Below are 115,343 nucleotides of genomic sequence, written 5' to 3' on the forward strand. Positions count from 1 at the left end.
TTCTGCTCGACCAAAGGTCCGTGGCGGATTTCCACGAGATGGCCGCCCGCCAACCCCCTCCAACGGGGTAGCCCCCCGGGGGCTGGGTGGAACTTCTCCCCCGTGCCCCCCCCCGCCTCCGTCTTTGGGACCAGGAAACTCCCCGCAACCGACCGGAGATCATTCCTGCTGATAGCGTGCTCTTGCACATAGATCGCAACTACTGCACTGCTACTACTGCATGTACGCAGCTTGGAGGCGGGATCGGCATGGCGACCTACACACTTCCGGAACTCCCCTACGACTACGCGGCGCTGGCGCCGGTCATCAGCCCCGAGATCATCGAGCTGCACCACGACAAGCACCACGCGGCGTATGTGAAGGGCGCCAACGACACCCTCGAACAGCTCGCCGAGGCCCGCGACAAGGACCAGTGGGGCAGCATCAACGGCCTGGAGAAGAACCTCGCGTTCCACCTCTCCGGCCACATCCTGCACAGCATCTACTGGCACAACATGACCGGCGACGGCGGCGGTGAGCCGCTGGAGAAGGACGGCGTGGGCGAGCTGGCCGACGCGCTCGCCGAGTCCTTCGGCTCCTTCGCCAAGTTCAAGGCCCAGCTGACCAGGGCCTCGGCCACCACCCAGGGCTCCGGCTGGGGCGTGCTGGCCTACGAGCCGGTGACCGGCCGGCTGATCGTCGAGCAGATCTACGACCACCAGGGCAACGTCGGCCAGGGCTCGGTGCCGATCCTGGTCTTCGACGCCTGGGAGCACGCCTTCTACCTGCAGTACAAGAACCAGAAGGTGGACTTCATCGAGGCCATGTGGCAGGTCGTCAACTGGCAGGACGTCGCCAAGCGCTACACGGCCGCCAAGGAGCGCGCCAACAACCTGCTGCTGGCGCCGTAGCGCGCCCAGGATGCGTCCCGCCTCGTGATCGTCTTCTCACCTTTCGCCGGGCGGGCGGAGTAACGGCGAGGCCCCACGAGGACATGACTCGTGGGGCCTCGCCCATGCGCCCCCGGCGCGCGGGGCGTCTCGTCTCAGTCGAAGACCGGCGGCTGGGTCCGCGTCCGCTTGATCTCGTAGAAGCCGGGTATCGACGCCACCATCAGCGTGCCGTCCCACAGCTTGGCGGCCTGCTCGCCCTTGGGGGCCGGGGTGACGACCGGGCCGAAGAAGGCGATCCTGGCGCCGTCGGAGCCGGGCACCGCGATGACCGGGGTGCCGACCTCCTGGCCGACCAGGTCGATGCCCTCCTTGTGGGAGGCGCGCAGCTGCGCGTCGTAGGTGTCCTTGTCGGCGTACTCGATCAGGTCGGCGGGCAGGCCGGCGTCTTCGAGGGCGGCGGCGATGCTCTCGGGGTTCACCCCGAGGCCCTCGTTGTGGAAGCGGGTGCCGAGCGCGGTGTAGAGCCGGCCGACGGCCTCGTCGCCGTGCAGCTGCTGGGCGGCGACGACCACCCGGACCGGGCCCCATGCCTTGCCGCCCGGGCGCATGTTCTCGCGGTACTCCTCCGGCAGCGTGTCGAGTTTGTCCTCGTTGAGAACGGCCAGGCTCATCACATGCCAGCGCACCTCGACCGGGCGGACCCGCTCCACCTCCAGCATCCAGCGGGAGGTCAGCCAGGCCCAGGGGCACAGGGGGTCGAACCAGAAATCTGCCGGGGTCTTCGCGGTTTCGGACAAGGGTCTCGTCTCCTCAGGCAAGCCGTGCTGCGTCGGTTCTCGGTCGTGCGCTCCGGTGGCAGGTTCAACCGTCGGCGGGCGTGCCATGATTCCCCGTGTTCGATATTCGAGACGAGGACGAGGGAGTCACGTCGTGCCAGGTGAGAATCTGTCCCGGGACGAGGCACGTGAGCGGGGTCGGCTGCTGAGCGTCGACGCCTACGACGTGGCGCTCGACGTCCGCTCAGCGGTCGAGCAGGGGCAGGCCGCGGCCACGTTCCGGTCCCGTACGGCCATCCGCTTCCGCTGCGCCGAGCCGGGCGCGTCGACCTTCGCGGACCTGCTGGCGCCGTCGGTCACCTCCGTCACCCTCAACGGCCGGGAGCTGGACCCCGCGAAGGTCTTCGACGGCACCCGGATCGCGCTGGACGGCCTGGCCGCCGAGAACACCCTCGTCGTCGACGCGCAGTGCGCCTACAGCCGCACCGGCGAGGGGCTGCACCGCTTCGTCGACCCCGAGGACGGCGAGGTCTACCTCTACACCCAGTACGAGCCGGCCGACGCCCGCCGGGTGTTCGCCAACTTCGAACAGCCCGACCTGAAGGCCCCGTTCACCTTCGAGGTGACCGCCCCCGAGGGGTGGGTGGTGCTCAGCAACGGCGCCCAGGAGGGCGACGCCGAGGCCGGCGCGCACCGCTTCGCGCGGACCCAGCCGATCTCCACGTACATCACGGCCGTCGTCGCCGGCCCGTACCACTACGTCACCGACAGCTACCGCCGCACCTTCGAGGACGGCACCGAGCTGGTCGTCCCGCTGGGCGCGCTGTGCCGCAAGGGGCTGGCCAAGCACTTCGACGCCGACGACGTCTTCACCGTCACCAAGCAGGGCCTGGACTTCTTCCACGAGCACTTCGACTTCCCCTACCCCTTCGGGAAGTACGACACCGCGTTCGTGCCGGAGTACAACCTCGGCGCGATGGAGAACCCGGGCTGTGTCACCTTCCGCGAGGAGTTCGTCTTCCGCGGGAAGGTGACCGAGGCGTCCTACGAGCGCCGGGCCAACGTCATCCTGCACGAGATGGCGCACATGTGGTTCGGCGACCTGGTCACCATGCAGTGGTGGGACGACCTGTGGCTCAAGGAGTCCTACGCGGACTTCATGGGCGCCTTCGCGCAGGTGGAGGCGACCCGCTTCACCGGCGGCTGGATCACCTTCGCCAACCGCCGCAAGTCCTGGGCCTACCGCGCCGACCAGCTGCCCTCCACCCACCCGGTCACCGCCGACATCCGCGACCTGGAGGACGCCAAGCTCAACTTCGACGGCATCACCTACGCCAAGGGCGCGGCGGTGCTCAAGCAGCTGGTGGCGTACGTGGGCCAGGACGCGTTCCTGGAGGGCGCCCGGCGCTACTTCAAGCGCCACGCGTACGGCAACACCCGGCTGACGGATCTGCTGGCGGTGCTGGAGGAGACGTCGGGCCGGGACATGGCGGCCTGGTCGCGGTCCTGGCTGGAGACCGCGGGCGTCAACTCGCTGACACCTCAGGTCACTTATGACGCACATGACCGGATCACCGAGCTGAGCATCCTGCAGGAGGCGGCGCCGGAGCAGCCGGAGCTGCGGCCGCACCGGGTCGCGGTGGGCCTCTACCGCCGCCAGGACGCGGACTCGGCGCTGGTGCGCTACGCCCGCGCCGAGGTGGACGTCGACGGGCCGCGCACGGCCGTGCCGGAGCTGGCCGGCTCCGAGCGGCCCGAGCTGATCCTGGTCAACGACGAGGACCTGACGTACTGCAAGGTCCGGTTCGACGAGGGGTCGCTGGCCACGCTGCGGGCCCGGCTCGGCGATCTGACCGACCCGATGGCGCGGGCGCTGTGCTGGGCGGCGCTGTGGGGCCTGACCCGCGACGGGCTGATGCCGGCCCGCGACTACCTCGACCTGGTGCGGCGGTTCGCCGGCCAGGAGACCGACATCGGCGTGCTGCAGTCGCTGCACGGGCAGGCCCAGACGGCGCTGGAGCACTACTGCGCGCCGGACCGCCGCGAGGCGGCCGCCCGCGAGCTGGCCGAGGGCGCGCTGCACGAGCTGCGGCTGGCCGACCCGGGCAGCGACCACCAGCTGACCTGGGCCCGGCACTTCGCCGCGGTCGCCACCACCCCCGCCGACCTCCAGCTGCTGGGGGGCCTGCTGGACGGCACGGCGAAGATCGACGGCCTGGAGGTGGACCAGGAGCTGCGCTGGTCGTTCCTGGAGCCGCTGGCCGCGCACGGCGTCGCGGACGAGGACGTGATCGCCGCGGAGCTGGCCCGGGACGACACCGCCTCCGGCAAGCGCCATCAGGTGCGCTGCCTGGCGGCCCGCCCCTCCGCCGGGGTCAAGGCGCAGGCGTGGGCGGAGGTGGTGGAGTCCGACGCGCTGTCCAACGCCCTGGTGGAGGCGACCATCGCCGGCTTCGCGCAGCCCGGGCAGCGGGAGCTGCTGACGCCGTACGCCCCGCACTACTTCGCGGCGATCGAGCGGGTGTGGCGGGAGCGGTCCATCGAGATCGCGATGGACGTGGTGCGCGGGCTGTTCCCGGCGTGGCTGGTGGAGCCCGCCACCCTGGACGCCGCGGACGGCTGGCTGGAGGCGCACGCCCAGGCGGCGCCCGCGCTGCGCCGGCTGGTGCTGGAGGAGCGGGACGACCTCGCCCGTGCGCTGCGCGCACAGGCTTGTGACGAGGCGGCCGGGAACAGGCCGTAACCCCGGCTGTCACCAGCCCTTTTCGGCAGTCGAACGCCCGTACTTTAGCCCAGGATTGTCCGGTTCGAGGTACGGGCGTGTAACAGCGGTTAGGGGGCGGAGCGGGCGCGGGAATCTGGCGGTCATGAACCACGACACCCCGCTCTCCCCCCTCCCCCTCCAGCACCTCTCCGGGCTCCGCAGCCGGGTGCTGACCACCCGTCAGCTGCGTGAGCACGGCGTCCCGGCCGCGGAACTGACCGAGCGCTGCCGCCCCGGCGGCTGCTGGCAGCAGGTCCTGCCGGGCGTCTACCTGCTCCACCCGGGGCCGCCCACCAGCGAGGAGCGGCTGCAGGCGGTGCTGCTGTACGCCGCCCACCGGGGGCCGTCCGTGCCCCGCCAGCCCTCCGCGTCCGGCGACGCCCCCGAAGCGATGATCACCGGTCTGGCGGCGCTCGCCCTGCACGGCTTCTCCGAGACTCCCCCGCTGCTGGTGCTGGACCGCATCGAGGTGCTGGTGGCCCGCACCCGGCGGCTGCGCTCGACCGGTTTCGCGCAGGTCGTACGGGCCGGTGACCTGCCGGTACCGCAGCAGGTCACCGGCGTGCCGACGGCGCCGGTGCCCCGCGCGCTGGCCGACGCGGTCACCGGGCTCAACGACGCCGCGGCGGTGCGCCGGCTGCTGACCGAGGCGGTGCGCGGCGGCCACAGCGAGGCGAGCGCGGTGGTACGGGAGCTGAGCCGGGCGCGGCTGCTGACCCGGCCGCATGTGGTGGACGCGGTCGACGCCCTGCTCGCCGAGGGCCGGGCGCTGGCCGAGCAGCGGCTGTACGCCATGGTGCGCGAGCACGGCCTGCCCGAGCCGCTGTGGAACGTCGACCTGCGGCTGCCGGGCGGACCGCACCTGGGCGGCGTGGACGCCTACTGGCCGGAGCACGGGGTGGCCCTGGAGATCGACACCCGTGCCCCACGCCCCGAGGAGGACCCGCTGCACTCGGCCTTCGACCACAAGCGCGAGCATCTGGAGCGGCTGGGCATCACCGTCGTCCGCTGCCTGCCGCGCACCCTGCGCGAGGCCCCCGCGGAGCACGCCGCGGTGGTCCGCACCGCCCTGATGGCGGCGCCGGAACGGGAGCCGAGCGCGTATGTCGTGGCGCTGCCGCGCTAGCGCCCATGGGGCAGGCCCCAGCGCACGCCCCGGGCTCCCGGCTCCGTCCGTGCCCGTCAGCGCCGCTTGAGCAGCAGCTCGACGTTGCGGTCCCGGGCCGTGCCCACCAGGTCCGTACGGGCCGCGGGCGCGTTGAAGGACAGCTCGCGGTAGAGGGCCGCCAGCCCGGTCTGCGAGAGGTCGGCGAAGTCCGTGCGGTGCGGGGCGGCCGACTCCACCAGCGTGGTGATCAGCGACAGCGTCCCGTCGTGGTTGTCCACCAGCTCGATGACCCGGGCCAGCTGCGGGAAGTCGATGTGCGAGGCGGTGGAGACCTCCCAGAAGGTGCCGTGCGCGGTGATGTCGTTCTTGTGGCTGTGGCCGTTGATCCAGCCGACGACCGAGGGATGGGCGGCCAGCAGCTCGACCAGCTCCGCGCCGCCGTACCGCTTCTCGTGCGGGCGGGCCGGGTCGGGGCGGGTGTTGTTCATGGTCTTGCTGGTGTGGTGGCTGAAGACCAGCACATGGGCCTTCTCGCCCCGCTCGTTCTGCTTCAGCGTCCGCTCCAGCCAGCGCAGTTGGGCCTCGCCGACCGAGCCGGTGTAGTGGCCGCCGGGGTCGGTGGTGTCCAGGCTGATGCCGAGGACGTCGTCGGAGACCCGGAAGGTGTAGTAGAGGCGGTTGTGCTCCAGGTCCGCGGCGGAGTAGCCGTGGCCGTGCGGGCCGGGGCCGGTGTGCGCCGGGTCGAGGTGGGCGCGCAGGTACTCGGCGCGGGTGAAGGGGGCCCGGCGCGGGTCGGGGGTGACGTTCCGGGCCTGCCGGGCATGGCTCTTCAGCAGCCGCTTGAAGTCCTCGCCCTTGGGGTCGAGGCCGTTCTTGACCGCCTTCCACACCTTGGCGGCCTCCGCGGACGGCAGCGTCTCCAGCTTGCGGCCCCCGGTGGCGACCTCGGTCCAGAAGGGGTCACCGGGCGCGTAGCACCCGCCGGGCAGCGAGTCGTGGTTGCCGACCGTGGAGTACCAGGGCAGCCGCAGCCCGGGGCTGTGGACCGTGCGGATGGCCGCATCCAGGAACCCGTGCAGCCGCGGGAAGCCCAGCTGCTTGTCGGCGTCGCGCAGTGCGCTGTCCGGCTGCCAGTACAGCTTCAGCCCGCTGTCCTGGACGCCTTCGTAGCGGCGCGGGTCACCGGAGTTGGGGGTGATCCGGCCGCCGCTCATCGCGGTCAGGAACCACTGGAGCTCCAGCTTGGAGTTGTTGTCGGTGTTGTCGCCGGTGGTCATCACGAAGGACAGCGGGGCGCCGGTGGCGGGCCCGCCGGGCAGCGCGTTGACCCGCTCGATCAGCGAGACGACACCGGCGACGGACAGCGCCTCCTGCGGCCGCCAGGCGCTCGCGGTCTCGGAGCGCAGGTACTCGTAGCGCAGCGGGCTCTGCACGTCGACCAGGTGCAGATCGGTGAACTGCACGAACGACGCCAGCGCGGTGCGCCGCCCCTCGCGCCCGCCGTGGGCGGCGGCCAGCTCGGCGCGCACGACCCGGTCCCAGCCGGGGCCGTCGGCGAGCCGGCGGTAGCCTCCGCTGCCGCGCGGGGCGGCGGCCGTGCCGAGGGTGGTGCCCCTGGCGTACGGCACGCGGGGGACGGCGGGGGCGTCGACGGCGATGGGCGCGGCCGGGGCCGGGCCGGGGGTGACGGTAGCGGCCTGCGCCGCCCGGTCGGGGCCGACGCCGAAGGCGAGGCCCAGCCCGGTGGCGGCGCCGACGGCGCCGGTGGCGGCGAGGAACGTACGGCGGTCGAGAGTGGCGGCGGACCGTATACGGGACATACGCGAGGCTCCCCGAGTGCGAACGCAAAGGCGGCCGGGACCAGTGGTGGCGGGAGTGCGACCGCTCGTCGTCCTCCAGCCGCACAACTGCCCTGTCACCAGGGATCGTTGGCATCCGGAGTGACCTGCGCGTGAACGCCACCGCAACGCGGGGAACCCATCACCGCACAGGGATCTGCCGGCCACCGGCCGGTCACGGAGCCCTGCCCGGGGGTGCGGCCGGCGGTCACCGCGCGTTCACCCCGCGGGGTATCAGGAGTGCCACGCGCCGCTGTGACGGGAACACACCGTCACGAGTGCGGCACGCTGTGTGCCCAATTGGCGCCCCGGCCCTCCACAGACTGGAATGGATTGGACAAGGCGACGGGTGTCACACACATGATGGAGGCACTACTGAGCAGGTGTTCTGGAGCAGTCACCAAAGCCAGGCCAGAAAGAAGGAGTCCCATGAGGGTCGGAATCGTCGGAGCCACCGGACAGGTCGGCGGCGTGATGCGGGGCATTCTCGCCGAGCGGAACTTCCCGGTCGAGCAGCTGCGGCTGTTCGCTTCGGCCCGGTCCGCCGGACGCACCCTGCCGTGGCAGGACACCGAGATCACGATCGAGGACGCGGCCACCGCCGACTACTCCGGGCTCGACATCGTCCTGTTCTCGGCCGGCGGCGCGACGTCCAAGGCGCTGGCGGAGAAGGTCGCCGCCGCGGGCCCCGTCGTGATCGACAACTCCTCCGCCTGGCGCCGCGACCCCGAGGTCCCGCTGGTCGTCTCCGAGGTCAACCCGCAGGCGATCACGGACCGCCCCAAGGGCATCATCGCCAACCCGAACTGCACGACCATGGCCGCGATGCCGGTGCTGCGCCCGCTGCACGACGAGGCCGGTCTGGTCTCGCTCGTCGTCTCCACCTACCAGGCGGTCTCCGGCAGCGGTCTGGCCGGAGTGGACGAGCTGGACGGCCAGGTCCGCAAGGTGGTCGAGCAGGACGCCACCAAGCTGACCCACGACGGTTCGGCCGTGGAGTTCCCCGAGCCGGACAAGTACGTCCGCCCGATCGCCTTCAACGTCCTGCCGATGGCCGGCTCGATCGTCGACGACGGTCTGAACGAGACCGACGAGGAGCAGAAGCTCCGCCACGAGAGCCGCAAGATCCTGGACATCCCGGAGCTGAAGGTGTCCGGCACCTGCGTCCGCGTCCCGGTCTTCAGCGGCCACTCGCTGCAGGTCAACGCCCGCTTCGCGCGTCCGATCAGCCCGGCGCGCGCCCAGGAGCTGCTGGCCGGCGCCCCCGGCGTCGCCCTCAGTGACGTGCCCACCCCGCTCCAGGCCGCCGGCCAGGACGCGTCCTTCGTGGGCCGGATCCGCCGGGACGAGACCGTCGACAACGGCCTGGCGCTGTTCCTGTCCAACGACAACCTCCGCAAGGGCGCGGCGCTGAACGCCGTCCAGATCGCGGAGCTGGTCGCCGCGGAGCTGCGCGGCTGACCGCCCCCGAGCACCGGCGCGTGCCCGTACGGACCCCCGTTCCGTACGGGCACGCGCGCGTTCGGGGTGCGAGGCGGTCAGCCGGCCGGCCGGACCTCGAACAGGAAGCAGCCGTACTCCACGGCGCGTACGTGCACCAGCGCCACCTCCGGGTCGGCGAAGGCCGCGTCGAAGGCCGCGTCGAGGCCGGCCTCGGCGTCCTGGGGGATCTCCAGGAGCCGCCCGCCGACGATCTGCCCCCGGGCGTTGTAGCGGCGCAGGGTCCGCAGCGCTCCGGGCCGCGCGAGGGGGTAGCCGGCGGCGCCCCCGTCCGGCTCACCGCACTCGTCGGCGTGGATGAACACCGGCCCCTGCTCGTCGTACGCGCCGGGAGCGGCCCCGGTCCGGGCCGCCCAGTGGCGCAGCGGCGCATAGGACACCAGCGCGACCCGCTCGCCGGCCCGGGCCGCCCGCAGGCAGCAGCGCAGCAGACTGCCCACGCAGTCCACCGGGACGCCGTCCTCGCGGGCGAGGAACGGCTCGACGGGCCGCCCGGCGTCGTCGGTGACGCGGAGCTCCTTCAGGGCGGCGGCGGGGATGGGGAGCGGAGTGTAGGTCGTCATGCGTCCAGCCTCGGCCGCGCGGGCGGCGATTACCGGCGGGAATCGGACGCCGCGTTTCCCGGTGGCCGCTGTCAGCATTGCCCACGATCAGGTGACGACCGTGCCGTGGAAGGATGGCCGAAGAGTCCGATGCGACAACCGATGCGAAGGAGATGACCGGGTGCCTGGCACGAATCTGACCCGCGACGAGGCGCAGGCGCGGGCGCGGCTGCTGACCGTGGACGCGTACGAGATCGATCTCGACCTCTCCGGTGCGCAGGAGGGCGGCACCTACCGGTCCGCGACGACGGTGCGGTTCGATGTCGCGGAGGCGGGCGCCGACTCCTTCATCGACCTGGTGGCGCCGGCCGTGCGCGAGGTGGTGCTCAACGGTGCCGCGCTCGATCCGGACGAGGTGTTCGAAAACTCGCGGATCGCGCTGCGCGGGCTGCCGGCCGGCCGCAACGAGCTGACGGTCGTCGCGGACTGCGCGTACACCAACACCGGCGAGGGTCTGCACCGGTTCGTGGACCCGGTGGACCAGCAGGCCTACCTCTACACCCAGTTCGAGGTGCCGGACGCGCGGCGGGTGTTCGCCTCGTTCGAGCAGCCCGACCTGAAGGCGACGTTCCAGTTCACCGTGAAGGCCCCGGAGGGCTGGACGGTGATCTCCAACTCCCCGACGCCGGAGCCGAGCGGAACCGTCTGGCGCTTCGAGCCGACGCCGCGGATCTCGACGTATGTCACGGCGCTGATCGTCGGCCCGTACCACAGCGTGCACAGCTCCTACGAGAAGGACGGGCAGTCGGTGCCGCTGGGCATCTACTGCCGCCCGTCGCTGGCCGAGCACCTGGACGCGGACGCGATCTTCGAGGTCACCCGGCAGGGCTTCGACTGGTTCCAGGAGAAGTTCGACTACGCCTACCCGTTCGCGAAGTACGACCAGCTCTTCGTGCCGGAGTTCAACGCCGGTGCGATGGAGAACGCGGGCGCGGTCACCATCCGCGACCAGTACGTCTTCCGCTCGAAGGTGACGGACGCGGCGTACGAGGTGCGGGCGGAGACGATCCTGCACGAGCTGGCGCACATGTGGTTCGGCGACCTGGTCACCATGGAGTGGTGGAACGACCTGTGGCTGAACGAGTCGTTCGCCACGTACACCTCCATCGCCTGCCAGGCGTACGCGCCCGGCAGCAAGTGGCCGCACTCGTGGACGACGTTCGCCAACTCCATGAAGACCTGGGCCTACCGCCAGGACCAGCTGCCCTCCACGCACCCGATCATGGCCGAGATCCGCGATCTGGACGATGTGCTGGTCAACTTCGACGGCATCACCTACGCCAAGGGTGCCAGCGTCCTCAAGCAGCTGGTCGCCTACGTCGGCATGGAGGAGTTCTTCAAGGGCGTGCAGGGCTACTTCAAGGCGCACGCCTACGGCAACACCCGGCTGAGCGATCTGCTGGGCGCGCTGGAGGAGACCAGCGGGCGGGATCTGAAGACCTGGTCCAAGAATTGGCTGGAGACGGCCGGGATCAACATCCTCCGGCCGGAGATCGAGGTCGACGCGGACGGCGTGATCACCTCGTTCGCGGTCCGGCAGGAGGCTCCGGCGCTGCCCGCCGGCGCGAAGGGCGAGCCGGTGCTGCGGCCGCACCGGATCGCGATCGGCTCCTACGAGCTGCGGGACGGCAAGCTGGTGCGCACCGGGCGGATCGAGCTGGACGTGGACGGTGCGCGGACCGCCGTACCGGAGCTGGTCGGCACCCGGCGGCCGGCCGTCGTCCTGCTCAACGACGACGACCTGTCGTACGCGAAGGTCCGGCTGGACGAGGAGTCGCTGAAGGTCGTCACCGAGCACCTCGGGGACTTCACCGAGTCGCTGCCGCGTGCGCTGTCGTGGGCGTCGGCCTGGGACATGACGCGGGACGCCGAACTGGCCACCCGTGACTACCTGTCGCTGGTGCTGTCCGGTGTCGGCAAGGAGTCGGACATCGGTGTCGTGCAGTCGCTGCACCGCCAGGTGAAGCTGGCCCTGGACCTGTACGCGGCGCCGAAGTGGCGCGAGCAGGGGCTGGCGACCTGGACCGACGCGACCCTTGCGCACCTGCGGGCGGCCGAGCCGGGCAGCGATCACCAGCTGGCCTGGGCCCGGGCGCTGGCCGCCGCGGCCCGTACCGACGAGCAACTCGATCTGCTGCAGGGGCTGCTGGACGGCACGGCGGAGATCCCCGGGCTGGCGGTGGACACCGAGCTGCGCTGGTCGCTGCTGCAGCGGCTGGCGGCCACCGGCCGGGCGGACGAGCAGGCCATCGCCGCGGAGCTGGAGCGGGACCGGACCTCGGCGGGCGAGCGGCATGCGGCGACGGCGCGCGCGGCCCGTCCGACCGAGGAGGCCAAGGCCGGAGCCTGGGCCTCGGTCGTGGAGTCCGACAAGCTCCCCAACGCCGTGCAGGAGGCCGTCATCGGCGGCTTCGTGCAGACCGACCAGCGGGAGCTGCTGGCGCCGTACACCGCGAAGTACTTCGACGCGGTGAAGTCCGTCTGGGACTCCCGCAGCCACGAGATGGCCCAGCAGATCGCGGTGGGCCTCTACCCGGCGCTGCAGGTCTCCCAGGAGACCCTGGACGCCACCGACGCCTGGCTGGCCTCGGCCGAACCGAGCGCGGCACTGCGCCGCCTGGTCACCGAGTCGCGCGCGGGCATCGAGCGGGCGCTGAAGGCGCAGGCGGCGGACGCGGCGGCGTAACGGCCGGCCACCGCCGCGGTGTGGTGCCGCCCGGCGGACGGGCGCCAGATGCGTTGCCGTCCGCCGGGCGATGGGGGCTCCCCCGGCTCCTTCAAGGGCGCGGGGGAAGCCTGCTCCGGGCCCCGCCCCCTCCTTCTACGGGGCCCGGTGGCACACAGGGGGCGGTTCAGCCGTTGAGCTCGTCGAAGCGGCGGACCAGATCGGCGCGGCCGGCTTCGGTGAGGTCGCCGTGCAGGCGCATACGGGCGAGGCCGCCGTCGGGGAAGACGTCCAGCCGTACGTGGGTGGCGGTGACCCGGCGGGGCAGCACGAAGCGGTGCGGGGTGTCGGGCTGCAGCTTCGTGCGCGGCAGGATCTCGAACCACGAGGCGTCGTCGGCCGGGTCGCCCGCGGCCGCGTCGCAGCCGTAAAGGGCGGCCCAGCCCGCGGAGTTGCCCTTGAGGTAGGCGGTGTCGATCTCGACGGCGCGGATCTCGCCCTGGGCCGCGAGGCGGAAGCGCACCCAGTCGTTGGTGCCCTTGACCCGGCGGCGGCGGTTCTCCCAGCCGTCGTCCATCTTGCGGGACAGATCGGGCTGGATGATCTGGGTGGGCGAGGAGTAGAAGCGGTCGGAGGCGTCCTCGACGGTGCCGCCGTGCATGACGGAGGCCAGGTCGAGGGTGCCCAGCACATCGAGCCACTCCGGGTCCGGCACGACCTCGCCGTGGACCCGGAGGCGGGCTATGCCGCCGTCGGGGTGCTGCTTGAGGCGCAGATGCGTGAAGCGGCGCTCGACGGTGACCTCGAAGCCGTTGGCGGCGTGGCCGCGGACGGGCGTGCGCGGGACCAGCTCCTCCCACTTCACGTCGTCGGCGAGCAGCTCCTGCGGGCCGGGGCTGCCGGGCAGCGACGTCGCCTCGACCGTGACCTGCTGGGGGTAGTTGCCCCGGAAGTGGGCGGTGTCGACAACGACGCCGCGGATCACGCCGGGGGCGGCCAGGCGGATCAGGGCCCAGTCGTGCTCGTCGTCGGTCGGGAAGGGGTGCTCGCCGTCGGCGCCGCGGCGACGCCGGGTCTCCCAGCCGTCCATGATCTTGCCCTTGTGGCCGAAGTGCTCGGGGTCGAAGACCGCCGGAGTCGGCTTCAGCAGATTCTCGCGCTCGGCGAAGAACTCGTCGTTCGCGGCGATCACACCGGCGCCGAAGCGGCGGTCGGCGAGATCGACGAGCGAGGTGAAGGGGAAGTCCCCGCCGCGGTAGTCGGCGTAGGGGTCTCCGCCGCCGTACGGGTCGGCGTCGTTGGCGTGCGGGTCGGTGGTGTCGGCCGGGGTGCTGGTCATCGTTGCCCTTCGATGTGCCGGGTGGTGCGGACCGGTCCACCGTCGCAGCGCACCACCCCACAGGTCCATCGAAAGTTTTTGAGGAATATGTTCAGCAGAGCTGAATGATGAAAGGGAGCGCTCCGCGCGTTCAGCCGCCGGTGTGGAAGCCCTCGCGGGGCGCCTGGGCGATGGCGGCCTGGCGCAGCGCGGCCAGGACGCGGGCCAGCCCCGGCGCCCCTTCGGAGCCCCGCCGGACGGCTGCGACCACATGGCGCCGCGGCTGGTCACCGGACAGCACCCGCAGCGCGACCCGGGCGCGGCCGTCCCTGCCGCCCGGCTCCCCGCTCCCGCGCCCGAAGGCGCCGATACCGCCCGCCATCGCCATCCGGGGCACCAGCGCCACCCCCATGCCCGCCGCGACCATCGCCCAGATCGCGCTCCAGTCGGCGGCGGCGTGCGCCTGCTCGGGCACGAACCCGGCGTTCTCGCAGGCGGCGGTGGTGATCTGCGACCAGGGCCCGCTGCTGCCGAAGATCCAGGGTTCGCCCGCCAGGTCGGCCAGCCGCAGTCCGGGCTCGGAGGCCAGCGGATGCCCGGCCGGCAGCGCCACGTCCAGCGGGTCGGCGAGCAGCGCCACCCGGCTGAACTTGGGGTCGCGCGGGGTGGGGGCGTGCGCGGCCAGCGACAGCGCCAGGTCGACGCTGCCCTCCGCCAGCAGCTCGTAGGCGGCCTCCGCCTCGGCCTCCCGTACGGCGACCGACAGGCCCGGGTGCGTGCGGCGCAGCTCCTGGACGGCGGGGACCACCAGCGCGGGGATGGCCGTGGAGAACGCGCCGAGGCGCACCTGGCCGGCCTCGCCCTGGAGGTAGCCCAGCAGCTCCGCGTCCGCGCGCTCCAGCTGTGCGAAGACCGCCTCGGCGTGCCGCAGCACCAGCTGGGCCGCGTCGGTCAGCCGCACCCGCCGGCCCTGGGCCTCCAGCAGCGTCACTCCCAGCGACTTGGCCAGCCCGGTCAGCTGCTGCGAGACCGCCGAGGGCGTCATGTGCAGCGCCTCGGCGGTCGCGGTGACCGTGCCCAGCTCTTGGAGGGTGCGCAGGATACGCAGCTTCTTGATGTCCCAGTCGGCCATGCGGGCAGCGTACGCATCCGGCGTGCCGCTCACCGCCCGGTGCCCGCCGCCCCCAGGGCGACACCGGCCACGATCAGCGCCATGCACAGCATCTGCACGGGCCCGACGGCCTCGCCCAGGACGGCCGACGAGAGCAGCGCCACGCACACGGGCTGGAGGTAGTAGACGACCCCGGCGCGGGCGGCGCCGACCAGGGCGATCGCCTTGTTCCAGGTGAAGTAGGCGACGGCGGAGGACAGCAGGCCGATGTAGAGCAGCGGCCCGACCGTCTCCGCGCCGGGGGTGAAGCCGCCCTCGACGGCGAGGCTCACACCGTAGGCGGGCGCCAGCATGGCCGCGCCCAGCGCGAAGGTCGTGAAGAGGAAGGCGAGCCCGCCGATCTCCGCGGGGCGGCGGCGCAGCAGGGCGCTGTAGCCGGCGAAGGTGGCGGTCGCGGCGAGCATCCACAGGTCGCCGGCGGCGAGGTCGAGCCGCCACAGGGCGGTCGGCGAGCCCTTGCCGACCAGGGTGACGACGCCGAGCAGCGCGATCAGCATGCCGGCCGCCCGTCGCGCCCCGAGCCGCTCGCGGGCCCCGCCGCGCCGCCCGCCGACGAGGTCGAAGAGGGCGATCATCATCGGCGAGGCGGCCGCGATCATGGCCATGTTGGTGGCCGAGGTGGAGCGCCCGGCTTGGTAGACGAGGGTGTTGAAGCAGGTGACGCCCAACAGGGCGGCCAGCGCGAGGAATCCGAGGTGCCGGCGGACGGCCGGCCACTGGCGGCGGACCTGTGCGAGGGCGAGCGGGGCGACCGCGAGCAGCGCGATGATCCAGCGCCAGAAGGCGGTCTGGACGGGCGGGACGGCGTCGTGCAGGGCCCGGGCGATGACGAAGTTGCCGGACCAGACCACGGTGGCCGCCAGGGCGAGGGCCAGGCCCACGGCCGCTCTCGGCGTCGGCCCCGCACCGGTCCCCTCCCCCGCCCGCACGGGGGCGCCTTCGCCCGGCGCGGACGGTGTGCGGTGGATGCGGACGCGCTGCAGGACTGCCACGGCTTCCTCTCTTCGGGGGTGGTGAGACTCCACCGTGGCAGCCCCGAACCCATCAGGTCCATCGAATAATTTCGATTGAACCTTGTAGGCAAACTGAAAGGTGAGCGCCCGGCGGCCGCCTTACCTGCGGGCTTCCCGGCGGGCGAGGATGGCAGCCTGCCGCTCGTCGAACTTCCGCGCCTGGTCGTCCAGGCCGCCCATGAACAGCCCCAGCTCCTCCTGCGCCGCCAGGCCGGCCGCGCCCAGGCCGCCGATCTCCAGCACCTTCAGAAAGCGCAGCACCGGCTGGAGCACGTCGTCGTGGTGGATCCGCAGGTTGTAGATCCCGCCGAGGGCCATCCGGGCCGCGGCCCGCTCGAAGCCGGGCATGCCGTGGCCGGGCATCCGGAAGCCGGTGACCACATCGCGTACGGCGCACATGGTCTGGTCGGGGGCCAGCTCGAACGCCGCGCCCAGGAGGTTGCGGTAGAAGAGCATATGGAGGTTCTCGTCCGCGGCGATCCGGGCGAGCATCCGGTCGCAGACCGGGTCGCCGGAGTGGTGGCCGGTGTTGCGGTGCGAGATGCGGGTGGCCAGCTCCTGGAAGGCGACGTACGCCACCGAGTGCAGCATGCTGTGCGAGTTGTCGGACTCGAAGCCCTCCGACATGTGGGCCATGCGGAACCGCTCCAGCTCGTCGGGGTCGACGGCCCGGCTCGTGAGCAGGTAGTCGCGCATCACGATGCCGTGCCGGCCCTCTTCCGCGGTCCAGCGGTGCACCCAGGTGCCCCAGGCGCCGTCGCGCCCGAAGAGCGTGGCGATCTCGTGGTGGTAGCTGGGGAGGTTGTCCTCGGTGAGGAGGTTGACCACCAGGGCGATCCGGCCGATGTCGGTGACCTTGGACTGCTCAGGGGCCCATGCCTCGCCGCCCTCCAGGACGCCGGGGAAGTTCCGGCCGTCGCTCCAGGGGACGTACTGGTGGGGCATCCACTCCTTGGCGACCTTCTCGTGCCGGTTGAGTTCCTTCTCGACGACCTCTTCGAGTGCGTAGAGCAGCTGGGCGTCGCTCCAGGCGGCCTGGCCGCGCTCTCCGTTATGGCGGGCGGGGGCGATGGTCACAGGGGAACTCCAGGGGGACGATGACCTACGGGGCCGTAGGTTGGACCTACGGCTGCGTAGGTTACGTCATCGTAGGTTAGGGCCGGTTAAACGCGGACCCCTCGCAAACCGGCCGAAAGTCGCTCGATAGCCGCCTCGCAACCCCTTTTTCACCTGCGGAAATATCCAGGTACGACAAAGGGCGCCCCTCGGTTCTTGTCACCGATGGGCGCCCTTGAGGCGTCGCTGGTGCCCGCACCGGCCGCACCGGCGGCCGTGGGGCGAACAGGTCCTAGGACTGGGCCTGCTTGCGGGACTTGTCACTCGCGATGACGAGTCCGGCGATGATCAGGAAGATCACGATGGGGGCTACGACATAGAGGCCGAGCGTCTCGATCACGCTCAGACCCGGACCCGGGTCGTCACCGTCGTCGCGGGCGAGCGCAAACGCGGGGGACGACATCAGCAGCATCAGCGCGGTGCCGGCGGTGATGGTTCCGGCGCGCAGGACATTCTTCTTGACCTTGTTGCTCACGAAGTCAACGTATCGGACGCCCCGCCGCCCCGCCCGCCCGGGGTGGCGCAAGGGCCGCCCCTCAGCCGCCCGCGCCCCGGGCGAGGTGCAGCGTCACCGGTGCGAGCCGGGTCCGCCCGCGGGCTTCGGAGACGACGACCCGTACGGCGTCCGCGGTCACCGGCCGCGGCAGGGCGAGGATCCGCCGGTGCCCGATGGTGGTGCCGCCCGCGAGCGTCGTCCACGTCCCGCCGGTCCGCGCCTGTACGGCGAAGCGCTCGACCCGCTGGCCGTGACGGATGTCCTCCGCGAGCCCGATCCGGTCGAAGGTCCAGGGCCCCGGGCCGGCCGCCCGCAGGTCCCTGCCGTAGGTCTCGCGCACGGCCGTCCCGAAGGCGGTGAGCGCGGCGACGTCCTCGGCGGCGATCCGGCCGTCCCTGGCGGGCGGGACGTTCAGCAGCAGCGAGGCGTTGCGGCCCACGCTCCTCTCGTACAGGTCCATCAACTGCGCCGGTGTCTTGGGCCGTTCGCCGGGGTGGTGGAACCAGCCCGGCCGCAGCGAGACATCGGCCTCGGCCGGATACCACTGGAGGTACCGGGTGGTGGGCGCCAGCAGCCGGGCGCGGGAGCCGATGTCGGGGTCGGTGGAGTCGTGGGGCAGCCCGCCGGCCATGACGGTCCACGGGTCGGCCGCGGAAGGGGTGACGCTCCACTCCGTCTCACGGGCGACGCCGTCCTCGTTGCCGACCCAGCGGGCGCCCTGCGGCCCGGCGAAGACCACGGTGTCCGGGGAGAGCCGGTGGAGCAGCCGGAACCACTGCGCGACCTGGTACTTCTGGGTGATGCCGGAGTCCGTCCAGGGGTTCGCGCCGTCCAGCCACAGCTCGTCGAGGGGCCCGTACTGGGTGAACAGCTCGTAGACCTGGTTGAGGTAGTAGGCGTCGTAGTCGTCCGCCCGGACGCGGAAGACCGGCAGCCGGCCGCTGCGGACGGCCGCGGCCCGGTCGTCACCGGGGACGAGAGTGGGGATGGTGCGCTCGGTGACCGCGCTGCCGTTGCCGAACCGCCCCAGGCCGCGCGGCGCGTGCGCACCGTCCTCCAGCGCGACCCGCTCGGGCAGGCTGAGCGGCTCGCCCTCCTGCTGCTTCCTGCGGATCTCCTCGACCCACCGGGCGTGCCAGGCGTGCGGGAGTTCCGCGCCGTCGGACGGCGAGAGGTAGATCCCGACCTTCAGCCCGGCCTTGCGGGCGGCCTTGACGTAGGCGCCGACGACATCGGGGCGGCCGGGGCTCGCGGCGACGGAGTGCGGGGTGTAGCGGCTCGGGTAGAGCACGAAACCGTCGTGGTGCTTGGCGGTCAGCATCACCTGCTCGGCACCGGCCGCCTTGTAGGCGCGCATCCACTGCTCGGCGTCCATCCCCAAGGGGCGCGAGGAGCCGGAGCGGGCGGGCCCGGTGAGGTCGAAGAGCTGCTCGTCCTCGGCGCCGGAGCCCCATTCACGGCCCGTGAAGGTGTTCATCCCGAAGTGGGTGAAGGCAGTGACCTCCCGGTGCTGCCAGGCGAGTTGCCCCTTGGTGGGCACGATGTGGGCGGCCTTGTCGATGATCCGCCCGGGGGTGTCGCAGGGCTCGACGGCCATCTGGGAGGCCGGGCGCACGGGCCGCTCGCAGGGGTCGGCGACCGGGGGGCCGGCGGCCGGCGACCGGGCCAGGGAGCTGTGGACGGGGACGAGCGCGGCGGCCGCGGCCAGCGCGAGCGCGCACAGCGTCCGCCGGGTGCTGCGAAGAGCCATGGTTCCCTCCACCTCGCCGAACCATGACGAGCACACGAGCGCAGCCCGAATGGTCGGATGTCTGGATGGTTTCCAGGGCATGGTGCCGGACGGCGGGAAAGACCGGAAGGGTGTGCGCGGCACCTGGTTTCAGTGCAGCCCGTACGACATCTCCCGCATCAGCGCATGGAGTCGGGGCGATGCCGCCAGCTCTTCGAGGGTCTGCGGTCGCCCCTCGGGGCCGGCGATCGGGAGGCGCCAGTTCGGGTATTCATCCCATGTCCCCGGGAGGTTCTGCGGGCGTCGGTCGCCCACCGCGTCGGGCAGCCAGACCCCGACCATCCGCGCCGGGGTCCGCAGCAGAAAGCGGTGCACGGCCTTGACCGCCGCCTCCTCCTCGCCCGCCCCCTCCGGCAGCAGCCCGCGCCGCACCAACTCCCCCAGCCATTCGGTGAGTTCGTAGGCGGCCCGGGAACGCTCCCGCTCCGGCGGCCCGGCCAGCAGCCCGAGCCGTTCCCGCAGCGCGACGTCCTCGCCGGTCAGGCGGGCGGCGGTGGACGGCAGATCGTGGGTGGTGACGGTGGCCAGGCAGGCGCTGCGCCACTCGTCGGGGGCGAGGATGCGGGCCTCGGCGGCGGGCCGCGGGTCGGCCGCCGCGTCGGCGTCCCCGGCCGCGGCCGACTCCCCGTCCCCGTCCCCGGCCCCGTTCCCGTTCCCGTTCCCGTAATCCCGCTCGAACCACAGCACCGACGTGCCCAGGACGCCCCGTTCGGCGAGTTCCCCGCGCACTCCCGGCTCTACGGTGCCCAGGTCCTCGCCGATCACCGCGGCGCCGGCCCGATGGGCCTCCAGGGCCAGCGCCGAGAGCATCGCCTCGCCGTCGTAGCGGACGTACGCGCCCTCGGTCGGCGGCCGGCCCTCGGGCACCCACCACAGCCGGAACAGCCCCATCACATGGTCGATCCGCAGCGCGCCGGCGTGCCGCAGCAGTCCGCGCAGCAGCTCGCGGTACGGGGCGTAGCCGGCGGCGGCCAGGGCGTCGGGGCGCCACGGCGGCAGGCCCCAGTCCTGGCCGCGGGCGTTGAAGGCGTCGGGCGGCGCCCCGATGGACATGCCCGCGGCGAAGGCGCCCCGCTGCGCCCAGGTGTCGGCGCCGGAGGGGTGGACGCCGACGGCGAGGTCGTGCACCAGTCCGACCGCCATCCCGGCGTCCCGCGCGGCCCGTTGCGCGGCGGCCAGCTGCTGGTCGGTGAGCCAGGCGAGTCGGCAGTGGAAGTCGATCCGCGCCAGCAGCCGCGGCCGCAGCCGGGCCGTGCCCGAGGACCGCGGATCGCGCAGTTCGGCGGGCCATGCGCGCCAGTCGGAGCCATGGCGCTCGGCGATCGCGCACCAGGTGGCGTGGTCCTCCAGCGCCTGCCCCTGTTCGGCGAGGAAGTCGCAGTACGCGGCCCGCCGGCCCGGTGTCAGCGGGACGGCCGCCAGTAGCTCCAGGGCCTCGCGCTTGAGCGCCCAGACCGCGTCCCGGTCGATCAGCGCGCCGCGGTCGAGCACCTCGGCGCGCAGCGCACCGGCGCGGGCGGCCAGCTCGTCGGCCCGTAAGCGGGCGGCGCCGGTCAGCTGGGCGTACTCCGGGATCTGTTCGATGCGCAGATGGACCGGGTCGGGGAAGCGGCGGGAGGAGGGGCGGTAGGGCGAGGGGTCGGTGGGCGGGCCGGGGACGGCCGCGTGCAGCGGGTTGAGCTGGACGAAGCCGGTGCCCAGCGCGCGTCCGGACCAGGCGGCGAGGTCGGCCAGGTCGCCGAGGTCGCCCATGCCCCAGGACTGCCGGGACAGCAGGGAGTACAGCTGCACCAGGAAGCCGTGGCTGCGGCCGGGCGGTGCGGGCACCCGGTCGGGCGCGACGATCAGATGGGCGCGGGCGCGGCGCCCGTCGGGGGCGTGGGCGCGGAGCGTGTGGACGCCCAGGGGCAGCCGGGCCAGCTCCCGCGGGCCGGGCCCGGCAAGGCCGCCGGGGGGCTCCCCGTCCTCGGGCTCCACCCTCAGGACGGTGCCTTCGGGGAGACCTGCGAGGTCGGGCGGCCGGCCCGGGCGGGCGACGACGGTGGGCGGCAGCAGGGCGCGCCCCGGTCCGTCCTCGTACGCGGCCAGGGCGGTGCGTACGGCGTGCGGGGTGGAGGCGTCGACCCCCAGTGCGGCGAGCACGGCGACGACGGTGTCGTCGGCGATCTCGATGGTCCTGCCCGGTGCGGGTGCGTACGACGTGGCGACGCCGTGCAACCGGGCGAGCCGAGCACGCCCCATGGGCTCTCAGACCTCCATGGACTCCGTGCCCAGGCCGGCGGCCGTCGGCTCGCTGGTCAGCGGCAGCTCGGCGGCGATCGGGACCTCGCTGGTCAGCGGGGCGGCGTCGGCGAGCGGGGGCTCGCTGGTCAGGGGCGGCTCGACGAAGCTGAAGGATCCGGAGCCGTCCAGGCCGGAGTCGGGGTTGGACACCCCGTCGAAGAGATCGGACTCCACCGTCGCACCTCCCGGTTTGGAGGACAGGGCGTCGAGGAGCAGTTGAGCGGACGCGGCCACGAAGGCCTCCCGTTCATCGATAGTGGGACACCTGGGCCCTACCCACTCGGCACGATCACAGACGCATCTGCTCATGAAACGTGACCCACGTCACATTATCCCCCACGCAGGCGATTTCACTGCCGGGGACACCCGCGGGCATACAGAACACGCCACAACCGGCCTCCGCGACGGAAGTCCTGCGGACCTGCCTCCTTGCGCGCACCCGCCCGGAACGCCGGCCGTACGCCCGCATCCGCACAGCCGTCCGGACCCCGGCATCGCCCGGTTGACACCCTCACCGCCACAATGGTGGGCTCACGGCCGAAGGTCTGTCCGAACGGACATCGGCGGGAAAACGGGGCGCCGGTGGAAGCCGGCGAGTGATGGACGGGGACGAGGAGCAGCCGTGCGAGGCCGGGGCGTGTGGAGCGTCGGAAGAATCGGTAGGAGCGGCCGGGGAAGCGGCGCGGGCGCCCGCGCGCGGGCGGCGGGGACCACCGCCCTGGCCGCCGCGGTGATCGGCGGGCTGCTGGGCGGGGTGCCCAGCGCCCAGGCCGCGCCCGCGGACCCTGCCATCGGCACCCCCGACCAGCCGGACCGGCCGGCCGGCGCCGGGCGGCTGCCCGCCGTCTGGCCGCGCCCCCAGTCGCTGCAGGAGCTCGGCACCGCCGTGCCCCTGGGCGGCCAGGCGACGCTGGTGGCCGCGCCGGACACCGACCCCGCCACCCTGGACGTGCTGCGCGGTCTGCTGCGGGACGCCGGCGTGCGCACCGTCCGGCAGCAGGCGCCCGGCGAGCGGCCGCCCGCCACCGGGCCGGTGGTCCTGGTCGGCGGCGAGCCGGCCGAGGAGGCGCTGCGGGCGCTGCGCGCACCGGCCCGTGGCGATCTGCCCTCCGGCGGCTACCGGCTGGCCGTGGGCCAGGTCGGCGGCCGGGACACGGTCGCGCTGGCCGGCGTCGGCCCGGACGGCCTCTTCCACGCCGCGCAGACGCTGCGGCAGCTGGTCACCGACGGCGCGGACCACGATGGGGGCGGTCGGCAGCTGGCGTCGGTGGTCGTACGGGACTGGCCCGGCACGGCGGTGCGCGGCACCACCGAGGGGTTCTACGGCCAGCCCTGGAGCCGGGCGCAGCGGCTCGCCCAGCTGGACTTCCTGGGCCGCACCAAGCAGAACCACTACCTGTACGCGCCCGGCGACGACCCCTACCGCCAGGCCCGCTGGCGCGAGGCGTACCCGGCCGCGCAGCGCGCGGACTTCCGGGCGCTGGCCGAGCGGGCCCGCGCCAACCACGTCACGCTGGGCTGGGCGCTCGCCCCCGGCCAGGCGCTGTGCTTCTCGTCCGAGGAGGACCTGCGGGCGCTGCGGCGCAAGGTGGACGCGATGTGGGCCCTGGGGGTGCGCTCCTTCCAGCTGCAGTTCCAGGACGTCAGCTACGACGAATGGCACTGCGGCGCCGACGAGGACGCCTTCGGCACCGGCCCCGAGGCGGCCGCCAAGGCGCAGGCCCATGTCGCCAACGCGCTCGCCGGCCATCTGCGCGAGCGGCACCCGGACGCCGCGCCGCTGTCGCTGATGCCGACCGAGTACTACCAGGACGGCTCCACGGCGTATCGCAGCGCGCTCGCCGAGGCGCTCGGCGAGCGGGTCGAGGTGGCCTGGACCGGTGTCGGGGTGGTCCCGCGGACCATCACCGGCGGTGAACTGTCCACCGCCCGCCAGGCGTTCGGCCACCCGCTGGTCACCATGGACAACTACCCGGTCAACGACTACGCGCAGGACCGGATCTTCCTCGGCCCCTACCGCGGCCGCGAACCGGCCGTCGCCACCGGCTCCTCGGCGGTGCTCGCCAACGCCATGGCGCAGCCGCTGGCCTCCCGTATCCCGCTCTTCACCAGCGCCGACTACGCCTGGAACCCGCGCGAATACCGCCCGGCGGAGTCCTGGGCGGCGGCCGTCGACGATCTGGCGGGCGGCGCCCCCCGGGCCCGCGCCGCCCTGCGCGCGCTCGCCGGCAACGCCTCCTCCTCACTGCTGAACCGCGAGGAGTCCGGGTATCTGCGCCCCCTGATCGACCGCTTCTGGGAGACCCGCGAAGCGGCGGTCAACGGCGGCCGACCCGGCAAGGACCCCGACTACGCCAGGGCGGCCGGGGCGCTGCGCGCCGCCTTCCACACCATGAGCACCGCTCCCGGGAACCTCGACTCGGACCTGGCCGCCGAAATCCGGCCCTGGGCCGAGCAGTTGGCGCGCTACGGCAGCGCCGGCGAGCAGGCCGTGGACGCGCTGACGGCGCAGGCCAAGGGCGACGGCGACGCCGCCTGGTCGGCGCAGCGCGCGGTGCAGCGGCTGCGCAAGGAGGCCGAGCGGAGCCCGGCGACGGTCGGCAAGGGCGTCCTGGCGCCGTTCCTTCAGCGGGCGATGACCGAGGCCGACGCCTGGACCGGCGCCCGCGGCGACGCCCCCCGCCCCGCCGAGGGCGCCGACCCCACCTCCCTGACCGTCCCCTTCGAACGGGCCCGCCGGCTGGCCGCGGTCACCGCGCTGACCGACCCGGGGCCGTCCGCGGGCGGCGTCCGGCTGGAGGCGCATGTCCCCGGGGAGGGCTGGCGCCGCCTCGACCGGCTCTCGGCGACCGGCTGGACGGAGTCCCGCACGCCCCGGCTGCGCGCCGACGCGGTCCGGCTGACCTGGGCGAACGGCGAGGAAGCGCCGTCCGTGCACGCGCTGACCCCCTGGTTCGACGACACCCCGCCGGCCGGGCTGGAACTGTCCCGCAAGGAGGCGGACGCCCAGACCGGCGGACGGGCGACGGTCGACGCCCGGCTCTTCTCCCGCCGCCCGGGCGATGTCCGCGAGAAGCTGACGGTCAAGGCGCCCAAGGGCTTCACCGTGCACGCGCCCAAGGAGGTCACTGCGCCGCGCGGCGGCACCGCCACGGTCCGCATCGGCATCGACGTGCCCGCATCCGCCGCCTCCGGGACGTATGAGATCCCGGTGTCCTTCGGCGGCGAGGAGCAGACGCTGTCGCTGCGCGCCTATCCGCGCACCGGCGGCGAGGACTTGGCGCGCGGCGCCGCCACCACCTCATCGGGGGACGAGACCGCCGACTTCCCCGCCTCGGCCGCCACCGACGGGAACCCCAAGACCCGCTGGTCCTCGACCGCCGACGACGGCGCCTGGCTCCAGTTCGCGCTGGCGCACCCGACCCGCCTGGGCCGGCTCGTGCTGAACTGGCAGGACGCCTACGCGGCCCGCTACCGCATCCAGGTCTCCCCGGACGGTCGCAGCTGGCGCACGGCCGCCACGGTGCGGGACGGCAAGGGCGGCCGCGAGTCGGTCAGGATGGACGCGAAGGATGCCCGCTTCGTCCGGATACAGGGCGACAAGCGGGCCACCCGGTTCGGATACTCGCTGTGGTCGGTGGAGGCTTACGCGGTCGAAGACCGCGGATGACTGCCGAAGACCGCGGATGACTGCCGAAGACCGCGGATAGCGCTTGCCGAAGACCGCGGATAACACTGTCGAGGACCGCGGATGGCGCTCCGCGGCGGCGGACCGTGTGCCGCCGCCGTGCGGACGAAGCGACGCTCCGTCCGCACGGCGGCCCACACGTACAAAGGCCCGGCTACGCCGATACGGCGTCGATCCGGGCCAAGGCGTCATCCGCGCCGTACGGCTGCAAATACGGCAGCCAGCGCGGATCGCGATGGCCCGTGCCGATGATCCGCCACGCCAGTCCTGACGGCGGGGCGGGCTGATGGCGCAGCCGCCAGCCGATCTCGGCGACATGGCGGTCTGCCTTGACGTGATTGCACCGCCGGCAGGCGGCGACGACGTTCTCCCAGGTGTGCTGACCGCCGCGACTGCGCGGGATGACGTGGTCGACGCTGGTTGCGACGCCACCGCAGTACATACAGCGCCCGCCGTCACGGGCGAACAGCGCCCGGCGGGTCAGTGGCACGGGGCCGCGAAAGGGCACCCGCACGAACCGCTTCAAGCGGACCACACTCGGAGCCGGAACGACACGGGTCGCGCTGTGCATCAGGGCGCCGGACTCCTCAAGGCTCACAGCCTTCTCATTGAGTACGAGGATGAGCGCGCGGCGGAGCGGTACGACGCCGAGCGGCTCGTACGACGCGTTGAGGACCAGGACATGCGGCACGGGTGCCTCCTTGTACGCCGGCGGCGCGTGGCTCGCGCCGGGACGATCTCCCCACAGTGTCCCCCGGTGCCTGGTCGGAGCGCCACCATGACCGAGTAACGGGCCGGAGGTGTTTTCCACCACACCCCCGCACTTCCCCGCGGATACGGCTCATTTCGACCCCCCTGGGACCTCCCGGCTCGAACAAGGGCACGGACCGCCCCCGTTGCCCCGTTAGTGTGGATGGCCTGCCCGGTCCCCGGGGGCCCTCGGTCCGGGTCTGCGCTCCCATACGGAAGGTTCGACTGTGTTCTGGTCCGCTTCGCCGGTCGCCGCCGCGCCCCTGCGCGCGGCCGCATCCGACTCCACCGGCCCGACCTCGCTCGACGAGGCCACACAGAAGGCCACCAACGCCGCCGGCTGGGTGCAGGAGAATTGGGGGACGTGGCTCACGTCCGGCCTGCAGATCCTGCTGATCATCGTGATCGCGGTGGTGCTGCGTCATGTGATCCGCCGCACCATCACCAAGTTCATCGAGCGGATGAACCGCACCGCGGCCGCCGCCCAGGGCACCGCGCTGGGCGGTCTGCTGGTCAACGCCGAGCGCCGGCGCCAGCGCTCCGAGGCCATCGGCTCGGTGCTGCGCAGCGTCGCCTCCTTCGTGATCATGGGTACCGCCGCGCTGACGGTGCTCTCCGTGCTCCAGATCAACCTCGCGCCGCTGCTGGCGAGCGCCGGTGTGGCCGGCGTCGCCATCGGCTTCGGCGCCCGCAACCTCGTCACCGACTTCCTCTCCGGCGTCTTCATGATCCTTGAGGACCAGTACGGCGTCGGCGACGAGATCGACGCGGGCGTGGCCACCGGCACGGTCATCGAGGTCGGCCTGCGGGTCACCAAGCTGCGGGGGCCCAACGGCGCCATCTGGTACATCCGCAACGGCGAGGTCAAGCGGATCGGGAACCTCAGCCAGGGCTGGTCCACGGCGTCCGTGGACGTCGTGCTCGCCGCCGACCAGGACCTGGAGCGCGCCCGCGACACCATCACCGCCGCCGGTGAGGAGATGTCCAAGGCGGAGCCGTGGAACGAGCGGCTGTGGGAGCCGGTGGAGGTGCTCGGCCTGAGCGAGGTGCACCTGGACCAGGTCACCCTCAGCGTCTCGGCCAAGACCATGCCCGGCAAGTCCCTGGGTGTGGAGCGCGAACTGCGCTGGCGGATCAAGCGCGCGCTGGACGCCGCCGGTGTCCACCTCGCCCGGCGCCCGGCCCCGGAGGAGGAAGAGCAGGCGGCCCCGGTGGACCCCACCGCCGCCATGGGCGCCCCGTCGGCCCTCAACAACCCGACGTCCCCGCAGTCCCTGGCGACCGACCCGATAGCGGCGCCGCCGAAGCTCGGGAAGTGAGCCGGGCGAAGTGACGCCGGGCGCCCGACGCGCCGCACCAGGGGCGGCCGCGATCCATGTCGCGGCCGCCCCTTCGCCGTACCCGGCTGCTTCCGGCCTTCTGCCGCCCGCGCTCGCCGCGCCCGCCCGACTCGCCCTCCCGCCGTGCCCGGCGTACTCCGCCGGCAACTCGCCGTGCTCAACCCATTGACGCCGCCCCGGCCCGCGACCTACCTTCCTGTCCATCGATTGGAAGGTTTCCTAACAGATGCCGGTGGCCGCCACGGCCGCCGGCGAACGGGGTGAGGGTCATGGCCGGCGGGCAGCAAGCGCAAGGGACCCCTGGGACGCCACGCGTCCTGCGGGCCATGAACGACCGCGCCGCGCTCGACCTGCTGGTGTCGCAGGGACCGCTGACCCGTACACAGATCGGCGCGCTGACCGGACTGTCCAAGCCCACCGCCTCGCAGCTGCTGGCGCGGCTGGAGGCCGCGGGGCTGGTGCGGACGACCGGGAACGTGACCGGGCGGCCCGGGCCCAACGCCCAGCTGTACGAGATCGACCCGACGGCGGCGCAGATCGCGGCGCTGGCGGTCGACCAGCTGGGGATCACCGCCGCGGTCGCGGACATCACCGGGCGGGTGCTCGGCGAGGAGCGGGTCGGGACCGACGCCGTGGACGAGGCGGCGCCGAACCGGACGGCGCAGCTGGTCGCCAGGGCCGTCGACGGCGCGCTGGCCAAGGCCGGGCTGGGCCGCGAGGACCTGCACGGGGCGGTGATCGGCACGCCCGGCGCACTGGATCCGCGGACCGGACGGCTGCGCTACGCCCCGCATCTGCCGGACTGGCACTCGCGGGCGCTGAAGGAGGAGCTGGCCGACGTGCTGGGCGCCCCGATCACCATCGAGAACGATGTGAATCTGGCGGCGGTCGCCGAACAGCAGGACGGGGCCGCGCAGGACTTCGACGACTTCGTACTGGTGTGGGCGGACGAGGGGGTCGGTGCCGCCATCGTCCTCGGCGGCCGGCTGCTGCGCGGTGCCACCGGCGGCGCGGGCGAGATCGGCTATATGCCGCTGCCCGGCGCGCCGCTGGCCAGGGGCGGCGATCGCAGCGCCGCCCAGCCGGACGCCGGCGGCGGCTTCCAGCGACTGGTCGGCTCGCCGAGCGTGATCGCGCTGGCCCGGGAGTACGGGGCCGCCGGCACCCGCACGGTCCAAGAGGCGCTGGACCGCGCCGACGTACGGGCGGAGGTCGCCCGGCGGCTGGCGACGGGGCTCGCGGCCGTGGTCGCGGTCGTCGACCCGCGGCTGGTGGTGCTCTCCGGCGAGGTCCCGCAGGCCGGCGGGGAGGCGCTGCGCGCCTTGGTCGAGGAGGAGTTCACCGGGCTCGCGCTGCCGCGGCCCGAATTGCGGCTGAGCGATATCGGCGGCAATCCGATTCTCATCGGCGCACTGCACACGGCGCTCACGGACGCCCGCAACGCGGTCTTCGACACCACCACCGGCTGAACCTCCCCTCCCCCGCACGGCACGCACGGCCGGTACGGAACCGCACGGCCCAGCAAGGCACCGCACGCCCCCGCGCCACTTCCCCGACTCCCCCTGCCGTAAAGGAAGTCCGCCATGCCGATTTCGCGTCTGCGCATCCGGGTGTCAGCGGCGCTGGCCGGCGCCGGGCTGCTCGTTTCGGGCTGCGCCTCTCCGAGTGTCGGCAGTGACCGCGACGATCCCACCAAGCCGGTCACGCTCACCTTCTGGCACGGCTGGTCGACCCCGGGCGAAATGAAGGCCATCAACGACAGCGTCGCCCGCTTCGAAAGGACGCACCGCAACATCACGGTGAAGGTGGTCCCCAATGTCACCGACGAGACCATGAACCAGGCACTGCGGGCCGGCGGGGACGACGCACCCGATGTGGTGTCGTCCTTCACCACCGGCAATGTGGGGCAGTACTGCTCGTCGGGGATGTGGGCGGATCTCGATCCGTTCCTGAAGAAGACCGGTGTGGACAAGGAAGAGGTGTTCCCCAAGACCCTGCTGGATTACACGAGTTACCGGAAGCGGCAGTGCGCCCTGCCGCTGCTCGCCGATTCCTATGGGCTGTACTACAACAAGGACGCCTTCAAGGAGGCCGGAATCGCTCGGCCGCCGCGCACCATGTCCGAGCTGAAGCGGGATGCCGTCAAACTGACCCGGCGCACGGAAGACGGCGGCTACCGGCGGGTGGGCTTCATGCCCGACTTCCGGCTCTACCAGAACAGTCCGGACCGGATGTTCGCCCAGTGGGGACCGTCCTACTTCGACCGAAAGGGCAAGGCCCGCCTGGCCGAGGACCCGGCGACCGCGGAATTCCTCACCACCGCCGGCGAGCTGGTCCACGCACAGGGCGGCTACGGCCCGCTGGAGAAGTTCCGCACCACCTTCGGCGAGGAGATGTCCTCGCAGAACGCCTTTCTGACGCAGAAGCTGGCCATGCACATGGACGGTGAATGGCGCGGGCTGATGCTCCGCCAGGCAAAGGCGAAGTTCGACTGGGGCACCGCGCCGATGCCGGTGCCGGACGACCGGGCCGACACCTACGGGCGGGGCTATCTGACCGGCACCGTCGCCGGTATCGCACACAGCAGCCGGCATCAGAACGCGGCATGGGAACTGGTGAGGTTCCTGACCGTGAACACCGATCAGGTGGTCCGGTTCGCCAACGACATCCATAACGTGCCGTCGACGAAAGCGGCGCTGAAGTCGCCCGCACTGGACGCCGACCCGACGTTCCGCACCTTCCTCGATATCGCGCAGAACCCGCACAGCGTCGCACTGCCGCCGTCCACCAACGGCGGGCAGTACGTCACCGCACTGCAGGACTTCTGCTACGACGTCGAGGCCGGAAGGGTCCCCGACCTCCAAGCGGGCCTGCGGGCACTCGACGCCCGGATCGACGCCGACAACCTCCAGTCCGAGAACTGAACCGGCGAACACCCGCACCGCCTCCCCGGACCGACTCCGAGAGCTGACGGAGAACCGCCATGGCAACCACCGCCCCCGCGCCCGCACTACGACGCAAACGCTCCCGCGAGCGGCTGCGCACCCTCGGCTTTCTCTCCCCCTGGCTCATCGGCTTCTCGGTCTTCTTCGGCTATCCGCTGATCGCCACCGTCTACTTCTCCTTCGTGCACTACAACCAGATCGAGCCGCCCGATTTCGTCGGGCTGCGGAACTGGAAATACGTGCTGACGCAGATGCCGCTGTTCGGGCCCGCGCTGTGGAACACGCTGTGGCTGGTCGTGGTGATGGTCGCGCTCCGGGTGCTCTTCGGGCTGGGCATCGGCCTGCTCGTCACCAAGCTCAAGTCGGGTGTGGGGTTCTTCCGTACCGCCTTCTACCTGCCGTATCTGGCGCCGCCGGTGGCCGCCACCGTCGCCTTCGTCTTCCTCCTCAACCCCGGCACCGGACCCGTCAACGAGATCCTCGGGGCGCTCGGCATCCCGGCGCCTTCCTGGTTCAACGACCCCACCTGGGCCAAACCGTCGCTGGTGATGCTGTCGCTGTGGGGCATCGGCGACCTGATGGTGATCTTCATGGCGGCGCTGCTGGACGTGCCGAAGGAGCAGTACGAGGCCGCCGAGCTGGACGGGGCGGGCGCCTGGGGGAAGTTCCGCTATGTCACCTGGCCCGCCATCACGCCCATCGTGATGTTCGCGGTGGTCACCGGCGTCGTCCAGACCATGCAGTACTACACCCAGGCGCTGGTCGCCGGGAAGCTCGCCTCCGGCGTCTCCATCGGCCCCGGCACCGTCATCCAGCCCGGCTACCCGGACCACTCCACCCTCACCGTCCCGCAGCTCGTCTACTCCCTGGGCTTCCAGAACTTCAACACCGGCGCGGCATGCGCGCTCTCCCTCGTGCTCTTCGTCATCGCCATGGCCGTCACCACCCTGCTGATGCGCAAGCGCTCCGGCCTGCTTGCGGCGGAGGACTGATCCGAGATGACCACCACGACGCTCCCCGCCCGCCCCGCCCCGGCCCGTACCGGCACGACCGGCGGCCCGGCCGCCCGCGCCCGCCGCACCCGGCTGCTGCACTGGATCGCCGTGCACTCCCTCGCCGTCGCGACCGCCCTGTTCTTCCTCCTCCCCTTCGTCTTCGTCTTCCTGACCTCCGTGATGAGCGACGACCAGGCCATGAGCGGCGAGCTGTGGCCGCACGAGTGGCACTGGTCCAACTACGGCACCGTCTTCGAGACTCCCGGGTTCGTGGACTGGTGGAAGAACTCCCTGCTGTACGCGGGCCTGGGCACCCTGTTCACCGTCTGCTCGGCCGTCCCGGTCGCCTACGCACTGGCCAAACTCCGCTTCCGCGGCCGCCGCACCGCGATGATCCTGGTCATCTCCACGATGATGCTGCCACCGCAGGTCGTCGTGGTCCCGATGTATCTGGTCTGGGCCCAGCAGCTGCACCTCTCGGGCTCGCTGTGGCCGCTGATCATCCCGATGGCGTTCGGCGACGCCTACTCGATCTTCCTGTTGCGGCAGTTCCTGCTGACCATCCCTCAGGAGTATCTGGAGTCCGCGAAGGTCGACGGCTGCGGGGAGCTGCGCACCCTGCTCAAGATCGTCGTACCGATGGCCAGGCCGGGCATCGCCGCCATCGCCCTCTTCCAGTTCTTCTACTGCTGGAACGACTACTTCGGACCGCAGATCTACGCGGCGCAGAACCCCGCCTCCTGGACGCTCTCCTACGGGCTGGAGTCCTTCAAGAGCGCCCACAGCGTCAATTGGAACCTCACCATGGCCGCGACGCTGCTGGTCATGGCCCCGGTCGTCCTCGTCTTCTTCTTCGCACAGAAAGCCTTCGTCGAAGGCGTCACCCTCACCGGAGTAAAGGGCTGATCCCGCATGCCGCCGTCTTCGTCCCCCTCCCCCTCCCCCACCCCCTCCCCTGCTTCACCCCTCTCCTCTACTCCTTCCGATTCCGCTGCTCCTTGCGTCTCCTCTGCTCGGGGAGGTCTGCCCGAAGGCCGGTCCCCGCGCCCCAGCGTCAAACTCGCCGTGGTGGGCGGCGGCTCGACCTACACCCCCGAACTCATCGACGGCTTCGCGCGGCTGCGTGACGTCCTCCCGGTGAGCGAGCTCGTCCTGATCGACCCGGCCGTGGACCGGCTGGAGAGGGTGGGCGGTCTCGCCCGGCGGATCTTCGCCAGGCAGGGCCACCCGGGCACGATCTCCTGGACCCACGACCTCGACGCCGGGATCGACGGCGCCGACGCCGTCCTGCTGCAGCTGCGCATCGGCGGCCAGGCCGCCCGCAACCAGGACGAGACCTGGCCCCTGGAGTGCGGCTGCGTCGGCCAGGAGACCACCGGCGCGGGCGGCCTGGCCAAGGCGCTGCGCACCGTTCCCGTGGTCCTCGACATCGCCGAGCGGGTACGCCGCCGCAACCCCGACGCCTGGATCGTCGACTTCACCAACCCCGTCGGCATCGTCACCCGCGCCCTGCTCACCCATGGCCACAAGGCCGTCGGCCTGTGCAACGTCGCCATCGGCTTCCAGCGCAAGTTCGCGAAACTGCTGGGGGTCTCCCCCGAACAGGTCGAGCTGGAGCACATCGGCCTCAACCACCTCACCTGGGAGCGTGCCGTCCGCGTCGCCGGCGAGGACGTCCTGCCCGCGCTCCTCGCCGAACACGGCGACGCCATCGCCGACGATCTGCGCCTGCCCCGCCCGCTCCTCGACCGCCTCGGCACCGTGCCCTCCTACTACCTGCGCTACTACTACCAACACGACGCGGTGGTAAGGGAGTTGCGTGGCAAGCCCTCCCGCGCCGCGGAGGTCGCCGCCATCGAGCGGCAACTCCTGACGCTCTACCAGGACCCGGCGCTCGACGAGAAGCCGGAGCTGCTCGCCCGGCGCGGCGGCGCCTTCTACTCCGAAGCGGCCGTGGCACTCACCTCCTCCCTGCTGGGCGACACCGGCGACACCCAGATCGTCAACGCCCTCAACAACGGCACCCTCCCCTTCCTCCCCGACGACGCCGTGATCGAGGTCCCCGCAACCATCGACGCCACCGGCCCGGCCCCGCTCCCCGTACGCCCCCTGGAACCCCTCTACGCCGGACTGATCGCCAACGTCACCGCCTACGAGCACCTCGCCCTGGAGGCGGCCCTGAAGGGCGGCCGGGACCGGGTCTTCTCCGCCCTCCTCTCGCACCCCCTCATCGGCCAGATCGACTACGCGGACCGGCTCACCGACGAGCTGATCGCGCACAACCGGGAGCACCTCACGTGGGCCTGACCGGCACGGCGCTCGCCATCGACGCGGGCAACAGCAAGACCGACGTGGCACTGGTGGCCGCCGACGGCAGGCTGCTCGGCACGGCGCGCGGCGGCGGCTTCCAGCCCCCCGTGGTGGGCGCCGCCCGCGCGGTCGACGTACTGGCTCCCCTGGTGGCATCAGCCCTCTCCCAGGCCGGGCCGACCGGCGCCGGCCCCGTCGACCACCTCTCCGCCTTCCTCGCCAACGCCGACCTCCCCGTCGAGGAGACCGCCCTCACCTCCGAAATCGCCCGTCGCGGCTGGTCGCGCACGGTCTCCGTCCGCAACGACACCTTCGCACTGCTGCGGGCCGGACTGCCCGACGACGGGGAGCCGGTCGGCGTCGCCGTGGTGTGCGGGGCCGGCATCAACTGCGCCGGCCTCGGCCACCGCGGAGCCACCGCCCGCTTCCCCTCCATCGGCCGGATCTCCGGCGACTGGGGAGGCGGCTCCTTCCTCGCCGACGAGGCCCTGTGGCACGCGGCCCGCGCCGAGGACGGCCGCGGCGCCCGGACCGAGCTGGCCCACGCGCTCCCCGCCCACTTCGGCCTGACGACCATGCCGGAGCTGATCGAGGCGCTCCACCTACGGGGCATCCCCGACCGGCGCCGCCACGAACTGGCCCCGGTCCTCTTCGCCGTCGCCGCCTGCGGCGACCCCGTCGCCCGCGGCATCATCACCCGGCAGGCCGAGGAGGTCGTCCTCATGGCCACCGTCGCCCTGCAACGCCTCGACCTCCTCACCGAGCCCACCCCGGTGGTCCTCGGCGGCAGCGTCCTGGCCGCCCGCCATCCCCTCCTCCACGACCGCGTCCTCCACCTCCTCGCCGATCGCGCCCCCAAGGCGGTACCCCACGTCGTCACCGCACCACCGGTCCTCGGCGCCGCCCTCGACACCCTGGACCGAGCGGGTGCCGAGGCGGACGCCTATGCGCGGCTGAGGCGGGCCTGGGAGTAGAGGGGGCGGGGCAAGGCGGGCGCGGGCTTGGCGACGTGGCCCCGGGGCACCCCGCCCCCTTTCGCGACCTTCGCACCCGCCTGCCCGTCTATACGACCTGCACGCCATCCCCCCGTCGCGTCTCGATGCGTTCGCCCGGGCCCAGGACGAGGTCCGTGGCCGGGATCGGGACGAGGTGCGGGCGGGTGCGAGGGGGCGGGGGTGCGGCGGGGGGATGGTCGCGGTTGCGCTCCGTGACGATGGTGATGGGTTGGTCGGTGTCGTTGATGACGAGAGTGGGGGCGCCGGTCAGGCGGTGGTCGAGGGGGTAGGTGCCATGCGGATCGATGTAGGTCGTACCGCCGATGGTCAGGAATCCGCAGGCAGGCGGCGCGAAGGGGGGAGTGGAGCCGGCTTCTGGGATGAGGCGGGCGAAGAATTCGCCGATGCGGCGCATGAGGGTCTCCTGACTTCCGGGCGCGGGACGGTCCCCGCTCGTCGTGGTTGCTGAGTGAAGATCGAGCTCGACTTCGTCACTCAGCGTAGCCATGGAGGGGTAGGCGAGTCAGCGGCGCGTGGGAGTGAAGGGGGAGGCGCGCAGTGCTGTGGAGTGCGCCGTCAGGGTTCCCGGGCGGGGCTCAGTCGTCGAGAGGGAGGGCCAGGTCGCGTACATGGCCGGCGAGAAGGAGGACGGCGGCGTCGACGGCGGCCTGGGGGTCCTGGGCGCGGATGGCCTCGGTGAGGCGCAGGTGCGGGTCGGTGGCGGCCGCGGTGGCGGTGTCCAGGCAGGCGGCGCGCCGGAGTTCCGCGCGCAGGGCGGCGCTGAGAGAGCGGTAGATGTCGGCGAGGACGGGGTTGGCACCGGCCTCGGCGACCAGGACGTGGAACTCGGCGTCGGCGGCGGTGAAGGCGTCGGTGTCGCGGGCGGAGAGGGCTGCGTTGCGGCGGGCCAGCGCGGCTTCGATGCCGGTGAGTTGGGCGTCCGTGCGATGCTTGGCGGCCTGTCGGGCGGCGACCACGTCGAGGCCCTGGCGGACCTGGGTGACATGGCTGAGCTCGGCGCGTTCGAGACGTCGGCGGAGGGCGGCCGCGCTGTCGTCGTCGGAGATCACGAAGGTGCCGTCGCCCTGCCGGGGTTCGAGGAGTCCTGAGTGGACCAGGGAGCGGACGGCCTCGCGGACCGAGGCGCGGCTGACGCCGAGGGATTCGCACAGGACGCTCTCGGGCGGGATGCGGCTGCCCACCGGCCAGGTGCCGTTCACGATCTGGGCGCGGATCTCGTCGGTCGCGCTCTCCACGAGCGACACCCTGCCCTTGCGGACTGTTTGCACGAGATCACTCCCTCCCTGGGCGACGGCCGGTGTGCCGATGTCCTGCTCGTGAATCCGGCGTCTGATGTCTGATGACTCTGCGGTCACTGTAATGCCGGAGGGGACGGGGCGGCGGGCCCGGCCGCGGATCGCGATCCGAACAGGATCAGGGCAATCGCGGTGTGCTTGTCAGTGGCGGCGGACATACTGCTGCCCATGCACCGGTCCTTGTCGTAAGCGCTCCGGGCGCCGGACGCGGGGGGCCGGGTCCGCAGTCCGCGACCAGGAGGAGGTTCAGTGTCGTCCGTGTCGACCAGCAGCGTGGCACCGCCCGCCTCGGGGCGGCGGCCGGCCTGGGCCGAGGGGCTGGACGGGCTGCGCGCCGCGGCGACGACCGAACCGGGCCGCCTGCGGATGATCGGTGCCGTCCTGGTGCTGCTGGTGGTGGTGTTCGGCGCGGTCACGGCCTGGCAGGTGTCCGACCGGGCGGCGGCCGCGGACGACGTGGTGGAGCGCAGTCAGCCGCTGACGTCGGACGCGGCGAGCATCTACCGGTCGCTGGCGGATGCGGACACCACGGCCGCCGGCGGCTTCCTGGCGGGCGAAGAGGGCGGCGGGGCCACGCGCGAGCGCTACGAACGCGATATCGCGACGGCGGCGGAGCTGCTGGCCAAGGCTTCGCAGAGCGCCCGCGGTTCGGACGGGGCGGGCGCGCAGATAGCCCGCCTCAATCGGCAGCTGCCGCGCTACACGGGACTGGTGGAGACGGCGCGGGCGAACAACCGGCAGGGGCTGCCGCTCGGCGGTGCGTATCTGCGGTACGCGAACGAGCGGATGCGTACGGAACTTCTGCCGGCCGCACGGGCGTTGTACGAAGCGGAGACCAAGCGGCTGGCGGCGGACTACGACGAGGCCGAGGCGTGGCCGTGGTGTGCGGTGGCGGCCGGGGCGGTGGCGATCGGCGCGCTGGGATGGGCGCAGCGGCGGCACTACCGGCGCACCAACCGGGTGTTCGCTCCGGGGCTGCTGGTCGCGACGGCCGCTTCCGTCGCGGTATTGGTGTGGCTGGTGGTGGGGCATGCGGTGGCGCGGGCGGGGCTGACGGATTCGTACGAGCACGGCGCCCGGTCGCTGCGGGTGCTCGTCGAGGCGCGGATCGATGCGTTGCAGGCACGCGGGGACGAGAATCTGACGCTGGTGGCCCGCGGTGCGGTGCTCACCCGCGATCAGCGGGACTTCTACGAGGTCGGCTTCCGTTCGGGGATGCGGGATCTGGCCGGCACAGGCGATCATGGTGCGGCGGGGGCGAGGAGCAGGCTGGGCACGGCGCTGGCGCTGGCGGACGACGATGCGGGGCGGGGGCCGGTGCGCGACGCGGCCGCATACGTACGGCAGTGGCAGGCGCGGCACGCCCAGGCGCGGGCCGCGGACGAGAAGGGCGAGTACGACCGGGCGCTGGAGAAGGTGATCGGCGCCGACGGCTCCACGGGTGAGTCGTTCGACCGGGTGGCGGCCGGGCTGCACAGGGCGCTGGTGCACGAGCAGGGGGAGTTCCGGTCGGCGGCGGACGACGGGCGCGGGGCGCTGGACGGACTGCCGGTGGGTGCCGGGGCGCTGGCGGCGCTGGCCGCGCTCGGCGCGGTGCTGGGGATCGGACGCAGGCTGGCGGAGTACCGGTGAGGGGAACTGGTGAGGGGGACATGACGAAGCGCGCGCGAGGACTGCGGAATCTGCGTGCCGTCCTGGCACCGGTCGCGGCCGGGATGTCGGTGATGGCGGCCGCCGCCGCGGTGCTGGTACCGGCGCTGGGCGGTGCCGCCCACCCGGACCGGCCCGGCCCTGGCGGCGTGCCCTCACCACCGCCGATACACCGGGCGTACGGGCCCGGAACGGCGCCGGCCGAGCCGGCGGCGGCCACGTGCACGGCGGGGAACGCCGCGGAGAGCCTGCGGCCGTCGTCGGCCGAGGGTGCGGCGGTGGCACGGATCAAGGACAGGGGCCGGCTGGTCGTCGGGGTCGACCAGAACACCTACCGGTGGGGGTATCGCGATCCGGCCACCGGCAGGCTGGAGGGTTTCGACATCGATCTGGCGCGGGCGATCGCCGAGGACATCCTGGGGCCGGACCCCGAGGTCGTCTTCAAGGCGGTGCCCACCGACCAGCGGATACGGGCGCTGCAGCAGCGCACGGTCGACATGGTGGTGCGGACGATGACGATCAACTGCGCGCGCAAGCAGCAGGTGGCGTTCTCGACGTCGTACTTCCAGGCGGGGCAGCAGGTGCTGGCCCCGAAGTCGTCCGGGATCAAGGCGTTCGACGATTCGCTGCGCGGCAAGCGGGTGTGCACGGCCGCGGGTTCGACGGGTGAAGCGGAGCTGGCGGAGCAGCGGCACGGCGCCGAGGTGCTGACGGTGCCCAGCCAACTCGACTGCCTGGTGCGGCTGCAGCTGGGCCAGGCGGACGCGGTGGTCACGGACAACGCGCTGGCCGCGGCGCAGGCGGCGCAGGATCCGAAGGTGGAGCTGAAGGGCAGGCCGTTCACCAAGGAGTCGTACGGCGTGGCCATGAACAAGGCCGACACGGACCTGGTGCGCCGGGTCAACAGGGTGCTGGACGACTACCGGGGCGACGGGAGCGCCGACAGCCCCTGGATGCGGGCGTACCGCACCTGGTTGCGGGCCGATATGCCGGAGATATCGGGGCCGCCGTCGCCGGAGTACAGCGACTGACCCACGAGCGGCCGTACCACGCCCGGCCGCCCCAAGGTGCCCAGTACCTCACCGTTCGCCGCATGGAGCGGCCCGATGCCGTTCACTATGGAAAGAGGAAGGGGAAACGGAGGGAACCGCACCGCAGCAGCCACCCGGTCGCAGCAATCGCCGTGCACCGTACGCGTATTGGAGAGGTGATCGATGGGGGTCCCTGGACCCTTTCCCGGATCTCCGGGGAGGCCCGATGCCCCGGTGCTGAGCCGGGAGGAGGTGGACCGCGCACTGGCGCGGCTCGGCGCCGAGTACGAGGCGATCGAGACCTCGCTGCTGGCGCTGCAGGACCACGCGGGGCGCCGGCTGCTGGAGGGCGCCGATCTGTCGGGCACGACCAAGGAGCGCTGGGCCGCCACGGAGCGCTCCATCGCGGTCCTGTGGTCGCTGTTCGACACCTACACGGCGGCGCTGGAGGCGGCGCGCGAACTTCGGGCGCAGCGGCGCTGGCCGTCCCCGGACGACCTGGCGGAGCTGACGCGGCTGCTGCGCGGCGACGAGGTCGCGGTGCCCGGCGCGGCCCCGGAGGACGGCGGCCCGGGGAGCGGCCCGCCGGGCGAGCGGCTGAGCCTGGAGGCGCTCGTCGCGCGGATGAACGGCCTGTACGCGCGGTCGCTGGATGTGATCGTCGCCGCCGACGCGGTCTGGTCGGCGCTGCCGGCCCGGATAGACCTGCTCTCCGCCGAGCTCCAGCGCACCCGTTCGCTGGCGCATTCGGTGGGCGTGCGCCCCGGTGAGCATCCGGCGGGCGACGACCTGGAGCGGATCACCGGCGAGCTGGCGCGGCTGCGCGCCCAGGTGATCGCGGACCCGCTGGCGTTCTGGGTGTCGTCGTCGACGGGGAGTTCGGCGCCCGGCGGGGGCCGTCCGGACACCGGGCGCTACGACCGGGCGGCCCGCGCGCTGGAGGACATCCGGCGGGAGATCGCGGCGGTGCTGGACGTGCGGCAGGACGCGGAGCAGCGGCTGATGCAGCTGCGCGACGTCCTCTCGCGCGCCGACCGGACGCTGACCGAGGCGCGCCAGGCGCGCGGTGAGGTGCTGGCGAAGATCGCCGCGTCGGAGGTGCCCGCGGTCAGCGGCCCGTCCACGGCGCTGCACGAGCAGCTGGCGGCCGCCGCGGAGTACCGCAGGCGGGCGCAGTGGCACCGGCTCTCGCCGCTGCTGGACAGCCTGGAGGAGCGCGCGGAGGAGGAACTCCACCGCGCCCGTGAGTCGTTGACGGCGGTCACCGCGCCGCTGGCGGTGCGCGCCGAGCTGCGCGGCCGGCTGGACGCCTACAAGGCGAAGGTGGCGCGTCACGGCATGGCGGCGGATCCGCTGCTGACGGAGCGGTACGACGTGGCCCGCCGGATGCTGTGGAGCGCCCCGTGCGATCTGCGGGCGGCCGAGCACGCGGTGTGGCGCTATCAGCAGGCGGCGGCGGAGGCGCTGGTTCCGCCGCAGCGGGAGGAGAGGGGGGATTCATGACGGAGCGGGCCGGCGGGCGCTGCCAACGGCGGGACTGCGCGGGCGGTTACGTCGATGCCGGCGGCGGCGAGCTGTACTGCGACCGGTGCGGTCTGGCGCCGGTGGTCTCGCCGGGCGGCCTGATCTCCTCGCCGCCCACCGGCCTGACGGACCGGGCCCGGGCGGGCACGGCGTCGCGCCGGGCGGCGGCCGGGGCGCTGCTGACGGTCCCCTCCCCCGGCCCGGGCGCCGGCTCCGGTTCCACGCCGCCCTCCGCCCGCTCGTCGGCGTCCCGGCGCTCGGTCTCCGCGCGGCTCTCCCGCGCTCCGTCCGGCGGCGGGGCGACGCGCGGCAGGTCGGTGTCGGTGCGCGGCAGCACGGGCAGCGGGTCGTCGCGCGGGCGGCTGGGCGCGGGCCTGGTGGCGGTGCCGGAGGTGCCGCGGCCCGATCCGCGTACCGCGGTCCTGAAGGATCCGCGGGTCCCCGAGCGCAAGCGGTTCTGCAGCCGCGCGGACTGCCGTGCCCCGGTGGGGCGGGCGCGCGGTGAACAGGCGGGCCGGACGGAGGGGTTCTGCGACAAGTGCGGCCATCCGTACAGCTTTGTACCCAAGTTGCGGCCCGGTGAGCTGGTGCACGGCCAGTACGAGGTCGTGGGCTGCCTGGCCCACGGCGGGCTCGGCTGGGTCTATCTGACGATCGACCGCGCGGTCTCCGACCGGTGGGTGGTCCTCAAGGGGCTGCTGGACACCGGTGACGAGGAGGCGCTGGCGGTCGCGATGTCCGAACGGCGCTTCCTCGCCGAGATCGAGCACGCCAACATCGTCCGGATCTACAACTTCGTCGAGCACCTCGACCGGGGGACGGGCAGCCTCGACGGCTATATCGTCATGGAGTACGTCGGCGGCAAGTCGCTCAAGGACATCGCCAACGCCCGGCGCACGCCCCACGGAAGGCGCGATCCGCTGCCGGTCGAGCAGGCCTGCGCCTACGGCATCGAGGCGCTGGAGGCGCTCGGCCATCTGCACAGCCGCGGCTTCCTGTACTGCGACTTCAAGGTCGACAACGCCATCCAGCAGCACGACCAGCTCAAGCTGATCGATATGGGCGCGGTGCGCAGGATGGACGACCACGAGAGCCCGATCTACGGCACGATCGGCTATCAGGCGCCCGAGATCGCCGAGCTGGGCCCTTCGGTCGCCTCCGACCTGTACACGGTCGCGCGCACCCTGGCCGTCCTGACCTTCGACTTCCAGGGCTATACGAACGTCTTCGCGGACTCGCTGCCCGATCCGGACAACATCGAGGTCTTCCGCAGCTACGAGTCCTTCTACCGGCTGCTGGTGCGCGCCACGGACCCCGACCGGGCGCGCCAGTTCTCCTCCGCGGAGGAGATGTCCGAGCAGCTGACGGGCGTGCTGCGGGAGGTGGTGGCGCTCCAGTCGGGCGAGCCGCGGCCGGCGCCGTCGACCCTGTTCGGGCCCGAGCTGCGGGCCGTGGGCACCGAGTTGCTGGCCCCGCTGGAGGGCGACGGTTCGCTGCTGGGCGGGCGCGGGACGGCGCCCGCGCCCGGAGAACCGGAAGCCATCGGTCCGCTGCTGCGCCCCCTGGACGTCGCGGGCGCCGCCCTCGCGCTACCGGTGCCGCGGGTGGATCCGGGCGACCCCGGCGCCGGCCTCCTCGCCGGGCTGTCGGCCGCCACCCCCGCCGAGCTGCTGACCGCGCTGCGCTGCGCGCCCGCCGACTCCCTGGAGGTCCGGCTGCGGGAGCTGCGCGCCCATCTGGAGACCGGTGACGGCGCGGCCGCGCAGGCGGTGCTGGAGGCGCTCGCAGCGCGGCCGGCCGGGCCCGCCGCGGCGGCGGTCGGTGGGGATCCCGGGGAGCGGGGCGCCGACTGGCGGGTGGTGTGGCACGGCGGCCTGGTGGCGCTCGCCACCGGGGACCACGAGCGGGCCGCGCCGGCCTTCGACGCGGTCTACGACGCCTTCCCCGGCGAGCCGGCGCCGAAGCTGGCGCTGGCCCTCTGCGCGGAGCTGCTGGAGCAGTGGGACAACGCCCTGGAGTACTACCGCCTGGTGTGGGCGACCGACCGCGGCTATGTCAGTGCCGCGTTCGGGCTGGCCCGGGTGCGGCTGGCGGCGGGCGACCGCGCGGGCGCGGTCGAGGCCCTGGAGTCCGTACCGGAGTCGTCCATCCACTACACCGCGGCGCGGGTCGCGGCGGTCCGCGCCCGGCTGCGGCGGCGTCCGCCGCGCGATCCGCTGCTGGCGGATCTGCGGGCGGCCGCCCAACAGGTCGAAGCCCTCGCGGACTTCGGCCTGGACGCCGAGCGAAGGGAACAACTCGCCACCGAAGTACTGGGCAGTGCCCTGGACTGGGTACTCTCCGGGAGCCACGGTGCCGGCCCGGACGCGGAGGGCGCCGCCGGCGGGCGGTCGGCGCTGCTCGGCAGCCCGCTGGACGAGCGCGGTCTGCGGTGCGGCCTGGAGCGGTCGTACCGCCTGCTGGCGCGGCTGGCACAGCGTGGTGAGAAGAGGATCGAGCTGGTGGAGCGGGCCAACCGCTTCCGCCCCAGGACATGGGTGTGACATGGGTGTGACTGGGCCGTCCCGGTGCGCGGGGTGCGAGGAACCCCTCGATGCGGGGGACAAGTTCTGCGGTCGGTGCGGCGCCGCTCTCCTGGCGCCGGCCGCGCCGTCGGCGTACGGGGCCGCTCCGGGGCACGCGGCGCCCGCCGGGCCGCCGCCCGTACCTCCGCTGCCGCCCATGCCGCCGGCGCCGCCCGTACCGCCCGCCCCCGCCGCGCCCGGCGGCCCCGCCGGCCCGCCGCCTCCGGATCCGCAGACCCGGTTGCCCTTCGGCGACGACGAGGCGCCGCAGGTGCCGGGCAGTGCGCCCGCGGCGCCCGGCAGCGCGACGGCGGCGGACGGGCCGCCCGCCGACCCCCGGGTCGCGGGGTACGAGGTCGTCGCCGACGCCGCCGCGGAAGCGGCCATCGAGGCCGGCGCGCCGAGTGCGCCAGCGCCCGCCCCCGCCCAGGACGCTCCTGCCCAGGACGCTCCCGCCCAGGAGGCCACCGCCTGCCCGGCCTGCCCTTCGGGTCCCGTGGACCCCGACGGCAACTGCGCCCGGTGCGGGCAGCCCCGGCCGCCCGCCCGTGACCACATGGAGAGCGAGCTGGTGGGCCTCGCGGCGGTCAGCGACCGGGGGCACCGGCACCACCGCAACGAGGACTTCTTCGCGCTGCGGGCCACCGCACTGCCGGACGGTTCGCCCGCCGTGGCCGCGGTGGTCTGCGACGGCGTCTCCTCCGCGACCCGCCCGGACGAGGCGTCCAAGGCGGCGTCGGAGGCCGCCGGCGAGGCGCTGCTGGCGTCGCTGCCGCGCGGTACGCACCCCCAGCAGGCCATGCACGAGGCCGTCCTGGCGGCCTCCGCCGCGGTCGACTCGCTGGCCGCCGACCCGGCCCTGGCGCATGACGAGCACCGCCAGCAGAACGCCCCGGCCTGTACGTTCGTCGGCGCGGTGGTCGGCGGCGGGCTGCTGACCGTCGGCTGGGTCGGCGACAGCCGCGCCTACTGGATCCCCAACGACCGCACGGCGCCGCCCGTACGGCTCACCGAGGACGACTCCTGGGCCGCCCAGATGGTCGCCAACAACCTGATGTCCGAGGCCGAGGCGAACGCCGACGAGCGGGCGCACGCCATCACCGGCTGGCTCGGCGCCGACGCCTACGAGGTCGAGCCGCACACCGCGACGTTCAAGCCGGACGGCCCCGGTGTCGTGGTGGTGTGCACGGACGGGCTGTGGAACTACGCCGAATCCGCGGAGCAGATGGCCGCGGTGCTGCCCCACGACGCCCCCACCAGGCCCCTGAACGGCGCGCGCACACTGGTCGCCCACGCCCTCGACGGCGGCGGGCACGACAACGTAACGGTGGCGCTGGTGCCGTTCCCCGCGCCGTCGGTGCGGGCAGGATCGGCCTGACCGGACCACAGCCGGACGAGTCGGGCGCCCGTGGGCCACACGCCGTGGCGGAACGCACCACGGGCGCCGATGAGTGCGCTACACAGGACGGGTGGAACTGGCGCAAGTTGTCCAACAGGCACGCGATACGGGTAAGTCGGGCAATGTCGCCCGTGCGAAGGTGCAAACGGGTCGCGCGGTGCCGTCCGCCGGCACCTGGGGGAACGGGGAGTCGGCGAAACTCCTTGCGAAGGTGGTGGGCGTCGCCGACAGGGCGACCGGTACTGTGCGACTGAAGGCGAAGGTCGCCGAGGCAGACGAGATACCTCTCGAAACGCCCTCGACGAACACCATTCGCAGAGATGAATAGCCACAAAGATTCACAATCAGTACCGACACAATCAGTACCGAGCAGTGCCCCAAAGAAACGGTACGGAGGGGGAAATACCGACATGCCGACCTGCCCGAGCGGCCACCAGTCGGTGGCCGAAGACTGGTGCGAGGTGTGCGGCCAGCGGATGGCGGGTGCGCTCCCCCCGCCGCCCTCCCTGCCTGCCGGCTTCCTGAACACGCCACCTCCCGGCCAGCCCGGCCCGCCTCCCGGCCAGCCCGGCCCGCCACCGGGCCAGCCCGGCCCGCCGCCCGGCGCCCCTGGTCCCGGCCCCGGCGGCATGGGTCCCGGCGCTCCCGACCCGCAGGGCGGCTACGGCTTCCCACCGCCCGCACCGGGCCCCGGCCAGCCCGGCCCCGGCACACAGGGCGGCCAGGACGGCTATGGCTTCCCGCCGCCGGCCCCCGGCCAGCCCGGCCCCGGTTCACAGGGCGGCGGCTACGGCTTCCCGCCGCCCGCGCCCGGCCCCGGCCAGCCCGGTCCCGGCCAGCAGGTGCAGTCCGAGCCGTGCCCGCAGTGCGGTACCCCGCGCGCGGCGATGGCGCCCTTCTGCGAGGAGTGCCGCTACAACTTCCTCACCAACTCCCCGATGTCGTACGCCCCGGCGCCGGGCCAGCCGACCGGCCAGCAGCCGGGCCCGCCGCCCGGTATGCCCGGTCCCGGCACCCAGGGCGGCGGCTACGGCTTCCCGCCGCCCGCTCCGGGCCCCGGCCGGCCCGGCCCCGGTACGCAGGGCGGGCAGGACGGTTACGGCTTCCCGCCGCCGCACCCCCAGCAGCCGCAGCCCCCGCAGCAGGACATGGCGCCGCCCGGCTTCCCCGACCAGCCCGGCCCCGGTGGCTTCCCGGGCCAGCCCGGACCCGGCGGCTTCCCCGGGCAGCCCGGCCCGCCGCCCGGTATGCCTGGCCCCGGCCAGCCCGGCCCGCCGCCGCAGCAGGGCGACGACTGGACGCTGAACCCGCCGAGCGCCCAGGGCGCGCCCCCGCCCATGGCGCCCGCGCCGCCCGGACCCGGCCCGCAGGCCCCGTTCGAGCAGCAGCCGCCCACGCCGTTCCCGCCGCAGCAGCCGGGACCGTACGAGCCGCAGCAGGCCCCGTACGAGCAGCAGCCCCCGTTCGAGCAGCAGATGCCGCCGCAGCAGGGGCCCGGACCGGACCAGCAGTGGAACGGCGGGCCCGGCCAGGGCCCCGCGGCGCCGCCGCAGGGTCCGCAGCCGGTCGTCGGCGCCGGCTGGGTGGTCGCGGTCGCGCCGGACCGTGAGTACTTCATGGCGATGATGGGCCGCAGCGGCCCGGAGGCGGCGGGGCTCAACCTGCCCTCGTACTCCCCCGAGCAGGTGCTCCCGCTCGCCAACGGCCAGATCGCGGTCGGCCGCCGCCGCAACAGCACCGGCGAGTCCCCGGACGTCGACCTGGGCAGTGCGCCGGAGGACCCGGGCGTCTCGCACCAGCACGCCCTGCTGGTGCAGCAGCAGGACGGCAGTTGGGCCGTGGTGGACCAGAACTCCACCAACGGCACGACGATCAACCTCGCCGAGGACCCGATCCAGCCATATGTGCCGGTGCCGCTCCATGAGGGCGACCGGGTGCACGTCGGCGCCTGGACGACGCTGACCATCCGCCGGGGCTGACCCGCGGGCCGTACACCGGACGAACGGGGCGTGATCAATCGATCACGCCCCGTTCGCCTTTGCGGTGCCGGCGCCCCCGTGGATCGTCCTACGACCGGAGTCCTAGCCCTGGGCGTCTGCCACCATGGACGGGTGAACAAGATTCCACGCGGCACGCTTCAGGAGCAGACCTTCTACGAGCAGGTCGGTGGCGAGGAGACCTTCCGCCGCCTGGTGCACCGCTTCTACCAGGGAGTCGCCGAGGACCCGCTGCTGCGGCCGATGTACCCGGAGGAGGACCTGGGCCCGGCCGAGGAGCGCCTCGCGCTCTTCCTCATGCAGTACTGGGGCGGCCCCCGTACGTACAGCGACGGCCGCGGCCACCCCCGGCTGCGGATGCGGCACGCCCCGTTCACCGTCGACCGGGCCGCGCACGACGCCTGGCTGCGGCATATGCACGACGCCGTGGACTCCCTGGGCCTGTCCGAGGAACACGAGACGCAGCTGTGGAACTACCTCACGTATGCGGCCGCCTCGATGATCAACGCCGCGGACTGAGGAACGCGTCACACCGGGCGGCCCCGCGCCCCCAGCCGCCCGGCCCCGTCACAATCCGGTCAAGGACTCCCGCAATCCGCTCACCGGACACCGCGCTCTGACAGCATCTGTTCATCTGTTTGGTGCTGTTGGGGTGGGTGCTGCGAGCCTGGCAGGGGGACCATGGCCGGCTTCGTCTTCGTGCGGGTGCGGGCGCATCGCCTGCTGCTGACCGCCGCGCTGGTGTCGGTACTGCTGACCAGCACGGTGCTGGCGACGCTTTCCGCCTTCTCCGACGCGGTCGGGGACGCCGGCCTGCGCACGACCCTGCGCACGCGCTCCGCGGCGGCCGCCGCGCTCCAGGTGAAGGCCCAACTGCCCGCGGAGCAGCGGGAGCAGGCCGACCGCGCGGTGCACACGGGAGCCCGGCGGGCCTTCGACCGACTGCCGTTCACGGTCCACACCCTGACCCGCTCCGGGCCGTACGCGCTGCCCCGCGCACTCCGGCCGCCGCGGGCCCGTAAGGGCGAGCCGGATCTGACCCACCTCGCGGCCATGGACCGCTCCCGCCTCACGCTCACCAAGGGGCGCTGGCCCGCGCCTGCCGCACACGGGCCGCTGCCGATCGCCGTGCCCGAGGCCGCGGCCGCCCGGCTCGGGATCGGGCCCGGTCGGCGGCTGACCCTCGACAACCGGCTGTCCGGCCCCCGTCTGGCCGTCGAGGTCACCGGCGTCTACCGGCCCAAGGACCGCACCGACCCCTACTGGAAGCTCGACGACCTCGGCGGGCGCGGGGTGCGCACCCTCGACTTCACCACCTACGGGCCGATGGTCACCGACCCGGCGGCGTTCCGCGGCGGACCGCTGGTGCAGGACTCGGCCGGCTGGCTCGCCACCGCCGACTTCCGCTCGCTGACCGCGGACCGGCTGGACGCGCTGCGCGCCGCCGCCGGACGCGCGCCCAGGGCGCTGATGGCCGATCCGGCGTTCGCGGGCCGGGCCACCGCCACCACCGATCTGCCCGACGCCCTGGGGCAGTTGCAGCGGTCGCTGCTGGTGAACCGCTCGACGATCCTGATCGTCGCGCTGCAGCTGATCCTGCTCGCCGGGTACGCGCTGCTGCTCGTCGCCCGGATGCTGAGCAGCGCGCGGACCGGCGAGACGGCGCTGCTGCGGGCCCGCGGCGGCTCCCGGCGGCGGATCGCGGGGCTGGCCCTGGCCGAGTCGCTGCTGCTCGCCGCCCCGGCCGCGCTGGGCGCGCCGCTGCTGGCCGGCCCGCTGATGCGCCTGCTGGCCGGCAGCGGTGCGCCGGCCCGCATCGGACTGCCGGTGGACACCCGGCTCACCGGCGCGACCTGGCTGGCGGGGACCGGCGTGGCGCTGGGCTGCGCGCTCGCGATCGCCGCGCCCGCGCTGCTGGACGGCGGGGATGACGGCCCACCGCGGCGGCGGGCGCTGCCCGGCGTCCTCGGGCGCTCCCCCGGGCGGACGGAGTGGCGGTCCTGGGGACGCACGGGCGCGGACCTCGGGCTGCTGGTGCTCGCCGGGGTCGCGTACTGGCAGCTCCAGCGGCAGACGGCGGGCGGCGACGGACCGGACGGCGGCGGGGTGCTGACCGGCGACACCACCGGCCGCCTCGGTATCGATCCGGTCCTGGTGGCCGCTCCGGCGCTGGCCCTGCTCGCCGGAACGGTGCTGACGCTGCGGCTGCTGCCCCTCGTCGCCCGGATCGCCGAGCGGGGCGCGGCCGGCGGCCGGGGCCTGGCCGCGGCGCTGGCCGGCTGGCAGATCAGCCGCCGCCCCTCCCCAGGCTCTCCACTCCGTTCGAGCAGGGGAGGCCCCGACCGCGGCGCGGGCCCCGTGCTGCTGCTGGTGCTGGCCACCGCGCTGGGCATGCTGGCGATCGGCCAGCGTGCGTCCTGGGACCGCTCGCAGGACGACCAGGCCGACTTCCGGGCGGGCGCGGCGGTGCGCGTACTGGGCGGCCGGGCACCGCAGTTGGGCCAGGGCGGGGCGTATGCGGCGGTGCCGGGGGTGGCCGCGGCGCTGCCCGCCGGGCAGGCCGTGCTGAACCTGTCGGGCGGCCGGACCTCCTCGCTGCTCGCCCTGGACGCCGGGCGGTCGGCGGGGGCGCTGCTGCCGCGCGGCGACCTGCTGGGCGGCGCCCCGGACGACCGGTCGGGCCGGGCCGCGGACCGGGTGCTGCGGACGGTGGCACCGCACGACGGCACTCCGGTCGGCCTCGAACTCCCCGCGGACACCGGCCGCCTACGGCTGAGCGCGACCCTGCGCTCCCTGAAGGAGCTGCCGTCCGGGCCGGGCGCCACCGGGCACGGCACCGGGCACGGCACCGGGCCGGTGCCCGCCGGCCTCTCCGCCGTCGTCACCGACCGCTTCGGCGTCCCGTACGCCCTGCCGCTCGGCACGCTCGCCGCGGACGGCGCCCCGCACACCCTGGAAGCGGACCTCGCCGCCGCGGCCGGCGCCCCGGCGGGACGCCCGGCCGGTCCCCTGCGGCTGACCGGTCTGGTCGCCGACACGGAGCGGTCGGCGGTCTCCCACCGCCAGCAGCTGACCGTCGCCACCGCACAGGCCGTCACCGAAGCGGGCCGGCCCCGCCCCCTGTCCGCGCCCGCCACCCTGGCCTGGCGGGCGCAGATCACCGGCGGCAGCGGCTCCGAGGGCGAGCAGTCCGGGCCCGCGGCGGGCCGGGCCGAGGTCCCCAAGGGCGGTCTGCTGTCCCAGACCTACGACACCGGCTTCCGGCCGGACCCGTGGAGCGCGGCGGTGACGACGGTGCGGATCACCGCCGCACACCCGAAGCGGCCGCCGCTCGCCGCGGTCGCGACCGAGGCGTTTCTGCGCGACAGCGGCTCGAAGACCGGCGCCACGATCGAAGTCCCGGTCAACGGGGAGCCGTTGAAGGCGCGGATCGTCGCGGCGGTGCGCGCGCTGCCGGCCGTGGCGGACGGCGGCCCGGCCGGCACCGGGCTGCTGGTGGACTTCGGCGCGGTCAACGAGGCGCTGGCCGATCGCGGCGCCGCGCCGCTGACCGCGACCGAGTGGTGGCTGCGCCCGGAGCCGGGTGCGGCGGCGCAGGCCGCGGGCGCGCTGCGGGCCCGCCCGGACATCGATCCGGGCCAGGTCCTGGTCCGCGACGAGATCGCCCGGCAGCTGCACGACGATCCGCTGGGGCTCGGCCCGCAGACCGCGCTGACGGCCGCCGCGGCGGTCGCGGTGGCGCTGGCGGCGGTCGGCTTCGCGGTCGGCACCGCCGGGTCGGTCCGCGAACGGGCCGGGGAGTTCGCCGTGTTGCGGGCCCTGGGCGCACCGCGCCCGCTGCTGGCCCGGATGGTCGCCGCCGAGCAGGGCGTGCTGGTCGCGCTGGCGCTGGCCGTCGGCGTGGCGCTGGGGACGGTGCTCACCCGGGCGGTGGTCCCGCTGATCGTGCTGACCCAGGAGGCGGGCCGTCCGGTGCCGCCGGTTGTGGTGCAGCTGCCGGCCGGCCAGGTGGCCGCGCTGCTGGCGGCGGTCGCCGCGGTGCCGCTGCTGATCGTCGCGGCCCTCGGGCTGCGCCGCGGCGACCCGGTACGGGCCCTGCGCGGCCAAGGAGCGCTGTGATGAGGACGAGCACGAAGACGGGGACGGGGACGCGGCGGCCGGTGGGTGAGGTCCGGTGAACGCGCTCACCTGGGCGGCCTGGCTGCGCCTCCGGCTGCGGACGTCGCGCGCGGCGGCGACGGCGCTGGGCGCCCTGGTGCTGGTGACGGCGTTCCTGGCGGCCGCGTTCCCGCGCGGGGTCGAGGCGTACGAGACGCGCGGGGTGCGCCATGCGATCTCCTCGGCGCCGCCCGGCGATCGGACCCTGGAGATCTCCGTCTCGCCCGCCGGGGCGCCCGGCACCGACCCGGCGGCCGCCTTCGCCGCGACCGAGGTCGACCGCCAGGACCGGGCGCTCCGACGGCAGTTCGCCGCCCCGCTGCGGATCGCGGCGGACGATGCGGTCCACGGTGTCCGCACCACCAAGCCGCTGCGCGCAGACGATGCCTGGCTGCCCCGGCCGGACGGCGTCGCCCCCGCCCTGTCGCTCCGGGCGGCGTCCGGCCTCGACCGGCACGCCGCGCTCACCAAGGGCCGGCTGCCGCGGGGCGCCGCCCCCGGGGCGCGCACCCTGGAGGCGGCGGTGACCGTCGCCACCGCGCGGACGCTGACCCTGCGCGTCGGCAGCGCACTGCATCTGGACGGCCTGACCGTACGGATCTCGGGTCTGCTCGCCCCGCGTGCCCCGGACGGCGCGTACTGGGCCGTGGACCCGGTGCTGACCGCCGCCCGCAGGGACGTGACCCCGGGGCCGCCGCCGCAGCGGTTCTGGCACGCCGGTCTGCTGCTGGCGCCCCAGGACGGCCCGGCGCTGGCGTCCACCGGGGGCGCGCCGGAGAAGTTCTGGCGCTACCCGGTGGACGCGCGCGGGCTGACCGCCCAGGAGGCTCCGCTCCTGCACGACCGGCTGCTCTCCTTCGAACACGGCGCGGCGCTCGCCCGGTTGCGCGCGGTGGCGGGCGGCGACGCGCTGGCCGACAGCTCGGTGGACGGCCTGCTGGAGGGCCATGCCCGGTCGCGGGCGGCGATCGCGCCGGTCATCGCGGTGGCCGCGGTCGGCATCGGCACCGTCGCCGGTGTCGTGCTGCTGATGTCCGGTGCGCTGACGGCGGCCCGGCGGCGGCCGGAGCTGGCGCTGCTGCGGGCCCGCGGCGCCTCGCTGGCCGCGCTGACCGGGCAACTGGCGGCGGAGACCGCCGTGGTGGCGCTGCCCGCGGCGGCGGCCGGCTGCGGGCTGGCGCTGGCGCTGCTGCCCGGTGAGCGCGTCTGGCCCTCGCTGGCGGCGGCCGCCGGGGCCGGTCTGCTGGGCACGCTCGCCCTGCCGCTGCGGGCCGCCGCCGCCCACCGGCGCCCGCGCCCCACCGAACGCGCCGACCTGGCGCATGCCCGCCCCTCCCGGCGCCGTACGGTCGCCGAACTGACCGTACTGGCACTGGCGGCGGGCGCGGTGGTGGCGCTGCGCCGCCGCGGCACGGCGGCCGGCGACGGGGTGGACGCCCTGGTCAGCGCCGCCCCGGTGCTCGTCGGCGTGATCGCCGCGCTGCTACTGATGCGGCTCTACCCGCTCCCGCTGCGGCTGGCCGCCCGCCCCGCCGCCCGCGGCCCGGGGCTGATCGGGTTTCTCGCGCTGGCCCGCGCGGGCCGCGCCCCGGCCGTCGCCGGGCTGCCCCTGCTCGCGCTCCTGGTGGCGCTGACCACCGCGTCCTTCGGGGGCTCGGTGCTCGCGGGCATCGACGCGGCCCGCGACCACGCGGCGCTGACCGCCGTCGGCGCCGACGCCCGCCTCGTCGGTGACCGGCCCCTGCCCCAGGACCTCCGGCGCGCCGTCGCCGAGGTGCCGGGCGTCGAGGACACCGTGGCGATACGGATCGCCGTCCAGGCCGCCGACGACGGCGGCCCGCCCCTCTATCTGGTCATCGCCGACGCCGAGGCGTACTCCCGGCTCGCCCGCGCCACCGGGCTGGGCGCCTTCTCCGCCCGGGAGCTGGCCGACCCCGGCGGCGACCGGCCGCTGCCGGCGATCGTCTCCCCCCGCGTCCTGGCCCGGTTCGGGCGCGCCCCGATGGCGCTGCAGCCGGACTTCGGGCAACTCGTCGTCCGCCCCGCGGCGGTACGCGCCGACACCCCGGCCCAGCCCGGCGGCGACTTCGTCCTGATCAACGCGGAGAGCGTGGCGCGCCGCCACCCGGACACCTACGCCGAACCCGCCAACGGCCCCACCGTCCTGCTGCTGTCCGGCCGCCGGCTGGACACCGAGGCGCTGCGCACCACCGTCCGCGCGCACACCCCGGCGTCGCTCTCCGCCGACCTGGTGCTGCGCTCCGCCGAACGCGCGCGGCTCGCCGATCCGCCCCTCCAGCAGGGCGCGCAGCGCCTGTACACCGCCGCCGTCGCGGCCGGCGCCGGATTCGCGCTGCTGGCCCTGCTCCTCGCACGCCTCCAGGCCGCCCCGCAGCAGGCCCATCTGCTGTTCCGGCTGCGCGCGATGGGCCTGACACCGGCACGGGGACGGCGCCTGATGGTCCTCGAAGCGCTGCCGCCGGCGCTGCTGGCGGCGTTCGGCGGGGCGCTGGCCGGCGCCGCCACGATCCGGCTGCTGCGCCCCGGTATGGACCTCACCGCGCTCGCCCTGGCCGGGGCCGCGGGCGGCGCACCGGACACCGTACGGCTGCGGTCCGATCCCGCGTCGCTGCTGCTGCCGTCGGCGGGCGTGGTCGCGCTGGCGCTGGCGGTGGCACTGGCCCAGGCGTGGCTGAGCGAACGGCGGCGCGAGCGCGCCGAATGGAGACTGGGGGACCTGGGATGACCACACCGTCCGACCACGGCGAGGGCGCCTCCGCGGCCGCGGCCGGCACCGGGCTCGCGAGCCTCGCCGAGCTGGAGCGCCGCGCGGCGGCCCGGCGCCGGCGCCCCGCCTACGGGCACGATGCGCTGATCGCCTGCGACCGGCTGGTACGGGTCTTCACCACCGACGGCGTCGAGGTGCAGGCCCTCCAGGGGCTCGATCTACTGGTCGCCGAGGGCGAGTTGATGGCGCTGGTCGGCGCGTCCGGCAGCGGCAAGTCCACGCTGATGAACATTCTGGCCGGGCTGGACGTGCCGACCGCCGGCGCCGCCAAGGTCGCCGGCCGCGATCTGCTGACCATGGACGCCGGGGCCCGGCTCGGCTACCGCCGCGAGGTCGTCGGCTTCGTCTGGCAGCAGACCGCCCGCAACCTCCTGCCGTATCTGACCACGCTGCAGAACGTCACGCTGCCGATGCGGCTGAGCGGCGGCCGGCGCCGGGCGGCCCGTACGAAGGCCGCCGAGCGGCTGCTGTCGATGCTCTCCCTGGAGCACTGCCGCGACCGCCGGCCGCACCAGCTCTCCGGCGGTGAGCAGCAGCGCACCGCCATCGCGGTGGCGCTGGCGAACACCCCGTCGGTCCTGCTGGCCGACGAGCCGACCGGCGAGCTGGACTCGCACACCGCCGAGCAGGTCTTCACCGCCTTCCGCACCGCCAACGAGGAGCTGGGCACCACCATCGTGATCGTCACCCATGACCAGGCGGTGGCGAGCGAGGTGCGGCGCACCGTCGCCATCCGCGACGGCCGTACGTCGTCGGAGGTGCTGCGGCGCACCGAACGCGACGCCGCGACGGGCCGGGAGTCCCTGGTCGCCCGCGAATACGCGATGCTCGACCGGGCGGGCCGCCTCCAGCTGCCGGCCGATTACACCGGAAGCCTGGGCATGGAGCATCGCGTCCTGCTGGAGCTGGAGAGCGACCACATCGGGGTGTGGCCGGACCGGCCGGCCGACGAGGGACGGCAGGAGGAGGGGCCTGGGGAAGGTCCCGGGGAGGTGCCCGCCGACGGGGCTGCTGACGGGGGCGGGCAGGCGCCGGAGCCCGGGGACGCCCGGCGCGCGGACCGGGACTCCTAGGGCCTGTCCGATGGGTCCTGGCCGGGCCCTGCCGCCTCAGACCGGTGTGACCGTGAGCCCCGACAGGCCCGTGAGCCCGGCCGGTCCCCCGGTCCGTACGGCGATCGATCCGTACGGGGTGCTCAGCCGCAGCCAGCCGCCCGCGGAGAGCAGGCTCAGCGACTGGCCCCCGGGCAGCTCGCCCTGAGCGCCGGCGGTGGGGCCGCCGGTCAGCGCCCCGGCCCGGGCCGGACGCAGAAAGCCCAGCGACTGGGCGGCATGCGCGGCGCGCAGCGGGAGGTGGGTGTCGCCGAGGGTGCGCGACCAGATCTCCCGGCCGATGCGGTCGCGTTCGGCGCGGGTGCGGTGCTGCGGCGGCAGCGCCTCGTCACGGGCCCGGAACTCGGCGACCGCGGCGGCCACCGCGCGCACCAGCGCCTCGGGCGCCGGCAGTCCCGGCACCCGCTGCCAGCCGCCGCGCGGCGGCAGCAGCCCGGTCCACGGCGGTCCCGTGACGGCGGCGGGCACGGTCAGCGTGCCCGCCGACGGCTCGATGCCTTCGAGGAGTTCACCGGCCGAGACGGTGGTGTCCAGGCCGGTGTCGCCGGCCAGCCGGGCGGTGCGGATCGCCAGTACCTCGAAGGACGGCGGGCGGCCGAAGACGGCGAGCACCCCGCCGCCGGCCTGGAGCCGTACCGCCGCGGCGCGGTCGTAGTGGATCAGCCGGGCGAGGAAGGCGGCGAGGTCCGCCGCCTCCCCGGCATCGGCCAGATGCAGCGCCGTCATACCGCGACGGATCCCTCCTGACGCGAGGCGTCGTCCAGATACTCCTTGAGGATGCCCTTCTCCTCCGCGCTGAGGCGCCGCGGACGGCCCTCGGTGAAGTCGAACGGCACGACGACGGTCGATGCCCGCGCATAGAGCGCGTCCTCGTCCTTGACCTCGTAGCCGACGGTCAGCGACGCGGCGCTGACCCTCGTCACCCACAACTCGACGGTCACCGGGGCGTGCCGGTGCACCAGCGGCCGCAGATAGTCGATCTCGTGCCGGGCGACGACCGAGCCGCCCTTGAACGACGGGCTGCCGCCCCCCGGCGCCAGCCGGCGCATGAAGTCGATCCGCGCCTCTTCGAGGTAGCGGACGAAGACCACGTTGTTGACGTGGCCGAACGCGTCCATGTCCGACCAGCGCAGGGGGCAGGAGTAGAGGTGACGCACGACGGTCAGCCCCGGGTGAGCTTCTTGTACGTGGCGCGGTGCGGGCGGGCGGCCTCCGCGCCGAGCCGCTCGATCTTGTTCTTCTCGTAGGACTCGAAGTTGCCCTCGAACCAGAACCACTTGGATTCGCCCTCGTACGCCAGGATGTGGGTGGCGACGCGGTCGAGGAACCAGCGGTCGTGGGAGACGACCACGGCGCAGCCGGGGAACTCCAGCAGCGCGTTCTCCAGCGAGGAGAGCGTCTCGACGTCGAGGTCGTTGGTCGGCTCGTCGAGGAGGAGCAGGTTGCCGCCCTGCTTGAGGGTGAGCGCCAGGTTCAGGCGGTTGCGCTCGCCACCGGAGAGCACCCCGGCCGGCTTCTGCTGGTCCGGGCCCTTGAAGCCGAACGCGGAGACATACGCCCGCGAGGGCATCTCGACCTGGCCGACGTTGATGTAGTCCAGCTCGTCGGAGACCACGGCCCACAGGGTCTTCTTGGGGTCGATGTTCTCGCGGCTCTGGTCGACGTAGGAGATCTTGACGGTCTCGCCGACCTTGATGTCGCCGGAGTCCGGGGTCTCCAGGCCCTGGATCATCTTGAACAGCGTGGTCTTGCCGGCGCCGTTCGGGCCGATGACGCCCACGATGCCGTTGCGCGGCAGCGTGAAGCTCAGGTCGTCGATCAGGACCTTCTCGCCGAATGCCTTGTTGAGCTTCTCCACCTCGACGACGACGTTGCCCAGGCGCGGGCCCGGCGGGATCTGGATCTCCTCGAAGTCCAGCTTCCGCATCTTGTCGGCCTCGGCCGCCATCTCCTCGTAGCGCGCCAGACGCGCCTTGGACTTGGCCTGCCGCCCCTTGGCGTTGGAGCGCACCCACTCCAGCTCGTCCTTCAGGCGCTTGGCGCGCTTGGCGTCCTTCTGGCCCTCGACCTTCAGACGGGTCTGCTTGGTCTCCAGGTACGTGGAGTAGTTGCCCTCGTAGCCGATGGCGCGGCCGCGGTCGAGCTCCAGGATCCAGCCGGCGACGTTGTCGAGGAAGTACCGGTCGTGGGTGACGGCGACGACGGTGCCGGGGTACTTCGCCAGGTGCTGCTCCAGCCACTGCACGGACTCGGCGTCCAGGTGGTTGGTGGGCTCGTCGAGCAGCAGCAGGTCGGGGGCCTCCAGCAGCAGCTTGCACAGTGCGACGCGGCGGCGCTCACCACCGGAGAGGTTGGTGACCGGCCAGTCGCCGGGCGGGCAGCCCAGCGCGTCCATCGCCTGCTCCAGCTGGGTGTCCAGGTCCCACGCGTTTGCGTGGTCGAGGTCCTCCTGGAGCTTGCCCATCTCCTCCATCAGCGCGTCGGAGTAGTCGGTCGCCATCAGCTCGGCGACCTCGTTGAAGCGGTGCAGCTTGCCCATGATCTCGGCGGCGCCGTCCTGGACGTTCTGCAGCACCGTCTTCGACTCGTCCAGCGGCGGCTCCTGCAGGAGCATGCCCACGGTGTAGCCGGGGGAGAGGAAGGCGTCACCGTTCGACGGCTGCTCAAGACCGGCCATGATCTTCAGCACCGTGGACTTACCGGCGCCGTTGGGACCCACGACACCGATCTTCGCGCCCGGCAGGAAGCTCAGCGTCACGTCATCGAGGATGACCTTGTCGCCGTGCGCCTTGCGCGTCTTGCGCATCGTGTAGATGTACTCAGCCAAGAGAAACCGTCCGGCAGATTGGATCGAAAAGGGTCTGTGAGCGGCACCGCCCGGGGCCTTCGGAGGACACGGCCGAGGGAGGGCAGATACACCCCATCTTGCCGTACGTCCATCCCTGGAAGGAAACGGGTTCCGACGGGCGGACGCCCGTGGCCCCGGAGCAGCACAACGCTCCGGGGCCACGGGATGTTCCTCGACCACCGCCCGGTCACCGGACGGTCGCCGATTGTTACTGGGCGGGCGAACCGGTCTTCTTCTTGCGGAGGAAGAACACCGCGCCGCCGCCGACCACCACGAGGACGACCGCGATGCCCGCGATCATCGGCGTGGCACTGCTGGAGCCGGTCTCGGCGAGGTCGGTGCCGTGATCGCCACCGGTGCTGCCGCCGACCGAGGCCGGGCTGGGCTGGGGGGAGGGCTTGCCGCCGCCGCTACCGGCGGTCTTGCAGTCCAGAACACCGGTGAAGGTCTTCTTGAAACCGCCCGCACCCTTGATCGTGATCTCGTACGGCTGGTCCTCGGCCACCGGGACGGTCACGGTCTGCGACTTGCCCGGGGCGACCTCGTACTGCTTGCCGGAGAGCTGGAAGCCGAACGCCTCGTCGCCCTTGTTGGTCGCCGTGACGTCCACGCCGCCCTTGGAGCAGTTCTTCTCGGCGGTGATCGCCGGGATGGCGCCCTGCTTCTTCCAGGAGACCGTGGCGGCCGCGGAGACCGTGGACTCGCTGGAGCCGGCCAGGATCTGGGTCTGGCTCTTGGCGTGCTCGCCGATGCCGGTGAAGGCGCGGCCGACCGGGACCTTGGTGGCGGCCTGCGCGGTCAGCGAGGTGCTGCCGTCCGCGGCACCCTTGGGCACGTCGAAGAAGAGCTGGGTGCCGTCGGTGGCGCTGGTGACCGGCTTGCCGTCCTTGCCCACGACCTTGACGCCGGCCGGGACGTCGGCGGCCGGGGAGATCGTGACGCTGTCGGCGTTGGTGTGCACGGTGACCGGGCCGAGCTTGCTGCCGGACTTGCCGGAGACGGCCGGCGGGTCCAGCGTCAGCGAGGCCCTGGGCTCGGCGACGTTCTGCGCGTTCTTCTCCAGGAAGTCGGCGAGCTTCTCGGCCGCCGGGTCGACCGCGTCCACCTTGGCGTGGTCGGAGAAGCGCCAGATCGCGACCTGGGTGCCGGCCGCGGCGGTCTTCTCGGTGAGGTTCCCGGCACCGGCCTTGGCGGCGAGCGCGGCCAGGTCGTTCACCTGGGGGTAGGAGTTCTGCAGGATCCAGCGGATCTTGCCGGCGTCCCCGTTGTTGTGCAGCGACGAGGCGCTCCAGGGCACTTCCTGGTACTTCGCCTGCTGCTGCGTCGGGTTGTGGATGTCGATGCAGTACGTCTGGAGGGTGCCGCCGTTGTCGACGGACATCTCGAAGAGCCCGGCGCCGACGCGCTGGTCCCCGCCGTCACTGTGCACGACCGCCTGGTCGAAGGTCTTCAGACCACCGAGCGTGGCGGTGGCACCGCCGTGCGCGGGGGTGGTCTCGTCCGCCGCGGCAGTGCCCGCGGTGGCTATCGCGCCGGCCGCGACCAGGCCCGAGGCCACGACCGCGGCGGCAAGGCGGGCTGCGCCCCGCCCCTTCATCGAAAGCATGAATTTCCCCTCTGGGCGAGGCGGTCGAGTGGGGAAGATGCCTCGCCGAAAAGATCGCAAAGAACTCAGCAGCCGAACGTCAGCCCCCGTGAGCCCCCGTGAGTACCTGTCGGATCTTATGGAGCGGGTGCATCAGGGTCCCCACTAATGGCGTCTCATAAGCGATCCGAATCGCAATCGTTACCGACATCGAGCATCCTGACCTGGCATTATCGATAAATCCCTGCCCCCCTTTTCAGGGGCCTGGCGCCGTCTGTGGCGAATTGCCCGCATCCGAGGAAGCGGAGGCGGAGCCCACGGCCAACGGGGTTTTCTGCAGGTGGTGTTGGCGTGGGGCCGCAGGGCGCGGCTTCGGCTTCGGGTGCGGCCGCTCGTGCGGCTCGGACCGCGGTGGGGACTGCTGCCGTGCCGGCCGCGGGTGCGGCTGCTCCTGCGTCGCCGACTGCGCGGGCGGTCGCTCGCGCTCGTCCAACTGCTGCTGCGGGCGGGCGTGCTCGTCCGGCTCCGGCTGCGGTGTGCCACGCGGCACGAGATCCCCTCCCGTGCGCGCCGATCGCAGGACTCTGCGGAACGCCGCGGTGCCGCGCGAGAGATCGTGGCCGATCGCCACGGCGTCGACCTCGGCCGAGAACCAGCGCTGCCCGCCCCGCTCGGCGGACTGCTCCCCTTCGCGCAGCCGCAACCTTCCCTGGACCACGAGCGGTTCGCCCACCGCCACCGACGCGGCGACGTTGTCCGCCAGCGCGCGCCAGGACCGCACCGTATAGAAACTCGTCTCCCCGTCCGCCCAGCGCTCCAGCGACTTGTCCCACCGCCGGGACGTCGCCGCCAGCCGGAACCTCGCCACCGTCACGCCCGCCGTCGTCTGCCGATGCTCCACCGCCGTCGCGGCGTTGCCCACCAGCGTCACCATCGTGTCGTTCACGGAACACGCCTCCCCCGCGTCCTGCGCGCTCGCCCTGTGCCGCGTGCGCTGCGTTGTTCTCATGCTGCACGGATCCGGCGCGGCCCGCGGCGGCCTGTGGACGGGCGGCCGAGTGTGGATAACCCGGCCACCCGTCAGGGTGTCAGGCGCCCGACGCCACCGCGTACTGCTCGCGCACCTCCCGATAGCGCAGCAGCTCGGCGGCGACCGGTTCCAGCACCCGGGCCCGCCCGCACCCGGCCGCCGCACTGCGCAGCCGCCGCTCGGCGTCCTGCCCGTACCGCCTGGCGGGACCGCGCGCCACCACCTTGCACAGCCACAGCAGGGCCGGTCCGCCCACCGAGCCGATGACCGCGGGCAGCAGCCCGTAGAGCCAGGCCGTCGCGCCGACCACGCCGGTGAGCGCACCCAACAGCCACAGCACCCCGACGACTTGCAGCGTCGACAGCATCCCCTGCAGCGTGGCGGCCACCGTCCACCAGCGCGGCTTGACCGCCGGCCCGGCCCGCAGCGACTCCTCGGCGTCGGCGGCCACCTTGTCCAGCGCCTCCGGCAGGCCGTACGCGCCCCGCTCCGCGGCCTCGCGGACCGCCTGCGCCCACGGTGCCGGCAACCCGTGCGCCGCCTCACCGGCCACCGCCCGTACGGCCTGCTCCACCACGGGCCGCGCCGCCGCCCGGCTGTCCCCCGCCGCCTCGGCGGCACCAACGGCCGCCTTGAGGCCGGGGACCGTCCTGGGGCCCCGGTTCCTCACCCGCCGGCCCCGCATCCGCGCCCACGGCGAACCGCACGCACGTTCCGCGTGGCGCAGCCAATCGCGTTCCGCCGCGCGCCCGGTGGCCACCGCCCCGACCGCCTCGGCCACCCGGTCGTCGAACTCCTCCCGGGCCCGCTCCGTCAGCCCGACCCGGCTGCGCGCCACATACACCGAACGCAACCGCTCGGCCGCCGCATCGACGTCGGCCGCCAGCCGCCGGTCCGCCGCCCCCCGTTCCGCGACGAACTGCGCGAGCGCCTCCCGCAGTTCCGCCACGCCCTGGCCGGTCGCGGCGGAGAGGGTGAGCACCGCCGCCCCGGGCTCCCCGTGCTCGCCGAGCGCGAGTCCGTCCTCGTCCAGCAGCCGGCGCAGATCGTCCACCACCTGGTCCGCGGCGTCCCCGGGCAGCCGGTCCACCTGGTTGAGGACGACGAACATCACCTCTGCGTAGCCCGCCAGCGGCCGCAGATACCGCTCGTGCAGCACCGCGTCCGCGTACTTCTCCGGGTCCACCACCCAGATCACCGCGTCCACCAGCTCCAGCATCCGGTCCACCTGGGCACGGTGCTCGGTGGCCGAGGAGTCGTGGTCGGGCAGATCGACCAGGATGAGTCCGCCCAGCCCTGAGCTGCCGTCCGCGGGGGTGTGCCGTCGGTGCGCGGGCACGCCCAGCCGGTGCAGCAGCCCCTCCGCGCCCGGCCCGCCGCCCGGCCACACGCAGGCCACCGGGTCGGCGGTCGTCGGCCGCCGCGGACCGACCTGCGAACGGTGCGCTCCGGCCAGCGCGTTGAACAGCGACGACTTGCCGCTGCCGGTGGCCCCGGCGATGGCGACGACGGTGTGCTCACCGGACAGCCGATACCGCTCGTCCGCCACCTCCAGCACCCGGCCCGCCGCCTCCAGCGTCCGCCCGTCCAGCCGCGTCCGCGACAGCGCGATCAGCTCCCGCAGCGCCTCCAGCCGCCCCCGCAACCCGCCCCCGGCGGCCCGCGGCCCCCCATCGGCGACCCAGCGGTACCCGCCCCTGCCGTCCCTCTGCGCAGGGCTCCACGACGCCTCGCAGCACACGTCATGCGATGCCGACTCGGCGCATGCTCCGGCGCCCGAACCGGCGTGCGCGCCGCCGTATGACGGTGTACGCGACCCGACGGGCGAAACCCCACGCGAAACCCCATGCGAGGCGGTACGAACGCCGCCTGACCCGACGCCCCCATCGGTGGAGGAGTCGGCGGGTGAACCCGTGATGCCGTGCCCGCCACGTGCGTCGACGGGCGAGGTCGTGCGCGAGCCCGCGCGAAGCCCGATGCGCGCCCCCGACGGCGACGCGCCACACGACGCGGCGCCCGAGACGACTGCCGATCCGATATCCGATGCGTCCTGCACCTCGACGCATGACTCACCACCCGCTTCCGCACCCCCCGCCACACCACCCGGCGCGGTCCCGTCGCTCGACGGCTCCGCCCCGGCCTCACCCCCGCCCCGCCGCACGCCCGGCCTGGGCACCCCGCCGTCCCGCACCCGCCGCGCGATCAGCCCGTCATCCCACGCCCGCCCCCCTGCTCCCCCCACCGGCCCCACCCCACGTGCCGCCTCCTCTCTCCCGTCCTCCCCTCCCGGATGCTCCCCGTCCGCCCTCACCCCACCCGCCCGCTCCCCCGTCTTGTGCTCTTCGCCCCCTTCCTTGCCGCTGCTCTCCCGCTGCCCGGCCGCCCGGTCGATCCCCGCTCCCGCGCCCGCTTCCGCCTCCGGCCCCGTCACCGTCGATCCGCTCACCGCGACACCTCCTCCTTCGCCATCTCCAGCCCCGGTCCGCCCCCCGACACCGCCCCCACCGCCATCTCCTCCCGCTCCCGTGGCCGCTCCGCCCCGCCCCGTTTCTCCGTCTCCCCCCGCTTCCCCCGCCCCGTCTGCCGCTCCCTGTGCAATACGGACAGCGCGGCGATCAGCTCGGCCTGCTGTTCCGGCGGGACGGTCAGCCGGTCCAGCGGTGCCAGCCGCCGCTCGCGTTCACCGTCCAGCGCACGCTCCAGATAGGTGGTCAGCAGCCGGCCGCCCCGCTCGCAGAGCCGTAGCGCGGCCTGCGCCCCCAGCAGGTCGGCGAGGTTCTCGCCCGCCGTACGGGCGCGCCGCCCGCCGAGCAGCTCGGCGGCCAGCAGGGCAGCCGATTCCTCCGGCTCCACCGAGCCGGCCCGGTCACCGGCCTGGCCACCACGCGCCTCACGGGTCTCCTCCTCGGCCAGCTCCTCCAGGCACCGCCGCCAGCGACGGACGATCACTCCGAGGCGCCCGGCCGCACCCGCCGCGCCCGCGGCCGCCGTCAGCGAGACCTCCGCCGCCGCGGGATCGCGCCGCCAGGCGTCCGCGGCCCGCTCGTCGGCCTCCTCGACGGCGCAGGTCAGCAGCGAGGCGAGCCCATCGGTCAGCGCGTCGAGCAGCTCGTCCGGCCGGCCGCCGAGCCCGTGATCACGCCAATGGGCGCGCGCGTCCCCGGCCAGCACCTCCCCGGCCGCGATCTCACGCCGCACCCGCATCGCGGCCCGCTCGTACGCCTCCTCGACCCGCCCGGTCAGCCTCAGCGCCGCGGCGTGCTGGGCGGCGGCGGCCCCGGCCAGCGCGGGCAACCGGCTGCGCAGCGAGGTGATCACGCCGGCGGCCGTACGTTCCGCGGCGGCGACCCGGGCGACCGGGTCCTGGGCGTGCCGCTCCAGCCACTCCCGCAGCGCCGCGACGGCCGTGGCCGGCAGCAGCCCGCTGCCGCCGCCCGCCGACTCGGGCAGCTCGGGAATGGTGAACCGCGGCACCTGGCCGAGTCCGGCGCGCTGCAGGAGTTCCGCGTAGCGCCCGGAGATATCGGTGGCGATCTGATGCGGCACCCGGTCCAGCACGGTCACCAGCGTGACGTCGTACTCCTTGGCCGTACGCAGCAGATGCCAGGGCACCGCGTCCGCGTAACGGGCGGCCGTGGTGACCAGCACCCACACATCCGCCGCGCAGATCAGCTCGGCGGCCAGCTCCCGGTTGCGCGCGACCAGCGAATCGATGTCGGGCGCGTCCAGCAGCGCCACGCCACTGGGCACCGCCGCATCCGCCTCGATCCGCACGCTCAGCGCGCCGGCCTCCCCCGCTCCCCTCCCTCCCCCTTTGCCTTTCCCCGTCTCTTCCTCCTCCCCCGTACCGCCATAGCCCCCATACGCACCTGCCGCCCCACCCCCCTCCCTGTCGTACTCCGCCCCCCTCTCGTACTCCGCCTCCCTGTCGTACTCCCCCTCGCCGCCGTCGTCCTGCTCGGGCACCCACACCCGGGTGAGCTGCGGCAGCACCCGGGGCCCGGCGAACCAGTGGACATCGTCCGGATGGCAGACCAGCACCGGCGTACGGGTCGTCGGCCGCAGCACCCCGGCCTCCGAGACCCGTCGCCCCACCAGCGAATTGACCAGGGTGGACTTGCCCGCCCCGGTAGATCCCCCGATCACCGCGAGCAGCGGGGCCTGAGGAGAGTGCAAGCGGGGAATCACATAGTCGTCGAGCTGGGCGAGCAGCTCGTCCCGGTTTCGCCGGGCACGGGCCGCGCCCCTGAGTGGCAGCGGAAAGCGTGCGGCATCGACGCGGTCGCGCAGAACGGACAGCGCGTCGATCAGCCGGGGTCGTACGTCCAAGGTCGCCACATGTGCAGAATGCCCAATTTCGTTGGGTTTTTGAAGCGTATACCCCCTCGTGCGCGCCGCAAGAACCCCCACAGAACGGGACGAGTGACGCATGGGACGATCGCGACAAGCGAGACGCAGGCATAACGAGTGCACAACACCCGACGCACGAGACGCCAAAAGCGGTGCAGGATTCGTACCTGCCTGCGATTATCGGGACCGCTTCACCGAACCTCCACAACGTGCCACGGAGGTGAAGCAACCGGGACGAGGCACCCGGACCTCTATCCTTGTCCGCGGTCCGTGATCCACGTCCACACCGGCCCCCGTAGCTCAGTGGATAGAGCAGGTGCCTTCTAAGCACTTGGCCGCAGGTTCGAGTCCTGCCGGGGGCGCCACGCCAGACCCTCCCATCGGGAGGGTCTTTTTGCTGGTCGGGGCGGGTGTGGCCGCACATGCGAAGGTGCCGGGCCCTCCCCCGGTGATCGCGGAGAGGGTCTGGTGCTGTCCGGCTGCCACCGGGTTCTGCGGGGCGCTCTGTCGAATACGTGTCGAAGTCTTCGCGGGCCGCCTCAGTCCGCCGCCGGCAGGTCGCCTTCCGCTGCCGGAGGCCGGCGAGCGTGCCGCCTTGCTCGCTCTGGAACGGCCGGTCGCCGGGCTTCAGGCCCTCCGCGCTTCGATGTGGCCGCGTGCCGCCCCCATTGTCCGAGCCCTCCCATGCCGCCAAGGACGGGGAGTTGCGTTCTGCTCACGCGAGGATTGTGGCCACCCGGGGTGGAGCGCACTATTCAACTCGGATCGGAATGCTGCCGCCGGCGCCCGAGTCTCGAACAGCTCACGGTATGCCTTGCCGTCGACGACCCAGCGAACGGCGCACGCGGCCTTGCGCTGGCCGTTGCAGGTGAGGATCTGGCACCCCCCGACTACAGGCTTCAGTTTGACGCAAAGCCTGCGAGGTCAACTCCTCTCCGGCTAGCGTGCTCATATGCAGAGGCGGAAGAACTACAGGGACGTTCTGTTCTCGGTTGAGACGGTGAGGGCCGCCGTACAGTCGTTCCTTGCGCTGGGGGAAATCGAAGTCAGGGGAGTGACGCGAGAACTGGCAAGGGGGGATGATCACTGGAATTTCGACTCCGACGAAGAGTACTTTGCCGAATACAGAAGCGGCTACACCGAAACGACCTTCAGCCTCAGGTGTTCTGATGGATATACCCTCCGCCTCTCATCCTCGCTTCTCCTGAAGACCACGATCTCCGTATCCGCCCCCTCGCGCGCCGAAATCGAGAGGGTGATCGACGTATTCGACCGGGCCGTCGAATCCGGAGAGTTCGAGCGATTTCAGCGGACCCGGAAGGCCAGCACCGGAAAGAAGAAGGACTATCGGGACACTCTGTTCTCCACTGAGACACTCAAAGATGCACTTCTGAGCTTCGCGTCCCTCAAGAGTGTGCAAGTCCGTTCGGAAACGCGAGAACTGACGCGCGGACAAGAGAGCTGGGAGTTCGATACCGATGAGGAATTCTTTGCGGAGTACCGGCGAGGGTTCCAAGGCGCATCGTTGACGCTGCACTGCGACAATGATCACTACTTTCACGTTCGCTTCTCGGAAATCACCTCAGGTACGACCGTTTCGATCAAGGCTCCCACCCGGGCCGAGGTCGAGGGGGTCTTTTGGGAGTTTGATCGTATGGCCGAGTCAGCCAGGATCGCGCGACCGGAAAAAACCGAGGCGCAACCCTCACCTTCCATATTCATCGGCCACGGCCGCAGCGCGGCATGGCGGGACCTTAAGGATCACCTGGTCGAACAGCAAGGGTACTCGGTACAGGCCTACGAGACGGGGGCACGCTCCGGGCACACGATCCGCGACATCCTGGACGACCTCCTCAACAGCAGTTCCTTCGCCATCCTGGTCTTGACGGGGGAGGACGAGCTGAGTGGTGGGGACCTCCGCCCCCGACAGAACGTGGTCCACGAGCTGGGTTTGTTTCAGGGAAGGCTCGGATTTCCCCGTGCGATTGCCGTGGTCGAAGAGACCATCGACCTCTTTTCGAACATGGACGGAGTTCAGCAGATCCTTTTCTCCAAAGGTGAGATCCGCCAAGTGTTCGGCGATGTGCTGGCAACGCTTCGTCGTGAGTTCGGTGACTCCCGCTAAGGGCTGTCCCGCAACCAGGCGTGGGAGTTCGGCCTGGAGCGGATCATGGACGGCCTGGAGGCCCATCTGGCGAAGGGTGGGGGGTGAGGTCTACGGCGCGCCGACGGGGGCGGGCAGGGAGCGCAGCCAGTCGAGCAGCAGGCGGTTGACCTCCTCGGGGCGCTCCTGCTGCACCCAGTGGCCGCAGCCTTCGAGGATGTGGGAGGCGGACAGCCCGGGGAGGGTGACGGGGAATGCCTTGATGGCGTCGGCCATCCACTTGGTGGTGGCGTCGAGTTCGCCGCCGATGAAGAGGGCGGGCTGGGTGAGCGGGGCGCCCTGCCAGGCGGCGAGGTCCTCCCAGTCCCGGTCGACGTTGCGGTAGCGGTTGAGGCCGCCGGTCAGGCCGGTCCGCTCGAACTCGTCGGCGTAGAAGTCGAGGTCGGCCTCGGTGAGCCAGGTGGACGGGGCGGGGCCGACGGGGAAGCGGTCGGAGAGCTTCCCGCCCGGGGGGACCGAGAAGAGGGGGAGGCCACTCCGGGCGGAGGGGGACGGGGCGCCGGAGTCGGAGGCTGAGGTGCCGCCGGACGGGGATGCGGCCTCGGAAAGGGGCGGGGCGTCCGTGTCGGACGGGGACGTGGCGTCGCCCGACAGGCCGGCGTAGAAGCCCGCGAGCCAGCCGCGGACATCCGGTTCGATCTCCGCCTCGGCCCGACCCGGTTCCTGGAAGTAGTTGATGTAGAACTCCTCGGCGCCGCCGAGCATCGTGAATGCCTCGGTGGGCCGGAGCGCGCCCCGGGGCGAGTAGGGCACGCTCAGCAGCGCCACGGCGCTGAAGAGGTCGGGCCTGAGCAGCGCCGTGTTGGCGGCGATCGGCGAGCCCCAGTCGTGGCCCACGATGACCGCGGTCTCCTCGCCGAGGGCGCGCAGCACGCCGACGTTGTCGGCCACATGGGCCAGCATCCGGTAGGCCGGGATGTCGCGGGGCTTCGACGAGCGGCCGTAGCCGCGGACGTCGATGGCGACCGCCCGATAGCCGGCGGCGGCGAGCGCGGGAAGCTGGTGGCGCCAGGAGTACCAGGACTCGGGGAAGCCGTGGACCATCAGGACGAGGGGGCCGGTGCCCTGCTCCACCAGGTGGATGCGGCCGCCGGGGACCTCCACCGAGCGGTGCACCGCGTCCGGGAGCGGGGTAGCGGGCGGGGTGGGCGTCGGCCGGGCGGGCTGCGACATGCGTCCTCCTTGGGGGCGGGGGTGACCGGGGGCTCTCACAGGCGCTGCCGGTCCATCCTGACCGCTTCACCGCGATCATGGGGCGCGTTTCACGGCAATGGCTCCGCGGCGCCGCACCCCAACGCCCCCACGCCCCGCGCCCTCGCGCCCCTACAGCCGCACCGTCTTCCTGGGCTGCTCCTTCGCCCCCGTCAGCAGGCCGTGCAGTGTGGCGAATTCGTCGACGCACTTGGCGGTGCCGTTGACCACGCAGTCCAGGGGCTCGTCGGCGACCGTCACGGGGACGCCCATCTCCTGGCGCAGCCGCTGGTCCAGGCCGCGCAGCAGGGCGCCGCCGCCGGTCAGCGCGATACCGCGCTCGATGATGTCGCCGGAGAGCTCCGGCGGGCAGGCGTCGAGGGTGCGGTGGACGGCCTGGACGATCGCGTCGACCGGTTCGGCCAGCGCGTCGCGGATCTCCTCCTCGGTGAGCTCCTGGATCCGGGGCAGGCCGCTGACGTGGTCCCGGCCGCGGACGGTGTACGAGGCGCGGCGGTCCGGTTCGCCGTCCTCGTCGACGTCGATGGGCGTCCAGGCCGCCGAGCCGATGGCGATCTTGATGTCCTCGGCGGTGCGCTCCCCGATGGCCAGTGCGTGCTTCTTCTTGACGTGGGCGGTGATCGCGGCGTCCAGGGCGTCCCCGGCCACCCGTACGGACTGCGCCGTGACCAGGCCGCCCATGGAGACGACGGCGACTTCGGTCGTGCCGCCGCCGATGTCCACCACCATGCAGCCGACCGGCTCGTCCACCGGGAGGCCGGCGCCGATCGCCGCGGCCATCGGCTCCTCTATCAGGTGCACTTCGCGGGCGCCGGCGCCCCGGGCGGAGTCGATGACCGCGCGCCGCTCGACGCCCGTGATGCCGGACGGGACGCAGATGACCACCCGGGGCCGGGAGAAGCGGCGGCTGGGCAGGGCCTTCTTCATCAGGGCGCGCAGCATCCGCTCGGCGGCGTCGAAGTCGGCGATCACGCCCTCCCTGAGGGGGCGCATCGCGGTGATCCCGGAGGGCGTGCGGCCGATGGTGCGCTTGGCCTCCAGGCCCACGGCGATGACCTCGCCGGAGGCGTTGACGGCGACGACGGACGGTTCGTTCAGCACCACGCCCTTGCCGCGGGCGTACACCAGGGTGTTGGCGGTGCCGAGGTCGATGCCTATGTCGTACGTACCGGACGAAGTGCTGGACGCCATGGGGAGTTCGTGTGCTCTCTCGCGACGGGGACGGGGGTGGGGCGGGTGGCCGCGCCCCGGGGCTTGTGGAATTAGGGGCTTTGCGCGGCAGACGACCCCATTGGCCGCCAATGGGGTTCAATGCGGGCAATTAATAAGACTACTGAGGGCCCGGGTTGGTTCCCGGCATCGCCGGGTCACCTGCCGGCGACGCCGGGGACAGCGCCTCCGCCAGGTCGTCGAGGGCCTCCAGCAGCAGGTCGGCGGCGCGCACCGCGACGCCCTGGCTCTCGTCCTCGGCGTCCCAGCGCTCCCACACGGCGCGCAGCGCGCTCCAGTCCAGGTCGCGCTCCTCGCGTACGGCCTGTGCGGCGCGCTCCAGAGCGGGGCGCAGTGCGGCGGCGAACGCGGCGGCGCCGGCGGAGGGTTCGGCGTCCTTGTCGGGGAGGTGGGCCTCCACGATCATCGTGACCCGGCCCATCGTGGCGAGCGCGGCGCTGGCCGCCTTGGCCGCGGTGAGCGACAGCCCGCGATGGCGTACGGGCTCCTTCTCGGCCCGGGCCTCGCTCTCCTCCCAGGCCGCGCGGGCGGCGCGGGCGTCCAGCAGGGCCTCGCGCACCTGCCGCGGGCGGCGCCCGGCGGGTCGGGCGTAGGTGTCGAACACCGCCAGTGCGTAGCGCCCGTTGGTCTGAAGCCACTCGGCGAGGCGGTCGCGCAGCCTGGGTGTCTCCCAGGCGGGGAACAGCGCGTACGACAGCATCGCGAGCAGTCCGCCGACCAGGGTGAGCACGATGCGCTCCTGGACGGTCTGCTCCCAGCCCTCGCCGGCGACGCCGAGCAGGAAGACGACGTAGGCGGCCACGCACGCCGAGGTCACCGAGAAGCCGGTGCGCATCAGCAGGTACATCAGCCATACGCAGACCACGGCGAGTCCGGCGCTGAGGTACTGGCTCGGGTGCGCCAGGGCCATCAGCGCGCCCGCCACGGCGACGCCCACGAGGGTGCCGCTGAAGCGGGCGACGCCCCGGGAGTAGGTCTGGGCGAAGTCGGGGCGCATCACCATGACGGAGGCGAGCGGCGCCCAGTAGCCGTGGCCGAACGGCAGCGCGGTGCCCAGCAGATAGCCGGCGGCCGCGACCGCGGCGACCCGCAGCGCGTGCCGGAAGATGTGCGAGGACCAGCGGGCCTCGCGGCGCAGGGCGCGCAGCGCGACCGGTACGAGCTTGGGGACGCTGGGGCGCAGCAGATGACTGCCTTCTTCCCGCCCGCCCGGCCCTCGTTCCGCCTCGGTGGTGGGGCGGGTGGCCTGGACCGGCTCGTCGGTGAGCTCGACGGCGTCGGCGAGCAGGGAGATCAGGCGGTAGGCGGAGCGGCGGGCGGCGCCCTTGAGCATCGGCCCGGTCGCCGGGACTTCGAGGGTGGCCATCGCCTCGGGGGGCAGCCGTACGGGCTTGGCGTGCCGTACGGCGTGCGCGACGGCGTCCAGGACGGTGGCCGCGGCGCCCAGCAGGTCGCGGGCGCGGTCGCGTTCGGGGCCCTCCAGGGGAGCGCCGACGACGGGGTCGGCGAGGGAGGCGAGGACCGGCCGGACGCGCTCGGCGAGGCCGCGGGGGCCGTGCAGCTGGACGGGGCGGCGCCGGGCCTGACGCGGCGTCACCGTGGAGGCGAGCCGGGCGTCCATCAGGGGCGCCGGGTCGAAGGCCGCGACCGGGTCCTGGCGCAGCCGGCGGGCGTAGTCCGCCTCGGCGGCCAGGGCGTCGGCGAGCGCGTCGCGCTGGGTGCCCCAGGGGCGGACCGGGAAGACGACGATGAGGGCGGCCTGGACGAGACCGCCGAAGAAGATCAGGGCGGCGTGCACCAGGGCGCCCAGGACGGTGGTCGGCAGGGTGACGGTGACCAGCATGATCGCCACGGTCTGGGTGCCGGCCAGCCCCGATACCGGGCCGATCGCCCAGGCCATCCCCGCCAGGAAGGTCCAGCCGGCGAGCAGCAGGACGAAGGCGACGGTATGGGCGGCGGCCAGGTAGCCGAGGAAGGTGGAGACCGCCAGCGCGCCGGCGACGGCGAGCGCGAGGACCGGGCGCGGCCGCATGCTGCGCTGGAAGGTGACGATGCCGGAGGCGAACGCGCCGAAGGCGGAGGAGACCGCCAGGGTCGGATCGCCGCGCCACAGGCACAGCCCGATGACGATGGCGACGCCGGCCGAGCCGCGGACGGCGATCAGCGGGGTGAGCTTGGTCCGCTCGATGGTCAGCCCGGAGCGGGCGGCTTCCTTCAGCGCACTCGACCAGGTCATAGCGGCAGGATACGGGCCGCGGCCGGCGGCTCCGCAGCGGCGGGGACGGGTCCGTCCGCGCGCGTCCGGGCCGCCGCACGTCGGGAAAATCCTGGCAAACCGACCTTCCGTTCCACGTAAAACATCCCAGGTCACAAGGGGATTGCCGGATTCCGGTGCGGGCGGTGCGAGCAAGCCGACACCCCGGAGAGGAAACCTGTACCCGCCCCGGCCCCCTCTTGCCCGGTGTCCGGGACGGCTCCCGGGCGGCCGGGAGGGCTCCCGGCCGGTTCGGCAAGGAGAAGGCCCCGTGCGCACAGCCCTGTTCCGTCCGGTGATCGCGCTGATCACCCTCACCGTGCTCGCCGCCACCGCCGGCTGCGGCAGCGGCGCCGCGCCGGCCTCCCCCGTACGGTTCGGCGACGGCCTCAAGACGGGCGCCGCGCTGCACACCGGCCCCAAGGGGAGGCACTCGCTGGTGCAGTGGCCCACCCGCCCGATCACCTTCACCGAGCAGAGCCGGGTCGGCGGGGCCGGCCGGAACACCCCGATCGGCATGACCACCCTGCACGGCCCCAAGTCCGGCTTCACCGGCAAGGTGTGGGTGTGGGCGCCGCCGGAGTACTACGACAAGCGCAACGCCGGCAAGGGCTTCCCGGTGATGGAGGCGCTGCCCGGCTCCTACGGCTACCCCGTCAACTACTGGATCGGCTCCGACCTCAAGCTCCAGGAGAACCTCGCCCAGTGGTCCCAGAACGGCACCAGCCTGCCGTTCATCGTCGTCATGCCGGTGCTCAACCCCGACAACAAGCAGTACTACGACGGCAGCGACATACCGGGCCGGCCCAGGATCGGCACCTGGCTCAGCCAGGACGTGCCCGACCTCGTACGGCAGAACTTCCGCACCCTCAGGACCCGCGACGCCTGGGCGATCATGGGGTCCTCCTCGGGCGGGTTCGCGGCGCTGAAGAACGTGCTGCAGAACCCCGGCACCTTCAAGGTGGCGATCCCCAACGGGCCGGACATCGTGCCCGACTCGCCGCTGTGGAACGGCCACGCCCGCGAGGAGCGGGAGAACAACCCCGAGGTGCTGGCCCGCCGGCTGATCGCCCGCGGCGGCCCGCCGGTCTACCTCGCCTTCCAGGACGGCTCCCAGGAGCACACCGTGCTGCCGAAGGTCCGCAGGTTCATCGCCCAGTACGGGCACGGCCCGGTGCGCACCCGGCTGCAGATCGTCCCCGGGGGCACGCACAGCGCGGCGACGTACGTGCGGGGCCTGGGCGAGGGCACGATGCGCTGGGTCAGCGCGCACATGCAGGGGCCGACCGCCTGACCGCGGCGGCCGGCCCGGGGCGGCGCGGCCGGACACCCGGCCGCGCCGCATGCCCGCGCCCCGCGCCCCGGCACATCCGCCCGCACCCCGCCGTCACGACACCACGTCCTTACGGGCGAAGCCCCGGAACGCCAGCGCGCACAGCACCAGCGCATACGACACCGAGACCGCCGAGCCCTGGATCATCCCGGCCCACTCCATCCGGGGCTGCAGGGCGTCCGCCCAGGAGTACTGCCAGTGCGCGGGCAGCGCGGCGCGCCAGCCGCCGAGGGCGGTGACCTGGTCCAGGACATTGCCGACGATGGTCAGCCCGACGGCGCCGCCGACCGCGCCCAGCGGCGCGTCGGTCACCGTCGACAGCCAGAACGCGAGCGCCGCGGTGACCAGCTGGCTGACGAAGACATAGCCGACCACGACCGCCAGCCGCACCACCGCCTCCCCCGCCGGCAGCGCGCCGCCGGTGGGCAGTTGCAGCGGCCCCCAGCCGTAGGCGGCGGTGCCCACCGCCAGGGCGACCAGCGGCAGCAGCAGCATCGCGGCGGCGCTGAAAGCCAGCGCGACGGTCAGCTTGCTCAGCAGCAGCCGGGCCCGCGGGACCGGCGCGGCGAGCAGATAGCGCAGCGAGGACCAGCTCGCCTCCGACGCGATGGTGTCGCCGCAGAACAGCGCCACCGGGACCACCAGCAGGAAGCCCGCCGAGACGAACAGCGCGGTGGCGGCGAAGTTGGCGCCGGAGGCGGTGGCGCTGTCCATCAGGGTGATCCGGCCGTTGCCGCGGGTGCTCGGGTCGCCGCCGATCGCGAACGCCGCCACCAGCACGAACGGCAGCAGCGCCAGGATCGCGGCGATCACCAGCGTGCGCCGGCGGCGCAGCTGGCGGCGGGCCTCGACGCGCAGCGGGAGGGTGCGGCGCGGGCGGTAGCCCGGCGCCCGGGCCGTGGTGGTCGCGGTCATCGGTCGCCTCCGATCAGGGTGAGGAAGGCGTCCTCCAGACGCCGGTGCGGGCCGATCCGGTCCACCGCGATCTCCAGCCGGAGCAGCTCGGTCAGCAGCCCGGTGGTGCTCAGGGTGCCGTCGAGCCGTACCAGGAGGCCGCCCTCGGCGCGTACCGCCGAGGCGACGCCCGGCAGCGCGTCGACCTTCTCCACGACGGCGTCGCCGACCGGCCGCGCGACGCCGACCAGCAGGGTGTCGCCGGAGCCGGTGATCTCTTCGACCGGCCCGGCCCGCACCAGCCGCCCGCGGTCCATGACGACCAGATGCGTACAGCTCTGCTCGACCTCGGACAGCAGATGGCTGGAGACGATGACGGTGCGTCCGGCGGCGGCGTAACGGATCATCACGTCCCGCATCTCGCGGATCTGCGGCGGGTCCAGGCCGTTGGTCGGCTCGTCGAGGATCAGCAGATCCGGCAGGCCGAGCATGGCCTGGGCGATGGCCAGGCGCTGCCGCATGCCCTGGGAGTAGGTGCGCACCGCGCGCTCCAGCGCGTCGCCGAGGCCGGCGATCGCCAGCGCCTCGTCCAGGTGCGCGTCGGCGGCGGGCCGGCCGGTGGCCTGCCAGTACAGCTCCAGGTTGGCCCGGCCGGACAGATGCGGCAGGAAGCCGGCGCCCTCGACGAACGCACCGACCCTCGACAGCACCGGGGCGCCCGGCCGGACCGCCTGCCCGAAGATCCTCACCTCCCCGGCGTCGGGCGTGATCAGGCCCATCAGCATCCGCAACGTGGTGGTCTTGCCCGCGCCGTTGGGCCCGAGCAGACCGAGCACCTGCCCCGCCTCGACGCCGAAGGACAGCTCCCGTACGGCATAGCGGTCCGCGGACCCGGCGTAGCGCTTGCTCAGCCCGCTGATCCGCAGCGGGACATCGGCGAGCGCCGGATCGGGGGCGGGCGCGGCGGTGCGGCGGCGACCGGTGAGCAGCAGCAGCGCGGCGACGACCGCGGCCGCGGCGGGCAGCGCCCAGGTCCAGGCCGGCAGCGGGGCGGCCGCACTGCGCACCTGGGGCGCGGTGGGCACGCTCAGCACGCCGCCGCCGTGCAACGCGACGGTGTAGGAGGCGGGTTCGGCCGGCGAGGCGTAGCCGAGGTCGGTGGCCGAGAGCACCAGCCGCAGCCGGTGCCCGGCGGCGAAGTCGTGGTCGACGGCGGGCAGCCGGAGCCGGACGGTCCTGCCCTCGTCGGCGCCGACGATGCGGTACGGCGCGACGAGCTGGGCGGGCAGCACCTGTCGGCGGCCGTCGGGGGCGACGTCGTAGAGCTTGGCGAAGAGCACCGCGTCCGGGGACTCGGACCGCACCCGCACGGTGGCGGTGGGACTGCCGGTGAGCCGGACGGAATCGGTCAGCGGCGCCGAGTCGAAGCGGGCGTACTGGCCGGGGAAGTCCAGGGACAGACCGCCGGTGCCCAGGGCGGAGAGATTGCCGAGCGCGCCGACGCCGGGCACCGCGGAGATGGCGGGCGGACCGGCGCCGGCCGGATTGCGGAAGGTCTGCGCGGGGCCGGTGAGCAGGATGTGCCGCGCGTTGCCCGCGAGCCCCGGGTAGCCCTCCGCGCTCGCGCCGCGCAGCCGCACCGCGCCGTCGGTGGAGTCCACTCCGCCGGTCCGGCTGATCCGGAACGCCGGCCCGGTGTCGGCGCCCCTGTCGCCCTTGAGGTAGCGGTCGAACCAGGTCTTCGTACGCGCCTGGAGCCGGGCGCTCTCCCGGTCCCCGCCGTCGTGGCCGCCCGAGATCCAGTCGACGTCCACCGGCGCCCCGTTGCGCCGGATCGCCTTCCGCGCGGCGTCGGCCTGGTCGAGGGGGAAGAGCGAATCGGTCTGGCCCTGCATGAGCAGGGTCGGCACCTTGATGCGGTCGCCGACGGCGGACGGGCTGCGGTCCGCCAGCAACCGCCGGGCCGCGGCGTCCGGTACGCCGCTCTCCGCGACCCGCTCGTACATCCGGCACAGCGCGGGCTCGAACTTCCCGCAGCCGCCGGATGTCGTGGGGACGGCGCCCGGCGCGCCGGCGGGGGCGCCCGCCGAGCCGGTGGTGAAGAAGATCCCCGCCCACAGCTTCTTGAACACCCCGTGCGGGAAGAGCGCGTCGGCGAGGCTCCAGTAGGTGATCTGCGGGGCGATGGCGTCGACGCGCCGGTCGTGGCCGGCGGCCAGCAGCGAGATCGCGCCGCCGTAGGAGGCGCCGGCGACGCCCACCCGAGGGTCGCCGGCCTTGTCGAGCCGCACCTCGGGGCGCTCGGCCAGCCAGTCGATCAGCCGGCTGACGTCGGCGACCTCGCCGCCCGGGGCGTTCAGCCCGATCTTCCCGGTGGACTTCCCGAAGCCGCGCGCGGACCAGGTCAGCACGGCGTACCCGTCCCGGGCCAACTGCTCGGCCTGCGGCCGCAGATCGGCCTTGCTGCCGCCGAACCCGTGGCCGAGCAGGACCGCGGGCCGCCGCCCGCCGGAGCCCTGCCGCGCGGTGAAGAAGGAGGTGTCGATCCGCACCTCCCCCTTGCCGCCGGGCGTCCGCGGCATCGCCAGCATCCGGTCCTCGCGGTGGACGACGGGCGCCGCATCCGAGGAGGCGGCCGCCCAGGTGCCGCCTCCCGCCAGCACGGCCAGCGCGCCCACCGCGGCGTACAGCCGCCGGCCGCGCAGTCTGAGACCTCGGAGATCCATACCGGAAATCCTAGGTACCGGCCGCCGCGTCCGGCCGGTACCCCGGAGTGAATCCGGCGGTCCCCCCAGGGAGTAGGGTGCGCCGGTCCCGTACCACGAACGCGGTACGGGACCGGCGCGAAGGGGCCGGGGAGCCCGGACAGACGGCCGCCCGGCACACCGCTCTGCGCGGGTGCCGGGCGGCCGGTCGATGCGTCAGTACTGCGGCGGTCCGAAACCGCCCTGCGGGGGCGGTGGGTTGCCGGGCGGCTGCCAGGCGGGCGGGGCCGGCGGGACCGGCGGACCGGGCGGCGGCATCTGCGGGCCGGGCGGCGCCATCTGCGGGCCGGGCGGCGCCATCTGCGGGCCCGGCGGCGGGACGAAGCCGGGGACGGCGAACTGCGGGGCCTGGGCCGGCGGGTACCAGGCGGGGGCGACCGGCTCGCCCCGGCCCATCAGCACCAGCAGCGCCACCGAGCCGAGCAGGTCGAGCAGCAGCTGGACATCGCCGATGATGCTCATCCCCGGCATGCTGTCGCTCAGCTCGAACAGGGCGCCGTTGCCGGCCAGCCCGATCACCGTCAGCAGGGCGTTGGGCAGCGCCACCATCGACAGCCCGATGGCCAGACCGCGGGCCGCACTGCCCCGCATCAGGCTGTTGAGCGCGGCCAGCGCGGTCAGCACGAGGAACACCAGGGTGGACCAGCCGGGCGACATGGCCAGCAGGGAGCTGAGCACGCCCCGGCCGAGGTAGAGCATCTCGAAGGAGCCGGTACCGCCCTCCACCAGCATGTAGAGGATCCAGGCCACGTTGGCCAGGACCATCGCGCCGAGCAGCAGCCCGGCCACCATGCCCGCCGCCGGCGCCGGGCGCATCGGCGGGTCGCTGGGGGAGGTGCGCGGCCAGGACCGCATACCGGCGAGCAGCACGATGCCGGCGACGACGGTCACCAGGAACAGCAGCACACTGCTGATGAAGACGCCGTCGAACGTCGAGGTGCCGGTCTCGGCGTGCAGGAACCACTTGTCGTCGCTGGTGTGGCTGCCGACGCTCACCGCGGCCTGCAGGGCGGTGGCCCAGGTGAAGGTGGTGGCGACGGCCAGCAGCCCGCCGGCCACCCGCTGCCCGGCGAACGCGGCGAGCGCCGCCGCCAGCTGCACCACGGCGAGGCCGAGGTGGAAGGGCCCGGTGACCTGGTTGGTGCCGCCGCGGCCCTGGAAGGTCCAGGAGTCCCAGAGACCGACGATGCCGAACTCGCCGACGTCGACGGCCAACCAGTACGCCGTATAGAGGAAGAACAGCAGGCAGAACGCCCCGCCGGTGATACGGGCGCCCTTGGCGAGCGCCATGGATTGGTGCATTGCTTCCCCCGATGGTGGTGGTGTGCGGCGAGGATGCACGGTAGCAACGGGCCGAACCCCCTGCCGAGGGGGTCCGGCAAGGGGTTCGGCAGGGGGTCCGGTCACCGCGTCCGTCAGGGCGGTCCGTCGGCGGTGACCTCAGTGGTTGGCGGGGAAGCCCAGGTTGATGCCGCCGTCGGACGGGTCGGGCCAGCGGGTGGTGACGACCTTGCCGCGGGTGTAGAAGTGCACGCCGTCGTTGCCGTAGATGTGGTGGTCGCCGAAGAGCGAGTCCTTCCAGCCGCCGAAGGAGTGGTAGCCCACCGGCACCGGGATCGGCACGTTCACCCCGACCATGCCGGCCTCCACCTCCATCTGGAAGCGGCGGGCGGCGCCGCCGTCGCGGGTGAAGATCGCGGTGCCGTTGCCCCACGGCGAGTTGTTCATCAGGGCGATGGCCTCGTCGTAGGTCTCGACGCGGACCACCGACAGCACCGGGCCGAAGATCTCGTCCCGGTAGGCGTCCATCTCGGGCGTGACGTTGTCCAGGAGGGAGACACCGATCCAGTGGCCGTCCTCGTAGCCCTCGACGGTGTAGCCGGTGCCGTCGATGACGACATCGGCGCCCTGGGCCGCGGCACCGGTGACGTACGAGGCGACCTTGTCGCGGTGGACCTTGGTGATCAGCGGGCCCATCTCGGAGGCCGGGTCGTCGCCGGGACCGATCCGCAGCCTGTCGGCCCGCTCCTTGATCTTGCCGATCAGCGGGTCGGCGGTCCCGCCGACCGCGACGACCACCGAGATCGCCATGCAGCGCTCGCCGGCCGAGCCGTACGCGGCGTTGATCGCGGAGTCCGCCGCCAGGTCGAGGTCCGCGTCCGGCAGCACCAGCATGTGGTTCTTGGCGCCGCCCAGCGCCTGTACGCGCTTTCCGTTGGCGGTACCGGTGGTGTGGATGTAGCGGGCGATGGGGGTGGAGCCGACGAAGGAGACCGCGGCGATGTCGGGGTGCTCCAGGATGGCGTCGACGGCCACCTTGTCACCGTTGACGATGTTCAGCACACCGTCGGGCAGCCCCGCCTCCGCGGCCAGCTCGGCGAGCTTGAACGCGGCGCTGGGGACCTTCTCGCTCGGCTTGAGCACGAAGGTGTTGCCGCACGCGATGGCGAGCGGGAACATCCACATCGGCACCATCGCCGGGAAGTTGAACGGCGTGATGCCGGCCACCACACCCAGCGACTGGCGGATCGCCGCCACATCGACCCGGGTGGAGACCTGGGTGGACAGCTCGCCCTTGAGCTTCTCGGGGATACCGCAGGCCAGCTCGACGATCTCCAGACCGCGGGCGACCTCGCCCAGCGCGTCGGAGTGCACCTTGCCGTGCTCGGCGGTGATCAGCCGGGCCAGCTCCTCGCGGTGCGCGTCGATCAGCTCGCGGTACTTGAACAGCACCGACGTGCGCTTGGCCAGCGAGCTGGTGCCCCACGTCCGGAACGCTTCCTTGGCGGCGCGGACCGCCGCGTCGACCTCGTCGACCGACGCGAAGGCGACCTGCTTCTCCTGGGCACCGGTGGCCGGGTTGTAGACCGGGCCGAAGTTGCCGGAGACACCCTCGACGGGCTTGCCGCCGATCCAGTGGCTGATGGTCTTCATGCGAGGGCCTTTCTGGGGTGACGACTTCGAACGGGGTCAGGGTCAGAGGTGGCGGCGGCGCCCGGCGGCGTACCGGTCGTACGCCTCGCGGGCGGCGACCGCCGCCGGTCGTGTCGCGGTCTCGGCAACAGGAACATCCCACCAGGCCTGCGCCTCCGGCGCGCCCGGCACAGTGTCGGCCGTTTCGGTCTCGACATAGACACATGTGGGCTGGTTCGAGCCACGCGCCTCGGCGAGCGCGGTGCGCAGCTCGGCGACGGTGGCGGCACGCAGCACCCGCATACCGAGGGAGGCGGCGTTGGCGGCCAGATCGACGGGCAGCGGCGCACCCGTGTACGTACCGTCCTTGTCACGGAAACGGTACGCCGTTCCGAAGCGCTCGCCGCCGGTCTGCTCGGACAGACCGCCGATGGACGCATAGCCGTGGTTCTGGATGAGGACGATGTTGATGTTGATGCCCTCCTGGACCGCGGTGACGATCTCCGTGGGGTTCATCAGATACGTACCGTCGCCGACCAGCGCCCACACCGGCCGGTCGGGCGCGGCGAGCCCGACCCCGATCGCGCCGGGGATCTCATAGCCCATGCAGGAGTAGCCGTACTCCAGGTGGTACTGCCGCCGGGACCGGGCGCGCCAGAGCTTGTGCAGGTCACCGGGGAGGGATCCGGCCGCGTTGATGATCACGTCGGTGTCGTCGACGAGGGCGTCCAGCGCGCCGAGGACCTGCGTCTGGGAGGGGCGCACGGAGGCGTCCGGGGCGCCGTACGCCGCGTCCACCCGCCGCTCCCAGTCCGCCTTCGCCACCCCGTAGGCCGCCTCGTACGCCTCCTCGACGCGGTGCCCGGCCAGCGCCAGGGTGAGCGCTTCGAGCCCGGCGCGGGCATCGGCCACCAAGGACAGGGCGCCGAGCTTGTGGGAGTCGAAGGGGGCGATGTTGAGGTTGAGGAAGCGGACGTCCGGCGCGGCGAAGAGCGTCGCGGAGGCGGTGGTGAAGTCGGTGTAGCGGGTCCCGACACCGATGACCAGATCCGCCTCGCGGGCCAGCGCGTCGGCGGTGGCGGTACCGGTGTGACCGATGCCGCCGACGTCCGCCGGATGGTCGTGGCGCAGCGAGCCCTTGCCCGCCTGGGTGGAGGCCACGGGGATGCCGGTGGTGTCGACGAAGGCCCGCAGCGCCTCCTCCGCCTCGGAGTGGTGGACCCCGCCGCCCGCGATCAGCAGGGGCCGCCGGGCCGCGCGGACGGCCTGGACCGCCTCGGCCAGGGCACCGACGTCCGGGGCGGGCCGGGTGACCCGCCAGACCCGGTCGGCGAAGAACTCCTCGGGCCAGTCGTACGCCTCGGCCTGCACGTCCTGCGGCAGCGCCAGGGTGACCGCCCCGGTGTCGACGGGATCGGCGAGCACCCGCATCGCCTGCAGCGCGGCCGGGATCAGCGCCTCGGGACGGGTGACCCGGTCGAAGTAGCGGGACACCGGGCGCAGCGCGTCGTTGACCGACAAGTCCCCCGCGTACGGCACCTCCAGCTGCTGCAGGACCGGGTCCGCGCTCCGGGTCGCGAAGACGTCGCCCGGCAGCAGCAGCACCGGCAGGCGGTTGACGGTGGCCAGCGCCGCGCCGGTGACGAGGTTGGTGGCGCCGGGGCCGATGGAGGTGGTGACGGCTTGCGCGCCGAGCCGGTCACACTGCCGGGCGTAGCCGACCGCGGCATGCACCATGGCCTGCTCGTTGCGGCCCTGGAGGTACGGCAGCGCCTCGCCGGACTCCAGCAGCGCCTGGCCGATCCCGGCGACGTTGCCGTGGCCGAAGATGCCCCAGCAGGCGTTGATCAGGCGGTGCCGGCGGCCGTCCCGCTCGGTGTACTGGTGGGCGAGGAACTCGACCAGGGCCTGCGCGACCGTGAGGCGGCGCGTGGTGGGAGCGTTCATCGGGCGTCTCCTGCGGGCGCTTGGTAGAGGGGGAGGCGGGCGTCGACGGGCTGGTCGGGCCAGGTGCCGCGGATCCAGCCGTGGTCGGGGTGGTCGCAGATCAGCCACTCGCGGGTCTCGCCGGGCCCGGCCATGACGTTGAGGTAGTACATGGTGTGTCCGGGGGCGGCGATGGACGGGCCGTGCCAGCCGTCGGGGATCAGCACCGCGTCACCGCCGCGGACCTCGGCGAGCACGTCCGTACCGCGCCCGTGCCCCGAGGGGCTGACGCGCTGGTACCCGACGCCGTCCGTGCCGTGCGCCGGCGCGATCTCGAAGTAGTAGATCTCCTCCAGCTCGCTCTCCTCCCCCGGGCGGCACTCGTCGTGCTTGTGCGGCGGATAGGACGACCAGTTGCCGCCCGGGGTGAGCACCTCCACCGCGATCAGCCGGTCGCACTCGAAGGTGCCGGCAGCCCCGAAGTTGTTGACCTGGCGGGAGCAGTTGCCGGTGCCGCGCAGCTCGACGGGGACATCACGGGCGGCGCCGTAGCGGGCGGGCAGGCGGCGTTCGCAGCGCGCCCCGGTGAGCGCGAAGCGCCCGCCCGCCCCACTGGCGATCCGCACCTGCGCGTCCCTGGGGACGTAGGCGAAGTCGGTGACGCCGCTGAACACGCTCTCCCGTCCGGTGAGTTCGAAGGCCCCGGCGTCGTCGGTCAGCACCGTGCAGCCGCCGGACAGCGGCAGCACGATCCATTCGCTGTCTCCGGTGGCGAAGGAGTGGTGGCCACCGGGCGGCAGCTCCAGCACGCGCAGCGAGGAGTAGCCCCAGCCGGCCCGTTCCGGGTCGATGTCCAGCGCGTAGGGTCCCGCGGCCGCCTCACCGGCCCTCAGGTGGAATTCCGTGCTCACCTTGCTCATGTATCGAGTCTCCTGCGGAAATCGCGGTGTGTGCAGTACCTCGTCGTTCTCCCCCGGACTCCGCCCGGGGGCACCGGCGGCGGGGAGGTCCCCCGGCTCACAGCAGGCCCACGGCGGTGTCCACGGCGGCCGCGACGTCCCCGTCGGCCGGGTAGAGCAGGGAGCGCCCGACGACCAGGCCCTGCACGGTCGGCAGCCGCAGCGCCTTGCGCCACTTCTCGTAGGCGGCCTCCTGGTCCTGGACGGTGCTGCCGATGTCGCCGCCGAGCAGCACCGTCGGCAGGGTGGTGGTCTCGCAGACCCGCGCCATCGCGTCGGCGTCGTCGGTGACCGGCAGCTTGAGCCAGGTGTAGGCGGAGGTGCCGCCGAGGCCGGAGGCGATGGCGACGGAGCGGGTCACCGCCTCGGGGCTGAGGTCGTTGCGGACCCTGCCGTCTATCCGGGAGGAGAGGAACGGCTCGACGAAGACGGGCAGTTGGCGCGCGGCCATCTCGTCGATGGCGCGGGCGGTGGCCTCCATCGTGGTCAGCGAGCCCGGGTCGTCGTAGTCGATCCGCAGTAGCAGCTTGCCCGCGTCGAAGCGGAGCCGGGCGAGGTCCTGCGGCCGATGGCCCGTAAACCGGTCGTCCATCTCGAACGAGGCGCCCGCGATGCCGCCCCGGTTCATCGAGCCCATCACCACCTTGCCCTCCAGGGCGCCGAGCAGCAGCAGGTCCTCCAGGATGTCCGCGGTGGCCAGCACCCCGTCCACACCGGGCCGCGACAGCGCCAGGACCAGGCGTTCGAGCAGGTCGAGACGGTTGGCCATGGCGAGCTGCCGGTCACCGACGGCGAGCGCGCCGCGGGCCGGATGATCGGCGGCGACGATCATCAGCCGGCCGCTGTCGCCGAGGAGCGGGCGACGGGCGCGGCGCGCGGCGGCCTCCGCGACGGCTTCGGGGTGCCGGGCCCGCAGCGTCGCGAGGTCACTGATCCGAGGGGTCAAGGCTCAACTCACCTTCTTGAGTGCACAGGTGGGGGGGTGGCGCGGGACCGCGCCGTCGCCGACCGGCCGGCGGGCCGCGGCCGTGGGCAACTACCGCCCCGCGAGGAACGCCTCGACCTCGTCGGCCGTGGGCATGGCGGAGGAGCAGGCCAGACGGGAGGCGACGATGGCGCCGGCGGCGTTGGCGTACCGCATCATCGGCTCCAACTCCCAGCCGGAGAGCAGCCCGTGGCACAGCGACCCGCCGAACGAGTCGCCGGCGCCGAGCCCGTTCACGACCTCGACGGGGGTGGGCGGGACCTCGGCGATGCGGCCGTCGCGGTGGACGGCGAGCACGCCCTTGGGGCCCTGCTTGATGACGGCGAGCTCCACGCCCATCTCCAGCAGCGCCCGGGCGGACTCCTTCGGCTCGCGCACTCCGGTGGCGACCTCGGCCTCGTCGACGTTGCCGACCGCCACGGTGGCGTGCCGCAGGGCCGCTTCGTAATACGGGCGGGCGGTGGCCATCGCCGCGGCGCCGCTCGCCCCGCCGTCCCCGGAGGCGCCGCCCTCGCCGCCCCAGAACATCGGCCGCCAGTCCAGGTCGAAGACGGTCGTACCGGCCTTGGCGCGGGCCTCCAGCGCGGCGAGGGTGGCGCCGCGGCTGGGCTCCTCGCACAGCCCCGTACCGGTGATCCAGAAGATCCGGGCCGCCTTGATGGCGTCGAGATCCAGTTCCTCGGGGTGGATGACCAGGTCGGGGGCCTTGGGCCGGCGGTAGAAGTAGAGCGGGAAGTCGTCCGGCGGGAAGATCTCGCAGAAGGTGACCGGCGTCGGATACTCGTCGACGCCGGTCACCCACCGGTCGTCCACCCCGAACTCGCGCAGCGCCTGATGGACGTAGTCCCCGAACGGATCGCACCCGGTGCGGCTGACGACCGCGCTGCGGCGCCCGAGCCGGGCGGCGGCCACCGCGACATTGGTGGCCGAACCGCCGAGGAACTTGCCGAACGTCTCCACCTGCGCCAGCGGCACACCGGTCTGCAGCGGATAGATGTCCACTCCGATGCGGCCCATGGTGATCAGGTCGTACGGCTCGGTCATATGCGCCCCTTCGGGTCGGCCGGCGCGGCGGGTACGGCGGGTCCGCCGAGCGGGTCGGCGGGTTCGACGGGTGGTTCGCCGGGTTCGACGAGTGGTTCGCCGGGTTCGGCGGGTTCGGCTCTGAGGAAAGGTCTAACGGTGCGCATCAGACCCTGTCAACAGTTTGTCCTTACATTCTGACGTTAAGAATTGAGAGAGCCACCTCCGGGGGCGGCGACGAGGCACCTCTGGGGGGCGGCGGCGAGGCACCCCTAGGGGTGGCGGCTAGGCGCCCCTCGGGGGCGCCCCCGGAATCGCCACCCGATGCACTCCCCCGCCACGCCCCACGCCCCCACCACACCCCCACGCCCCGCGCCGCAACAAAGTCCTTAAGTCCTTATGTCAGGACGAAGTCTTGACACTCTCCGGGGTGCCAGAGAGGCTGTGCCCCACAACCCGCCCAGCGCCTCCCGGTCACCGCCGACCGGCGAGAGGAGAGCCGCAGCATGACCGTTCCCCATGCCGCCCCCCGCGTTCTGGACCGCATCCGCGTCGGTTCCGCCCCCGACTCATGGGGGGTGTGGTTCCCCGACGACGACCAGCAGGTCCCCTGGCGGCGCTTCCTGGACGAGGTCGCCGAGGCCGGCTACGAGTGGATCGAGCTCGGCCCTTACGGCTACCTGCCCACCGACCCCGCCGTCCTGCACGAGGAGATCGCCCGCCGCAGCCTGAAGGTCTCGGCCGGCACGATCTTCACCTCGATGCACCACGGCCCGTCCGTCTGGGACAGGACCTGGGCGCACGTCTCCGAAGTCGCCACCCTCACCAAGGCCATGGGCGCCAAGCACCTGGTCGTCATCCCGTCCTTCTGGCGGGACGACAAGACCGCCGAGGAGCTCGAACCGCGCGAGCTGACCGTCGAGCAGTGGAAGCACCTGACGACCGGCATGGAGCGGCTGGGCAAGCGCGTGCAGGACGAGTTCGGGCTGGAGATCGTCGTGCACCCGCACGCCGACACCCACATCGACACCGAGGAGCACGTCGAGCGGTTCCTGCACGTGACCGACTCCGACCTGGTCAACCTCTGCCTGGACACCGGCCACTACGCCTACTGCGGCGGCGACAGCGTCAAGCTGATCCGCACCTACGGCGAGCGGATCGGCTACCTCCACCTCAAGCAGGTCGACCCGGACATCCTCAGCGACGTCGTGGCCAAGGGCACGCCGTTCGGCCCGGCCGTCCAGCAGGGCGTGATGTGCGAACCGCCGCTCGGCGTGCCCGCACTGCCACCCGTCCTGGAGGCCGCGCAGGAGCTGGACGTCGACCTCTTCGCCATCGTCGAGCAGGACATGTACCCCTGCCCGCCCGACCAGCCCTTCCCCATCGCCGAGCGCACGCGCCGCTTCCTGCGGTCCTGCGGCGCCTGAGGTGCCTGAGGCGCCCCTGCGTAGGCGTAGGTCCTCGCGTTCGGTGGGCCTGTTCGCGTTCGGTGGGCCTTCGTGGCGTCAGCTGCACTCGTCCGCACTCGCCTGTGTTCGCCTTGTGACGCCTCCTTATATCTCCGGCAACGATTACGGAGAGTAATCTGTTCCCAGAGTACATCACGCTCTGTAGCACTCTGAAGCACGTAAGGACTTGAGGACGACATGACTTCGTACGGAACGCTCGGCGTGGCGGTCATCGGCACGGGCCGGATGGGCGCCGATCACGTCCGCCGGATCAACGAGGTGATCAGTGGCGCCCGGGTGGCGGCGGTGGTCGATATCGACGCGGCACGGGTCAAGCATCTCGCCGACGGCATCGAGGGGTGCACCCCCTACACCGACCCCGCCGCCGCCATGGACGACCCCTCGGTGGACGCCGTGCTCATCGCCTCGCCGGGCCCCGCGCACGAGGCCGCGCTCCTGGAAGCCTTCGCGCGCGATCTGCCCGTACTGTGCGAGAAGCCGCTGACGCCGGACGCCGCCTCCGCGCTGCGCGTTCTGGAAGCCGAGCAGGCGCTGGGCCACCGCCGCGTGCAGGTGGGCTTCATGCGCCGCTACGACGCCGACTACCGCGCCCTCAAGTCCCTTCTGGACCAGGGAACTTACGGCCGCCCGCTGATGCTGCACAACAAGCACCGCAACGCCGACACCCCGCCCGGCTTCACCAACGCGATGATGATCAACGACTCGGTGGTGCACGAGATCGATGTGACCCGCTGGCTGCTGGAGGAGGAGATCACGGCGGTACGGGTGCTGCGTCCGGCGCCCACCGGGAACGCGCCCGAGGGCCTGAGCGACCCCCAGCTGGTGCTCTTCGAGACCGCGGGCGGCCAGGTCGTGGACACCGAGATCTTCGTCAACTGCGGCTTCGGCTACCAGGTCGGCTGCGAGGCGGTCTGCGAGAACGGCACCGCCAGGATCGGCGACGACCACGGGGTGTTCACCAACGCGGCCGGCCGCTGGGGCGGTGCCGTCCCCCCGGGGTTCGTGGAGCGCTTCGAGGAGGCGTACGACCGCCAGGTGCAGCGCTGGGTGAACGCCACCCGGCGCGGCGAGGTCGAGGGCCCCAGCTGCTGGGACGGCTATGCGGCGGCCGCGGTGTGCGAGGCGGGCGTGCTCGCCCAGGCCAGCGGCGAGCGGGTGGCGGTCGAGCTGATCGAGCGGCCGGCGCTGTACCGATAGGGGCGGCGGCGGCCCCCTCCCGGAGCCCGTGTGGCGGCTGGTGTCGCGCCGCGCCGCTGAGGTGCGGTGTCCGCGCTCCCGCGACGTGCCGTACCGCGCCGCTGGGGTGCTGTGTCGTGCCGCCCGTTCCTCGTCACGTATCCGCTCGCTTCTGATCCGTCGAAAGGCCCCGTACATGCATTCCGCGCCGGACGCCGTTCCGCTTCGCCGTACCGTGCACCTCGCCCGAGGCGCCGCCCCGCGACGCTCCCTACCGGTCCGCGGCGCTGTCCCGGCGCCCGAACCGTCCTCGCTGGGCGACGGGTTGACCACCCGTACGGGCCGGAGCTGACGATGGCCGCTCCGACCAGCCAGGCGGCGTCCGCCGACCCGCATGTCGGCCCGCGCTCCCGCCGCGCCACGCGCTTCATCGTCGCCATCGCCGCCATCGCCGCGCTCGGCGGCGCCCTCTTCGGCTACGACACCGGGGTGATCTCCGGCGCCCTCCCCTTCATGGAGGTCCACTTCGGCCTCACGTCCCTGGGCGAGGGCGTCATCACCAGCGCGCTGCTGATCGGGGCGGCCTTCGGCTCGCTGATCGGCGGCCGGATGTCCGACGCGCTGGGCCGGCGCGACTCCCTGCTGTGGGCGGGCGCCGTGTTCATCGGCGGCGCGCTGGCGGTGGCGCTCTCCCCCACGGTCGCCGTCATGACGGTGGCGCGTTTCGTCCTCGGCCTCGCCGTCGGCAGCGCCTCCGTCATCACCCCGCTCTACCTCTCCGAGATCGCGCCCCCGCACATTCGCGGCCGGCTGGTCTCCTTCAACTCGCTGATGATCGTCAGCGGTCAGCTGCTGGCCTACCTGATCAATGCCGTGCTGGCGCGGTGGGAGGCATGGCGCTGGATGCTGGGCCTTGCCGCGCTGCCCGCGGTGGCGCTGTTCGTCGGCCTGTTCTTCCTGCCCGACACCCCGCGCTGGTACATCGGCAAGGGGCGGCAGGACGACGCGGCCGAGGTGCTGCGCCGGACGCTGCCCGCCGAGGACGTCCCCGCCGAACTGGCCCGTATCGACCGGGCCCGCAGCCTGGAGGCGGGTGCGCAGCGCGGCGCCTGGCAGCAGCTGCGTACGCCCTGGGTGCGGCGCCTGCTGCTGGTGGGCATCGGGCTGGCCGCGGTCCAGCAGATCACCGGTGTCAACGCGGTGGTGTACTTCGCGCCGAAGATCCTGGCGTCGACGGGGCTGGGCACCGGCGCCGCGATCACCGCGACCATCGCCGTCGGGGCGATCTCCGTCCTGGCCACCGCGATCGGGATGTCCCTGATCGACCGGGTCGGGCGGCGGCCGATGCTGATCACGGGGCTGGCCGGGATGACGGTCTCGCTCGCCCTGCTCGGGGCGTCCTTCCACCTCCCGCACTCCACCGCCGTCAGCGTTCTCGTCCTGTGTCTGATGGTGCTCTACATGGCCTTCATGCAGGCCACGTTGAACACCGGGGTGTGGCTGCTGCTCGCCGAGATGTTCCCGCTCCGGGTCCGCGGACTGGCCATGGGCGCGGCGGTGTTCGTGATGTGGCTGGTCAACTTCGCGGTGGCGCTGGTCTTTCCGGTGCTGCTCGATCTGGCCGGAGCCAGTGTCACCTTCTGGTTCTTCGGCGTGATGTGCGTGGTGTCCCTGGCCTTCTGTAAGCGGTACGCGCCGGAGACGAAGGGGCTGGCGCTGGAGGATCTGGAGCATGAGCTGCGGCGGGCGGCCGGGGCCGGGGCTGGGGAGGCCGAGGAGGCCGAGGACACGGTCCAGGAGACCTCTGTCCGCTGACGGAGAGGTCCGTGCCGCCTCGTCGCCACCGTCCCCGCCGTCCCCGCCCCGTCACCGCCGTCTCCACCTCGTCGCCGCCGTCCCCGCCCCGTCACGGCTGTCACCGTTGCGCGGGCCTTCCGTCACAGTCGATCAACAGCCCCTCCCCGGCGGTCACTCGGTGTCGTTGTCCGGGCACAGGGTGAGTGATCACCAGGCCGTACGCGGCCCCCGACGGCTCCCCCGGGCCGCCCCTGCGTACGGCGCTCAGGAGGTGACGGAAATGACCGACCGCAGGCTCTGGTCGTACAAGGAGATCGCCGCGCACATCCAGGTGCAGCCGGACACCGTGCGCTCGTACCGCAAGCACGGGCTGCTGCCGGAACCGGATCTGGTCGAGGGCGGAAAACCGTACTGGTTCGCCGACACGGTCAGAGCGTGGGTGGCCCAGCGGCCCGGTCAGCGTGGCCGGCGCTGACGCCGCCTGAACAGGCCCCCGGGCCCCGGCGCCGCCGCCCGGCGCCGGGGCCCGGATCGCGCGTGTCCCGGCGCGCGCAGTGGTTCTACGATCGTGGTATGCCCCAGAATCCCCGGCCCGCGGCGCCCGCCCGGATCGCGGTGATCGGCGCCGGCGCGATCGGCGGCTATACCGCCGCCCTCGCCGGGTGGGCCGGCCTCGACGTGACCTTGTGCGTACGCAGCCCGCTGCGGAGCCTCACCGTCGAGAGCGGCGGCGAGGTCCGGTCCGCGCCGGTGCGGATCGCGACCGATCCGGCGCAGGTGGCGCCGGTCGACTGGGTGCTGCTGACCACCAAAGCACAGGACACCGCGGGCGCCGAGGGCTGGCTGCGGCGGTTGTGCGGTCCGGGAACCGCCGTCGCGGTGCTCCAGAACGGCATCGACCAGGAGGAACGCGTCGCTCCGCTCGTCCCCAGGGGCACCGGCGTCCTCCCCACCGTCGTCTACATCTCGGCGGAGCGCACCGCGCCCGGCCGGATCCTGCACCACGTCGCCAGCGAGCTGCACGTCCCCGAGGGCCCGTTGGGCGCACGGTTCGCCGCCGCGTTCGACGGCACCGGGCTGCGGGTGCACCCGGTGCGCGACTTCGCCACGGCCGCTTGGCGCAAGCTGTTCACCAACCTCGCGGCCAACCCGATCACCGCCCTGCTCCAGCAGCGGATCGGGGTCCTCGCCCACCCCGAGATGGTCGCGCTCACCCGTGACCTGCTGTCCGAGGCAGCCGCCGTGGCCCGGGCGGAGGGCACGGACATCGGTGACGAGGACATCACCAGGACCCTGGAGCTGTACGCCACGGCGCCTCCGGAGGGCGGCTCCTCGATGCTCTACGACCGGCTCGCGGGCCGCCCGATGGAGCAGGAGTTCATCACGGGCGCGGTGGTCCGGGCGGGCGAACGGCACGGTATCGCGACGCCGTTGAACGGCATGCTGCTGACGCTGCTGCGGGCGGTGGACCGCGAGCTGCGGGGCGAGCCGTCGGCCGGGGGCGCGCGGTCGGGCCGGGGCGGCGGCGCCCCGCGGTCCGCCGCGCCGGCTGCACCCGCTCCGCCGGACGGGGCCTAGGCCGGGGCGGCGCAGGGGCGCGCGGTCGGCCCGCAAGCGTCGGTCGGCCCGCAAGCCTCGGGCGGCCCGCAAGCGTCGGGCGGCTCGGCCCGTCAGGCGGCCCGCGGTGGTGCCGTGGAGCCTCTGGTCTCCAGTTCCGGTGCGACGAGTTGGTGGGCGGCCGGGGTGTCCGGGCGGTCCATCCGGTCCAGCAGGCAGCGGGCCGCCCGGCGGCCGACCTCGTGGCTGGCGTTGTTCACCGAGTTCAGCCAAAGGTGCCGGATGCGGGCGAGGTAGGTGTTGTCGTAGCCGACCAGGGAGAGGTCGGCGGGCACGGACAGCCCCAGTTCCTGGGCGGCGGAGAGCGCGCCGACGCCGGATATGTCGTTGAACGCGAAGACCGCGGTGGGGCGTTCGGCGCCGCGCGAGGGGTTGAGCAGCCGCACCGCGGCCCGGTAGCCGCCCTCCTCGGTCCCGTCGCCGGGCTCCACGACGGCGTCCGCCGCCGCCCGGCCGTGGGCGCGCAGGGCGGCCTCGAAGCCGCGCCGGCGCAGCTCGCCGACGAGTCCCTGGCCGGCGATGTGGGCGATCCGGCGGTGGCCGAGGGAGAGCAGGTGCTCGGTGGCGAGGCGGGCGCCGCGCTCGTCGTCGTTGGCGACGATGTCGACGCGCGGCAGCCGCGGTCCGTGGTTTCCCGCGATGACCGTGGGCAGTCGCTCGGCGACCTCGGCGAGCCCGTCGGTGTCCGGGAGCGTGCCGACGACGACGAGGCCGTCGACCCGCAGCTCCTGGAAGGTGCGGGCGAAGTCCTGTCCGGCCCGTCGGTCGAGCCGGCCGTCGGCCATCAGCATCCGCAGGCCGTGCGCCTGCAGCAGCGAGTCGAGGCCGTCGAGGACCTCGACGAACCAGGGGTTGCGCATGTCGTTCAGCAGCACGCCGACGGTGTGGGTACGGCGCGCGACGAGGCTGCGGGCGGCGGCGTTCGGCCGGTAGCCGAGCTCGTCGATGGCGTCCAGTACGGCCTGCCGCTTGGCGTCGCTGACCCGCGGGGAGCCCTGCAGCACCAGCGACACCAGCGACTTGGAGACGCCGGCCCGCTCGGCGACGCCGCGGATCGTCGGAGGGCGCCCGCCTCGGCCGCCGGCGGGGTCGTTGGACCGTTCCATGAAGGGGGATCCTTCCATCGGGGCGGGGAGGCGTCAACGCGCACAGCCCTGGACCTCCTTGCACCCCTGCGCAAGGGTTGACATGCGGACATCCGGACATGCAGGGTGCCCGGAACGGCGATGTTGGACCGTTCCAATCCCTCTCTCCCCCTTCTTGGTTCTCCCCCTCTCTGGCTCTCCCTCTCTGGCTCTCCCTCTCTGGCTCTCCCTCTCTGGCTCTCCCTCTCTGGCTCTCCCTCTCTGGCTCTCCCCTCACTGGAAGGACCGAGCATGAAGATCGGCCTCATCGGTACCGGACGCATCGGCGCGTTCCACGCCGCGACCCTGCAGAGCGTCCCGGGCGTCACCGACCTCGTGGTCGCGGACGCCGAGACCGCGCGGGCCGCCGCGCTGGCGGACACCCTCGGCGTACGCGCCGCCGCGAGCATCGCCCAGATGTACGCGGAGGGCCTGGACGGCGTGGTGATCACCGCCGCGACCAGCGCGCACGCCGCACTGATCCACCAGGCCCTGGACGCCGGCGTGCCGGTCTTCTGCGAGAAGCCGGTGGCGCTGGACGTCCCGGGCACCATCGGGGTGGTGGAGCGGGCGCAGGCCGGCACCGTGCCCGTGCAGATCGGCTTCCAGCGCCGCTTCGACGCCGGCTACCGCGCCGCGCGCGCGGCGCTGCGGTCCGGCGAGCTGGGCTGGCTGCACACGCTGCGCGCCTGCACCAGCGACCGGACTCCGCCGCCGGCCGGGTACATCCCCACCTCCGGCGGGCTGTTCCGGGACTGCTCCATCCACGACTTCGACATCCTGCGCTGGCTGACCGGCCGCGAGGTGGTCTCGGTCTACGCCCAGGGCGCCAACCGCGGCGCGTCCTTCTTCGCCGACGGCGACGACGTCGACACCTGCGCGGCGCTGCTGCGCTTCGACGACGACACCCTGGCGACCGTCACCGCGACCCGCTACAACGGCGCGGGCCATGACGTCCGACTGGAGGTCTGCGGCTCCGAGGGCGCCCGCTTCGTCGGCCTCGACGACCGTGCGCCGCTGCCGTCCGCGGAGCCGCGGCTGTCCTGGCGGCGGGCGGCCGACCCCTACGCCACCTTCATGGAGCGCTTCCACGCCGCCTACGTCACCGAGCTGGGCGTGTTCACCGAGGTCGCCGCCGGCCGGGCGGCGAACCCCTGCCCGCCCGCGGAGGCCCTGGAGGCGCTGTATGTCGCCGAGACCTGCGAGCGTTCGCGGCGAACCGGCGAGCCGGTCGCCGTCGCGGACGTCCGCGGCACGGCCGGCCCGGTGGCCCTGGACGCGTGAGCGGCCTCGGGGTCGTCCCGCTCTGCACGTTGGTGTGCGCCGCGCTGCTGGTGGGGGTCTCCAAGACCGCCGTCAGCGGTGTCGGCGCGCTGAGCGTCGCCCTCTTCGCCGCCGTACTGCCCGCCAGGGAGTCCACCGGCGTCCTGCTTCCGCTGCTCCTTGTCGGGGACGTACTGGCCGTCCGCGCCTACCGCGCGCACACCGACTGGCCCGCGCTGCTGCGGCTGCTGCCGTCGGTGGCGGCCGGGGTGCTGCTCGGTGCCGTGTTCGTCGCCGGAACCGGTGACGACGCCATCCGCCGCACGATCGGCGCACTGCTGTTGACGATCGCGCTGCACCACCTCTGGCGGCGACGGCGCGCACGCCGTGCCGGTGACCGCGCCCGCGGGGCAGCGGCTGCGGCCGTCCCCGGCAGCGGGCCGGGTGCGGCGCTGGAGGCGGACACCGGGCGGGCCGCGGCTCGGGATTCCGGCGCGCCGGCCGGCCGCCGCGCGTATGCCCGCACCCTGTTCTTCGGGCTCGTCGCCGGATTCGCCACCATGGTCGCCAACGCGGGCGGTCCGGCGATGTCGCTCTATCTGCTGTCCGCGGGCTTCACGATGCTCGGATTCCTGGGGACGGGGGCGTGGTTCTTCCTCCTGGTCAATCTCTTCAAGCTGCCGTTCAGCATCGGGATGGGGCTGCTCACGTCCGACGGCCTCGCGCTGGACGCGGTGCTGGTGTGCGCCGTGCCGGTCGGGGCGCTCCTCGGGCGGGCTCTGGTGCGCCGGATCGACCAGGTCCTCTTCGACCGCCTGGTGCTCCTGTGCACCACCGCCGCCGGCCTCAACCTCCTTCGTTGACCCCGACCGCCTACCGACCCCTCCGCGGTCCACCGGCGGCGCGGCACACCGCCGACGGTCCGGTCGGCCAGTCGGGTGACGGGCCGGTGGCAGGAGGGCGCCGCACAGCTCCCGCGCCCACTTCATCACTCTCCGTAATCGCTCCATGCCTGAACTGTACGGCCGGCCACTGACAATCGCCCCGCCCGCCGCGGATCCGCAGGCCACGAAGGTGCCGGGGCGCCCCGGGCTGCCGTGTTCAGGCCGCCGCGGTCGGCGAGGTCCGGTCGTCGCGCCCCTCGCCGTCCCGCTCGCCGCTCCCCTCGGGCCGCTGCCGCAGCGCCCGGCGGCGGGCGGCCCACTGGATCGCCCCGCCCACCGCGGCGACTGCGCAGGAGACGCCCAGGCCGACCGCGGCGGCGTAGAGGCGGTTGCCGGCGACCGCGCTGCCGAGGTAGCCGAGGCCGACGGAGTACGTCGCCCAGGTGACCTCGGCGATACCGGCGCCGAGCGCGTACCTGCGCAGCGGGTAGCGCAGCACCCCGGAGGCCAGCGCCCCGGCGATCCGGCCGCTGGGCAGGAACCGCACGACGATCACGAACGGCACGCCGTAGCGCTGGATCCGCTGGGAGGTCCACTCCAGCAGCGCCCGGCGGCGCGGGTTGCGGCGCATCCAGGCGCGTACGGGCTCGCCGAACCGCCGTGCGGCGAGGTACATCACCAGGTCTCCCAGCAGGGCGCTGCCCGCCACGACCAGCAGGACCTGGGGCAGGAAGAGTTCGCCGCGGGAGGCGAGCACGCCGGCGGAGACCAGCAGGGCGGAGTTGGGGACCAGTGGCGGCAGCGTGGTGAGCACCAGCAGGCCGTAGAGGGCGAGTACGTCCATCCGGCCGCCTCCTCGGATCCGCCCCGAGTCCGTAACCCAAGGCTGGCGCGGGGTGCGGCGCTCGGCAACGCGGTGGGCGTGGCGAGACACTGGAATCGATACCCCCTAGGGGTATACAGTGTCCAGGGTCGGGACACCGGCGGCCGCCGGGACCCCGTGCGCCACCATGCGACACTCCGGCAGTCGCCGGCATACGGAAGACCTCGCCCCACGGCTCGGCACCGCAGACCGGCACCGGACAGCCGCACCAGACACCGGCACCACAAGGAGATTCCCCCATGAACGAGAACAGCTCCTGCTGCACCCCCGAAGGCTCCTGCCACTCCGGTGGCACCGACGTCCAGGTCGGCGAGGTGACCACCACGTACAAGGTCACCGGCATGACCTGCGGCCACTGCGAGGGTGCGGTGTCGTCCGAGATCGGCGAGATCGCCGGTGTCAGCTCGGTGCAGGCGGTCGCGGCCACCGGCCTGGTGACCGTGACCTCCAAGGCCCCCCTGGACGAGGAGGCCGTGCGGGCGGCCGTCGACGAGGCCGGCTATGAGCTCGTGAGCCAGGGCGCCTGACGCCTGATCGCCGCTGGCGGTACGGGTACCGTCAGCGGCGGCCCGCACCCCGGTCCACGATCAAGAACATTCACACAGCCTTTACAACTGGCACAACGCCCCCACCTCGGGGCACAACACCCATACCCCCGGGCTCCGATCTCCAGATCGTGGCCCTTGACCGCATTCGCCCGCATATGGCAAGAGACCCAGATCACACTCATCGGAACGTAACCATTGAGGGGGGTCGCGAGTCTAACCGGGCAGTGCAGGCACCCCGGCGGGGCTTGCACTGCGACAGCCGTGTCGATCTTGGGGGATCGTGCCCGGCTACGCGTAGCCGGGGCGACGTGCCCGGGGAGCTTTGAGCGGCCCTCCCGATGTGCGCGTCCCGGCAGAGCGCGGTGCAACCCGAAGCGCCCGGACGGATCCCGTGGGGGGAATCCAACCGGGATATGGGAAGCGCCCCGCACTCTGGACCCGTGGGGGGATCCGGAGGCGGGGCGCTTTCGTCTATCCGGGGCAGCGGCGGCCGGCGGCCGTCAGCGCTGCTCGACCGGCACGAAGTCGCGCTCGACGGCGCCGGTGTAGATCTGCCGCGGGCGGCCGATGCGGGAGCCGGGCTCCTTGATCATCTCGTGCCACTGGGCGATCCAGCCGGGCAGTCGGCCGAGCGCGAAGAGCACGGTGAACATCTCGGTGGGGAAACCCATCGCCCGGTAGATCAGACCGGTGTAGAAGTCCACGTTCGGGTAGAGCTTGCGCTCGACGAAGTAGTCGTCGGACAGCGCGTGCTCCTCCAGCTTCAGGGCGATGTCCAGCAGCTCGTCGGACTTGCCGAGCGCGGAGAGGACATCGTGCGCCGCCGCCTTGATGATCTTCGCCCGGGGGTCGAAGTTCTTGTAGACGCGGTGCCCGAAGCCCATGAGCTTCACGCCGTCTTCCTTGTTCTTCACCTTGCGGATGAAGGAGTCGACGTCGCCGCCGTCGCGCTGGATGCCCTCCAGCATCTCCAGCACGGACTGGTTGGCGCCGCCGTGCAGGGGGCCCCACAGGGCGCTGATGCCGGCCGAGATCGAGGCGAAGAGGTTCGCCTGCGAGGAACCGACCAGGCGGACCGTGGAGGTCGAGCAGTTCTGCTCGTGGTCGGCGTGCAGGATCAGCAGCTTGTCCAGGGCACCGACCACGACCGGGTCGAGGTCGTACTGGGCGGCGGGCACCGAGAAGGTCATCCGCAGGAAGTTCTCGACGTACCCGAGGTCGTTGCTCGGGTAGACGACCGGGTGGCCGACCGACTTCTTGTAGGCGTACGCCGCGATCGTCGGGAGCTTGGCCAGCAGCCGGATCGTGGAGATGTGGCGCTGCTGCTCGTCGAACGGGTTGTGGCTGTCCTGGTAGAACGTCGACAGCGCGCTGACGACCGAGGACAGCATCGCCATCGGGTGGGCGTCCCGGGGGAAGCCGTCGTAGAAGCGCTTGACGTCCTCGTGGAGCAGGGTGTGGTACGTGATGTCCTGCTTGAAGGCCGACAGCTGATCGACGGTGGGCAGCTCGCCGTTGATCAGGAGGTACGCGGTCTCGACGAACGTGCTGCGCTCTGCGAGCTGCTCGATCGGATACCCGCGGTAACGAAGAATTCCCTGCTCACCGTCGAGATAGGTGATCGCGGATTTATATGCCGCGGTGTTGCCGTAACCGGAGTCCAGGGTCACCAGACCGGTCTGGGCGCGCAGCTTCGAGATATCGAAGCCCTTGTCGCCGACGGTGCTGCCGACGACCGGGTAGCTGTATTCGCCGTCCCCGTAACGCAGTACTACAGAGTTGTCGCTCACGTCATCCCTCACCGACGTTGTGCCTCTTCTTCGAGGTGCCCTGACTGCCTATACCTTCCCCCATTTGGACCTTGGATGTGCACTCGGGGTCGGCCATAGGGCCTCATTACGGCACTCAGTGCCGCGCGAGTGTCCATCCTGCTCCCTTTCGCCCCGATTGAGAAAGAGGAGTGACATCACATCGCCCCGGCGAGCCGGTGAGCCAGCGCCGTACACCGCCGACCGGCGGATACCGTGCGTACGGCCTGCCCGAGGGCCCTGCGGGAGCCGACCAGCACCACCAGGCGCTTCGCCCGGGTCACGGCGGTATACAACAAATTGCGCTGCAGCATCATCCAGGCACTTGTGGTGACCGGAATCACCACCGCTGGATACTCACTACCCTGCGAGCGATGGATCGTCACGGCATAGGCGTGCGCGAGTTCGTCGAGTTCGTCGAAGTCGTAGGGGACCTCCTCGTCCTCGTCGGTGAGCACCGTCAGCCGCTGCTCGTCGGAGTCCAGCGCCGTGACCACGCCCACCGTCCCGTTGAAGACGCCGTTGCGGCCCTTTTCGTAGTTGTTTCTGATCTGGGTGACCTTGTCCCCGACGCGGAAGACGCGGCCGCCGAAGCGGCGCTCGGGCAGATCGGGGCGGGCGGGGGTGACCGCCTGCTGGAGCAGGCCGTTCAGGGCGCCCGCACCGGCCGGGCCGCGGTGCATCGGGGTCAGCACCTGGATGTCCCGGCGCGGGTCCAGGCCGAACTTCGCGGGGATCCGGCGGGCCGCGACATCGACGGCCAGCCGTCCGGCCTCTTCATTGTCCTCCTCCACGAACAGGAAGAAGTCGGCCAGTCCGGTCGTGAGCGGGGGGACGCCGGAGTTGATCCGGTGGGCGTTGGTGACCACGCCGGACTCCTGGGCCTGCCGGAAGATCCGGGTCAGCCGGACGGCGGGCACCGGGCCGGGCTCGGCCAGCAGGTCCCGCAGCACCTCGCCGGCGCCCACCGACGGCAGCTGGTCGACGTCCCCCACCAGCAGCAGATGGGCGCCCGGCGGCACCGCCTTGACGAGCTTGTTGGCCAGCAGCAGATCCAGCATCGACGCCTCGTCGACGACCACCAAGTCGGCGTCCAGCGGCCGGTCGGCGTCGTAGGCGGCGTCCCCGCCGGGCTTGAGCTCCAGGAGGCGGTGGACCGTCGACGCCTCCGCGCCGGTCAGCTCCGCGAGCCGCTTGGCGGCCCGGCCCGTGGGCGCCGCCAGCACCACCTTGGCCTTCTTGGCGCGGGCCAGCTCGACCACGGAGCGGACCGTGAAGGACTTGCCGCAGCCCGGCCCGCCCGTGAGCACCGCGACCTTCCGCGTCAGTGCCAGGCGGACCGCCTGCTGCTGCTCGGGGGCCAGATCGGCGCCCGTGCGGCGCGCCAGCCACGCCAGCGCCTTGTCCCAGTCGACGTCCCGGAACGCCGGCATCCGGTCCTCGTCCGTCCGCAGCAGCCGGGTCAGCCGGCCGGCCAGCGAGGTCTCGGCGCGGTGGAAGGGCACCAGATAGACGGCGGTGACCGCCGCGCCGTCCTCGCCGGGCACCTTCTCGCGGACCACGCCCTCCGGGTCCGCGGCCAGCTCGGCCAGGCAGTCGATGACCAGGCCGGTGTCCACCTGGAGCAACTTCACCGCGTCCGCGATCAGTTGCTCCTCGGGCAGGAAGCAGTGGCCCTGGTCGGTGGACTGCGACAGGGCGTACTGCAGGCCCGCCTTGACGCGGTCCGGGCTGTCGTGGGGGATGCCGACGGACTGGGCGATGCGGTCGGCGGTCAGGAAGCCGATGCCCCAGACGTCCGCGGCGAGGCGGTAGGGCTGGTTGCGTACTACGGAGATCGAGGCGTCGCCGTACTTCTTGTAGATCCGCACCGCGATGGAGGTGGAGACCCCCACGCCCTGGAGGAAGACCATGACCTCCTTGATGGCCTTCTGCTCCTCCCAGGCGTCGGCGATCTTCTTGGTGCGCTTGGGGCCCAGGCCCGGCACCTCGATGAGGCGGTCCGGCTCGCGCTCGATGATGTCGAGGGTGTCCACGCCGAAGTGCTGGGTGATGCGGTCGGCGAAGACCGGGCCGATTCCCTTGACCAGGCCGGAGCCGAGATAGCGGCGGATGCCCTGGATGGTGGCGGGCAGGACCGTGGTGTAGTTCTCGCAGGTGAACTGCTTGCCGTACTGGGGGTGTGAGCCCCAGCGGCCCTCCATCCGCAAGGACTCCCCCACCTGCGCCCCGAGCAGCGCGCCGACGACCGTCAGCAGATCGCCCGCGCCGCGGCCGGTGTCGACGCGCGCGACGGTGTAGCCGCTCTCCTCGTTGGCGTAGGTGATCCGCTCCAGGACCCCTTCGACCACGGCTGCGTTGACCATGCCCCGACCGTACCGCCGGGGTCCGACACCGCGCGTGGTGCCGCCTCGCCGCGGGTGGCGCCGAATGGCCCGGGCTCCATCGAGGGGCCCGTCCGATGGCCGGGCCCCTCGATTCCCCCTCCGCGCCGGTCCCCGATCCCCCCGGATCCCTCCCCGGTCGGAACCAGCGTCAGCTATGACCGACAGGGGCCGCCAACGGTTGCGCGCATCCGCAGAGTTATTTCACCGTCACCAGTTGTACGCCCTTCGTTCACCGGACGACGTGCGTCCGGAAGCGCTCGACCACCTCGGCCAGCACCTCGGCGCCGTCCCGGGCCCACAGCGCCGGGTTGAAGATCTCCACCTCGATCGGCCCCCGGTAGCCGGCCGCCTCGACCCGCTCCCGGAACCAGCGCAGGTCCACCGCCCCGTCGCCGAGTTGCCCGCGTCCCAGCAGGGCGCCCTCGGGCAGCGGGGTGATCCAGTCGGCGAGCTGGAAGGCCGCGATCCGCGTGCCCGCCGCCCCGTCGGCGCCCCCGCCGCCCGCGCGGTCGATCTGCCCGCCGACCGTGTCGTCCCACCACAGGTGGTAGGTGTCCACGACGACGCCCACCTGGTAGGCGGGGAACCGCTCGGCGAGATCGAGCGCCTGGGCGAGCGTGGAGACCACGCAGCGGTCCGCCGCGTACATGGGGTGCAGCGGTTCGATCGCCAGCCGCACACCGCGCTCCACGGCGTAGGGGACCAGTTCGGCCAGCGCGTCGGCGACGCGCTGCCGGGCGCCGGGCAGATCCCGGCTGCCGGCCGGGAGCCCGCCGGACACCAGGACGAGCGTGCCGGTCCCCAGGGCGGCCGCCTCGTCGAGGGCCGCCCGGTTGTCGTCCAGGGCCGCCGCCCGCTCACCGGGGTCCGCCGCGGTGAAGAACCCGCCGCGGCACAGGCTGGTGACCCGCAGCCCGGCGTCCCGTACGAGCCGGGCGGCCGCGGCCACCCCGTACTCCCGCACCGGGGCGCGCCACAGGCCCACGCCCCGAACGCCCGCCCGTGCGCATCCGTTGGCGAGGTCGGGCAGCGACCACTGCCTGACGGTCTCCTGATTGAGGCTCAGGCGGTCGAGGGGTGTCGGGTCGGCGGCGGTCATACGGGCCTCACGGTCCTTCCGTCCGGGTCGCCGATCCCGTGGACGGCGAGCAGGCCGCGCATCCGGGCGGCGGCCAGCTCGGGGTCCGGGAACAGGCCCAGTGCGTCGGCCAGTTGGTGGGCGCGGTGCAGATGCGGCAGGGAGCGGGCCGACTGCAGGCCGCCGACCATGGTGAAGTGCGACTGGTGGCCCGCCAGCCAGGCCAGCAGCACCACCCCCGTTTTGTAGTAGCGGGTGGGTGCCTGGAAGAGGTGGCGGGCCAGGGCGACCGTGGGGTCCAGGGCGGCGCGGAACGCGGCGGTGCCTTCGGGGCCCCGGGCGTCGTCGAGGCGGCGTACGGCGTCGGCGGCCAGGGGAGCGAGCGGGTCGAAGACACCCAGCAGGGCATGGCTGAAGCCGTGGTCGTCGCCGGCGATCAGCTCGGGGTAGTGGAGGTCGTCGCCCGTGTAGCAGCGCACGTCCCCCGGGAGGCGGCGGCGCAGCCGTACCTCTCGCCCGGCGTCCAGGAGGGAGACCTTGACGCCGTCGACCTTGCCGGGGTGTGCGGCGATCAGGTCGAGGAGGGTCCTTGTGGCGGCGTCGGGATCCGCGCTGCCCCAGTAGCCGTGCAGCGCGGGGTCGAACATCGGGCCGAGCCAGTGCAGGATCACCGGCCGGGTGGTCTGGCGCAGCAGGCCGCCGTAGAGCTCCAGGTAGTCGTCGGGTCCGGTCGCGGCCGCGGCGAGCTGGCGGGACGCCATGAGGACCGGCCGGGCGCCGGCGTCCTCGACGAGGGCGAGCTGCTCCTCGTAGGCGGCCCGGACAGCGGCCAACGTGGCACCCTGGGGCGGTAGTTGGTCGGTGCCCGCTCCGCAGGCGAGCAGGCCGCCGGCCGCCCGGGCCTCGGCTCCGGAGCGCCGGATGAGCTCGGCGGCGACGGCCCAGTCCAGGCCCATGCCGCGCTGTGCGGTGTCCATCGCCTCGGCCACGCCCAGGCCGTGCGACCACAGGTGGTGGCGGAAGGCGAGGGTGGCGTCCCAGTCGAGGGCGGCCGGGCCGTCCGGGTGGGTGTCGGCGAGCGGATCGGCGACCACATGGGCGGCGGCGTAGACGGTGCGGGAGCGCAGCGGGGGCCGCGCCCCGTCAGGGGACGCGGACGGGGTCGCGCCGGCCGCGGGCCCGGGGCGGGGCCGGTCGGCGGCCGACGCGTTCACAGGCTCAGCTCCGGTACGTCCAGGCGACGCCCCTCCGCCGAGGAGCGGCGCCCCAGTTCGGCGAGTTGGACGCCCCGGGCGCCGGCGGCCAGGTCCCAGCGCCAGGGCTCGTCGCGGACGACGTGCCGCAGGAACAGTTCCCACTGCGCCTTGAAGCCGTTGTCGAAGGCGGTGTTGTCGGGGACCTCCTGCCACTGGTCGCGGAACGGCTCGGACGCCGGAACATCGGGGTTCCACAGGGGTTTGGGGGTGGTGGAGCGGTGCTGGACGCGGCAGCGGCGCAGTCCGGCGACGGCCGAGCCCTCGGTGCCGTCCACCTGGAACTCCACCAGCTCGTCGCGGTGCACCCGGACCGCCCAGGAGGAGTTGATCTGGGCGACGACGCCGCCGGCCAGCTCGAAGATGCCGTATGCGGCGTCGTCGGCGGTGGCGTCGTACGGGGCGCCCGACTCGTCCCAGCGGCGCGGGATGTGCGTGGTGATCCGCGCCTGGACGGTGCGCACCGGGCCGAACAGCTCGTGCAGGACGTACTCCCAGTGCGGGAACATGTCGGCCGCGATGCCGCCGCCGTCCTCGGCGCGGTAGTTCCAGGAGGGGCGCTGCGCCTGCTGCCAGTCGCCTTCGAAGACCCAGTAGCCGAACTCGCCCCGTACGGACAGCACCCGGCCGAAGAAGCCGCCCTCGATCAGGCGGCGGAGTTTGCGCAGGCCGGGCAGGAAGAGCTTGTCCTGGACGACGCCGTTCTTGACGCCGGCGTCCCGGGCCAGCCGGGCCAGTTCCAGGGCGCCCGCGAGGTCGCCGGTGGTGGGCTTCTCGACGTACAGGTGCTTTCCGGCGGCGATGGCCTTCTTGGCGGCTTCGGGGCGGGCGGCGGTGGCCTGGGCGTCGAAGTAGACGGCGATGGAGTCGTCGGCCAGTACGGCGTCGAGGTCGCAGCTCCACTCCGCGAGGCCGTGGCGTTCGGCCAGTGCCCGCAGCTTGTCCGGGGAGCGGCCGACGAGCACGGGCTCGGGCCAGATCACCGTCCCGTCGGCCAGTTCGAGGCCGCCCTGTTCGCGCAGGGCGAGGAGGGAGCGGACCAGATGCTGGCGGTACCCCATGCGTCCGGTCACGCCGTTCATGGCGATGCGTACGGTCGTGCGTGTCACGGCCCGGCCTCTCTCAGGATGCGAATCGTGTGAGCGGGGGTGTTCGTGCGCTTCAGGTCGTACGTACCGGTCTGCGTCGGCGGTCAAACGGCGAAATGGGGGTGCGCGGACCGGCCCCACCCGCTTATCCTTGACTGAGTCAAGGGTGAGGTGGTCGACGATGACAACCGGCACGGCATCCGATACGGCGCCCGGCGCGGCGTCCCGCCCCGCGGCCGACATCCGCGAGCTGCGCAGATTCAACCGCTTCTACACGAACCTGATCGGCGCGCTCGACTACGGCCGGCATCTGTACACGCCCTTCACCCTCACCGAGGCCCGGGTGCTCTACGAACTCGCCCACCACCAGCGGGTGGACGCCGCGGATCTGCGCTCCTCGCTGTCGCTGGACGCCGGCTATCTCAGCCGCCTGCTGGGGAGGTTCGAGCAGCGCGAGCTGATCAGCCGCGGCCGGTCCGAGCGGGACCCCCGCCGCCAGCGCATCACCCTGACCGAGGACGGCCGGGAGGCGGCGGACCTGCTGGAGGAGCGCTCGCAGGACGCCGCGGGCTCGCTGCTGCGGGACCTTCCGGCGGCGGACCGGGCCCGCGTGGTCGCCTCGATGCGGACGATCCGCGCCCTCCTCGGCGAGGGCCCGGAGGCCGGGGAGGGCACGCAGGACGCGGCGGCGCCGCAGGGCCGGACGGGTGGCCGGACCCCGGCGCCCGAGGTCGCGCTGCGCACCTCCCGCCCCGGGGACCTGGGCTGGATGGTGGAGCGCAACGCCGCGCTCTACGCCGCCGAGTACGGCTTCGATCTGAGCTATGAGGCGCTGGTGGCCCGGATCGTCGCGGAGTACGCCGAGGACTTCGATCCGCGGTGGGACCGCACCTGGATAGCGGAGCTGGACGGTGAGCGCGCCGGCGCGGTGATGTGCGTACGGGACGGCCGTCCGGGGGTCGCCCGGCTGCGGCTGCTGCTCGTGGAGCCCGGCGCCCGGGGGCACGGCCTGGGGCACCGACTCGTCGACTCCTGTGTGGAGTTCGCCCGGGACGCCGGTTACAAGGAGCTGGTCCTGTGGACCAACTCCGTGCTCGGGTCGGCCCGCAGGATCTATCAGCAGGCGGGGTTCGAGCTGGTCGCCGAGTCGCCGCACCGCAGCTTCGGGCGCGATCTGGTCGGCCAGGACTGGCGGCTGGCGCTGTGACGGCGGCGCGTTGGGCGTTCTCCACTCTCGGGGTGCCCGGGATGCCCGTGGACGATGTCCTGCGACTGGCCACCCGTGCCGGGTATCAGGGGGTCGAGCTGCGCGCCCATGCGGAGGAGCCGGTGCACCCGCTGCTGGGGGCGCGCGAACGGGCCGCGGTGCGCGGGCGGTTCGCCGACGCCGGCGTCGAGGTGCTGGCCGTCGCCGGGTACGCCCGGGTCGCCGCCGCGCGGGACGCGGCGGGCGAGGAGGAGCTGGCGCACGAGCTGAGCGAGCTGGTGCGGCTCGCCGCCGATCTGGGTGCGCGCTTTGTGCGGGTGTTCCCCGGGGGCGGCGGGCGGCCGGCGGCCGAGGCGGAGGCCGATGCCGCCCGGCGGCTCGCCGCGGTGGCTCCGCTCGCGGCCGAGCGGGGCGTCCGGGTCCTGCTGGAGACCCATGACTCGCACCGCACGGGCGCGGCCGCCGCCCGGATCCTGGGCCCGGTGGGCCATCGCCAGATCGGCGCGCTGTGGGATGTGCTGCACAGCTGGCTCGGTGGCGAGGAGCCCGCCGACACCCATGCCGCGCTCGCCCCGCAGCTGGGCTATGTCCAGGTCAAGGACGTCGTCTCGGCGAAGGACACCACCCCCGTCCCGCTCGGCGCGGGCGCCGTGCCGCTGGGCGCCGTCCTGGCCGCGCTCGTCCGGGGCGCCCAGGGCCCCGCCCACGCGTTCGAGGACGCCGACGGCCGGGGCCGGGGCGGCTGGCTGTGCTGGGAGTACGAGAAGCGCTGGTACCCCCAGGCCCCGGACCTCCCCGACCTGCTGGCCCCGGGCCGGGCACACCTCCAGCGCCTCCTGGAGGACGCCGCCACCTGACCGGCCCACCCCGTCCGCCGGGCACGATTGTGACGCCCCCTCACACACCCCGGCCCGCCCCGCAAGAGCTGGGCGCCGCCTCGGATGGAGTCATTGACCGACAATAGTTTTCCGGCTATCCGTGTCTCCTTGGAAGTTTCCTTCAACGAGTCGAGGAAGCCCCCCGGAAGGAGCGCAGATGCACTCCAGACGTACCGTCCTGACCACCGCGGCGGCCGCGGCCGCCGCCGCTGCCGCCGGCGCCGTGCCCGCGCACGCCGCCCCACCCGCCCCCGGGCGGCAGCCCGTCCCCGATGCCGCCACCCTGGCCCGGCTGCGCCGCCTCATCGCCCGTATGACGCCGGAGGAGAAGGCCGGCCAGCTCTTCGTGATGCGGGTCTACGGGCACTCCGCCACCGACCCCGACCCGGCGGACGTGGCCGCCAACCAGAAGGAGATCGGCGTCGCCAACGCCGCGGAGCTGATCGCCAAGTACCACGTCGGCGGCATCATCTACTTCGGCTGGGCGCACAACACCCGCGAGCCGCATCAGATCGCCGATCTGTCCAACGGCATCCAGAAGGCCGCCGCCGCCCAGCGGGTCCCCGTGCCGCTGCTGATCTCCACCGACCAGGAGCACGGCATAGTGGCCCGGGTCGGCGCCCCCGCGACGCTGCTGCCCGGGGCGATGGCGCTCGGCGCGGGCGGCAGCGCCGCTGGGGCGCGTACGGCGGGCCGGATCGCCGGCCGGGAGCTGTACGCCATGGGCATCCGGCAGGACTACGCGCCGGTCGCCGATGTCAACGTCAATCCCGCCAACCCGGTGATCGGCGTCCGCTCCTTCGGCGCCGACCCGCAGGCCGTGGCCCGTATGGTCGGCAGCCAGGTGAAGGGCTATCAGGACGGCGGGGTCGCGGCCTGCGCCAAGCACTTCCCCGGGCACGGCGACACCGACACCGACAGCCATGTCGGACTGCCGTACATCCACCACAGCGCCGAGGAGTGGGAGCGGCTGGACGCGCCGCCCTTCCAGGCGGCGATCGACGCCGGTATCGATTCGATCATGACGGCGCATATCGTCGTGCCCGCCTTCGACCCGAGCGAGGACCCGGCCACGCTCTCCCGCCCGATCCTCACCGGCATCCTGCGCGAACGGCTCGGCTACGACGGTGTGGTGGTGACGGACTCACTCGGCATGGAGGGCGTACGGGTGAAGTACGGCGACGCCCGGGTGCCGGTCCTGGCGCTCAAGGCCGGCGTCGACCAGCTGCTGAACCCGCCGGATCTGTCCGTGGCGCACGGCGCCGTCGTCAAGGCCATGGCCGAGGGCGAGCTGGCGGAGCGCGACATCGACGCCAAGCTGCTGCGCATCCTGCTGCTCAAGGAGCGGCGCGGGCTGTTCCGGGACCCGTACACCACCCACCAGGACGTGGACCGGGTGGTCGGCACCCGCGAGCATCTGGCCGCCGCGGACCGGATCGCGGGCCGTACGACCACGCTGCTGCGCAACGACGGCGGCATCCTGCCGCTGTCGCGGCGGCGGCAGCCGCGGGTGCTGGTGGTGGGGGCGGACCCGGCCGCGCCGTCGGGGACCGGCGGTCCGCCGACCGCGGTGCTGGCGAAGGCCCTGACCGGGCTGGGCTTCACCGCCCATGCGCTGGCCACGGGCATGGCGCCGGACCAGCGGCGGATCGACGAGGCGGTGGCGGCGCTCGGCGAGCGGGACGCGGTGGTGGTGGCGACGTACAACGTCACGGCCGGATCGTCCCAGGGCAAGCTGGTCGCCGCGCTGCTGGGCACCGGAAAGCCGGTGGTGCAGCTGGCGGTCCGCAACCCCTACGACATCGCCCGGCTCGACGGCGTCCGGGCGGCCCTGGCGAGCTACTCCTGGACGGATGTGGAGCTGCGGGCGGCGGCCCGGGTGATCGCCGGGCGGCGGGACCCGGCGGGCCGGCTGCCGGTGGCGATAATGCGCGCCGACGACCCCCACCAGGAGCTGTTCCCGATCGGCCACGGCCTGGCCTACCCCTGACCCGCCCGGCGGCCACGGACACGGCGCGCTCCCCTGCCGCGGGGAGCGCGCCGTTCTCAACACGTCACGGCCGCAGCATCGGCACGCGGCGGATCTCCTGCTTGTCCAGCTTCTTGTTGTACGGGGCCAGCGGGGTGGCCCGGCCGCTCGGGGCGGGGACGCCGGCCCAGTCCAGGAGCTCGGCGGTGGCCTTGGTGCGGTCGGCCTCCTTCAGCTTGGCGATGTTGGAGCCGTGGTTGCCGCCGGGGACGGTGAACAGGTACGAGTCACGGGCGCCCGCACCGAGCTCGAAGTGCTCCGAACTCCACGGGTCGTACTCGCCGTTGACGAACATCATCCGGTGGGCGTGGTGGCGCACCCAGCGGTCGACGTCGGGCATCGCGCGCGCGTCGAAGCGCATCGGGATGTCCTTGGGGACAAAGCTGCGGGAGTTGTTGATGCCGGGGTACTTCAGCAGGCCGGCCAGGTTCGGGTAGGCGTAGCCGGGCTCGCCGAGCTGGGTGCCGGCCTGGTAGTAGTACGGCGTGTACGGCTCCATGCCCTGGTCGGTGTAGCTGTCGAAGCCGCCGACCTTGTCCATCCACTTCCACAGCTCGTCGGTGGAGACGGTGGGCTTGGGCACCTCGGCGCAGGCGGTCTCGGCGGGCTGGTACTGCCAGAAGCCGAACACCAGGTCCGTGACCATGACTTCGTAGGCCCGGTCGGCGCTGCCGACGGTCTGGAAGGTCTGCTTCTCCTTGTCGGCCCATGCCTGGAAGCGGTCGACCATCTCCCCGCGGCGCACCAGGGCCTCGCGCTCGATGGCGGCGAGGGCGGTGCGGCACTGCGCGGTCCCGACGGTCCGGAAGAAGCGGTCGTAGGCGGCGTCCTCGTCGTTGCGCACGTCGTTGGGCGCGACGTAGGCGACGGTGCCGTTCATGTCGTGCGGGAAGAAGCGGCGGTAGTACGTGGCGGTCATGCCGCCCTTGCTGCCGCCGGTGGCGATCCAGTTCTTGCCGTAGATGCCGTGCAGCGCCTCGAATATGCGGTGCTGGTCGTTGGCCGCCTGCCGGATGTCCAGCTTCTTCCAGTCCGTGGGCGTGGGCCGGGACGGGGTGAAGTAGCGGTACTCCAGGGAGACTTGGTTGCCGTCGATGATCTTGGTGGGTTCGCTGCGGGACGGCGTGGTGCCGACGTTGTAGCCCGAGGTGAAGAACACCGTCGGGCGGTCGACGGACTTGTGCAGCAGGGTCAGTCGCTGCTGGAAGGTCCCCTTCGAGGGGTGCCGGTGGTCAATCGGCTGGGTGTAGTTCAAAACGAAGTAGCGGTAGCCGTCGACCGGCTTCTCCTCTACGAGGCTCATCCCCCGGATCGCCAGGATCCGGTCCTTGATGTCCTCGGTCTTCGGCTCGGCGGCGGTGGCCGCTCCCGCCGAGGCGCTGCCGGCTGTGGCCGTGCCTATGAGCACGGCGAGCGACAGCAGCCATCTGGTGGCCTTGTGCATGCACCCTCCCCTTGGGATAGCAAAGGTGCAGCTGAACCTATCGGCGCGCGGGGGGTGCCACCAGCCCCCGGCGCCATCCGGTGGATCTCCCCCTGCGGCGCGGGGAGGGCCCCGCGCCGCACGGGCGGTCAGGCCACCAGTTCCTCCTCCTCGCCCGTGAAGGTGCGCCACAGCTGCGCATACCGCCCGTTGCGCGCGAGGAGTTGCGCATGGCTGCCGTCCTCGGCTATACGGCCCTGGTCGAGGACCACGACGCGGTCCGCGCGGGCGGCGGTGGTCAGGCGGTGGGCGACGATCATGGTCGTGCGGGCGCCGGCGAGGCGGTCGGTGGCCTGGTTGACGACGGCTTCGGTGGCGAGGTCGAGGGACGCGGTGGCCTCGTCGAGCAACAGCACGTCCGGGTCGACGAGTTCGGCGCGGGCCAGCGCCAGCAGCTGCCGCTGGCCGGCGGAGAGGTTGCGGCCGCGCTCGGCGACCTCGTGGAGGTAGCCGCCCTCCAGGGTGGCGATCATCTCGTGGGCGCCGACGGCCCGGGCCGCGGCCTCCACCTCGGCGTCGGTGGCGTCCGGACGGCCGTAGGCGATGGCGTCGCGGACCGTGCCGGCGAAGAGGTAGGACTCCTGGGGGACCACCCCCAGGCGGCGGCGGTAGCCGGTCAGGTCCAGTTCGCGCAGGTCGGTGCCGTCGATCCGGACGGCGCCCGAGGACGGGTCGTAGAACCGCGCCACCAGCTTGACCAGGGTGGACTTGCCGGCGCCGGTCTCGCCGACGAAGGCCACGGTCTGGCCGGCCGGTATGGCGAGCCTGATGCCCGCGAGCGCCGGCTCCTCGCTCTTGCCGTAGTGGAAGTCGACGTCGTCGAAGACGATCTCGCCGCGCAGCGCGGGTACCTCGCGGGGGCGCTCGGCGGCGGGCGTGGTGGTCGGCTCGCGCAGCAGCTCCTGGATGCGGCCGAGCGAGACGGACGCCTGCTGGTAGCCGTCGAAGACCTGGGAGAGCTGCTGGACGGGGGCGAAGAACAGGTCGATGTAGAGCAGATAGGCCACCAGCGCGCCGGCCGTGAGGGTGCCCGAGCCGACCCGTCCGGCGCCGACGATCAGCACCAGGGCGGCCGCCACCGAGGACAGCAGCTGGACGAACGGGAAGTAGACGGAGATCAGGAACTGGCCGTGGACCCGGGCCCGGCGGTAGGCGTCGCTGCGCTCGGCGAAGCGCTCCCGGCCGCGCCGCTCGCGCCGGAACGCCTGGACGATCCGCAGCCCGGCGACGTTCTCCTGGAGGTCGCCGTTGACGGTGCTGATCCGCTCGCGGGCCAGCTCATATGCCTTGACGCTCTGCTTGCGGAAGAAGTACGTGCCGATGATCAGCGGCGGGAGGGTGGCGAAGACGACCAGGGCGAGCTGGACGTCGATGGCGAGCAGCGCGATGAGGATGCCGAAGAACGTCAGCATCGAGACCAGGGCGGTGACCAGGCCGGTCTGCAGGAACGTGGAGAGCGCGTCCACGTCCGTCGTCATCCTGGTCATGATCTTGCCGGTCAGCTCGCGCTCGTAGTAGTCGAGCCCGAGGCGCTGCAGCTGCGCGAAGATCTTCAGGCGCAGGGAGTACAGGACCCGCTCGCCGGTGCGGCCGGTCATGCGGTTGCCGCCGATCTGCGCGGCCCACTGGGCGAGCACCACGATCAGGGCGAGCGCGGAGGCGGCCCAGACGCCGGCGAGCACGCCCCGGCGGACGCCCTCGTCGATGCCGTGGCGGATCAGGACCGGCAGCATCAGCCCGGCGACGGCGTCCACGGCGACCAGCGCCAGGGCGAGGGCCAGCGGCCCGCCGAAGCCTTGCAGCAGCCGGCGCAGGCCGTAGGAGCGCTCGGGGCGCACCGCCCGGTCCTCGTCGACGGCGGGGGTGTCCTCGGCCGGCGGCAGCGCGGCGACCCGGGCGAGGAGTTCGGGCGTCGCCGGCGCCCCGGCCGTCGCGGCGCCCAGGCCGGGCCCGGCGGCGGCCGCGCGGGGGGCGATGCCGGCCCCGCCCGCCTCGGCGTCCTGCTCGCGGCGGACCCACAGCTCGGGGGTGATGGCTCCGGCCGCCGGGCCCGGCCGGCCCTGCCCGCCGTCCGCCTCGCCGCCGAGGCCGTCGAGCCCGTCCGCTCCGGCGCCGTCGGGGGTGTACGCCGGCAGTCCGGTCGCGGTGCGGGCACCGGCGAGCTCCCCCGCCGGGTCGCGCTCGATACCGCCCAGCTCCTCGGGGTCGGTCAGCAGCCTGCGGTAGAGCGGACATCGCTCGGCCAGTTCGTCCTGGGTGCCGACGTCGACCAGCCGCCCGCCGTCGAGGACGGCGACCCGGTCGGCGAGCGCCAGGGTGGAGGCGCGGTGCGCGATGAGCAGGGTCGTACGGCCCGCCATGACGCCGCGCAGCGCCTCGTGGATCTCGTGCTCGACCCGGGCGTCGACGGCGGAGGTGGCGTCGTCCAGTACGAGCAGCCGGGGGTCGGTGAGGATGGCCCGGGCCAGCGCGATGCGCTGCCGCTGGCCGCCGGACAGGGTCAGTCCCTGCTCGCCGACCTCGGTGTCGTAGCCCTCGGGGAGCGCTTCGATGAAGCCGTCGGCCTGGGCGGCGCGGGCCGCGGCGCGCACCTGCGCGTCGGTGGCCTCCGGATGGCCGTAGGCGATGTTGTCGCGCACGGAGTCGGAGAACAGGAAGCTGCTCTCGGGGACCAGGCCGATGGCGGCCCGCAGCGACGGGAGGGTCAGCGCGCGCACGTCGTGGCCGCCGACCAGGACGCGGCCGGCGGTGACGTCGTAGAAGCGGGGCAGCAGCAGGGAGACGGTGGACTTGCCGCTGCCGGACGTGCCGACCACGGCGACCGTCTCGCCGGCCTCGATGCGCAGCGAGAAGTCCTCCAGGACGGGGCGGGCGGGGCCGCTCCCGTCGCCGTCGTGGGCCGCCGCGTAGCCGAACGTCACCCGGTCGAAGGCGACCGTGGCCGGGGCGTCCGAGGGCAGCTCGTGGGCGTCGGCGCGCTCCTGGATGAAGGGTTCGGTGTCGATCAGCTCGTAGACCCGCTCCACGCCGGCGCGCGCCTGCTGTCCGACGGTCAGCATCACCGCGAGCATCCTGACCGGGCCGACCAGCTGCGCCAGATACGTGGAGAAGGCGACGAAGGTGCCGAGGGTGATCTGCCCCTGGGTGGCCATCCAGCCGCCGAGGGCGAGCATCGCGACCTGGCCGAGGGCGGGGACGGCCTGCAGCGCGGGGGTGTAGCGGGCGTTGAGGCGGACCGTGCGCAGCCGCCCGGCGAACAGCCGGCCGGAGACCTCGCGCAGTTTGCCGGTCTCCTGCTCCTCCTGGCCGAAGCCCTTGACGACCCGGACGCCGGATATGGCCCCGTCCACGACGCCGGCCACCGCGGCGGCCTGGCTCTGGGCGTACCAGGTGGCGGGGAAGAGGCGCGCCCGGCTGCGCTGGGCGATGAACCACAGAGCGGGGGCGACGGCGAGCGCGATGACGGTCAGCAGCGGCGAGAGGAACGCCATCACCACCAGCGAGACCACGAAGAGCAGCACGCTGCCGATCATCATCGGCAGCATGAACAGCAGGCTCTGGATCAGCTGCAGGTCACTGGTGGCGCGGCCGACGACCTGGCCGGTGCTCAGCTCGTCCTGCCGCCGGCCGTCGAGCCGGGAGATCGCGGCGAACATCCGGGTCCGCAGATCGTGCTGGATGTCCAGGGCGAGCCGGCCGCCGTAGAAGCGGCGCAGGTAGGTCAGGACGTAGACGACCACGGCGGCCGCGATCAGCACGCCGGACCACAGGGCGAGGGACCGCTCGTGCCGGACGATGACGTCGTCGATGATCAGCTTCGGCACGAGCGGGACCAGCGCCAGCACGCCCATGCCGGCGAGCGAGGAGCCGAGCGCGAACAGGACGTCCTTCCTGTACTGCCAGCAGTCGCGGCTCAGCCGCCGCGCCCAGCCCACCCGGACCTCGTCCGTATCCGCGCCCGCCACCCCATGCCTCCCGCCGTCGACGCCTGTCGCCAGGCACCAACGCCGCGGGGTGCGATTTTCATCCCGTCGTAACAATCCGGCTCGTGGTCACTTCACGCGCTGCACCGTGAGCTCCGTGATTCCCGGGTGCGGCCTGGGCTTTCCGCCGGCCGCCGGGGTGCGGTCGCCCTCCACCACGACCCGTACGTACCGGGCGGGGGTCCGGCCCGCGTACCCCGTCCCCGTCCAGTGCTCACCGTCCGTGGAGACCTCGGCGCGATAGGTCCTGGGGCGGGTGGCGGTCCAGTGCGGGGTGATCTGGCCGACGCGGGTGGTGCGGCCGAGGTCGACGGTGAGGGTGCCGGTGGCGGCGTTCGGGACCCAGGCGGTGGTGTCGTTGCCGTCGACCGCGGCGGCCGCGTACATCCCTGGCTCCTCCGAGGTCGCCGTGGCCGGGGTGCACCGGGCGGCGTTCGAGGTCGCGGCCAGATCGGGGCGGCGGGTCTTGAGGACGGCCGGCACGCCCCGGCTGACGAGCTGCTCGCCCTGGGGCGACTCGACGGTCATCGGCGCCCCGGAGGTCAGCCGCACGGTGGTCTGGTGCGCCCCGATGGCCACGTCGTACGTCCGCCCCTGCCAGCGCAGCCCGCGCAGGGTGACGCCGTCGGACAGCTGCGGCGGCAGCATCGGGTCCAGCCGGACCCGGTCCTCGCGCAGCCGCAGGCCCGTCAGCCCGTGGGTGAAGGTCTGCAGGAAGCCGCCCTTGCCGGTGAGGAAGTCCTGCGCGGGCTGCCCGGCGTGCGGGTCCGAGGCGCCGGCCTTGCTGCCGCGTGCCTCGGAGAACTGCGCGAACGGCCCGCGCACGAACGGCTTGATGGAGCGCAGCAGATAGGTGTACGTCGAGCAGCCCGGCTCGCCGATCCCGGCCGCGTCGACGGCGTGCACCGAGTCGGTCATGGCGGGGCCGTCCGGGTCGGTGCGCGCGGCGTAGAAGTCCAGCGTGCGCGCCGCCCGCGCGGGCGGCATCGGCCATTCCAGCGGGTACATCAGCAGGACGGTGTCGGCCTGCTTGATGGTCGTGCCCCGGTAGCCGGCGTACTGCTCGAAGACCTTGTTGCGGCTGTCGTAGGGGATCCGCAGGTGGTCGGCGAGGGTGGTCCAGGAGGCGGGTGCCCGCTCGCCGAGGAGGGCGGCGGCGCGGGTGGCGTGCCGCAGCGCGGTGGCGGCGCCGGCGTTGGTGAAGACGCCGTCGGTGACGCCGTTGCTGTACTCGTCCGGACCCGCGACGTTCCTGACCGAGTAGCTGCCGTCGGCGTTGCGGGTGGCCCGGGAGGCCCAGAACTCCGCGATGCCCTTGAGGACCGGCCAGCCGCGGGAGCGCAGCCAGGCGGTGTCCTTGGTGGCGAGGTAGTACTGCCAGGCGGCGAGGGAGATATCGCCCATGAGGTGGTTCTGGGTCCGGCAGTGCGGCGGGTCCCAGCTGTGGCACTCGCTCCACAGGGCGCCGTCGCTGCCGGACGTCCAGGGGTAGAACAGCCCGTCGTAGCCGAGCTTCTCGGCGTTGGCGCGGGCCCGCTCCCGGGTGCGGTAGCGGTAGTCGACGATCGACCTGGCGAGTTCGGGGTGGCCGGCGAGCAGCCCCGGGTACATCCAGGTCTCGGCGTCCCAGAAGACCTCACCGGCGTAGTTGTCGCTGGTCAGACCGGTCGGACCGATGCTGTTGGCGCTGCCGGTGCGGGTGGCGGACAGCAGTCCGTACTGCGCCGAGCGCACCCAGGACTGCAGGTCGGGCCGCCCGTGGACCTCGATGTCGAAGCGCCACAGGCGCTGCCAGGCGGCGGTGTGCCGGGCGAACACCTCCGGCCAGCCGCGGTCGGCGGCCCGCAGCGCGGCGGCGCGGGCGGCGGCGCGCGGGGAGCGGGAGGTGAGCGCGGTGTCCACGCCGACGTACTTGGTCAGCTCGTAGGTCCGTCCGCCGCGGACCGGGAAGGTCACCCGCTGCCGACTGGTCAGCCCGTCGGCCCGCGGCTCCTGCCGGGGCCCGGCCGGGCGCACCTGCGGGCCGGTGCGCAGGGTGGAGGCCACCGCGCCCTCGGTCTTCGTGCCGTCCGTGCGGAAGCCGACGTCCATCGTGCCGGGGGCCGCCCTGCCGTCGGCGGGGGCCCTGGACGGCTGCACCCGGCGGGCGCCGCGTCCGTCGAGGGTGTCGGTGACGGTGGCGGCGCCGCTCCAGTGGGGCGTCATCCGCAGGCGTACGGCACCGGTGTGCGCGTCGTTGCGGTCGGCGAGCACGTCGTAGACCAGGTCCGTGCTGCGGCCGTCGGCGGTGGTCCAGGTCAGCGAGGTGCGGACGAATCCGCAGCGCAGCGAGAGGGTCTGGCGGTAGTGCGAGATCCGGCCCGGTCGGGTGGCGGAGGAGAAGGTGTCGGGGCGCTGTCCGCCGGTGGTGACGTCGAGGGTGGTCCAGGTGGGGATGGCGGCGATGGCCTGCCGCCCCTCGACGTTCTCGGGCCCCTTGGCGTACAGCCCGGAGACGAACGAGCCGTCGTAGGCGGGGGTCTTCAGCGGCCAGCCGGTCGTGCCGCCGGGGGCCGCGTAGCCGGTGCCGTGGGGCGGCACCCGCTGTCCGAGGTAGCCGTTGCCGACGTAGGCGTGGTGGCTGTCCTTGGGGTCGATCGTGGTGGCGGTGGCGCTCCAGCCGTCGCCCTGCTCGCAGGGGCTCTGGGGGGCCGGGGCGCCGGACGGCGGCCGGGTCGGCGCGGCGGAGGCCGATATGGGCGCGAGGGCGGCGACCAGCGCGGTGGCGAGTATCGGGGCGGCGAGCCTGCGGGAGCGGCGGGCGGCGAGCCCGCGGCGCGGCCGGTCCGGGCCCTGCGGTGCGCGGCCGGCGGGGGGAGGTGCCGAGAGTTCCATGGTTCTCCGTCGTACGTACGCGGTCCGTGCCGCGGCCCGCGGCACGGACTTCACCTTGAACATCATCAGGCCCCCGCCTTCACCGCACCTTAGGACGAATAGGCCGTCCGGGTCACGGACTTGGCCGTATCGACGCGCCGACGGACCCGGCCCATAGCGCTCCGATTGGTCAAAGCGCCACGCTTGCGGCACACTTTTAGACTGACCAGTCAGATCAAAAGGGGAGGGGTTTGTGAACACCACCCGCCAGGGGGCGGCGGTCAGCGCCAGGGGAATCGGAGTGCGGGGCCCACGGGGGTGGGCCTTCCAAGGCGTCGACATCGCCGCGGACCCGGGCTCGCTGATCGCCGTCCAGGGCCCCTCGGGCTCCGGGCGTACCTGCCTGCTGCTCGCCCTCACCGGCCGGATGCGGATCACCGCGGGCACGGCGACGGTCGCCGGATTCCCGCTGCCCAAGCGGATGGGGACGGTGCGCGCCCGCACCGCCATCGCCCACGTCACGGGGGTCGCCGACCTCGAACCGGCCCTCACGGTCGGCGAACACCTCAAGGAACAGGCCCTGTTGGGGCGGCGACTGAAGGGCTCGCTCCCCTGGGGCAAGCAGCACAAGGCCGCCACCCGGGCCCGGATCGACGCCGCGCTGACGGCCGCCGGGCTCGACGCCGGCACGCTCCCCAAGGGCCTGGGGACCGCCGTCCGCGACCTGGAGCGGATCGAGGCGCTGCGGCTGTCGATCGCGCTCGCGGTGATGCACGGCCCGCGGTTGCTGGCCGTCGACGACGTCGACCTCAAGCTCTCCGCGGCCGAACGCGAACGGGCCTGGCAGCTGCTGCGGGACCTCGCACTGTCCGGCACCACCGTCGTCGCCGTCGGCAGCGACGCACCGGCGGACGCACTGCTCGTCCGCACCGCGCCCGCGGCCGCCGCGGCGCCCGCCGACCCGGCACCCGGCCAGGACGTCCCGGCCACCGCACACACCACCGAGGAGGAAGCGGCGCATGCGTTCGCCGAAACTGGCCGCGCTTGAGCTCAGGCGCTTCGGCAGGGGAAAGCTGCCCCGGCTGGGGCTGGTCGCCCTGATGCTGATCCCCCTGCTGTACGGGGCGCTGTACCTCTGCTCCTTCTGGGACCCCTACGCCCGCCTGGACAAGATCCCGGTGGCGCTGGTCA

80 protein-coding genes, 1 tRNA gene and 1 pseudogene (1 of these 82 running past the window's edge) are annotated in these 115,343 nt (G+C 73.2%); 40 read left to right on the plus strand and 42 right to left on the minus strand.

Going from position 1 to position 115,343, the window contains the following annotated elements; translation table 11 throughout:
* Positions 1-248: 248 nt before the first annotated feature.
* Positions 249-890, plus strand: coding sequence for a superoxide dismutase (locus ACZ4NB_RS29780; protein ID WP_467666147.1), 642 nt, complete (start codon positions 249-251; stop codon positions 888-890).
* A gap of 134 nt (positions 891-1,024) precedes the next feature.
* Here ACZ4NB_RS29780 and ACZ4NB_RS29785 read toward each other — a convergent pair whose 3' ends face one another.
* On the minus strand, positions 1,025-1,669 hold the full coding sequence (locus ACZ4NB_RS29785; protein WP_467666148.1) for a mycothiol-dependent nitroreductase Rv2466c family protein: 645 nt from the start codon (positions 1,667-1,669) through the stop codon (positions 1,025-1,027).
* A gap of 133 nt (positions 1,670-1,802) precedes the next feature.
* On the opposite strand from ACZ4NB_RS29785, the gene pepN (ACZ4NB_RS29790) reads away from it, so the two are divergent.
* Positions 1,803-4,391 (plus strand): aminopeptidase N, encoded by a 2,589-nt coding sequence (gene pepN, locus ACZ4NB_RS29790; RefSeq protein ID WP_467666149.1) that lies wholly within the window; start codon positions 1,803-1,805, stop codon positions 4,389-4,391.
* 124 nt (positions 4,392-4,515) lie between these two features.
* Complete coding sequence (locus tag ACZ4NB_RS29795) at positions 4,516-5,538, plus strand: hypothetical protein (protein WP_467666150.1); 1,023 nt, start codon at positions 4,516-4,518, stop codon at positions 5,536-5,538.
* A gap of 56 nt (positions 5,539-5,594) precedes the next feature.
* On the opposite strand, the gene ACZ4NB_RS29800 is transcribed toward ACZ4NB_RS29795, so the two are convergent.
* A complete protein-coding gene (locus tag ACZ4NB_RS29800; RefSeq protein WP_467666151.1) occupies positions 5,595-7,340 on the minus strand; it encodes a TIGR03767 family metallophosphoesterase in 1,746 nt (581 codons plus the stop codon).
* Positions 7,341-7,787: 447 nt separating this feature from the next.
* On the opposite strand from ACZ4NB_RS29800, the gene ACZ4NB_RS29805 reads away from it, so the two are divergent.
* On the plus strand, positions 7,788-8,819 hold the full coding sequence (locus ACZ4NB_RS29805) for an aspartate-semialdehyde dehydrogenase (protein ID WP_467666152.1): 1,032 nt from the start codon (positions 7,788-7,790) through the stop codon (positions 8,817-8,819).
* A 77-nt stretch (positions 8,820-8,896) separates the two neighbouring features.
* On the opposite strand, the gene ACZ4NB_RS29810 is transcribed toward ACZ4NB_RS29805, so the two are convergent.
* A complete protein-coding gene (locus tag ACZ4NB_RS29810; RefSeq protein ID WP_467666153.1) occupies positions 8,897-9,421 on the minus strand; it encodes a DUF1203 domain-containing protein in 525 nt (174 codons plus the stop codon).
* 160 nt (positions 9,422-9,581) lie between these two features.
* Between ACZ4NB_RS29810 and pepN (ACZ4NB_RS29815) the strand changes: the two genes are divergently transcribed.
* Positions 9,582-12,146, plus strand: coding sequence for an aminopeptidase N (gene pepN / locus ACZ4NB_RS29815; RefSeq protein WP_467666154.1), 2,565 nt, complete (start codon positions 9,582-9,584; stop codon positions 12,144-12,146).
* 166 nt (positions 12,147-12,312) lie between these two features.
* Here pepN (ACZ4NB_RS29815) and alc read toward each other — a convergent pair whose 3' ends face one another.
* The 8 genes from alc to ACZ4NB_RS29855 all read right to left on the minus strand — a co-directional run bounded on the left by alc (position 12,313) and on the right by ACZ4NB_RS29855 (position 21,545).
* Positions 12,313-13,464: an allantoicase gene (gene alc, locus ACZ4NB_RS29820; RefSeq protein ID WP_467666155.1), complete on the minus strand. Its 1,152-nt coding sequence runs from the start codon at positions 13,462-13,464 to the stop codon at positions 12,313-12,315.
* Between the two features lie 130 nt (positions 13,465-13,594).
* On the minus strand, positions 13,595-14,575 hold the full coding sequence (locus ACZ4NB_RS29825) for a LysR family transcriptional regulator (RefSeq protein ID WP_467666156.1): 981 nt from the start codon (positions 14,573-14,575) through the stop codon (positions 13,595-13,597).
* A 29-nt stretch (positions 14,576-14,604) separates the two neighbouring features.
* On the minus strand, positions 14,605-15,606 hold the full coding sequence (locus ACZ4NB_RS29830; RefSeq protein WP_467666157.1) for a DMT family transporter: 1,002 nt from the start codon (positions 15,604-15,606) through the stop codon (positions 14,605-14,607).
* A 120-nt stretch (positions 15,607-15,726) separates the two neighbouring features.
* Complete coding sequence (locus ACZ4NB_RS29835; protein WP_467666158.1) at positions 15,727-16,704, minus strand: acyl-ACP desaturase; 978 nt, start codon at positions 16,702-16,704, stop codon at positions 15,727-15,729.
* A gap of 271 nt (positions 16,705-16,975) precedes the next feature.
* Positions 16,976-17,218: a hypothetical protein gene (locus ACZ4NB_RS29840; RefSeq protein WP_467666159.1), complete on the minus strand. Its 243-nt coding sequence runs from the start codon at positions 17,216-17,218 to the stop codon at positions 16,976-16,978.
* 61 nt (positions 17,219-17,279) lie between these two features.
* Entirely contained in the window at positions 17,280-18,989 is a 1,710-nt protein-coding gene (locus tag ACZ4NB_RS29845) for an alpha-L-fucosidase (protein WP_467666160.1), read from the minus strand.
* Positions 18,990-19,118: 129 nt separating this feature from the next.
* Positions 19,119-21,269: a 4-alpha-glucanotransferase gene (gene malQ, locus ACZ4NB_RS29850; RefSeq protein ID WP_467666161.1), complete on the minus strand. Its 2,151-nt coding sequence runs from the start codon at positions 21,267-21,269 to the stop codon at positions 19,119-19,121.
* A gap of 6 nt (positions 21,270-21,275) precedes the next feature.
* On the minus strand, positions 21,276-21,545 hold the full coding sequence (locus tag ACZ4NB_RS29855) for a hypothetical protein (protein ID WP_467666162.1): 270 nt from the start codon (positions 21,543-21,545) through the stop codon (positions 21,276-21,278).
* A 484-nt stretch (positions 21,546-22,029) separates the two neighbouring features.
* On the opposite strand from ACZ4NB_RS29855, the gene ACZ4NB_RS29860 reads away from it, so the two are divergent.
* Entirely contained in the window at positions 22,030-24,981 is a 2,952-nt protein-coding gene (locus ACZ4NB_RS29860) for a beta-N-acetylglucosaminidase domain-containing protein (RefSeq protein ID WP_467666226.1), read from the plus strand.
* 172 nt (positions 24,982-25,153) lie between these two features.
* On the opposite strand, the gene ACZ4NB_RS29865 is transcribed toward ACZ4NB_RS29860, so the two are convergent.
* Positions 25,154-25,690, minus strand: a complete 537-nt coding sequence (locus ACZ4NB_RS29865) for an HNH endonuclease (protein ID WP_018538909.1) — start codon at positions 25,688-25,690, stop codon at positions 25,154-25,156.
* Between the two features lie 286 nt (positions 25,691-25,976).
* On the opposite strand from ACZ4NB_RS29865, the gene ACZ4NB_RS29870 reads away from it, so the two are divergent.
* From ACZ4NB_RS29870 to ACZ4NB_RS29900, 7 genes are all read left to right on the plus strand, one after another.
* Positions 25,977-27,068 carry a mechanosensitive ion channel family protein gene (locus ACZ4NB_RS29870; RefSeq protein WP_467666163.1) on the plus strand — a complete coding sequence of 364 codons (1,092 nt, stop codon included), beginning with the start codon at positions 25,977-25,979 and terminating at the stop codon, positions 27,066-27,068.
* A gap of 347 nt (positions 27,069-27,415) precedes the next feature.
* Positions 27,416-28,558 (plus strand): ROK family transcriptional regulator, encoded by a 1,143-nt coding sequence (locus ACZ4NB_RS29875; protein ID WP_467666164.1) that lies wholly within the window; start codon positions 27,416-27,418, stop codon positions 28,556-28,558.
* A gap of 114 nt (positions 28,559-28,672) precedes the next feature.
* Positions 28,673-30,013, plus strand: coding sequence for an ABC transporter substrate-binding protein (locus ACZ4NB_RS29880; protein ID WP_467666165.1), 1,341 nt, complete (start codon positions 28,673-28,675; stop codon positions 30,011-30,013).
* 59 nt (positions 30,014-30,072) lie between these two features.
* Positions 30,073-31,026, plus strand: coding sequence for a carbohydrate ABC transporter permease (locus ACZ4NB_RS29885; RefSeq protein WP_467666166.1), 954 nt, complete (start codon positions 30,073-30,075; stop codon positions 31,024-31,026).
* Between the two features lie 6 nt (positions 31,027-31,032).
* Positions 31,033-31,935: a carbohydrate ABC transporter permease gene (locus ACZ4NB_RS29890; protein WP_467666167.1), complete on the plus strand. Its 903-nt coding sequence runs from the start codon at positions 31,033-31,035 to the stop codon at positions 31,933-31,935.
* Positions 31,936-32,052: 117 nt separating this feature from the next.
* Positions 32,053-33,336, plus strand: a complete 1,284-nt coding sequence (locus ACZ4NB_RS29895) for a 6-phospho-beta-glucosidase (protein WP_467666227.1) — start codon at positions 32,053-32,055, stop codon at positions 33,334-33,336.
* Positions 33,327-34,313: an N-acetylglucosamine kinase gene (locus tag ACZ4NB_RS29900; RefSeq protein WP_467666168.1), complete on the plus strand. Its 987-nt coding sequence runs from the start codon at positions 33,327-33,329 to the stop codon at positions 34,311-34,313. The genes ACZ4NB_RS29895 and ACZ4NB_RS29900 overlap by 10 nt, the downstream gene beginning before the upstream one ends.
* 88 nt (positions 34,314-34,401) lie before the next feature.
* Here ACZ4NB_RS29900 and ACZ4NB_RS29905 read toward each other — a convergent pair whose 3' ends face one another.
* Positions 34,402-34,749, minus strand: coding sequence for a hypothetical protein (locus tag ACZ4NB_RS29905; RefSeq protein ID WP_467666169.1), 348 nt, complete (start codon positions 34,747-34,749; stop codon positions 34,402-34,404).
* Between the two features lie 181 nt (positions 34,750-34,930).
* Entirely contained in the window at positions 34,931-35,623 is a 693-nt protein-coding gene (locus ACZ4NB_RS29910; protein ID WP_467666170.1) for a FadR/GntR family transcriptional regulator, read from the minus strand.
* Between the two features lie 285 nt (positions 35,624-35,908).
* On the opposite strand from ACZ4NB_RS29910, the gene ACZ4NB_RS29915 reads away from it, so the two are divergent.
* The 11 genes and pseudogenes from ACZ4NB_RS29915 to ACZ4NB_RS29965 all read left to right on the plus strand — a co-directional run bounded on the left by ACZ4NB_RS29915 (position 35,909) and on the right by ACZ4NB_RS29965 (position 53,834).
* Complete coding sequence (locus tag ACZ4NB_RS29915) at positions 35,909-37,282, plus strand: hypothetical protein (protein ID WP_467666171.1); 1,374 nt, start codon at positions 35,909-35,911, stop codon at positions 37,280-37,282.
* 20 nt (positions 37,283-37,302) lie between these two features.
* Entirely contained in the window at positions 37,303-38,331 is a 1,029-nt protein-coding gene (locus ACZ4NB_RS29920) for a glutamate ABC transporter substrate-binding protein (protein ID WP_467666172.1), read from the plus strand.
* Between the two features lie 183 nt (positions 38,332-38,514).
* Positions 38,515-39,834, plus strand: a complete 1,320-nt coding sequence (locus tag ACZ4NB_RS29925; protein ID WP_467666173.1) for a hypothetical protein — start codon at positions 38,515-38,517, stop codon at positions 39,832-39,834.
* Positions 39,831-42,398, plus strand: a complete 2,568-nt coding sequence (locus ACZ4NB_RS29930; RefSeq protein WP_467666174.1) for a serine/threonine-protein kinase — start codon at positions 39,831-39,833, stop codon at positions 42,396-42,398. Before ACZ4NB_RS29925 ends, ACZ4NB_RS29930 begins: the two co-directional genes overlap by 4 nt.
* 1 nt (position 42,399) lies before the next feature.
* On the plus strand, positions 42,400-43,797 hold the full coding sequence (locus ACZ4NB_RS29935) for a protein phosphatase 2C domain-containing protein (protein ID WP_467666175.1): 1,398 nt from the start codon (positions 42,400-42,402) through the stop codon (positions 43,795-43,797).
* Positions 43,798-43,876: 79 nt separating this feature from the next.
* Positions 43,877-44,146 (plus strand): annotated as a pseudogene (locus tag ACZ4NB_RS29940) (hypothetical protein); the annotation flags it as partial.
* An 82-nt stretch (positions 44,147-44,228) separates the two neighbouring features.
* Positions 44,229-45,797 (plus strand): FHA domain-containing protein, encoded by a 1,569-nt coding sequence (locus tag ACZ4NB_RS29945; protein WP_467666176.1) that lies wholly within the window; start codon positions 44,229-44,231, stop codon positions 45,795-45,797.
* 132 nt (positions 45,798-45,929) lie between these two features.
* Positions 45,930-46,334, plus strand: coding sequence for a globin (locus tag ACZ4NB_RS29950; protein ID WP_467666177.1), 405 nt, complete (start codon positions 45,930-45,932; stop codon positions 46,332-46,334).
* 162 nt (positions 46,335-46,496) lie between these two features.
* Entirely contained in the window at positions 46,497-49,934 is a 3,438-nt protein-coding gene (locus ACZ4NB_RS29955) for an FtsX-like permease family protein (protein WP_467666178.1), read from the plus strand.
* 55 nt (positions 49,935-49,989) lie between these two features.
* Positions 49,990-52,719, plus strand: coding sequence for an FtsX-like permease family protein (locus ACZ4NB_RS29960; RefSeq protein ID WP_467666179.1), 2,730 nt, complete (start codon positions 49,990-49,992; stop codon positions 52,717-52,719).
* Entirely contained in the window at positions 52,716-53,834 is a 1,119-nt protein-coding gene (locus ACZ4NB_RS29965; RefSeq protein ID WP_467666180.1) for an ABC transporter ATP-binding protein, read from the plus strand. The genes ACZ4NB_RS29960 and ACZ4NB_RS29965 overlap by 4 nt, the downstream gene beginning before the upstream one ends.
* 36 nt (positions 53,835-53,870) lie before the next feature.
* On the opposite strand, the gene ACZ4NB_RS29970 is transcribed toward ACZ4NB_RS29965, so the two are convergent.
* The 7 genes from ACZ4NB_RS29970 to ACZ4NB_RS30000 all read right to left on the minus strand — a co-directional run bounded on the left by ACZ4NB_RS29970 (position 53,871) and on the right by ACZ4NB_RS30000 (position 63,665).
* Positions 53,871-54,599: a DUF8010 domain-containing protein gene (locus ACZ4NB_RS29970; protein ID WP_467666181.1), complete on the minus strand. Its 729-nt coding sequence runs from the start codon at positions 54,597-54,599 to the stop codon at positions 53,871-53,873.
* Entirely contained in the window at positions 54,596-55,030 is a 435-nt protein-coding gene (locus tag ACZ4NB_RS29975; protein WP_467666182.1) for an acyl-CoA thioesterase, read from the minus strand. The genes ACZ4NB_RS29970 and ACZ4NB_RS29975 overlap by 4 nt, the downstream gene beginning before the upstream one ends.
* A gap of 5 nt (positions 55,031-55,035) precedes the next feature.
* On the minus strand, positions 55,036-56,700 hold the full coding sequence (gene ettA / locus ACZ4NB_RS29980; RefSeq protein ID WP_467666183.1) for an energy-dependent translational throttle protein EttA: 1,665 nt from the start codon (positions 56,698-56,700) through the stop codon (positions 55,036-55,038).
* Between the two features lie 229 nt (positions 56,701-56,929).
* On the minus strand, positions 56,930-58,327 hold the full coding sequence (locus tag ACZ4NB_RS29985; protein ID WP_467666184.1) for an LAETG motif-containing sortase-dependent surface protein: 1,398 nt from the start codon (positions 58,325-58,327) through the stop codon (positions 56,930-56,932).
* Between the two features lie 235 nt (positions 58,328-58,562).
* Complete coding sequence (locus tag ACZ4NB_RS29990) at positions 58,563-59,252, minus strand: single-stranded DNA-binding protein (RefSeq protein ID WP_467666185.1); 690 nt, start codon at positions 59,250-59,252, stop codon at positions 58,563-58,565.
* Positions 59,253-59,394: 142 nt separating this feature from the next.
* Positions 59,395-61,497, minus strand: a complete 2,103-nt coding sequence (locus ACZ4NB_RS29995) for a YfjP family GTPase (protein ID WP_467666228.1) — start codon at positions 61,495-61,497, stop codon at positions 59,395-59,397.
* 281 nt (positions 61,498-61,778) lie between these two features.
* Positions 61,779-63,665: a dynamin family protein gene (locus ACZ4NB_RS30000; protein ID WP_467666229.1), complete on the minus strand. Its 1,887-nt coding sequence runs from the start codon at positions 63,663-63,665 to the stop codon at positions 61,779-61,781.
* Between the two features lie 310 nt (positions 63,666-63,975).
* Here ACZ4NB_RS30000 and ACZ4NB_RS30005 point away from each other — a divergent pair.
* Both ACZ4NB_RS30005 and ACZ4NB_RS30010 read left to right on the plus strand, forming a co-directional pair.
* A tRNA-Arg gene (locus ACZ4NB_RS30005) sits at positions 63,976-64,051 on the plus strand.
* A gap of 587 nt (positions 64,052-64,638) precedes the next feature.
* Positions 64,639-65,811: a TIR domain-containing protein gene (locus ACZ4NB_RS30010; protein ID WP_467666186.1), complete on the plus strand. Its 1,173-nt coding sequence runs from the start codon at positions 64,639-64,641 to the stop codon at positions 65,809-65,811.
* A 90-nt stretch (positions 65,812-65,901) separates the two neighbouring features.
* Here the strand turns inward: ACZ4NB_RS30010 and ACZ4NB_RS30015 are convergent, their stop codons facing one another.
* The 3 genes from ACZ4NB_RS30015 to ACZ4NB_RS30025 form a co-directional block, all read right to left on the minus strand.
* The gene (locus ACZ4NB_RS30015; RefSeq protein WP_467666187.1) at positions 65,902-67,023 is read right to left on the minus strand and encodes an alpha/beta fold hydrolase; all 1,122 of its coding nucleotides are present in this window, start codon (positions 67,021-67,023) and stop codon (positions 65,902-65,904) included.
* A 150-nt stretch (positions 67,024-67,173) separates the two neighbouring features.
* Complete coding sequence (gene mreB, locus ACZ4NB_RS30020) at positions 67,174-68,253, minus strand: rod shape-determining protein MreB (protein WP_467666188.1); 1,080 nt, start codon at positions 68,251-68,253, stop codon at positions 67,174-67,176.
* 139 nt (positions 68,254-68,392) lie between these two features.
* Positions 68,393-70,528: an FUSC family protein gene (locus ACZ4NB_RS30025; RefSeq protein WP_467666189.1), complete on the minus strand. Its 2,136-nt coding sequence runs from the start codon at positions 70,526-70,528 to the stop codon at positions 68,393-68,395.
* 289 nt (positions 70,529-70,817) lie between these two features.
* Between ACZ4NB_RS30025 and ACZ4NB_RS30030 the strand changes: the two genes are divergently transcribed.
* A complete protein-coding gene (locus ACZ4NB_RS30030) occupies positions 70,818-71,840 on the plus strand; it encodes an alpha/beta hydrolase (RefSeq protein ID WP_467666190.1) in 1,023 nt (340 codons plus the stop codon).
* 93 nt (positions 71,841-71,933) lie between these two features.
* On the opposite strand, the gene ACZ4NB_RS30035 is transcribed toward ACZ4NB_RS30030, so the two are convergent.
* From ACZ4NB_RS30035 to iolC, 8 genes are all read right to left on the minus strand, one after another.
* On the minus strand, positions 71,934-72,794 hold the full coding sequence (locus tag ACZ4NB_RS30035) for an ABC transporter permease (RefSeq protein WP_467666191.1): 861 nt from the start codon (positions 72,792-72,794) through the stop codon (positions 71,934-71,936).
* Complete coding sequence (locus tag ACZ4NB_RS30040) at positions 72,791-75,499, minus strand: alpha/beta fold hydrolase (protein ID WP_467666192.1); 2,709 nt, start codon at positions 75,497-75,499, stop codon at positions 72,791-72,793. Before ACZ4NB_RS30040 ends, ACZ4NB_RS30035 begins: the two co-directional genes overlap by 4 nt.
* 195 nt (positions 75,500-75,694) lie before the next feature.
* Entirely contained in the window at positions 75,695-76,840 is a 1,146-nt protein-coding gene (locus ACZ4NB_RS30045; protein WP_467666193.1) for a hypothetical protein, read from the minus strand.
* A gap of 138 nt (positions 76,841-76,978) precedes the next feature.
* Positions 76,979-78,472: a CoA-acylating methylmalonate-semialdehyde dehydrogenase gene (locus ACZ4NB_RS30050; RefSeq protein WP_467666194.1), complete on the minus strand. Its 1,494-nt coding sequence runs from the start codon at positions 78,470-78,472 to the stop codon at positions 76,979-76,981.
* 42 nt (positions 78,473-78,514) lie between these two features.
* Positions 78,515-80,398, minus strand: coding sequence for a 3D-(3,5/4)-trihydroxycyclohexane-1,2-dione acylhydrolase (decyclizing) (gene iolD, locus ACZ4NB_RS30055; protein WP_467666195.1), 1,884 nt, complete (start codon positions 80,396-80,398; stop codon positions 78,515-78,517).
* Entirely contained in the window at positions 80,395-81,297 is a 903-nt protein-coding gene (gene iolB, locus ACZ4NB_RS30060; protein ID WP_467666196.1) for a 5-deoxy-glucuronate isomerase, read from the minus strand. The genes iolD and iolB overlap by 4 nt, the downstream gene beginning before the upstream one ends.
* A gap of 97 nt (positions 81,298-81,394) precedes the next feature.
* Positions 81,395-82,282, minus strand: coding sequence for a Cgl0159 family (beta/alpha)8-fold protein (locus tag ACZ4NB_RS30065; protein WP_467666197.1), 888 nt, complete (start codon positions 82,280-82,282; stop codon positions 81,395-81,397).
* Between the two features lie 90 nt (positions 82,283-82,372).
* On the minus strand, positions 82,373-83,365 hold the full coding sequence (gene iolC, locus ACZ4NB_RS30070) for a 5-dehydro-2-deoxygluconokinase (RefSeq protein ID WP_467666198.1): 993 nt from the start codon (positions 83,363-83,365) through the stop codon (positions 82,373-82,375).
* A gap of 485 nt (positions 83,366-83,850) precedes the next feature.
* Between iolC and ACZ4NB_RS30075 the strand changes: the two genes are divergently transcribed.
* From ACZ4NB_RS30075 to ACZ4NB_RS30095, 5 genes are all read left to right on the plus strand, one after another.
* The gene (locus tag ACZ4NB_RS30075; RefSeq protein WP_467666199.1) at positions 83,851-84,771 is read left to right on the plus strand and encodes a sugar phosphate isomerase/epimerase family protein; all 921 of its coding nucleotides are present in this window, start codon (positions 83,851-83,853) and stop codon (positions 84,769-84,771) included.
* A gap of 219 nt (positions 84,772-84,990) precedes the next feature.
* Positions 84,991-86,010, plus strand: coding sequence for a Gfo/Idh/MocA family protein (locus ACZ4NB_RS30080; protein WP_467666200.1), 1,020 nt, complete (start codon positions 84,991-84,993; stop codon positions 86,008-86,010).
* Between the two features lie 333 nt (positions 86,011-86,343).
* Complete coding sequence (locus tag ACZ4NB_RS30085) at positions 86,344-87,804, plus strand: sugar porter family MFS transporter (RefSeq protein WP_467666201.1); 1,461 nt, start codon at positions 86,344-86,346, stop codon at positions 87,802-87,804.
* 262 nt (positions 87,805-88,066) lie between these two features.
* On the plus strand, positions 88,067-88,261 hold the full coding sequence (locus ACZ4NB_RS30090) for a helix-turn-helix transcriptional regulator (RefSeq protein ID WP_033265761.1): 195 nt from the start codon (positions 88,067-88,069) through the stop codon (positions 88,259-88,261).
* A gap of 98 nt (positions 88,262-88,359) precedes the next feature.
* Positions 88,360-89,364, plus strand: coding sequence for a 2-dehydropantoate 2-reductase (locus ACZ4NB_RS30095; RefSeq protein WP_467666202.1), 1,005 nt, complete (start codon positions 88,360-88,362; stop codon positions 89,362-89,364).
* A gap of 92 nt (positions 89,365-89,456) precedes the next feature.
* Here ACZ4NB_RS30095 and ACZ4NB_RS30100 read toward each other — a convergent pair whose 3' ends face one another.
* On the minus strand, positions 89,457-90,509 hold the full coding sequence (locus tag ACZ4NB_RS30100) for a LacI family DNA-binding transcriptional regulator (protein WP_467666203.1): 1,053 nt from the start codon (positions 90,507-90,509) through the stop codon (positions 89,457-89,459).
* 270 nt (positions 90,510-90,779) lie between these two features.
* Between ACZ4NB_RS30100 and ACZ4NB_RS30105 the strand changes: the two genes are divergently transcribed.
* Together ACZ4NB_RS30105 and ACZ4NB_RS30110 are read left to right on the plus strand one after the other, a co-directional pair.
* Positions 90,780-91,811 carry a Gfo/Idh/MocA family protein gene (locus tag ACZ4NB_RS30105; protein WP_467666204.1) on the plus strand — a complete coding sequence of 344 codons (1,032 nt, stop codon included), beginning with the start codon at positions 90,780-90,782 and terminating at the stop codon, positions 91,809-91,811.
* A complete protein-coding gene (locus ACZ4NB_RS30110; RefSeq protein ID WP_467666205.1) occupies positions 91,808-92,653 on the plus strand; it encodes a TSUP family transporter in 846 nt (281 codons plus the stop codon). The genes ACZ4NB_RS30105 and ACZ4NB_RS30110 overlap by 4 nt, the downstream gene beginning before the upstream one ends.
* 238 nt (positions 92,654-92,891) lie before the next feature.
* Here the strand turns inward: ACZ4NB_RS30110 and ACZ4NB_RS30115 are convergent, their stop codons facing one another.
* Positions 92,892-93,518, minus strand: a complete 627-nt coding sequence (locus ACZ4NB_RS30115) for a DedA family protein (RefSeq protein WP_467666206.1) — start codon at positions 93,516-93,518, stop codon at positions 92,892-92,894.
* Positions 93,519-93,796: 278 nt separating this feature from the next.
* Between ACZ4NB_RS30115 and ACZ4NB_RS30120 the strand changes: the two genes are divergently transcribed.
* Complete coding sequence (locus tag ACZ4NB_RS30120) at positions 93,797-94,084, plus strand: heavy-metal-associated domain-containing protein (protein WP_467666207.1); 288 nt, start codon at positions 93,797-93,799, stop codon at positions 94,082-94,084.
* Positions 94,085-94,605: 521 nt separating this feature from the next.
* Here the strand turns inward: ACZ4NB_RS30120 and ACZ4NB_RS30125 are convergent.
* The 5 genes from ACZ4NB_RS30125 to ACZ4NB_RS30145 all read right to left on the minus strand — a co-directional run bounded on the left by ACZ4NB_RS30125 (position 94,606) and on the right by ACZ4NB_RS30145 (position 101,740).
* Positions 94,606-95,895, minus strand: coding sequence for a citrate synthase (locus tag ACZ4NB_RS30125; protein ID WP_393486709.1), 1,290 nt, complete (start codon positions 95,893-95,895; stop codon positions 94,606-94,608).
* A 176-nt stretch (positions 95,896-96,071) separates the two neighbouring features.
* Positions 96,072-98,279, minus strand: coding sequence for an SF1B family DNA helicase RecD2 (gene recD2 / locus ACZ4NB_RS30130; protein WP_467666208.1), 2,208 nt, complete (start codon positions 98,277-98,279; stop codon positions 96,072-96,074).
* Between the two features lie 250 nt (positions 98,280-98,529).
* Positions 98,530-99,399, minus strand: coding sequence for a sugar phosphate isomerase/epimerase family protein (locus tag ACZ4NB_RS30135; RefSeq protein ID WP_467666209.1), 870 nt, complete (start codon positions 99,397-99,399; stop codon positions 98,530-98,532).
* Positions 99,396-100,592, minus strand: a complete 1,197-nt coding sequence (locus ACZ4NB_RS30140) for a dihydrodipicolinate synthase family protein (protein ID WP_467666210.1) — start codon at positions 100,590-100,592, stop codon at positions 99,396-99,398. The genes ACZ4NB_RS30135 and ACZ4NB_RS30140 overlap by 4 nt, the downstream gene beginning before the upstream one ends.
* Positions 100,589-101,740, minus strand: a complete 1,152-nt coding sequence (locus ACZ4NB_RS30145) for a Gfo/Idh/MocA family protein (RefSeq protein ID WP_467666211.1) — start codon at positions 101,738-101,740, stop codon at positions 100,589-100,591. Before ACZ4NB_RS30145 ends, ACZ4NB_RS30140 begins: the two co-directional genes overlap by 4 nt.
* A 160-nt stretch (positions 101,741-101,900) precedes the next feature.
* Between ACZ4NB_RS30145 and ACZ4NB_RS30150 the strand changes: the two genes are divergently transcribed.
* The 3 genes from ACZ4NB_RS30150 to ACZ4NB_RS30160 all read left to right on the plus strand — a co-directional run bounded on the left by ACZ4NB_RS30150 (position 101,901) and on the right by ACZ4NB_RS30160 (position 105,794).
* Positions 101,901-102,926 carry a bifunctional helix-turn-helix transcriptional regulator/GNAT family N-acetyltransferase gene (locus tag ACZ4NB_RS30150; RefSeq protein ID WP_467666212.1) on the plus strand — a complete coding sequence of 342 codons (1,026 nt, stop codon included), beginning with the start codon at positions 101,901-101,903 and terminating at the stop codon, positions 102,924-102,926.
* A gap of 41 nt (positions 102,927-102,967) precedes the next feature.
* The gene (locus ACZ4NB_RS30155; RefSeq protein ID WP_467666213.1) at positions 102,968-103,783 is read left to right on the plus strand and encodes a sugar phosphate isomerase/epimerase family protein; all 816 of its coding nucleotides are present in this window, start codon (positions 102,968-102,970) and stop codon (positions 103,781-103,783) included.
* 178 nt (positions 103,784-103,961) lie between these two features.
* The gene (locus ACZ4NB_RS30160) at positions 103,962-105,794 is read left to right on the plus strand and encodes a glycoside hydrolase family 3 protein (protein WP_467666214.1); all 1,833 of its coding nucleotides are present in this window, start codon (positions 103,962-103,964) and stop codon (positions 105,792-105,794) included.
* 64 nt (positions 105,795-105,858) lie between these two features.
* Here ACZ4NB_RS30160 and ACZ4NB_RS30165 read toward each other — a convergent pair whose 3' ends face one another.
* From ACZ4NB_RS30165 to ACZ4NB_RS30175, 3 genes are all read right to left on the minus strand, one after another.
* Positions 105,859-107,277 (minus strand): S28 family serine protease, encoded by a 1,419-nt coding sequence (locus ACZ4NB_RS30165; RefSeq protein WP_467666215.1) that lies wholly within the window; start codon positions 107,275-107,277, stop codon positions 105,859-105,861.
* A 128-nt stretch (positions 107,278-107,405) separates the two neighbouring features.
* Positions 107,406-111,281, minus strand: coding sequence for an ABC transporter ATP-binding protein (locus ACZ4NB_RS30170; RefSeq protein WP_467666216.1), 3,876 nt, complete (start codon positions 111,279-111,281; stop codon positions 107,406-107,408).
* Positions 111,282-111,368: 87 nt separating this feature from the next.
* Complete coding sequence (locus ACZ4NB_RS30175; protein ID WP_467666217.1) at positions 111,369-114,173, minus strand: discoidin domain-containing protein; 2,805 nt, start codon at positions 114,171-114,173, stop codon at positions 111,369-111,371.
* A gap of 232 nt (positions 114,174-114,405) precedes the next feature.
* Here ACZ4NB_RS30175 and ACZ4NB_RS30180 point away from each other — a divergent pair, with 232 nt between their 5' ends.
* Both ACZ4NB_RS30180 and ACZ4NB_RS30185 read left to right on the plus strand, forming a co-directional pair.
* Positions 114,406-115,200: an ATP-binding cassette domain-containing protein gene (locus ACZ4NB_RS30180; RefSeq protein WP_467666218.1), complete on the plus strand. Its 795-nt coding sequence runs from the start codon at positions 114,406-114,408 to the stop codon at positions 115,198-115,200.
* A protein-coding gene (locus tag ACZ4NB_RS30185) for a YhgE/Pip family protein (RefSeq protein WP_467666219.1) crosses the window boundary here: on the plus strand, positions 115,172-115,343 show its 5' portion. The gene runs 2,120 nt beyond the window's last position; 172 of the gene's 2,292 nt are visible here — the first part of the coding sequence; its start codon is at positions 115,172-115,174; the stop codon falls past the right edge of the window. The genes ACZ4NB_RS30180 and ACZ4NB_RS30185 overlap by 29 nt, the downstream gene beginning before the upstream one ends.

Source organism: Streptomyces sp. NPDC026575 (assembly GCF_055567415.1).

Coding starts and splice junctions, on each gene's coding strand:
- ACZ4NB_RS29780 (WP_467666147.1), top strand. CDS start 249: ATGGCGACCTACACACTTCCGGAACTCCCCTACGACTACGCGGCGCTG.
- ACZ4NB_RS29795 (WP_467666150.1), top strand. CDS start 4,516: ATGAACCACGACACCCCGCTCTCCCCCCTCCCCCTCCAGCACCTCTCC.
- ACZ4NB_RS29800 (WP_467666151.1), bottom strand. CDS start 7,340: ATGTCCCGTATACGGTCCGCCGCCACTCTCGACCGCCGTACGTTCCTC.
- ACZ4NB_RS29805 (WP_467666152.1), top strand. CDS start 7,788: ATGAGGGTCGGAATCGTCGGAGCCACCGGACAGGTCGGCGGCGTGATG.
- ACZ4NB_RS29810 (WP_467666153.1), bottom strand. CDS start 9,421: ATGACGACCTACACTCCGCTCCCCATCCCCGCCGCCGCCCTGAAGGAG.
- alc (WP_467666155.1), bottom strand. CDS start 13,464: ATGACCAGCACCCCGGCCGACACCACCGACCCGCACGCCAACGACGCC.
- ACZ4NB_RS29825 (WP_467666156.1), bottom strand. CDS start 14,575: ATGGCCGACTGGGACATCAAGAAGCTGCGTATCCTGCGCACCCTCCAA.
- ACZ4NB_RS29845 (WP_467666160.1), bottom strand. CDS start 18,989: ATGGCTCTTCGCAGCACCCGGCGGACGCTGTGCGCGCTCGCGCTGGCC.
- malQ (WP_467666161.1), bottom strand. CDS start 21,269: ATGGGGCGTGCTCGGCTCGCCCGGTTGCACGGCGTCGCCACGTCGTAC.
- ACZ4NB_RS29875 (WP_467666164.1), top strand. CDS start 27,416: ATGAACGACCGCGCCGCGCTCGACCTGCTGGTGTCGCAGGGACCGCTG.
- ACZ4NB_RS29880 (WP_467666165.1), top strand. CDS start 28,673: ATGCCGATTTCGCGTCTGCGCATCCGGGTGTCAGCGGCGCTGGCCGGC.
- ACZ4NB_RS29885 (WP_467666166.1), top strand. CDS start 30,073: ATGGCAACCACCGCCCCCGCGCCCGCACTACGACGCAAACGCTCCCGC.
- ACZ4NB_RS29890 (WP_467666167.1), top strand. CDS start 31,033: ATGACCACCACGACGCTCCCCGCCCGCCCCGCCCCGGCCCGTACCGGC.
- ACZ4NB_RS29905 (WP_467666169.1), bottom strand. CDS start 34,749: ATGCGCCGCATCGGCGAATTCTTCGCCCGCCTCATCCCAGAAGCCGGC.
- ACZ4NB_RS29920 (WP_467666172.1), top strand. CDS start 37,303: ATGACGAAGCGCGCGCGAGGACTGCGGAATCTGCGTGCCGTCCTGGCA.
- ACZ4NB_RS29925 (WP_467666173.1), top strand. CDS start 38,515: ATGGGGGTCCCTGGACCCTTTCCCGGATCTCCGGGGAGGCCCGATGCC.
- ACZ4NB_RS29930 (WP_467666174.1), top strand. CDS start 39,831: ATGACGGAGCGGGCCGGCGGGCGCTGCCAACGGCGGGACTGCGCGGGC.
- ACZ4NB_RS29935 (WP_467666175.1), top strand. CDS start 42,400: ATGGGTGTGACTGGGCCGTCCCGGTGCGCGGGGTGCGAGGAACCCCTC.
- ACZ4NB_RS29945 (WP_467666176.1), top strand. CDS start 44,229: ATGCCGACCTGCCCGAGCGGCCACCAGTCGGTGGCCGAAGACTGGTGC.
- ACZ4NB_RS29955 (WP_467666178.1), top strand. CDS start 46,497: ATGGCCGGCTTCGTCTTCGTGCGGGTGCGGGCGCATCGCCTGCTGCTG.
- ACZ4NB_RS29965 (WP_467666180.1), top strand. CDS start 52,716: ATGACCACACCGTCCGACCACGGCGAGGGCGCCTCCGCGGCCGCGGCC.
- ACZ4NB_RS29970 (WP_467666181.1), bottom strand. CDS start 54,599: ATGACGGCGCTGCATCTGGCCGATGCCGGGGAGGCGGCGGACCTCGCC.
- ACZ4NB_RS29985 (WP_467666184.1), bottom strand. CDS start 58,327: ATGCTTTCGATGAAGGGGCGGGGCGCAGCCCGCCTTGCCGCCGCGGTC.
- ACZ4NB_RS30010 (WP_467666186.1), top strand. CDS start 64,639: ATGCAGAGGCGGAAGAACTACAGGGACGTTCTGTTCTCGGTTGAGACG.
- ACZ4NB_RS30015 (WP_467666187.1), bottom strand. CDS start 67,023: ATGTCGCAGCCCGCCCGGCCGACGCCCACCCCGCCCGCTACCCCGCTC.
- mreB (WP_467666188.1), bottom strand. CDS start 68,253: ATGGCGTCCAGCACTTCGTCCGGTACGTACGACATAGGCATCGACCTC.
- ACZ4NB_RS30025 (WP_467666189.1), bottom strand. CDS start 70,528: ATGACCTGGTCGAGTGCGCTGAAGGAAGCCGCCCGCTCCGGGCTGACC.
- ACZ4NB_RS30035 (WP_467666191.1), bottom strand. CDS start 72,794: ATGACCGCGACCACCACGGCCCGGGCGCCGGGCTACCGCCCGCGCCGC.
- ACZ4NB_RS30040 (WP_467666192.1), bottom strand. CDS start 75,499: ATGGATCTCCGAGGTCTCAGACTGCGCGGCCGGCGGCTGTACGCCGCG.
- ACZ4NB_RS30045 (WP_467666193.1), bottom strand. CDS start 76,840: ATGCACCAATCCATGGCGCTCGCCAAGGGCGCCCGTATCACCGGCGGG.
- ACZ4NB_RS30050 (WP_467666194.1), bottom strand. CDS start 78,472: ATGAAGACCATCAGCCACTGGATCGGCGGCAAGCCCGTCGAGGGTGTC.
- iolD (WP_467666195.1), bottom strand. CDS start 80,398: ATGAACGCTCCCACCACGCGCCGCCTCACGGTCGCGCAGGCCCTGGTC.
- iolB (WP_467666196.1), bottom strand. CDS start 81,297: ATGAGCAAGGTGAGCACGGAATTCCACCTGAGGGCCGGTGAGGCGGCC.
- iolC (WP_467666198.1), bottom strand. CDS start 83,365: ATGACCGAGCCGTACGACCTGATCACCATGGGCCGCATCGGAGTGGAC.
- ACZ4NB_RS30075 (WP_467666199.1), top strand. CDS start 83,851: ATGACCGTTCCCCATGCCGCCCCCCGCGTTCTGGACCGCATCCGCGTC.
- ACZ4NB_RS30080 (WP_467666200.1), top strand. CDS start 84,991: ATGACTTCGTACGGAACGCTCGGCGTGGCGGTCATCGGCACGGGCCGG.
- ACZ4NB_RS30085 (WP_467666201.1), top strand. CDS start 86,344: ATGGCCGCTCCGACCAGCCAGGCGGCGTCCGCCGACCCGCATGTCGGC.
- ACZ4NB_RS30090 (WP_033265761.1), top strand. CDS start 88,067: ATGACCGACCGCAGGCTCTGGTCGTACAAGGAGATCGCCGCGCACATC.
- ACZ4NB_RS30095 (WP_467666202.1), top strand. CDS start 88,360: ATGCCCCAGAATCCCCGGCCCGCGGCGCCCGCCCGGATCGCGGTGATC.
- ACZ4NB_RS30100 (WP_467666203.1), bottom strand. CDS start 90,509: ATGGAACGGTCCAACGACCCCGCCGGCGGCCGAGGCGGGCGCCCTCCG.
- ACZ4NB_RS30105 (WP_467666204.1), top strand. CDS start 90,780: ATGAAGATCGGCCTCATCGGTACCGGACGCATCGGCGCGTTCCACGCC.
- ACZ4NB_RS30115 (WP_467666206.1), bottom strand. CDS start 93,518: ATGGACGTACTCGCCCTCTACGGCCTGCTGGTGCTCACCACGCTGCCG.
- ACZ4NB_RS30120 (WP_467666207.1), top strand. CDS start 93,797: ATGAACGAGAACAGCTCCTGCTGCACCCCCGAAGGCTCCTGCCACTCC.
- recD2 (WP_467666208.1), bottom strand. CDS start 98,279: ATGGTCAACGCAGCCGTGGTCGAAGGGGTCCTGGAGCGGATCACCTAC.
- ACZ4NB_RS30135 (WP_467666209.1), bottom strand. CDS start 99,399: ATGACCGCCGCCGACCCGACACCCCTCGACCGCCTGAGCCTCAATCAG.
- ACZ4NB_RS30150 (WP_467666212.1), top strand. CDS start 101,901: ATGACAACCGGCACGGCATCCGATACGGCGCCCGGCGCGGCGTCCCGC.
- ACZ4NB_RS30155 (WP_467666213.1), top strand. CDS start 102,968: ATGCCCGTGGACGATGTCCTGCGACTGGCCACCCGTGCCGGGTATCAG.
- ACZ4NB_RS30160 (WP_467666214.1), top strand. CDS start 103,962: ATGCACTCCAGACGTACCGTCCTGACCACCGCGGCGGCCGCGGCCGCC.
- ACZ4NB_RS30165 (WP_467666215.1), bottom strand. CDS start 107,277: ATGCACAAGGCCACCAGATGGCTGCTGTCGCTCGCCGTGCTCATAGGC.
- ACZ4NB_RS30175 (WP_467666217.1), bottom strand. CDS start 114,173: ATGGAACTCTCGGCACCTCCCCCCGCCGGCCGCGCACCGCAGGGCCCG.